The sequence below is a fragment of the Microbacterium murale genome (genome assembly GCF_030815955.1).
In the GTDB taxonomy this organism is placed as follows: Bacteria; Actinomycetota; Actinomycetes; order Actinomycetales; family Microbacteriaceae; genus Microbacterium; species Microbacterium murale_A.
In genome coordinates this window covers 2,260,404-2,373,470 of sequence record NZ_JAUSXK010000001.1, presented here as the reverse complement: position 1 = coordinate 2,373,470, position 113,067 = coordinate 2,260,404, and the positions used below count along the sequence as shown (strand labels likewise).

Annotated in this window: 105 protein-coding genes and 3 tRNA genes (2 of these 108 running past the window's edge); 36 read left to right on the top strand and 72 right to left on the bottom strand. The window is 66.9% G+C overall.

The window, feature by feature from the left end; genetic code table 11:
* Positions 1 to 793, top strand: the 3' portion of a protein-coding gene (locus QFZ46_RS11590) for a diacylglycerol/lipid kinase family protein (protein WP_307361556.1). It extends 203 nt beyond the left edge of the window; 793 of the gene's 996 nt are visible here — the last part of the coding sequence; its start codon lies off the left edge, out of view; the stop codon is at positions 791 to 793.
* Positions 794 to 818: 25 nt separating this feature from the next.
* On the opposite strand, the gene QFZ46_RS11585 is transcribed toward QFZ46_RS11590, so the two are convergent.
* From QFZ46_RS11585 to QFZ46_RS11575, 3 genes are all read right to left on the bottom strand, one after another.
* Positions 819 to 1,562 (bottom strand): hypothetical protein, encoded by a 744-nt coding sequence (locus QFZ46_RS11585; protein WP_307361554.1) that lies wholly within the window; start codon positions 1,560 to 1,562, stop codon positions 819 to 821.
* A gap of 66 nt (positions 1,563 to 1,628) precedes the next feature.
* A complete protein-coding gene (cls, locus tag QFZ46_RS11580) occupies positions 1,629 to 3,083 on the bottom strand; it encodes a cardiolipin synthase (protein WP_307361552.1) in 1,455 nt (484 codons plus the stop codon).
* A 120-nt stretch (positions 3,084 to 3,203) separates the two neighbouring features.
* Positions 3,204 to 3,380, bottom strand: a complete 177-nt coding sequence (locus QFZ46_RS11575; protein ID WP_307361550.1) for a hypothetical protein — start codon at positions 3,378 to 3,380, stop codon at positions 3,204 to 3,206.
* Positions 3,381 to 3,488: 108 nt separating this feature from the next.
* Between QFZ46_RS11575 and QFZ46_RS11570 the strand changes: the two genes are divergently transcribed.
* Positions 3,489 to 4,049, top strand: a complete 561-nt coding sequence (locus tag QFZ46_RS11570) for a DUF4192 family protein (RefSeq protein ID WP_307361547.1) — start codon at positions 3,489 to 3,491, stop codon at positions 4,047 to 4,049.
* Positions 3,940 to 4,620: a DUF4192 family protein gene (locus QFZ46_RS11565; RefSeq protein ID WP_307361544.1), complete on the top strand. Its 681-nt coding sequence runs from the start codon at positions 3,940 to 3,942 to the stop codon at positions 4,618 to 4,620. Before QFZ46_RS11570 ends, QFZ46_RS11565 begins: the two co-directional genes overlap by 110 nt.
* A 30-nt stretch (positions 4,621 to 4,650) precedes the next feature.
* Here QFZ46_RS11565 and lysS read toward each other — a convergent pair whose 3' ends face one another.
* The 11 genes from lysS to QFZ46_RS11510 all read right to left on the bottom strand — a co-directional run bounded on the left by lysS (position 4,651) and on the right by QFZ46_RS11510 (position 16,858).
* On the bottom strand, positions 4,651 to 6,171 hold the full coding sequence (lysS, locus tag QFZ46_RS11560; protein ID WP_307361540.1) for a lysine--tRNA ligase: 1,521 nt from the start codon (positions 6,169 to 6,171) through the stop codon (positions 4,651 to 4,653).
* A 93-nt stretch (positions 6,172 to 6,264) separates the two neighbouring features.
* Entirely contained in the window at positions 6,265 to 7,080 is an 816-nt protein-coding gene (locus QFZ46_RS11555) for a serine hydrolase (RefSeq protein ID WP_307361537.1), read from the bottom strand.
* The gene (locus tag QFZ46_RS11550; RefSeq protein ID WP_307361534.1) at positions 7,077 to 8,129 is read right to left on the bottom strand and encodes a C45 family autoproteolytic acyltransferase/hydolase; all 1,053 of its coding nucleotides are present in this window, start codon (positions 8,127 to 8,129) and stop codon (positions 7,077 to 7,079) included. The genes QFZ46_RS11555 and QFZ46_RS11550 overlap by 4 nt, the downstream gene beginning before the upstream one ends.
* On the bottom strand, positions 8,126 to 8,962 hold the full coding sequence (locus tag QFZ46_RS11545) for a serine hydrolase (protein WP_307361532.1): 837 nt from the start codon (positions 8,960 to 8,962) through the stop codon (positions 8,126 to 8,128). The genes QFZ46_RS11550 and QFZ46_RS11545 overlap by 4 nt, the downstream gene beginning before the upstream one ends.
* Positions 8,959 to 9,474, bottom strand: a complete 516-nt coding sequence (locus QFZ46_RS11540; RefSeq protein ID WP_307361530.1) for a hypothetical protein — start codon at positions 9,472 to 9,474, stop codon at positions 8,959 to 8,961. Before QFZ46_RS11540 ends, QFZ46_RS11545 begins: the two co-directional genes overlap by 4 nt.
* Positions 9,440 to 9,934 carry an LD-carboxypeptidase gene (locus QFZ46_RS11535; protein WP_307361527.1) on the bottom strand — a complete coding sequence of 165 codons (495 nt, stop codon included), beginning with the start codon at positions 9,932 to 9,934 and terminating at the stop codon, positions 9,440 to 9,442. Before QFZ46_RS11535 ends, QFZ46_RS11540 begins: the two co-directional genes overlap by 35 nt.
* Positions 9,931 to 11,583 carry an ATP-binding cassette domain-containing protein gene (locus tag QFZ46_RS11530; protein WP_307361525.1) on the bottom strand — a complete coding sequence of 551 codons (1,653 nt, stop codon included), beginning with the start codon at positions 11,581 to 11,583 and terminating at the stop codon, positions 9,931 to 9,933. The genes QFZ46_RS11535 and QFZ46_RS11530 overlap by 4 nt, the downstream gene beginning before the upstream one ends.
* Before the next feature lie 3 nt (positions 11,584 to 11,586).
* A complete protein-coding gene (locus QFZ46_RS11525) occupies positions 11,587 to 12,498 on the bottom strand; it encodes an ABC transporter permease (protein WP_307361523.1) in 912 nt (303 codons plus the stop codon).
* Complete coding sequence (locus tag QFZ46_RS11520; protein ID WP_307361521.1) at positions 12,495 to 13,538, bottom strand: ABC transporter permease; 1,044 nt, start codon at positions 13,536 to 13,538, stop codon at positions 12,495 to 12,497. The genes QFZ46_RS11525 and QFZ46_RS11520 overlap by 4 nt, the downstream gene beginning before the upstream one ends.
* 58 nt (positions 13,539 to 13,596) lie before the next feature.
* Entirely contained in the window at positions 13,597 to 15,447 is a 1,851-nt protein-coding gene (locus tag QFZ46_RS11515; protein WP_307361518.1) for an ABC transporter substrate-binding protein, read from the bottom strand.
* 298 nt (positions 15,448 to 15,745) lie between these two features.
* Positions 15,746 to 16,858 (bottom strand): M20/M25/M40 family metallo-hydrolase, encoded by a 1,113-nt coding sequence (locus QFZ46_RS11510; RefSeq protein WP_307361516.1) that lies wholly within the window; start codon positions 16,856 to 16,858, stop codon positions 15,746 to 15,748.
* Between the two features lie 109 nt (positions 16,859 to 16,967).
* On the opposite strand from QFZ46_RS11510, the gene QFZ46_RS11505 reads away from it, so the two are divergent.
* From QFZ46_RS11505 to QFZ46_RS11480, 6 genes are read left to right on the top strand one after another with little or no spacing between them, the layout of a single operon-like run.
* Positions 16,968 to 17,738 (top strand): GNAT family N-acetyltransferase, encoded by a 771-nt coding sequence (locus QFZ46_RS11505; protein ID WP_307361514.1) that lies wholly within the window; start codon positions 16,968 to 16,970, stop codon positions 17,736 to 17,738.
* Positions 17,735 to 18,415, top strand: coding sequence for a MurR/RpiR family transcriptional regulator (locus tag QFZ46_RS11500; protein WP_307361512.1), 681 nt, complete (start codon positions 17,735 to 17,737; stop codon positions 18,413 to 18,415). The genes QFZ46_RS11505 and QFZ46_RS11500 overlap by 4 nt, the downstream gene beginning before the upstream one ends.
* Positions 18,412 to 19,527, top strand: a complete 1,116-nt coding sequence (gene menC / locus QFZ46_RS11495; protein WP_307361510.1) for an o-succinylbenzoate synthase — start codon at positions 18,412 to 18,414, stop codon at positions 19,525 to 19,527. Before QFZ46_RS11500 ends, menC begins: the two co-directional genes overlap by 4 nt.
* A gap of 17 nt (positions 19,528 to 19,544) precedes the next feature.
* Positions 19,545 to 20,414, top strand: coding sequence for an aminotransferase class IV (locus tag QFZ46_RS11490; RefSeq protein ID WP_307361506.1), 870 nt, complete (start codon positions 19,545 to 19,547; stop codon positions 20,412 to 20,414).
* A gap of 3 nt (positions 20,415 to 20,417) precedes the next feature.
* Positions 20,418 to 22,163, top strand: a complete 1,746-nt coding sequence (locus QFZ46_RS11485; RefSeq protein ID WP_307361504.1) for a membrane dipeptidase — start codon at positions 20,418 to 20,420, stop codon at positions 22,161 to 22,163.
* On the top strand, positions 22,160 to 23,689 hold the full coding sequence (locus tag QFZ46_RS11480; protein ID WP_307361503.1) for a serine hydrolase domain-containing protein: 1,530 nt from the start codon (positions 22,160 to 22,162) through the stop codon (positions 23,687 to 23,689). The genes QFZ46_RS11485 and QFZ46_RS11480 overlap by 4 nt, the downstream gene beginning before the upstream one ends.
* Positions 23,690 to 23,761: 72 nt before the next feature.
* On the opposite strand, the gene QFZ46_RS11475 is transcribed toward QFZ46_RS11480, so the two are convergent.
* Positions 23,762 to 24,547, bottom strand: a complete 786-nt coding sequence (locus tag QFZ46_RS11475; protein ID WP_307361501.1) for a MerR family transcriptional regulator — start codon at positions 24,545 to 24,547, stop codon at positions 23,762 to 23,764.
* Between the two features lie 67 nt (positions 24,548 to 24,614).
* Positions 24,615 to 25,778, bottom strand: a complete 1,164-nt coding sequence (locus QFZ46_RS11470) for a serine hydrolase domain-containing protein (protein ID WP_307361499.1) — start codon at positions 25,776 to 25,778, stop codon at positions 24,615 to 24,617.
* A gap of 173 nt (positions 25,779 to 25,951) precedes the next feature.
* Between QFZ46_RS11470 and QFZ46_RS11465 the strand changes: the two genes are divergently transcribed.
* Positions 25,952 to 27,766 (top strand): DUF2207 domain-containing protein, encoded by a 1,815-nt coding sequence (locus QFZ46_RS11465; RefSeq protein ID WP_307361498.1) that lies wholly within the window; start codon positions 25,952 to 25,954, stop codon positions 27,764 to 27,766.
* A 154-nt stretch (positions 27,767 to 27,920) separates the two neighbouring features.
* On the opposite strand, the gene QFZ46_RS11460 is transcribed toward QFZ46_RS11465, so the two are convergent.
* From QFZ46_RS11460 to hpt, 10 genes are all read right to left on the bottom strand, one after another.
* Positions 27,921 to 28,610 carry a DUF2520 domain-containing protein gene (locus QFZ46_RS11460; protein WP_307361497.1) on the bottom strand — a complete coding sequence of 230 codons (690 nt, stop codon included), beginning with the start codon at positions 28,608 to 28,610 and terminating at the stop codon, positions 27,921 to 27,923.
* Positions 28,607 to 30,319: a PH domain-containing protein gene (locus QFZ46_RS11455; protein ID WP_307361496.1), complete on the bottom strand. Its 1,713-nt coding sequence runs from the start codon at positions 30,317 to 30,319 to the stop codon at positions 28,607 to 28,609. Before QFZ46_RS11455 ends, QFZ46_RS11460 begins: the two co-directional genes overlap by 4 nt.
* Positions 30,316 to 30,885 carry a PH domain-containing protein gene (locus QFZ46_RS11450; protein WP_307364588.1) on the bottom strand — a complete coding sequence of 190 codons (570 nt, stop codon included), beginning with the start codon at positions 30,883 to 30,885 and terminating at the stop codon, positions 30,316 to 30,318. Before QFZ46_RS11450 ends, QFZ46_RS11455 begins: the two co-directional genes overlap by 4 nt.
* A 184-nt stretch (positions 30,886 to 31,069) precedes the next feature.
* The gene (locus QFZ46_RS11445; RefSeq protein ID WP_307361493.1) at positions 31,070 to 31,558 is read right to left on the bottom strand and encodes a DUF3180 domain-containing protein; all 489 of its coding nucleotides are present in this window, start codon (positions 31,556 to 31,558) and stop codon (positions 31,070 to 31,072) included.
* Entirely contained in the window at positions 31,555 to 32,106 is a 552-nt protein-coding gene (gene folK / locus QFZ46_RS11440) for a 2-amino-4-hydroxy-6-hydroxymethyldihydropteridine diphosphokinase (protein ID WP_307361491.1), read from the bottom strand. Before folK ends, QFZ46_RS11445 begins: the two co-directional genes overlap by 4 nt.
* Positions 32,103 to 32,483: a dihydroneopterin aldolase gene (gene folB / locus QFZ46_RS11435; RefSeq protein ID WP_307361490.1), complete on the bottom strand. Its 381-nt coding sequence runs from the start codon at positions 32,481 to 32,483 to the stop codon at positions 32,103 to 32,105. The genes folK and folB overlap by 4 nt, the downstream gene beginning before the upstream one ends.
* Positions 32,484 to 32,485: 2 nt before the next feature.
* On the bottom strand, positions 32,486 to 33,310 hold the full coding sequence (gene folP / locus QFZ46_RS11430) for a dihydropteroate synthase (RefSeq protein ID WP_307361488.1): 825 nt from the start codon (positions 33,308 to 33,310) through the stop codon (positions 32,486 to 32,488).
* Positions 33,307 to 33,906 carry a GTP cyclohydrolase I gene (gene folE / locus QFZ46_RS11425; protein ID WP_307361487.1) on the bottom strand — a complete coding sequence of 200 codons (600 nt, stop codon included), beginning with the start codon at positions 33,904 to 33,906 and terminating at the stop codon, positions 33,307 to 33,309. Before folE ends, folP begins: the two co-directional genes overlap by 4 nt.
* Before the next feature lie 2 nt (positions 33,907 to 33,908).
* Positions 33,909 to 35,924, bottom strand: coding sequence for an ATP-dependent zinc metalloprotease FtsH (gene ftsH / locus QFZ46_RS11420; protein WP_307361485.1), 2,016 nt, complete (start codon positions 35,922 to 35,924; stop codon positions 33,909 to 33,911).
* A 64-nt stretch (positions 35,925 to 35,988) separates the two neighbouring features.
* Positions 35,989 to 36,540, bottom strand: coding sequence for a hypoxanthine phosphoribosyltransferase (gene hpt, locus QFZ46_RS11415; protein ID WP_307361484.1), 552 nt, complete (start codon positions 36,538 to 36,540; stop codon positions 35,989 to 35,991).
* A gap of 86 nt (positions 36,541 to 36,626) precedes the next feature.
* Between hpt and QFZ46_RS11410 the strand changes: the two genes are divergently transcribed.
* Entirely contained in the window at positions 36,627 to 37,223 is a 597-nt protein-coding gene (locus QFZ46_RS11410) for a DUF937 domain-containing protein (protein ID WP_307361482.1), read from the top strand.
* 20 nt (positions 37,224 to 37,243) lie between these two features.
* Here QFZ46_RS11410 and tilS read toward each other — a convergent pair whose 3' ends face one another.
* Entirely contained in the window at positions 37,244 to 38,266 is a 1,023-nt protein-coding gene (gene tilS, locus QFZ46_RS11405; RefSeq protein ID WP_307361478.1) for a tRNA lysidine(34) synthetase TilS, read from the bottom strand.
* Between the two features lie 67 nt (positions 38,267 to 38,333).
* Between tilS and QFZ46_RS11400 the strand changes: the two genes are divergently transcribed.
* Genes QFZ46_RS11400 through QFZ46_RS11390 form a run of 3 tightly spaced genes read left to right on the top strand, consistent with a single transcriptional unit; the run spans position 38,334 to position 39,479 of the window.
* Positions 38,334 to 38,528: a TMEM175 family protein gene (locus tag QFZ46_RS11400; RefSeq protein WP_307361475.1), complete on the top strand. Its 195-nt coding sequence runs from the start codon at positions 38,334 to 38,336 to the stop codon at positions 38,526 to 38,528.
* Positions 38,477 to 38,944, top strand: coding sequence for a TMEM175 family protein (locus QFZ46_RS11395; protein ID WP_307364586.1), 468 nt, complete (start codon positions 38,477 to 38,479; stop codon positions 38,942 to 38,944). Before QFZ46_RS11400 ends, QFZ46_RS11395 begins: the two co-directional genes overlap by 52 nt.
* Positions 38,945 to 38,987: 43 nt before the next feature.
* On the top strand, positions 38,988 to 39,479 hold the full coding sequence (locus QFZ46_RS11390; protein ID WP_307361473.1) for an inorganic diphosphatase: 492 nt from the start codon (positions 38,988 to 38,990) through the stop codon (positions 39,477 to 39,479).
* A gap of 83 nt (positions 39,480 to 39,562) precedes the next feature.
* On the opposite strand, the gene QFZ46_RS11385 is transcribed toward QFZ46_RS11390, so the two are convergent.
* Positions 39,563 to 40,966 (bottom strand): peptidoglycan DD-metalloendopeptidase family protein, encoded by a 1,404-nt coding sequence (locus QFZ46_RS11385; RefSeq protein WP_373457645.1) that lies wholly within the window; start codon positions 40,964 to 40,966, stop codon positions 39,563 to 39,565.
* 209 nt (positions 40,967 to 41,175) lie between these two features.
* On the opposite strand from QFZ46_RS11385, the gene QFZ46_RS11380 reads away from it, so the two are divergent.
* From QFZ46_RS11380 to QFZ46_RS11365, 4 genes are all read left to right on the top strand, one after another.
* A tRNA-Glu gene (locus tag QFZ46_RS11380) sits at positions 41,176 to 41,248 on the top strand.
* A gap of 28 nt (positions 41,249 to 41,276) precedes the next feature.
* A tRNA-Asp gene (locus QFZ46_RS11375) sits at positions 41,277 to 41,350 on the top strand.
* A 72-nt stretch (positions 41,351 to 41,422) separates the two neighbouring features.
* Positions 41,423 to 41,495: transfer RNA gene (locus tag QFZ46_RS11370), tRNA-Phe, on the top strand.
* 48 nt (positions 41,496 to 41,543) lie between these two features.
* Positions 41,544 to 42,347, top strand: a complete 804-nt coding sequence (locus QFZ46_RS11365) for an MBL fold metallo-hydrolase (RefSeq protein WP_307361471.1) — start codon at positions 41,544 to 41,546, stop codon at positions 42,345 to 42,347.
* A gap of 34 nt (positions 42,348 to 42,381) precedes the next feature.
* Here the strand turns inward: QFZ46_RS11365 and QFZ46_RS11360 are convergent, their stop codons facing one another.
* Positions 42,382 to 43,203, bottom strand: coding sequence for an aminoglycoside phosphotransferase family protein (locus QFZ46_RS11360; protein WP_307361469.1), 822 nt, complete (start codon positions 43,201 to 43,203; stop codon positions 42,382 to 42,384).
* Between QFZ46_RS11360 and QFZ46_RS11355 the strand changes: the two genes are divergently transcribed.
* Positions 43,186 to 43,842 carry an AAA family ATPase gene (locus QFZ46_RS11355; RefSeq protein WP_307361466.1) on the top strand — a complete coding sequence of 219 codons (657 nt, stop codon included), beginning with the start codon at positions 43,186 to 43,188 and terminating at the stop codon, positions 43,840 to 43,842. The genes QFZ46_RS11360 and QFZ46_RS11355 overlap by 18 nt on opposite strands.
* A gap of 7 nt (positions 43,843 to 43,849) precedes the next feature.
* Here QFZ46_RS11355 and QFZ46_RS11350 read toward each other — a convergent pair whose 3' ends face one another.
* Both QFZ46_RS11350 and QFZ46_RS11345 read right to left on the bottom strand, forming a co-directional pair.
* Entirely contained in the window at positions 43,850 to 44,923 is a 1,074-nt protein-coding gene (locus QFZ46_RS11350; protein ID WP_307361463.1) for an AAA family ATPase, read from the bottom strand.
* Positions 44,924 to 44,990: 67 nt separating this feature from the next.
* Positions 44,991 to 46,151: a glutamate--cysteine ligase gene (locus tag QFZ46_RS11345; protein ID WP_307361460.1), complete on the bottom strand. Its 1,161-nt coding sequence runs from the start codon at positions 46,149 to 46,151 to the stop codon at positions 44,991 to 44,993.
* Between the two features lie 62 nt (positions 46,152 to 46,213).
* Between QFZ46_RS11345 and QFZ46_RS11340 the strand changes: the two genes are divergently transcribed.
* The 5 genes from QFZ46_RS11340 (at position 46,214) to QFZ46_RS11320 (ending at position 52,053) form a co-directional block, all read left to right on the top strand.
* On the top strand, positions 46,214 to 47,020 hold the full coding sequence (locus QFZ46_RS11340; protein ID WP_307361458.1) for a class II glutamine amidotransferase: 807 nt from the start codon (positions 46,214 to 46,216) through the stop codon (positions 47,018 to 47,020).
* 74 nt (positions 47,021 to 47,094) lie between these two features.
* Complete coding sequence (locus tag QFZ46_RS11335; RefSeq protein ID WP_307361456.1) at positions 47,095 to 47,880, top strand: DNA/RNA non-specific endonuclease; 786 nt, start codon at positions 47,095 to 47,097, stop codon at positions 47,878 to 47,880.
* Positions 47,877 to 48,209, top strand: coding sequence for a hypothetical protein (locus QFZ46_RS11330; RefSeq protein WP_307361454.1), 333 nt, complete (start codon positions 47,877 to 47,879; stop codon positions 48,207 to 48,209). Before QFZ46_RS11335 ends, QFZ46_RS11330 begins: the two co-directional genes overlap by 4 nt.
* A gap of 32 nt (positions 48,210 to 48,241) precedes the next feature.
* Complete coding sequence (locus QFZ46_RS11325) at positions 48,242 to 49,642, top strand: threonine/serine exporter family protein (protein ID WP_307361452.1); 1,401 nt, start codon at positions 48,242 to 48,244, stop codon at positions 49,640 to 49,642.
* Between the two features lie 221 nt (positions 49,643 to 49,863).
* Complete coding sequence (locus QFZ46_RS11320; protein WP_307361449.1) at positions 49,864 to 52,053, top strand: alpha/beta hydrolase; 2,190 nt, start codon at positions 49,864 to 49,866, stop codon at positions 52,051 to 52,053.
* Between the two features lie 92 nt (positions 52,054 to 52,145).
* Here the strand turns inward: QFZ46_RS11320 and QFZ46_RS11315 are convergent, their stop codons facing one another.
* The 4 genes from QFZ46_RS11315 to QFZ46_RS11300 all read right to left on the bottom strand — a co-directional run bounded on the left by QFZ46_RS11315 (position 52,146) and on the right by QFZ46_RS11300 (position 55,319).
* Complete coding sequence (locus QFZ46_RS11315; RefSeq protein ID WP_307361447.1) at positions 52,146 to 52,853, bottom strand: spermidine synthase; 708 nt, start codon at positions 52,851 to 52,853, stop codon at positions 52,146 to 52,148.
* 22 nt (positions 52,854 to 52,875) lie between these two features.
* Positions 52,876 to 54,324 carry an amidase gene (locus QFZ46_RS11310; RefSeq protein ID WP_307361446.1) on the bottom strand — a complete coding sequence of 483 codons (1,449 nt, stop codon included), beginning with the start codon at positions 54,322 to 54,324 and terminating at the stop codon, positions 52,876 to 52,878.
* A gap of 151 nt (positions 54,325 to 54,475) precedes the next feature.
* Complete coding sequence (locus QFZ46_RS11305; protein ID WP_307361444.1) at positions 54,476 to 54,712, bottom strand: hypothetical protein; 237 nt, start codon at positions 54,710 to 54,712, stop codon at positions 54,476 to 54,478.
* A 58-nt stretch (positions 54,713 to 54,770) separates the two neighbouring features.
* On the bottom strand, positions 54,771 to 55,319 hold the full coding sequence (locus tag QFZ46_RS11300) for a TetR/AcrR family transcriptional regulator (RefSeq protein ID WP_307361441.1): 549 nt from the start codon (positions 55,317 to 55,319) through the stop codon (positions 54,771 to 54,773).
* A gap of 89 nt (positions 55,320 to 55,408) precedes the next feature.
* Between QFZ46_RS11300 and QFZ46_RS11295 the strand changes: the two genes are divergently transcribed.
* On the top strand, positions 55,409 to 56,356 hold the full coding sequence (locus QFZ46_RS11295) for a ketopantoate reductase family protein (RefSeq protein ID WP_307361439.1): 948 nt from the start codon (positions 55,409 to 55,411) through the stop codon (positions 56,354 to 56,356).
* 12 nt (positions 56,357 to 56,368) lie between these two features.
* On the opposite strand, the gene QFZ46_RS11290 is transcribed toward QFZ46_RS11295, so the two are convergent.
* The 5 genes from QFZ46_RS11290 to QFZ46_RS11270 form a co-directional block, all read right to left on the bottom strand.
* Positions 56,369 to 57,484, bottom strand: a complete 1,116-nt coding sequence (locus QFZ46_RS11290) for a fatty acid desaturase family protein (protein WP_307364582.1) — start codon at positions 57,482 to 57,484, stop codon at positions 56,369 to 56,371.
* Between the two features lie 133 nt (positions 57,485 to 57,617).
* Positions 57,618 to 57,881 (bottom strand): hypothetical protein, encoded by a 264-nt coding sequence (locus QFZ46_RS11285; protein WP_307361437.1) that lies wholly within the window; start codon positions 57,879 to 57,881, stop codon positions 57,618 to 57,620.
* A gap of 234 nt (positions 57,882 to 58,115) precedes the next feature.
* The gene (locus QFZ46_RS11280; protein WP_307364580.1) at positions 58,116 to 59,246 is read right to left on the bottom strand and encodes a low temperature requirement protein A; all 1,131 of its coding nucleotides are present in this window, start codon (positions 59,244 to 59,246) and stop codon (positions 58,116 to 58,118) included.
* Positions 59,247 to 59,310: 64 nt separating this feature from the next.
* Complete coding sequence (locus QFZ46_RS11275) at positions 59,311 to 60,492, bottom strand: glycosyltransferase (protein ID WP_307361434.1); 1,182 nt, start codon at positions 60,490 to 60,492, stop codon at positions 59,311 to 59,313.
* A 107-nt stretch (positions 60,493 to 60,599) separates the two neighbouring features.
* Positions 60,600 to 61,004, bottom strand: a complete 405-nt coding sequence (locus tag QFZ46_RS11270) for an SIP domain-containing protein (RefSeq protein WP_307361431.1) — start codon at positions 61,002 to 61,004, stop codon at positions 60,600 to 60,602.
* 76 nt (positions 61,005 to 61,080) lie between these two features.
* Here QFZ46_RS11270 and QFZ46_RS11265 point away from each other — a divergent pair, with 76 nt between their 5' ends.
* Genes QFZ46_RS11265 through QFZ46_RS11255 form a run of 3 tightly spaced genes read left to right on the top strand, consistent with a single transcriptional unit; the run spans position 61,081 to position 64,534 of the window.
* Entirely contained in the window at positions 61,081 to 61,344 is a 264-nt protein-coding gene (locus QFZ46_RS11265) for a glutaredoxin family protein (RefSeq protein ID WP_307361428.1), read from the top strand.
* A gap of 28 nt (positions 61,345 to 61,372) precedes the next feature.
* A complete protein-coding gene (locus tag QFZ46_RS11260) occupies positions 61,373 to 62,758 on the top strand; it encodes an MFS transporter (RefSeq protein WP_307361425.1) in 1,386 nt (461 codons plus the stop codon).
* 30 nt (positions 62,759 to 62,788) lie between these two features.
* Positions 62,789 to 64,534, top strand: a complete 1,746-nt coding sequence (locus QFZ46_RS11255; RefSeq protein WP_307361422.1) for an aldehyde dehydrogenase family protein — start codon at positions 62,789 to 62,791, stop codon at positions 64,532 to 64,534.
* Positions 64,535 to 64,586: 52 nt separating this feature from the next.
* Here QFZ46_RS11255 and pip read toward each other — a convergent pair whose 3' ends face one another.
* Positions 64,587 to 65,552, bottom strand: a complete 966-nt coding sequence (gene pip, locus QFZ46_RS11250; protein WP_307361420.1) for a prolyl aminopeptidase — start codon at positions 65,550 to 65,552, stop codon at positions 64,587 to 64,589.
* Between the two features lie 91 nt (positions 65,553 to 65,643).
* Positions 65,644 to 66,513: a KPN_02809 family neutral zinc metallopeptidase gene (gene ypfJ, locus QFZ46_RS11245; protein ID WP_307361417.1), complete on the bottom strand. Its 870-nt coding sequence runs from the start codon at positions 66,511 to 66,513 to the stop codon at positions 65,644 to 65,646.
* 57 nt (positions 66,514 to 66,570) lie between these two features.
* Between ypfJ and QFZ46_RS11240 the strand changes: the two genes are divergently transcribed.
* On the top strand, positions 66,571 to 67,560 hold the full coding sequence (locus QFZ46_RS11240) for a malate dehydrogenase (protein ID WP_307361414.1): 990 nt from the start codon (positions 66,571 to 66,573) through the stop codon (positions 67,558 to 67,560).
* A gap of 68 nt (positions 67,561 to 67,628) precedes the next feature.
* Positions 67,629 to 68,099 carry a dehydrogenase gene (locus QFZ46_RS11235; RefSeq protein ID WP_307361411.1) on the top strand — a complete coding sequence of 157 codons (471 nt, stop codon included), beginning with the start codon at positions 67,629 to 67,631 and terminating at the stop codon, positions 68,097 to 68,099.
* A gap of 10 nt (positions 68,100 to 68,109) precedes the next feature.
* On the opposite strand, the gene QFZ46_RS11230 is transcribed toward QFZ46_RS11235, so the two are convergent.
* The 12 genes from QFZ46_RS11230 to QFZ46_RS11175 form a co-directional block, all read right to left on the bottom strand.
* Positions 68,110 to 68,598, bottom strand: coding sequence for a DUF6630 family protein (locus QFZ46_RS11230; protein ID WP_307361410.1), 489 nt, complete (start codon positions 68,596 to 68,598; stop codon positions 68,110 to 68,112).
* Positions 68,599 to 68,628: 30 nt separating this feature from the next.
* Positions 68,629 to 69,561 carry a hypothetical protein gene (locus QFZ46_RS11225; RefSeq protein WP_307361408.1) on the bottom strand — a complete coding sequence of 311 codons (933 nt, stop codon included), beginning with the start codon at positions 69,559 to 69,561 and terminating at the stop codon, positions 68,629 to 68,631.
* Positions 69,562 to 69,577: 16 nt separating this feature from the next.
* Entirely contained in the window at positions 69,578 to 70,339 is a 762-nt protein-coding gene (locus QFZ46_RS11220) for a PoNe immunity protein domain-containing protein (protein ID WP_307361405.1), read from the bottom strand.
* An 83-nt stretch (positions 70,340 to 70,422) separates the two neighbouring features.
* Complete coding sequence (locus tag QFZ46_RS11215; protein WP_307361402.1) at positions 70,423 to 71,265, bottom strand: hypothetical protein; 843 nt, start codon at positions 71,263 to 71,265, stop codon at positions 70,423 to 70,425.
* A 24-nt stretch (positions 71,266 to 71,289) separates the two neighbouring features.
* Positions 71,290 to 71,730, bottom strand: a complete 441-nt coding sequence (locus QFZ46_RS11210) for a hypothetical protein (protein ID WP_307361400.1) — start codon at positions 71,728 to 71,730, stop codon at positions 71,290 to 71,292.
* A complete protein-coding gene (locus QFZ46_RS11205) occupies positions 71,727 to 75,389 on the bottom strand; it encodes a WXG100-like domain-containing protein (protein ID WP_307361397.1) in 3,663 nt (1,220 codons plus the stop codon). The genes QFZ46_RS11210 and QFZ46_RS11205 overlap by 4 nt, the downstream gene beginning before the upstream one ends.
* A gap of 3 nt (positions 75,390 to 75,392) precedes the next feature.
* Positions 75,393 to 75,686 (bottom strand): hypothetical protein, encoded by a 294-nt coding sequence (locus QFZ46_RS11200; RefSeq protein WP_307361395.1) that lies wholly within the window; start codon positions 75,684 to 75,686, stop codon positions 75,393 to 75,395.
* The gene (locus QFZ46_RS11195; RefSeq protein ID WP_307361393.1) at positions 75,683 to 76,141 is read right to left on the bottom strand and encodes a WXG100 family type VII secretion target; all 459 of its coding nucleotides are present in this window, start codon (positions 76,139 to 76,141) and stop codon (positions 75,683 to 75,685) included. Before QFZ46_RS11195 ends, QFZ46_RS11200 begins: the two co-directional genes overlap by 4 nt.
* Positions 76,142 to 76,196: 55 nt before the next feature.
* Complete coding sequence (locus QFZ46_RS11190) at positions 76,197 to 76,490, bottom strand: WXG100 family type VII secretion target (RefSeq protein WP_307361391.1); 294 nt, start codon at positions 76,488 to 76,490, stop codon at positions 76,197 to 76,199.
* Positions 76,491 to 76,618: 128 nt separating this feature from the next.
* Positions 76,619 to 77,284 (bottom strand): FHA domain-containing protein, encoded by a 666-nt coding sequence (locus tag QFZ46_RS11185; RefSeq protein WP_307361390.1) that lies wholly within the window; start codon positions 77,282 to 77,284, stop codon positions 76,619 to 76,621.
* Positions 77,285 to 77,369: 85 nt separating this feature from the next.
* A complete protein-coding gene (locus QFZ46_RS11180; protein WP_307361388.1) occupies positions 77,370 to 81,710 on the bottom strand; it encodes an FtsK/SpoIIIE domain-containing protein in 4,341 nt (1,446 codons plus the stop codon).
* Positions 81,711 to 81,860: 150 nt separating this feature from the next.
* Positions 81,861 to 82,772 carry a hypothetical protein gene (locus QFZ46_RS11175; RefSeq protein WP_307361387.1) on the bottom strand — a complete coding sequence of 304 codons (912 nt, stop codon included), beginning with the start codon at positions 82,770 to 82,772 and terminating at the stop codon, positions 81,861 to 81,863.
* Positions 82,773 to 82,847: 75 nt separating this feature from the next.
* On the opposite strand from QFZ46_RS11175, the gene QFZ46_RS11170 reads away from it, so the two are divergent.
* Together QFZ46_RS11170 and QFZ46_RS11165 are read left to right on the top strand one after the other, a co-directional pair.
* Positions 82,848 to 83,519: a hypothetical protein gene (locus QFZ46_RS11170; RefSeq protein WP_307361385.1), complete on the top strand. Its 672-nt coding sequence runs from the start codon at positions 82,848 to 82,850 to the stop codon at positions 83,517 to 83,519.
* Complete coding sequence (locus tag QFZ46_RS11165) at positions 83,500 to 84,204, top strand: hypothetical protein (RefSeq protein WP_307361383.1); 705 nt, start codon at positions 83,500 to 83,502, stop codon at positions 84,202 to 84,204. The genes QFZ46_RS11170 and QFZ46_RS11165 overlap by 20 nt, the downstream gene beginning before the upstream one ends.
* 20 nt (positions 84,205 to 84,224) lie before the next feature.
* On the opposite strand, the gene QFZ46_RS11160 is transcribed toward QFZ46_RS11165, so the two are convergent.
* From QFZ46_RS11160 to QFZ46_RS11105, 12 genes are all read right to left on the bottom strand, one after another.
* The gene (locus QFZ46_RS11160) at positions 84,225 to 84,557 is read right to left on the bottom strand and encodes a hypothetical protein (protein WP_307361380.1); all 333 of its coding nucleotides are present in this window, start codon (positions 84,555 to 84,557) and stop codon (positions 84,225 to 84,227) included.
* On the bottom strand, positions 84,550 to 85,344 hold the full coding sequence (locus QFZ46_RS11155; protein WP_307361378.1) for a hypothetical protein: 795 nt from the start codon (positions 85,342 to 85,344) through the stop codon (positions 84,550 to 84,552). The genes QFZ46_RS11160 and QFZ46_RS11155 overlap by 8 nt, the downstream gene beginning before the upstream one ends.
* Positions 85,337 to 86,065, bottom strand: a complete 729-nt coding sequence (locus QFZ46_RS11150) for a hypothetical protein (protein ID WP_307361376.1) — start codon at positions 86,063 to 86,065, stop codon at positions 85,337 to 85,339. Before QFZ46_RS11150 ends, QFZ46_RS11155 begins: the two co-directional genes overlap by 8 nt.
* Positions 86,062 to 87,711 (bottom strand): serine/threonine-protein kinase, encoded by a 1,650-nt coding sequence (locus QFZ46_RS11145; protein WP_307361373.1) that lies wholly within the window; start codon positions 87,709 to 87,711, stop codon positions 86,062 to 86,064. The genes QFZ46_RS11150 and QFZ46_RS11145 overlap by 4 nt, the downstream gene beginning before the upstream one ends.
* On the bottom strand, positions 87,708 to 89,069 hold the full coding sequence (locus QFZ46_RS11140) for an FHA domain-containing protein (protein WP_307361371.1): 1,362 nt from the start codon (positions 89,067 to 89,069) through the stop codon (positions 87,708 to 87,710). The genes QFZ46_RS11145 and QFZ46_RS11140 overlap by 4 nt, the downstream gene beginning before the upstream one ends.
* Positions 89,069 to 89,884 carry a PP2C family protein-serine/threonine phosphatase gene (locus tag QFZ46_RS11135; protein ID WP_307361368.1) on the bottom strand — a complete coding sequence of 272 codons (816 nt, stop codon included), beginning with the start codon at positions 89,882 to 89,884 and terminating at the stop codon, positions 89,069 to 89,071. The genes QFZ46_RS11140 and QFZ46_RS11135 overlap by 1 nt, the downstream gene beginning before the upstream one ends.
* Positions 89,881 to 91,254, bottom strand: a complete 1,374-nt coding sequence (locus QFZ46_RS11130; RefSeq protein WP_307361365.1) for an RDD family protein — start codon at positions 91,252 to 91,254, stop codon at positions 89,881 to 89,883. The genes QFZ46_RS11135 and QFZ46_RS11130 overlap by 4 nt, the downstream gene beginning before the upstream one ends.
* Complete coding sequence (locus tag QFZ46_RS11125) at positions 91,251 to 93,656, bottom strand: transglutaminase-like domain-containing protein (RefSeq protein ID WP_307361362.1); 2,406 nt, start codon at positions 93,654 to 93,656, stop codon at positions 91,251 to 91,253. The genes QFZ46_RS11130 and QFZ46_RS11125 overlap by 4 nt, the downstream gene beginning before the upstream one ends.
* Positions 93,653 to 94,912 (bottom strand): DUF58 domain-containing protein, encoded by a 1,260-nt coding sequence (locus tag QFZ46_RS11120; RefSeq protein ID WP_307361359.1) that lies wholly within the window; start codon positions 94,910 to 94,912, stop codon positions 93,653 to 93,655. The genes QFZ46_RS11125 and QFZ46_RS11120 overlap by 4 nt, the downstream gene beginning before the upstream one ends.
* Positions 94,912 to 95,883, bottom strand: a complete 972-nt coding sequence (locus QFZ46_RS11115; RefSeq protein WP_307361356.1) for an AAA family ATPase — start codon at positions 95,881 to 95,883, stop codon at positions 94,912 to 94,914. The genes QFZ46_RS11120 and QFZ46_RS11115 overlap by 1 nt, the downstream gene beginning before the upstream one ends.
* Before the next feature lie 45 nt (positions 95,884 to 95,928).
* A complete protein-coding gene (locus QFZ46_RS11110; protein WP_307361354.1) occupies positions 95,929 to 102,021 on the bottom strand; it encodes an Ig-like domain-containing protein in 6,093 nt (2,030 codons plus the stop codon).
* 118 nt (positions 102,022 to 102,139) lie between these two features.
* A complete protein-coding gene (locus QFZ46_RS11105) occupies positions 102,140 to 102,709 on the bottom strand; it encodes a DNA-3-methyladenine glycosylase I (protein WP_307361351.1) in 570 nt (189 codons plus the stop codon).
* 90 nt (positions 102,710 to 102,799) lie between these two features.
* On the opposite strand from QFZ46_RS11105, the gene QFZ46_RS11100 reads away from it, so the two are divergent.
* Positions 102,800 to 103,801 carry a hypothetical protein gene (locus QFZ46_RS11100; protein WP_307361350.1) on the top strand — a complete coding sequence of 334 codons (1,002 nt, stop codon included), beginning with the start codon at positions 102,800 to 102,802 and terminating at the stop codon, positions 103,799 to 103,801.
* A 100-nt stretch (positions 103,802 to 103,901) separates the two neighbouring features.
* Here QFZ46_RS11100 and QFZ46_RS11095 read toward each other — a convergent pair whose 3' ends face one another.
* From QFZ46_RS11095 to QFZ46_RS11080, 4 genes are all read right to left on the bottom strand, one after another.
* Positions 103,902 to 105,962: an acyl-CoA dehydrogenase family protein gene (locus QFZ46_RS11095; RefSeq protein ID WP_307361347.1), complete on the bottom strand. Its 2,061-nt coding sequence runs from the start codon at positions 105,960 to 105,962 to the stop codon at positions 103,902 to 103,904.
* A 238-nt stretch (positions 105,963 to 106,200) separates the two neighbouring features.
* Positions 106,201 to 107,022 carry a MetQ/NlpA family ABC transporter substrate-binding protein gene (locus QFZ46_RS11090; protein WP_307361344.1) on the bottom strand — a complete coding sequence of 274 codons (822 nt, stop codon included), beginning with the start codon at positions 107,020 to 107,022 and terminating at the stop codon, positions 106,201 to 106,203.
* Positions 107,023 to 107,071: 49 nt separating this feature from the next.
* Positions 107,072 to 107,743 (bottom strand): methionine ABC transporter permease, encoded by a 672-nt coding sequence (locus tag QFZ46_RS11085; RefSeq protein WP_307361342.1) that lies wholly within the window; start codon positions 107,741 to 107,743, stop codon positions 107,072 to 107,074.
* Positions 107,743 to 108,516 (bottom strand): methionine ABC transporter ATP-binding protein, encoded by a 774-nt coding sequence (locus QFZ46_RS11080; RefSeq protein ID WP_307361339.1) that lies wholly within the window; start codon positions 108,514 to 108,516, stop codon positions 107,743 to 107,745. Before QFZ46_RS11080 ends, QFZ46_RS11085 begins: the two co-directional genes overlap by 1 nt.
* 74 nt (positions 108,517 to 108,590) lie before the next feature.
* Here QFZ46_RS11080 and QFZ46_RS11075 point away from each other — a divergent pair, with 74 nt between their 5' ends.
* On the top strand, positions 108,591 to 109,022 hold the full coding sequence (locus QFZ46_RS11075; protein ID WP_307361335.1) for an OsmC family protein: 432 nt from the start codon (positions 108,591 to 108,593) through the stop codon (positions 109,020 to 109,022).
* A 4-nt stretch (positions 109,023 to 109,026) separates the two neighbouring features.
* On the opposite strand, the gene recQ is transcribed toward QFZ46_RS11075, so the two are convergent.
* A complete protein-coding gene (gene recQ, locus QFZ46_RS11070; RefSeq protein ID WP_307361330.1) occupies positions 109,027 to 111,042 on the bottom strand; it encodes a DNA helicase RecQ in 2,016 nt (671 codons plus the stop codon).
* A 92-nt stretch (positions 111,043 to 111,134) separates the two neighbouring features.
* Between recQ and QFZ46_RS11065 the strand changes: the two genes are divergently transcribed.
* Entirely contained in the window at positions 111,135 to 111,461 is a 327-nt protein-coding gene (locus QFZ46_RS11065; protein WP_307361328.1) for a GNAT family N-acetyltransferase, read from the top strand.
* The gene (locus QFZ46_RS11060; RefSeq protein WP_307361325.1) at positions 111,458 to 112,387 is read left to right on the top strand and encodes a pirin family protein; all 930 of its coding nucleotides are present in this window, start codon (positions 111,458 to 111,460) and stop codon (positions 112,385 to 112,387) included. Before QFZ46_RS11065 ends, QFZ46_RS11060 begins: the two co-directional genes overlap by 4 nt.
* Positions 112,388 to 112,522: 135 nt before the next feature.
* Here the strand turns inward: QFZ46_RS11060 and QFZ46_RS11055 are convergent, their stop codons facing one another.
* A protein-coding gene (locus QFZ46_RS11055) for a S8 family serine peptidase (protein ID WP_307361323.1) crosses the window boundary here: on the bottom strand, positions 112,523 to 113,067 show its 3' end. Its footprint extends 2,491 nt past the window's final position; only the last 545 of its 3,036 coding nucleotides appear in the window; its start codon lies beyond the right edge, outside the window; it ends in the stop codon at positions 112,523 to 112,525.

The window sequence follows — 113,067 nt, the reverse complement described above, 5'->3', positions numbered from 1 at the left end:
CGCGGGAGGGGACGGCACCGTACGCGCGGTCGCAGAGACGATGGCGGGCACCGGCATTCCCCTGGCGATCGTCCCGAGCGGCACCGGCAATCTGCTGGCTCGCAACCTGGGCCTGCCCCTCGCCGCACCCGAAGCGATGATCCGCGCCGCTCTCGGCGAGTACCGGCATCCGATCGACATCGGCTGGGCTGCCCTCACTCGAGAGAGCGGCGAGACGAGCGAGCATGCTTTCGTCGTGCTCGCCGGCATCGGTCTGGACGCCGACATGATCGCGAACACGCGACCCGACCTGAAGAAGTCGGTCGGCTGGGTGGCGTATGTCGATGGAGCCGCGCGCTCGCTCCCGAACGCGAAGCCGTTCCGCATCGTCTATCAGATGGACGACTCGCGACTGCATTCGACCAAGGTGCACAGCGTGCTGTTCGCGAACTGCGGCACCCTTCCCGCTGGGATCGCCTTGATCCCCTCAGCGTCGGTCGTCGACGGCGTGATGGATGTGGCGATCATCCAGCCGAGTGGCCCGTTCGGCTGGCTCGGTGTCTGGCGCAAGATCTGGTGGGACAACTCGGTGCTGCGCAGATCGCGTGCCGGCCGTCTCGTGCTGCAGCGCCGAGGGAGGGACGCATCCGTGCGCTACCTGCAGGGGGAAGCCGCTGAAGCCGCCGCGACCGGGCCCACCCCGATCGAGCTCGACGGGGATGCGTTCGGCGAGGCCGTGCGCATCCGATGCCGCATCGCACCAGGTGCGCTACTGCTTGCACTGCCGGAGGGGCATCCGGTGGAGTCGCTCTAGCGGGCGGACCGGTACCGAATCGGCGTCAGCCTCTGAGTACTGGAACTGTTCCGTCGAGATTGTCGCCGACAAGAGTCAGGACGAACTCGCCGTCATCGTCGCCGTCGTCGCTGAAGCCGAGCATCGTCGGGCGTGGCACCATGTCCATCGTGCACACCTCGCCACCGGCGGCGAGCGTGACTGTCGCACCGCCCGGCTGCTCTTCGACGTTCTCGACGATCGGAACGCAGCTCGACGAACCCCAGGTGAGCAGCACGACGCCCTCGTCATCGAACCAGCCGGCACTCGGAGCGAAGTCGGTGGTGGATCCGGGCACGCCGGTGAGCGCGGCGTTCCCGTCCAGATCGACGTCATCGGTGAGATCTCCGTAAGTGACGACGAGCTTCACGTCCTTCGTCGGGTCGACGCCCTCGGGGAGCGCGGCGAGGCTGGCACGCGGGGCGATGTCCTTGGTGCACGGCGACGCATCGTGCACACCGTCGTCCAGTGTGACGTTCACGGTCTGTCCGTCAGCACTGATCTCGGAGACACCCGGGACGCACGTCGATGAACCCCAAGTCACCACCGCGAGTTGACGGCCGCCATCGAGCCACGCCGCCTCGATGTCATCGAGGTCATCGTTGCCGTTGTTCGCCGATGAGCCCTTGTCGTCCGGCGTGCTCGTGCTCGTCGGCACCGAGTCACCGGGCGACGCCGTGCATCCTGCGACGAGGATGGCCGCAGCGAAGAGCGCGGCGGCGGACGTGGCGAAGCGCGTGGGGAAGCTCATGCCCTCACAATAGCGAGGCCTCGGCCTTCGTTGTCGCCTTGTTCTGGGGGTCTGCCGCGAATCGGATTACTGCAGCGCGGAGGTGAGCCGGGCGAGGTTGTCGAGCACGGTGGAGCGCAGCGGCTGCTGCAGCCACTCCTCGAGGGTGAGTTCGCGGCTGAACGCGCGGTACTCGTCCTCTACCGCGCGCATCTCGGCGACGAATTCCTCGCCCCGTACCAGCATCGAGATCTCGAGGTTCAGGCCGAAGGAGCGCATGTCCATGTTGCTCGAGCCGATGACGGCGACCTCGTCATCGATCGTGAGGCTCTTGGTGTGCAGGATGTACGGCCGGCGGTACATCCAGATGCGCACGCCCGCACGCAGCAGCGCCTCGTAGTAGCTGCGCTGCGCGTGGTAGACGACCGCCTGGTCGCCCTCCTCCGACACGAACAGCTCGACGGCGACACCGCGGTCGCTGGCAGCGCTGACGGCGAGCAGCAGTGCCTCGTCCGGGACGAAGTAGGGGCTCACGATCATGATCTTCTCGCGGGCGGCGTACAGCAGCGCGAGGAAGAGCCGGAGGTTGTTCTCGACCTCGTAGCCAGGGCCGGATGGCACGATCTGACAGTCCAGGTCTCCGGTACCGATCTCCGCCTGCGTAATGTCGATCTCACCGAGCACCTCGTCGGTCTCGCTGTACCAGTCGCTGAGGAAGATGGCGTTGACCGCGAGCACGATCGGCCCGTCCACCCGAACCATCAGGTCGACCCAGTGCAGCCCGCGCTTGATGTTCTTCGGCAGGTTGTAGGTGGAGTCGGTGACGTTCTGCGACCCGACGAACGCGAGCGTGCCGTCGACGACGAGCAGCTTGCGGTGATTGCGCAGGTCGGGGCGCTGCATCCGCCCCTTGAGCGGCTGCATCGGCAGCATCAGGTGCCAGTCGGCGCCCATCGCATCGAGCCGCTTGATCGTCTTGCGATAACGGGGCTTCCAGCGGTTCGCCCAATGGTCGAGGAGCACCCGCACGGTGACGCCCCGAGCCGCGACCTCTTCGAGTGCACGGAAGAAGTTATCGGTCGAGACGTCCGACTGCAGAATGTAGAACTCGACGTGCACATAGTCATCGGCAGTGCGGATGGCATCGGCCATCTCGTCGAGCGACCGCTGGTAGTCGCTGATCAGATGGGCGCCGTTGTCGCCCGAGATCGGCAGAGCGCCCAGCTTCTGGTTCATCTCCACCAGGGGCGGGAACCATTCAGGCGGGTTCGGTCGCAGCGTTCCGAAGTGCAGCTGATCACTGGTCTCGGCGATGTACGCATTGATCTGATCCTGCTTGCGGCGTCGCGCACGGGGCAGCCGCGGATTCCCGATCACCAGGAAGAGGATCACGCCGATGTAGGGGATGAAGAACACGGCGAGCAGCCACGCCATCGCGGCGGTCGGACGACGGTTGCGCGGGATGACGATGATCGCGGTGATGCGGATCGCGATGTCGATGACGATGGCGATGCCGAAAACCCACCACGGCCATTGCTCCATGCGACTCACCCCCGACGTCCACCGCGCGCCTTCGCCGAATGCGGCGTCAGGCCTCAGCGTAGCCCGTGCGGGCGACACACCCCGCAGGCGCGGTCAGATGAAGCCCTGGGAACGCGCGGCTCAGGAGGCGCGGGGCGGGAGGCCGCGCGCTGCGCGCTCCTCCGCCTCGATCTGCGCGTGAGCCTTGCGCTCGGTGCGATCGGACCGGATGATGCCGCGCATCACGATGAAGAAGACCAGGCTCACTCCGAGCGTCGGCAGGAGCGACCATGCCGCGGCGACCCAGAAATTGTCCATATCTCTATCGTACGCCGCCGCTGCTCTCACTATTCCTGCACATCCCGACGCCGGCATTCTTGCTGTGCACAACCGTTCTCGCGCTCGTCGATGGACGACACTCACGGCATGACCACAGTCCTTCGTGCCACAGATTCCGCCGAGTTCCTCGGCCTCGTCCCCTCCCTCGCCGGGTTCACCCCTCGGCGGAGCATCGTGCTGCTGCCGTTCCAGCGCTCGCGCGCCCATGGTGCGATGCGCATCGATCTGCCCCACGACGGTGTCGACCTCGACGACTATGTCGATACGGCGATCGCGTTGCTGTCGCAGGTCAGCGGAACGGATGCCGTCGCCGTGGTGGTCTACACCGACGAGACGCCGCAGCACACCCCTGACGGGATCGTGCTGCCCTCGAGCGTCGTCGTCGATGAGCTGCTCGGGCTCGCCACCGACCTCGGGCTGCGTATCGTGGATGCCCTCTGCGTCACGCCCGAAGGATGGGCGAGCTATCTGCATGACGATCCGGTGCTGCGTGCGATGGACGAGATCCCCGCGCCGGCACCGGTCCCGGGGATCGCCGATGTATCGGGCGATCAGGATTCCGGCAACCGCACTGCCGCTCGTCGACCTCGTCGAGAAGGAGCGAGTCGGCCGCGCGCTGCTCGAACTATCCGACCTGCTCGCCCGTGAAGAACATCTCGGTCCCACCGACCAGGCACGCACGAATCCGCAGGCGATCGCCGCCGCCATGATGCTCGACGACCTACCGCTGTTCTTCGAAGACCTGCTCGACTCGCCGGAGAATCTGCCGCCGTTCGCGACCGCCGCGCTGCTCTGGTGCATGGCGCGACCGCGGTATCGCGATGTGGCGCTGCTGCAGTGGGCGACCGACCTGCCCACCGGCGAGCGCGCATTGACCGCGCAGCTCGCCTACGCAGAAGGCGGCGCGAGGGTGCCGGACGATCTGGGCGAGGTGTTCCTCGGGCGCGGCCCGCGCCCCGACGTCGACCGCCTCAAGGTCGCACTGACGATCGCTCGCAATGTCGCCGCCCGCGCGCCGCGCGCTTCCAGACCCGCGCCGCTCACCGCAGCAGCCTGGCTGTCGTGGGCGCTCGGCCGCTCCTCGCACGCCGCTCACTACCTGCGGCTCGTCAGTCAGATCGATCCGGCATACTCGCTCGCGTGTCTGATCAGCAACATGATCAACACAGCGATGCTGCCGGAGTGGTCGTTCCGCCGTGACGAGGCGCGCGATCAGTGAAGATGGTTCGCGGCCAGCAACCGGAGTGCGTTACTTGACCAGCGGGAAGAGGATCGTCTCGCGGATGCCGAGCCCGGTGATCGCCATGAGCAGGCGGTCGATGCCCATCCCCATGCCACCCGAAGGCGGCATGCCGTGCTCCAGCGCACGCAGGAACTCCTCGTCCACACGCATGGCCTCGACATCACCGCTCGCGGCGAGTTTCGCCTGTTCGACGAAGCGCTCGCGCTGGATGACTGGGTCGACGAGCTCGGAGTACCCCGTGGCCAACTCGAACCCGCGGATGTACAGATCCCACTTCTCCACGACGCCCGAGATCGAACGGTGCTCGCGCACCAGGGGCGAGGTGTCGACGGGGAAGTCCATCACGAACGTGGGGCGCACGAGGTCGCCCTTCACGAAGTGCTCCCACAGTTCCTCGATGAGCTTGCCGTGGATGGCATGCGATGGGACGTCCACGCCGTTCGCCTCGGCGAAGGCGATGAGGTCCTCCACCGCGTCATCGGGAGTGAAGGTACGGCCAGCGGCCTCGGACAACGATTCATACATCGAGATCCGGTCCCACTCGCCACCGAGGTCGTACTCGGTGCCATCCGCCCAGGTGACGGTGGTGGAGCCCGCGACAGCGATCGCCGCCTGCTGCACGAGCTCTTGGGTGAGCTCGGCCATCTGGTTGTAGTCGCCGTAGGCCTGGTACGCCTCCAGCATCGCGAACTCGGGGCTGTGCGTGGAATCGGCGCCCTCGTTGCGGAAGTTGCGGTTGATCTCGAACACGCGCTCGATGCCGCCGACGACGGCGCGCTTGAGGTAGAGCTCCGGCGCTATGCGCAGGTACAGCTCCGTGTCGAACGCGTTGGAGTGCGTGATGAACGGACGAGCGGATGCTCCGCCATGCTGCACCTGCAGCATCGGGGTCTCCACCTCGAGATACTCGTGTGTGCCGAATGTCGCGCGAAGGCTCGCGTTCACGGCGGCACGGGCGCGCACCGTGGTGCGTGCCTGCTCACGGACGATGAGGTCGAGATAGCGGCTGCGCACCCGGCCTTCCTCACTGAGCTCGGAGTAGGCGTTCGGCAGCGGCAGGATCGCCTTCGACGCGATGGCCCATTCGTCGGCCATGATCGACAGCTCACCTCGGCGGCTGGAGATGACCTGCCCGTGCACGAAGACATGGTCGCCCAGATCGACGAATTCCTTCCAACGCGCCAGCGACTCCTCGCCGACCTCCGCGAGCGAGATCATCGCCTGGATGCGAGAGCCGTCGCCTGCCTGAAGGGTTGCGAAGCAGAGCTTGCCGGTGTTGCGGCTGAAGACCACGCGTCCGGCCACGCCCACCACAACGCCGGTCTCCGCGCCGGCCTCGAGCTCGCCGTACTCGGCGCGCAGCGCCGGAATGGTGTGTGTCACAGGAACGGCGACCGGGAATGCGCCGCCCGCGGCATCCGTGCGCTGCGCGATGAGCCGCTCGCGCTTGGCGAGACGGACGGCCTTCTGCTCGTGAATGTCCTCGGCGGACGGGTCGTCTGGCTGATCTGCGGACGCGGCGGTCATGAAGGCTCCTTGAAAGTCGCTGCCCAGTTTACCGGCGGTCGCTCCGCCGGTTTCACCCGACGACGGACCATCACCGAACGGGACTCGACCGTTTCACGGCTCCAACTCGGCGCGGAGCGCGACTCCCGCCTGCCGCATCACATCGAGCGCACGGTCGCGCGCAGGTGCACCGCGTTCCCAATTGATGAGCACGGCGTACGCCAACCTCCTCGCCGGCGACATCACCAATCCGACGTCGGCGCGCACCGTGCTGATCGTGCCGGTCTTGTTCCACAGCCACACATCGCGGTCGAAATAATAGTGCGCGAGTGGATCGAGACCGAAAGCGGAGGCGACCATCGACAGGTCCATCCCGGCACCGAGCCAGCGCTGCATCGTGTCGCTCGAGGCGGCACTGAGATCGTCCCCATCGGCAGTGCGCCGCACGAACCGCACCAGCTCCTCCGCGTTGGCGTGCGAGAGTGTCCGCGGAGCTCCGGGCGGCAGCGGCCATCGCACGATGTCGTCGAGGCCCGACTGGGCGTAGCCGAGCGCACGGGTGTGCGCGTGCACCTCGTCCAGTCCGATGACTCGGCACAACGTGTTGGTCGCCGCGTTGTCGCTCGTCGCGCCGATGAGCGCCGCCACGTCGTAGAGCGTCAACGATTCCTGCTGCAGCAGGTACCAGATCCCGGAGTTGTCGATCTGTTCGACGGGGCGACGGGTCACCCTGTCCTCGAGACTGCGCTCACCCCTGTCTGTCTCGGTGAGCAGACGATGCAGCAGAAAGATCTTGCCGACGCTCGCCGTGTCGAGCACCCGTTCGGGATGGTGCCGGAAGACCTCCAGCCCCGAGTCGATGTCCACCGCGAGCGCCGAGAGGGACAGCCCGGGGAAGTCTCGCTCCAGTTCCGCGAAGCCGATGTTCACAGTTGCACTCGCTCTCCACGCGCGAACGCGCTCCATCTACCGCGCCACGGCGCGCCGCTCCCTTGCAGGACGACCTCATCGATCGCCGTGTCGACCACAGTGGTCACGAACGTCCACAGATCGTCCGAGCGACCGAGCACGCCGGGCGTGCGCAGCGCGGTGAGCACATCCTGCGCGCTCGTCGGTGTTCCGCACCCGCGAAGCACGCTCAGTCGGTGCATGCTCTCGCCGAGCCATTCGTCGCCGTCGCACACGGCGAGGCCATCACTCGTGCCGTCGAGCAGACGCAGGTGGTTCGTGTGCTGGTAGCGGCCCGTCGTCGCGGCGACATGGCCCGCGGCATTCTCGATGAGGTCGGCTCGCCCTGCGGCGTCGGCGACATCGAATGCGAAACCGCCGGCGCAGGGAACCCGGGACAGCGCGCCGCGAGCCGCCTCCCCAGTGGGCTGGCGCTGCGCATGCCGAGCGACGAAGTGCCGACCGGCACCGGCTGTCTGCGCGGTGACCACCGGGACATGGTCCATGCCGAAGGCGAGGCCGACCGACGTCGTCACGAATGCGTTGGATGGCAGCATTCCCGGGTACCAGGCCGATGTCATTGCGGGGTCGCCCTCGATGACGAGCGTGACCAGCCGAATCTGCTCGCGCAGTTCGCCGTCGCCGTCCTCGTTGTGGCCCATCACGACGCCGGCATCCGTGGTGAACGCGATGTCGCTGCACCCTGTGCCATCACGCCCCAGGTCTCCGCGAAGGTTGCGCGCCCACATGTCTCGTTCCGCGATGCCCGCGCCCTCCGCGATCCAGGCGAGCTCCTGGGATTCGACGGGCAGCAGCTCTCGTGTCGACGCGATGACGGCGTCCAGCCGCTCGGCCGCGACGCCGTCGGCCCGGCGCACCTGCGCTTCCCACGATCCACCGGGCAGCGAGCGGAACGCGTGGATCGCGTCGGCATGCTCCCGACCGAGAGCGCGCATGACCTCGGCGCGCTCCCCTCGGAAGACGCTCCACGCGAGCCCGGAGACGGGTTCGAGATGGGTGACCTGCGTCACCGGTCACCCGCGTCACGAGCCCGGCCGGTGACGTGGGCGCGGATGCCTTCACCGATGGCGCGCATCGCATCGATGACCGGGGCGCGCAGGTCCTCTCGCCGATCCTTCCAGTTCGCGGCGACCGCGTACGCGACGGTGGCGGCCGGTCCCTGCAGCCAACCGATGTCGATCCTGGCGAAGCTCGTGCTGCCCGTCTTGTGCCGCAGCAGCATGCCCTGGTACTCCGCGTCCGGGTGGGCGAGCGGATCGAGCAGGAACGCATCAGCGAGCATCGAGGTGTCGGTGTTCGCGGCCAGCCATACCAGGACCTGCTCGCTGACGGCCGCTGAGATGATCTCGCCCGCCCCGAGCCGGCGCATCAGGTCAGAAAGCTCTCGTGCGGTGCCGAACGACGGCGTCCAGGGCATCTCGGATGTGCGTTCGTTGCGGATGTAATCGTGCAGCGACGTGTCGTGGTATCCGAGTTCGACGGCCACCGCGCGCACCTCATCGAGGCCGCATAGCGAGATGAGCGCGTTGGTGGCGAGGTTGTCGCTAACGGCGCCCACGAGGAGTGCGGCGTCGTGCACGGTGAGCCGCTGATCGAGCATCCGGTACAACAGGCCCGAATCGGCGACGACATGCTCTGCCGGGATATCCACGCGCTGATCGGCACGAAGACGACCGTCGTCCACCCGCCTGGCGATCTCGATCAGGAGGAACACTTTGCCGATGCTCGCCGTCTCGCACACGGCATCCGGTTCGTGCTCGGTGAGAGCTTCGCCCGTGACGGCATCGACGATCCGGATCGACCAGCGCGCCCGCTGGTCGAGGGCGGGAACGGGGATGCTCATGCTGGGTCCTCATCGACCACGAGGGAGACACCGTGGTCGCTTCCGCCGAACGATGCACGCATCGTGCCGGTCACGTTCAACGGCACACTCAGGGCGTTCGGGTCGTGACCGAAGCCCTGCTCCCACAGCACGGGGACGCCGAGGTCGGCGAGGTATTCGTGCATCAGCGCTCGCACGCCGACGAGATCGGCGCACCCGTGCCACGAACCGAGAACGATGCCGGATGCTGCGCTGAGCCTGCCAGAGCGCCGCAGCTGCAGCAGGAAGCCGTCCAAACGGTAGATGTCCTCGTTGATGTCCTCGAGGAACAGGATCCCGCCCGGCGACTCCGCTGCCTCCGGTGCGCCCAGACCGCCCGCAAGCAGGCTCAGGTTGCCACCGGTGAACAGTCCGGCGGCAGTGCCCTCGGCAAGCGCCTCCGTCGCCGGTCCGACGATGCGGCGCCCTCCCCAAGGCTCGAACAGCCAGCGCTGCGTGTCATCGCGGACCTGCTCTGAATCGCGGAAACACATCGTTTCCCGCCATCGGGCAGAACAGGGTAGGCACGTCGAGGTGCACGCGGAACGCCTCATGCAACGCCGTGATGTCCGATGATCCGGTGAGCAGCTTCGGGCGACCGTCGCGCCGTGAAGCCGTCTCACGCATCGCCGCCCAGTCGATCCCGTCCAGAAGGCGCATCGCGCCGTAGCCTCCGCGTATGCACACCACCGCGTCGGCATCTGGATCGGACCATGCCTCGACGAGATCCTGTCGGCGTAGGTCATCCGGACCCGCCAGGTACGTCGCACGCGGGTGCGGTTGCAGCACATGATCACCGACGACGACGTTGAGGCCCCACGCCTCGTAGTACGCCACCGCACGAGCGAGACTGTCCGGTCTGCCCGGGCCGGACGGCGAGACGAAGCGCACGGTGTCGCCCGGCTGCAACGGGGCCGTACCGAGGTACGCATCCCGCGCCACGCGCCCACTCACGCCTTGACTCGTTCTATTCTCGGTGCGGCCGCCAGGAGCGTCCGCGTGTAGGGATGCTGCGGATCGAGCAGCACCTGCTCGGTGGGTCCGCGCTCGATGATCTCGCCGTCGACCATCACCGCGACGGTGTCTGCAATGTTCCAGGCGAGCCCGAGGTCATGTGTGATGACCAGCGCGCTGAGGCCGAGCCGCTCTCGCAGTGACAGCAGCAGTGCCAGGATCTCTCCGCGCACCGAGGCATCCAGAGAAGCGACCGGCTCGTCCGCGATCAGGACCTGCGGGCCGACGGCGAGCGCGCCGGCGATGACAGCACGCTGACGCTGACCGCCGGAGAGCTCCTGCGGGATAGCGGCGAAGTACTTCTCAGGCGGGGTGAGCTCGGCGTCGGTGAGGCTCTGCGCCACCCGCTCGCGCTCGTCGCCGCGGTAGCGCTGCACCCTTAGGCCCTCCGCTACCGACTCGTACACGCTGAGCTTCGGATTGAGCGCGGCGGAAGGGTCCTGCAGCACCATCTGCACCTCACCGCGGAAGGCGCGCAGCGCTTTGCCCGAGTGCGGAAGGTCTGCGCCGCGGAACTGCAGCACAGATCCCTCATCCGGAGCCTGGAGGCCGATCAGGGTGCGCGCCAACGTGCTCTTACCCGATCCGGACTGACCGACCAATGCGACGATCTCACCACGGTGGATGTCGAGGTCGACCGACTTGACCGCTCGCATGAGGTTGCCGCCGGAGCGGTAGGTGACGCTGACACCACGCGCATGCAGGAGCACTTCATCGGACTTTCCCTTGGCAGGAGCGTCTGATTCCTGCGCACGCTCCCGTCGGGTCACAGGATTGAGTCGCGACGCCGGATCACCGATGGTGGGGAACGCTTCGGCGAGCTGCCGAGTGTACGGATGCGCGGGCTGAGTGCAGATCTGCTGCGCGTCCCCGAGTTCCACGAGCTCACCATCACGCATGATCGCGATGCGCTCGCACGCCGCGGCGAGCACGGAGAGGTCGTGACTGATCATGAGCAATGAGATGCCGTGCTCGGTCACGAGCTGACTGATCATGTCGAGGATCTGCTTCTGCACGATCACATCCAGAGCGGTGGTCGGCTCATCGGCGATGATGATGTCCGGCTCGCAGGCGAGCGCCATGGCGATCATGACCCGCTGCTTCTGCCCCCCGGAGAGCTCATGCGGAAACGACTCCGCCTTGGGCAGCGGCAGGTCCACCGCCGTGAGCAGTTCGCGGACACGAGCCGATCGTGCCTTCTCCGTCTTCCATCGGTCGCTGACATGCAGCTGCAGCGCCTCGAGGATCTGGGCACCGACCTTCTGCACAGGGTTCAGCGAGTGCATGGCGCCCTGGAAGACGATGGAGGCCTCGGCCCAGCGCAGCGCCCGCAACCGACCGAAGTTCAGCGTCTGCACGTCGGTGTCGCCGACGAGGATGCGACCGGTAACCTTCGCGGTGCGCGGCAGCAAGCGCAGCACGCTCATCGCCAATGTCGATTTCCCCGAACCGGATTCTCCGGCGATGCCTAGAGTCCCGCCCGATGGGAGGCTGAGCGACACATTCGTGACCGCAGGCACTTCACCGCGACCGTTGCGACCGGACGTGCGGTAGGTGATCGAGACGTCCTCGAATGTCAGATCCGGCATGGGTCAACGATTCCTCAGGGTCGGGTTGACGATGTTCTCCACGGCACGGCCGACGAGAGTGAAAGCGAGTACGACGAGCACGATCGCAAGTCCGGGGACGAGCACGTACCACCAATAGCCGCTCGTGGCGGCGGAGACGTCCATGGAATTCCGAAGGATCGCGCCCCACGACTGCACGGTCGTGTCACCGAGGCCCAGGAAGGAGAGCGTGGATTCCGCGATGATCGCGGAGCCGACCGTCAGCGTCGTGTTCGCCAGCACCAGCGGCATCACGGCCGGCAGCAGATGTTTGACGATGATGTGCCAGTGTCCGGCGCCGAGCACGCGGGCACGCTCGACGTAGTCCCTGCTCTCCACCGACAGCGTCTGGGAGCGGACGACGCGGGCGGTCCCGGCCCACGAGGTCAACCCGATGGCGATCACGATCGTCCACACGCCTCGCGAGAGCACCGAAGTCAGCACGATGGCGAGGATCAAGGATGGCAGCACGAGGAAGAAGTCGATGCCGCGCATGAGCAGCGCGCCCCACCACCCGCTGAAGTGCCCCGCGGCGATCCCCACGATCGTGCCGATGACCATCGACATGGCTGTCGCCGCGAATCCGACCAGCAGCGACACCTGGGCGCCCCACAGCATCCGAACCCAGAGCTCGCGTCCCTGGTGATCGGTGCCGAGCGGATGCTCCCATGACGGCGGTGCGAAGCGAGGCGCATCGACGAGCTTGGTGACATCCAGCATCGATGCAGGTGCGAGCACGGGTGCGAGGGCCGCGAGCAGGACGATGACGATGAGGAAGATGACACCGATCATCCCCGCGCGGTTGCGCGCGAACTCACGGCAGAACGCTGCGAAGGCGCCGCGGCGCCGTTCCCACGCCATCGCGCGTGGTGAGCGTAGTTGTGCCTGAGCGCTCATGCCTGCCTCACTCTCGGGTCGAGGAATCGGTAGACCACATCGGCGATCAGGTTCATCGCGATGATGATCGCCGAGAAGACCACGAACGTTCCCTGCAGCAGCGGCAGATCGGGGCCCGTGATCGCCTCGTATGTGAGCTTGCCGAGCCCAGGCCAGCTGAAGACCGTCTCGACGGTGACCGCACCGGCGATCAATCCCCCGATGTGCATGAACACCAGGGTGACCGCCGGCAACAAGGCGTTGGGCACGGCATGACGCCGTCGGACGAGGTCTTCTCGTAGTCCCTTCGCCCGGGCAGTGGTGAGGTAGTCGGCGCTCTTCTCCTCCATGACCGACGCTCGCATCACCATGACGTACTGGGCGTAGACCACGGCGACCATCGTGATGACGGGCAGCACCATATGCGCCACCACGTCGCCGACCAGGCCGATCGGGTCTGTCGGCGGGTCGGGGGAAAGCATCCCACCGGTCGGGAACCAGTGCAGGGTTCCGCCGAAGACCATCAGAAGGATCAGGCCGAGCCAGAATGTCGGCACCGACCACAGCACCAGCGACGTACCGGATGTGATCTTGTCGAACAGCGAGCCGTGATTCCAGCCCGCCCTCTGACCGAGCCAGAGTCCCAGGGCGATGGCGAGGATCGCTGAGGTCCCGGTGAGCAGGATCGTGTTCCAGAAGTAGTCGCCGATCAGCGATGCCACCGACGTCTTGTATACATAGCTCTCGCCGAAGCTCAGGGTCGCGACGTTGACGAGATAGTCGCCGAGCTGCTGCCACAGCGGTTTGTCGAGCCCCATCTGCTGCCGCAGCTGCGCGACCTGATCGGCATTGAGTTGACGCTCCCGCGTGATCGAGGCGACGGGGTCACCGGGAAGGATGCGGAAGGCGAAGAAGCCGAGCAGGATCACCATCACCATGCTCACGGCGGCGCCGCCGAGTTTGCCGAGCAGATAACGCACACCCGACACCCGACGTGGCGGCTCGTCCAGCCCCTCCTCTTCCAGGATCACAGCCCCGGTGGACGGCATCATCGCGCTCATCCGTACCTCCTTGCACGTAGAAGGGGCCGCCGCGGCATGCGCCGCGGCGGCCCGAAAATCACTCTATGTCCGCGCTACGTCGGCGTCGGAGCAACAGGAACACCACGATGCCAATGATCAAGACGCCGGCGACGACACCGACGACGATCATGCCGACGGGAGCGCCGTCACCGCCGTCCGCTGAGGCAGCGTCGACGGGCTCCATCGTGAGGAAGCCCCAGTATCCCGCCTGGCTCGCGATGATGCCGCCGTCCTTCGGCTGCAGCGTGAAACCGGTGAACCGATCAGAGCGATAGGCCTCCAGGGAATTCGCGTACCACGTGCCGATCTGAGCGGTGTCGGTGTAGTTCAGAGCGAGCATCTCGTGCACGATCTCCTGTCGCTTGCTCTCATCGAGCTCCGCCCGCTGCTCCTCGTAAAGCGCATCGAACTCCGGGCTGCAATAGCCGTCCTGCGAGGTACCACCCGAGCCATCGGTGCCGGTCGGGAGGGTCGTGCACAGGTTGATGCCCAGCTGGTAATCCGGGTCGGGGTTGACGCTCCATCCGCTGAAGTAGATGTCGTAGTCACCCGAGACCGCCTTCGCGCTGATCGTGTCGGAGTCCGTTGACTCGACGTTGATCTTGACGCCGATCTCTTCCATCCACGGCACGAAGTACTCGGCGATGGACACCTCCTGAATATCTTCAGCATCCACGAGCAGGCGCAACTCGAGCTTGACCCCGCCCTTCTCCCGCACGCCGTCGGCGCCGACGACCCAGCCGGCATCGTCGAGCTTCTGCTTGGCCGCCTCTGGGTCGTACTCGACGATCACGTCGTCGTCGGCGGGCAGCGTCCACTTGCTGAATGACGTGGGAATGAAGCTGGTCGCCTGCACGCCCTGCCCGTCGAGCACCTTGTCGAGCAGCGTCTTCGTGTCTGTCCCGAGCCGGAGAGCCTGACGCACCTCCACGTCCTTGAGCGCTTCATTGCCGCTGCCGTATGGCACGCCGTCGCGCGTGATCAGACCCACGTTGAGGCTGAAGGAGTGGTATCGACGTCCCTCCCCCGAATGGACCGTGACCCCGTCGGTGCCCTCGAGCGCGTCGTACTGCGTCGGAGTGAGACCGCTGACGAAGTCGACCTCACCCGAGCGAAGCGCCTGCACCTGTGCGTCGGAGTTGGTGTAGTAGACGTACTGGATGCGTTTCACCGCCGGCTCACCCATCCAGAAGTTCGGATTCGCCTTCAGCGTGATCTGCTGGTTCGCCTCGTACGACTCGAGCAGGTACGGACCGGATCCGACCACGTCGGCATCGTTCACGAACTCGGACGGGCTGTCGATCGCTTCCCAGATGTGCTTGGGCACCACGGGAATCTCGAGGCCGGGGTTGGTCGCCTGCGGGCCCTTGAGCGTGATGACCACGGTCTTCTCATCGGGAGCCTCGACGCTCTCGAAGTTGGTCACCAGGTTCCCGTTCGCCACCGCGAGCTCGGGGACTTCCATCATCTGCGTGTACGTGTACACGACGTCTTCAGCGGTGATCGGTTCGTCGTCAGACCACTTCAGATCGTCCTGCAGCGTGTAGGTCCACGTCGTCCCGTCCTCTGTCTCCCATGAGTCCGCCAGGCCCTTGGTCGGCGAACCATCCTCCGCATCGTTCTGCACGAGGTACTCGTACACGTACCGGAGGATGTTCGTCGGGGTCAGATAGATCGACACGAACGGGTTGAACGAGTCGACGAAGCCCGACGTCGCGATGCGGAACGTCGCGCTCTCCGGTGAGCTCGTGGACTCGGTGGGTGCCTGCAGCGCCGCGACCGATGAGTCGGCCGCCTGCGCTGCGCCGGCAGGCGCGACGATCAGCAACGCTGCGATCGACAGGAAAGCAGCGCGGCGAAGCGGACGTTTCCGATGAGATACGGGCATGTGCGGGGTTCCTTTCATCAAGGGATAGCGTGAACCCTGGGATGGAGCAATAGAACCGCAAGACTGCGCTGAGGTCAACACATTCGTGTCGGATGTTCGCGAACTCCACACGATTGCAACATGTCAGAAACACGCAAATTCAGCGTTTCGGCATGAAGACGAAATTCACGCCACCACAGAAAAGGCCGTAAATTCGGGCGTATCATGCACGCGTGGCGGTAGATGTATACACATTCCGCGTCGGTCGGCCCATGCGGCATTGCTTAACATCTTCCGGGATACGAATCGTATCCCGGGTCTACTTTCCTGAGAGGAAAGCCTCCAGCAACGCGACACGTTCCAGAAGCGAGGAGGTCAGGATGTGCTCGTCGACCGCATGCGCACCGCCGCCCCTCGGGCCGAACCCGTCGACGGTCGGCACCCCCAGAGATCCCAGCAGATTCGTGTCTCCCGCCCCGGCAGCGGGGCGCCCTTCGATGTGCTGGCCGATTCCGGTCGCCGCAGCCGAGAGGGCATAGAGCAGCTCCTCGTCGGCGTCGGATGCCCGCCACGCCGGGCGATGGCTAAGCAGATCGACCTGCAGTCGCGCTCCGTTCCGAATGGGCTGGAGCGATCGAATGGCGGAAAGCACCTGAGCTTCGGTAGCGGGGTCGACGAATCGCAGGCCGATCTCGGCCTCCGCATCCGCGGGCACGACGTTCGCTCTGCCGCCGCCTCGAATCGTGCCCACATTGCACAGCACCTCGGAAACCAGGTTCGGATCAGCGACGACGGTGCGCAGCATCCGCAGTTGATCGACGAGCTCGTCGATCGCCGAGACGCCACCTTCGGGGTCCAGCGCAGCGTGCGATGCGCGGCCGGTGACGGCGAGACGCACTCGAGTGCTGCCACGTCGGCCGACTTTCAGCGCGCCATCCGGATGCGGCGACTCGAATCCGATCGCCGCACGCACGCCGGCGGCGCACTCGCGCAGCAACCCGGAAGTCGTGGGAGAGCCGATCTCCTCGTCGCAGACGACGACCACTCGAAACGCCCGGTGCGATCGTCCGCGCAAGCGCTCGGCTGCGGCGAGCATCACCAGCAGGCCACTTTTCATGTCGTACACGCCAGGACCCCGAACGACCTCGCCGTCGTCGACCCAAGGGACGTCGCTGCGCAGAGTGCCGACGGGCCAGACCGTGTCCGAATGCCCCACCAAGAGGATCGGATCGCCGTCTCCGGCGATGTCCGCGACGAGGTTCATCCCGGCAGATGTGGGGACCGTTCGCACCTGCGCACCGGCTGCGCGCCACCAGTGCGCCAGCAGGTCGACGACCTTATCGCTGGCAGCGACGTCGAGCGACGGCGACTCGATGAGTGTCAACTGCGCGAGCCGTTCGACGAGGGCCTTCGCCTGCTCCGTATCGTTCATATCTCCTCCGCGCGTCATCATACGAGACATATCGGTCCACACCTATGGCGACGGATACTTGCAAAATCAACCGTTGGCGTTCGACAACCGCCACCATAGGATACGTATCATGCCAAACCAGCCCATCGTCCCGCTGCACGCAGAGCCCCTCGTCGGCGACGCCGCCATTCGGGAAGCGGCTGCTCTGTACACGCGCGTCTTTCGCTACGAGCATGACGAGTTCTCACTGAACCCCAACCTGGTCAGCGCCCTTGCCCGTAACGGTGGCTCCGCGATCGGCGTGCGCGACGAGGGCCGGTTGGTCGGTTTCGCCTACGGTTTCGCCGGCCGTGACCGCAGCGCCGCAGAGTTCCACTATTCGCAGGCCGCGGTCGTGGATCCCGAGTACCAGGGTCGCGGCGTCGGCCGCCTGCTCAAGGCGGGCCAGCGGCAGGTCGCGCTCGGCTGGGGGCAGCAGCGGATGCGGTGGACCTTCGATCCGCTGCTGGCGCGCAACGCTCATTTCAACTTCGCCACACTCCAGGCAGAGGGCACCGGCTACGCCGTCGACTACTACGACCGGCCCGGAACCGACCGCATCGTCGTGGATTGGGCACTCGATCGCGACGGCGATCCGTTCGCTGGCATCCGGAGCCTGCCATCCCCCGCGTTCGACGCCGCAGAATGGGGGCGCGTGTTCTCGGCAACAGAGAACGATCGTCGCATCGCACGGCTCCCGCTCCCAGCCGTCACGGATGGGCCCGCTGCCACGGGAAGCACGCTGCGGGCGCACATCCGAGAAGGGATGCAGGAGATATTCGAGGCGGGTCTCGTCCTGGTGAACTGCACGAGAATCGATGATGAAACGGCGGTCTATCTTGCAGGGGAGGATGTGCGATGACACGCGGCGATGACGATGAGGATGACCGCGCACTGGATTCACCTGGGGCGCGATTCGGCGAGCGCTTCCGCACGAGCCAGTCTGCCGAGGCGTTGCAGGCGAATGTGATCGAGACCGAGACGCGGTCTCTGGCGCGCACCTTCGACGAACTCACTCGGACCGGCACCGTGTCGCACGCGGCGACGCTGATTCTGGGTGCCAGACGGCGTTACATCACCGGGCGGGGCAAGACCGTGGCGTATGCCGACCTGCTCGCCGCCGACCTGTCCGCAACCCTGTCCAATGTCTTCCTCGTCGACGACCGCGCCCTCTCCCCCCTCGCAGTGCTGACCGACGTGCGCGCCTCCGATCTGCTCGTGCTCTTCACCATGCGGCGCTATCGAGAAGAATCGATCCGCTTCGGCGAGCGGTTCCGTCGGGCCGGTGGCGAACTCATCCTCATCACCGACAGCGACGATGCACCTCTGACCGAGGTGGCATCCGTCGTGATCAAAGTGCACACCCACTCCGCGTCGTACGCGGACTCACCCACCGCTGTGGCCGCAGTGTGCCACCTGCTGAGCACCCTCACCACGGCGAGCGCGAAGGGAGCCCGGCGTCGCCTTTCCGCACGCGACGAGCTGGCGGCGGATCTGGGTCTGCACCATCCCGATCACGGCAAGGAGAACCACAGGTGAGAATCGCACGCGTCGCGCTCTTCGAGGTCTCGCTGCCGCTCGTGCACAGCTTCGAGACGAGTTCGCACCGCAAGAGCAGCCTGCAGCACATCCTGGTTCAGGTCACCGATGCCGACGGACGGTCCGGGTGGGGGGAGATCGCCTCGCCGTCCGACCCGTTCTACACGTCGGAGACGACGGACACGGCGTGGCTGATCGCCAATCGGTACCTCGTTCCTGCGGTGCTCGGCGCCACATGGGAAGACCCCGCCGAGCTGGAGAGCACGTGGTCCGGAATCCGCGGGCACGAGTTCACGAAGGCGGGCTTCTCGGCCGCCGCGTGGGACATCCATGCCCGCTCTCAGGGCCTCTCGCTGGCTGCTGATCTCGGCGGCACGCGCACGGAGGTGGTGGCAGGCGTCTCGCTCGGCATCGAGCCCAGCCTCGACGCTCTGCTGACGCAGGTGGAGACGCAGGTGGGCGCCGGCTATCCACGGATCAAGTTGAAGATCGCGCCGGGGTGGGACGTCGAGCCCGTCCGGGTCGTGCGGAACCATCATCCCCATCTGGATCTGCACGTCGACGCGAACGGCGCGTATCCGGACTCGGAGGAGGCTGCTGAAGTCTTCCGCCAGCTGGACGAGCAATCGCTCACCATGATCGAGCAGCCGTACGCGCCGCGAGACTTCCCTGCCCACGCGCGACTGCAACGACGGATTCAGACCCCCGTCTGTCTCGACGAGTCCGTCGTCGAACTGGCAGACCTGCGAACGATGATCGAGCTGGATGCCGGTCGCGTGCTGAACATCAAGGTGTCCCGCATGGGCGGACTCCTCGCTGCGCGCCGCGCACACGACCTCGCAAGAGACGCGGGTATCCCGGTGTGGTGCGGCGGCATGCACGAGTTCGGCGTCGGGCGGGCCGCGAACGTCGCGATCTCATCGCTTCCGAACTTCACGCTGCCATCGGACGTGTCCGGTTCCGACAAGTACTACGAGCGGGATGTGATCGTGCCGCCGGTGGTCGCGGAGAACGGCGTCGTGCAGGTGCCCGATGGGCCAGGCATCGGGTACGAGGTCGACATCGACTGGGTGCGGCAGAACGCCGTTCGCACCGCTGAACTCACCGTCTGAGATCCCCGAGGAGGACAATGAAACCGCTCGTTCTGTACCGCGTCGATCTCCGTGCCGGTGATCCTGCCTCCGCGCTGGAGCGCCTGGACCCGGCGGCTCCCCTCCTGACGGGCACCGATCTCGCGGCCACGCGCGGCGACGGGGTCTTCGAGACAGTTGTCCTCGTCGACGGCGTCCCCCAGGCGATGGAAGCCCATCTGGACCGCTTCGAACGATCCGCGAGCCTGCTCGAGCTTCCGTCGCCGGATCGCGTGCTGTGGCGGACAGTCGTCGAGAGAGTCGCCGCTGAGATGGATGTGTCGCGCGGGGCGGTCAAGTACATCCTTTCCCGCGGCGACGAGGCGACCGGAGAGCCGACGGGATGGGCACTCGGATTCGCCCCCACACGTCACCGCACAGGGGTTCCGCCAGAGCTCGACGTCGTACTGCTCGACCGCGGGTATCGCTCGGATGTCGCGACGACGGCACCGTGGCTGCTGCAGGGTGCGAAGACCCTGTCGTATGCGGTGAACATGGCTGCGCTTCGCGAGGCGGGACGCCGCGGAGCAAGCGACGTGATCTTCGTGTCCAGTGACGGATACATCCTGGAGGGGCCGAACTCGACGGTCATCGCGAGAATCGACGGCGAGTACGTCACGCCTCCGGTGGAGTTCGGCATCCTGCCCGGCACCACCCAGGCCGACGCGTTCGAGGCGTTGCGAGAAGGCGGCGACAGGGTCGCAGTGCGCGCCCTCACCGTCTCCGATCTTTCGGATGCTGATGCCCTCTGGCTGTGCTCGAGCACTCGTGGCGCCGCGCCGGTGCGATCGCTCGACGGCGTCGCTCAGCACGTCGACCACGCGACCACCGAGCGCATCTCCGCTTTCCTGAACGCACGAAAGGGCTGACCAATGATTCCGGTGATCGACGGCCACAACGACCTGGCCTGGGCGCGTCGAAAGCGCCACGCACTGTCCACGCAACAGTTGCATGAACTCGTTGCAGAGGCGCACACGGACATCCCGCGGCTCCACGCAGGAGGCGTCGGCGGTCAGTTCTGGTCGGTGTGGGTGGATTCCGCACTCGAGGGCGCGGCGCAGGTGACTGCAACCCTCGAGCAGATCGATTTCGTGCATCGGCTCGTGCAGGACTATCCGGAGGTCTTCGCCTTCACCCGCACCGCGCAGGAGGCCCGCACCACCATCCGGCAGGGGCGCATAGCGTCTCTGATCGGAGTCGAAGGGGGCGCGCAGATCGACGGCTCCCTCGGTGTGCTGAGGCAGTATGCACGGCTCGGTGCGCGCTACATGACGCTCACCTGGAATCACACCACCGATTGGGCCGACGCCGCCACGGACGAACCGCGCCACGACGGCCTCAGCGACTTCGGTCGCGACGTCGTCAGGGAGATGAACCGGATCGGGATGCTCGTCGATCTCGCGCACGTCGCGCCGACGACGATGCGGGACGCGATCGCCACGAGCGTCCGGCCGGTGATGGTGAGTCACTCGGGTGCCGCAGCACTCTGCGATCATCCACGCAATGTCCCGGACGACGTGATCGCCGCGATCGGAGCGGGCGGCGGGATCGTCATGGTCGCGTTCGTCCCGACCTTCCTCAGCCAATCGCGCCACGATTGGCACGTCGCAGGCGAGGTCGGCGCACCGCCCGAGGTGACGATCGCCGATGTCGCCGATCACATCGAACACGTCCGAGCCGTCGCGGGCGTGCACGCCGTAGGCATCGGTGCAGACTACGACGGCACGGATGCGATGCCCACCGGCCTCGAGGACGTCTCGGGGTATCAGCGGCTGCTCGACGAATTGCGCCGAAGGGGGTGGACGGAAGACGAACTGCAGGCGTTGGCGTTCCGCAACGCGCTGCGGGTGCTGGAGGCCTCCGATGCCGACCACCTCGCGTTCCTGTCCGGGCGTGAGGGTCGTCCGCGCGTGCTCATCGTCGTGAATGCAGACGGGTCAGGACCTCGTCGACTGCTGCGCTGGCTTGATGCCGCAGGAGTCCGTGCCGACGTGCGCTACGGCGCGCATGGTCTTCCGGAGAGTCTGGACGGCTACGACGGTCTGGTGATGCTCGGGGGTGGAATGATGCCGGATGACGTCGAGAAGGGCCCCTGGCTCCCGACCGAACGACGGCTCGCATCCGAAGCGATCGAACGGGATCTGCCGACCCTCGGCATCTGCCTCGGCGGACAGCTGCTCGCTCAGATCGCGGGGGGCGAGGTGCGCGAGTCGTACGGGGTCAAGGAGCGTGGTTCCACCGTGATCAGGACGACGCCGGCCGGACAGCAGGATGCGGTGATGTCGGGGCTCGGCGGTGCCGCACCGATGATCGAGAACCACCAGGACCAGATCACGGTGCTGCCGGCCGACGCCGTGCTGCTCGCGTCGAGTGAGGGGGTCGCCATCCAGGCGTTCCGCCTCGGAGCGCATGTCCGCGGAGTGCAGTTCCATCCCGAAGTCTCGGCCGATGACCTTCAGTGGTGGAGCGAACCGACCGATCCTGCACCGGGCGACCGTCCGGTCGCAGACCTCGTCGCAGAGGCCCTTCACGACGACGACGAGAACACCGCAGCATGCTTGGCGCTGGTGCGCGGCTTCGCACAAGAGGTGCGTGAGGCTGCGGGGATCCGGGCGTGAGCAGCACACCCGTGCCATCGACGAGGGCTGTGCTCGACCGCGCCGTGGCAGCGGACGGGCTACGGAATGCGCTCGCAGCGACGCGGCACCTCGCCCCCGCAACCGCAGCCGCCATCACTCACCATGGCGAGATCCTCGCCGTCGACGTGCAGGGGACGCCACGACGAGACGGGTCCCCGACCGCGCGGGGTACGGTGTTCCGCATCGCCTCGATGACGAAGAGCTTCCTCGCCGCCACCGCTCTCGCGCTCCGCGATGACGGACTGCTCGATCTGCACGCTCCGGCAGCGGAGTACGTGCCCGGTCTCGCCGCAGCGACCTTCCAGGGCCGCCCCGTGTCGATGACGCTGTCCTCACTGCTGTCGAACAGGGCAGGCCTCACGGAGGACAATGCGTGGGTCGATGAGATGCTCGGCGAACCGCGCGAGTTGATCGGCGAACTCGTCGATTCCGGTCTTCGGCTCGCTGCGCTTCCTGACAGCGAATACCACTATTCGAACCTCGGCATCTCGATGATCGGTCGGGCCATAGAGTCGGTCACGGGGCTGCCCGTCGAGGTCGTGATGCAGGAGCGCATCATCGATCCGCTCGGTCTGTCGGATACCAGAGCAGCGGCATCGCTGTATCCGCGCGGTACCGATCTCGCCCTGGGCTTTCGCACCTTCGACGACGGGATGACCTTCGTCGAAGAGCCGTTCGTGGGGTCGGGAGCACTCGCCTGCATCGGCAGCCTGTTCTCGACACTCGACGACATCGCACGATGGATGCACTTCCTCAGCACGGCGTTCGATGCCGATCCCGTCGCCGAGGATGTGCTCTGCGCAGCCTCCCGCCGGGAGCTGCAAGGGGCGAGATCCATGATTCCGATCTCCGGGGCACGCTTCGACCGTCACGACGTCGACGGCGCCGGCTACGGCTATGGGGTCGTCGTCGAGCACGACCGGAGGTTCGGCCGCATCCTCCAACACGCCGGCGGACTTCCCGGCTTCTCCTCGCACATGCGGTGGCATCCCGCCAGCGGGCTCGGCGCCGTCGTGTTCGGCAACTCCGACGCGTTCGACGCCGGGCCCGTCGCGGCTCAGGCGCTTCGGGACACGCTGACCACCATCGGCGCGCCGGCTGCGATCGTCCGGCCATGGTCGGATACGCTCGCCGCGGCGTCAGTCCTGGATGATCTCGTACGCACGGGGCGCCCGCTCTCAGATGCAACCGATCTGCTCGCCCGCAACGTGCTTCGCGACGTTCCGGTGCCAGTGCGCGACACCCGGCTTCGTGCCGCGTTCGACGAGGTAGGCGATCCGCTCCGGCACGCTGGGCCCGTCTCGCAGCGCATCGTCACCGCGAGGGATGCCGCTTCGCTGCGCTGGAGGATCCCCTGCGAACGCGGCGCGCTGATCTGCGATGTGCACCTGATGGGGCTGCCGGATCCGCTCGTGCAGTCGTTCTCGATACGCGTCGGCGATGGAGACATCCCCCGCGGCGAAGTCTCCGACGTCACCGCGCACTACGCCGTCGAACTCCCCTGAGCCTGAGCCGCCGTCACGTCACACGCCGAGATGCAGTCGCGCCCATCTGGGACTCACCGAGGCGCTTCGACGTCAGCGGGGTTCCTGTCGGGGGATTCGGGCACCGGCGGCGCGGAGCCCCGCCTCGACGAGCCCTGTCAGCCACTCACCGACCGTGCCCTGATCCGCCCCGACGTCGCGTACCAGACCGTATCGAGCCGTGGCATCGGAACGGGCCTGCATGCCAGTCACTATCCGCAGATGCTCCGGATTCGCGAGGTAGTGCGCCACGACTTCATCTACGAGCGACTCGATGCGGGGATCGTCCGAAGCCCAGTTGACGGCTTCCGCGGCTCGCCGGCTCAGCGCGACGAACTGCTCGTCGCCCAGAGCATTCTCGACGAGGGCGAGATGCTCCTCGAATCTCTCCGGCACCAGCGCGCTCGCCAGCACCAGCCCTTCTCGGGTGGAGACCACTTCCTCGTCGCTGAAGCCGAGTCGCGACATTCTTTCCAGCAGCGCGACAGCCCGGTCAGGCAGAAGCGTACGATCGCCGTCGGTCAGTCTTCGAAGCATGTGCCGTCGCGAGATCAGCTCGTCGATCTGCGCCGAGAGCTTGCGCTCGACGCCGACGAGCGCGGATGCGAACTCCGCGTCGTCGGCGTCGAGCAATGCGACGATCTCAGCCAGAGGAACTCCGGCACCGGCGAAGGTACGCGCCTGCACAAGCCGCAGCATCTCCGCCGTGCCGTACCTCCGATATCCAGAGGCGTCCCTCGTGGGCTCAGCCACCAGACCGAGCTTGTGATAGTGCCGCACCGTCTTCACCGTGACGCCGGCGAACGCGGCCGCCTGCCCGATCGTGACTCCGCTGCTCATCTTTTCGCCTTGCCTCTCGAAAGCACTCGGCCACAATAGCGGCCACGACCGACTCGCAGTACTGCACTCACCCGGCGATCGGCGTCCCGGCACGGAACACGGCGTCGACGAGCCTCTGCGCGCCCTGCTGGAAAGCGACGGCCAATGACATCGTGGCGTCGTCGATGTAGTTCAACGTGCCCGTCATGGCCGTACGGCCGTCGGGCGTGCAGTACATCAGCGCCGCGTATCCGGCCATGCCGCCGTTGTGCGTGATCACGGTGCCGTGTTCGCCCAGATCCTGCACGAACACGCCGAGGCCGTAGTCCATACCAGGAAGCGGCGTCGGCCGTGCTGCGAGCATCTCCGCCAGCAGCTCCGCCGGGAGCAGCCTTCCTGCGATGAGTGATGACAGGAACGTCTCGAGGTCCTCTGAAGTGGAGATCATGTCGCCTCCGCTGGATATCCAGGACGGGTTGTGCTCGCTGATGTCGACGGTCACCTCCTCGCCATCCTCCTCGTACCGGTAGTAGGCGTGCCCGTGCGGCTCGGCGAGGTCGATCTCGTTGCTCGGCTGCGTCGTGCCCTCAAGGCCGAGGGGGTCGAAGATCACGCGACGCATTTCGGCGGCGACCGTGCTCCCCGTCACCTTCTCGATGATGAGCCGGGCGATCACGTAGTTGGTGTTGGCGTAGCTCCAATCGGTGCCAGGCTCGAACCGCGCCGGCTTGGACAGCGCGAATCGCACCAGTACTTCCGGAGCGTAGGTCACGAATCTCTTGTCCACCCATTCCTTGCCGGAGGGCGTGGCCGGGATCCCCATAACGATCGTGCCGTCCGGGTAGACCTCGCCGGTGAAGTTGAAGATTCCGCTGGTGTGCTGCAACAGCATCCGGACTGTGACGCGCGGGTCGATGTCGAACTCGGGCAGGTACTGCTTCGCGGGAGCATCCAGCTCGATCAGGCCGTCGGCGACAAGACGAAGCATCACGACGGCGGTGAACGTCTTCGTGTTGCTGCCGATGCGGGCGTGACCGTTGATCGCGGGGAGTTCCGGATCTCCGATCCGGCCGACGCCGGCGGAACCGGCCCACGTTCCGCGTTCATCGCGAACACGCAGAGTGATGCCGGTGATACCCGAATCAACGATGTCCTGGAGGATGTGCTGAAGCTCAGGACGATCCGACTCCGGTGAGTCGCCTCCCGCCGCCAAAACAGTGGACTGGACGTTTGAGGTGGTGACTTCGGTCATGATATTCGGCTCCTTGCCTTGTTTTCTGCGACCGTTCTCGTGTCGCTGACGCGAGTGTGAACCCTGACCTTGGGTCAACGTCAAGTGCCTTTCATGAATTTGTTCGCAGTATGGGAATGCGTCGGCGCTCGCACTCCTCGGGCAGATCTCAGGTCCCTCGATACGCTCGAAGCATGTTCCGGAGATCGCTTCCCCGATACCTCGCTCTGCCCGTGGCCGCCGTCGCCCTGATGTTCACCGCATCCGGCACCGCGGCATCCGCCGCCGAACCGCGGACCGACGTCGATGACTTCGCCTTCTCGTCCTGGGACGCGAAGTACGAAGTCGGCATCGACTCGGATGGACGCGCCACCCTGCATGTCGAGGAGACCAGGGTCGCCGAGTTCCCCGAGTTCGACCAGAACCGAGGCATCGTCGCCGGCTACCCCGACAGCTATCAAGGCGCCGGGCTCGGCACCACGATCATCTCCGTCCGCGACGAGAACGGCGACGACGTCCCGTACGAGATCGAGGAGGACGACGGACTCGTGTACGTGCTCACCGGCGATGACGCGTACGTGCACGGCTCGACGACCTACGTCATCGAGTACGAGATGCGCGATGTCATCATCGCGGCCGAGGGCACCGAGGTCGACGAGTTCTACTGGGACCTGTTGCCTTTGGACAGCACCCAGGACATCGGCGAGTTCCAGGCCGAGATCATCTTCGATGGCGCACTCGCTGCGCACCTCACCGGCGACTCCTCCTGTTACCAGGGCCCCCAAGGCTCGACCGACACCTGTGATCTCCGCCAGGACGCGGACGCCTTCACTGTCTCGGCGAAAGACCTGGCAGCTGGCGAGGGGGTCACGGTGGCGATCGCGCTGGAGCCGGGCACGGTCACTCAGCCCTCTGCACGCCGACCCAACCCCGCCACCGATGTGCTGCCCTACGCGGTCGGCGGCGGCGCCGTGCTGCTCTCGATCGGCGGCTGGTTCGCGACCAGCGCCATGATCCGTTCCCGCCGCCGCGGCACAGGCATCGTGGTGGCGCAGTACGACGTCCCTGACTCGATGCCGCCCCTCCTCGCAAGCGCCATAGTCCCGAAGACGAAGAACTCACTCACCGCCCAGATCGTGCATCTCGCCGTGCGCGGGCTCCTGCGTCTCGAAGACCTGCCCGAGGAAGCCACGAAGAAGACGCGACGCCCCCGCCTGCGCCGGCTCGACGGCCCGATCCCCGATCCATTGGATGAGAAGGCACTCAAAGCGCTGTTCAACAACACCGAGACCGACATCGTCATGAAGATGCCGAAGAACAGCGCGGCGTTCGCGAAGCGCATGGTGGGGCTCCTCAAAGCCGGCCCGAAGGCTGCTGAGGAACGAGGCCTGACCGTACGGGCTCGCAGCAGAGCGGCGCAGATCATCCAGATCGTGTCGCTCCTCGCCCTCGCCGTGATGATCGGCCTGCTGTTCTGGGGGCTCATCTCCGGAAGAGCATCCGCCGGTCCCGTCTTCCTCGCGACACTGCTGTGCGCCATCCTGGTGATCATCTCGAGCGTCGTGGCGTTCAAGAAGCACACCGTGCTCACTCCGGAGGGCGCGCTTCAGCTCGAATACCTGGAGGGCGTGCGCGAGTTCATCCGGGTCGCTGAGGCCGACCGGCTGCGAATGCTGCAGTCGTACTCCGGGGCCGAGCGTCGCAGTGACGGATCTGTCGACGTCATCCACGTGTACGAGCGGCTGCTGCCCTACGCGATCCTGTTCGGCCAGGAGAACGAGTGGGGAGAAGTACTCGAGGTCACCTATGCGCGTGAGCAGCAGTCGCCTGGGTGGATCGACGGCTCCGCCGCCGGCATCGTCATCCGCATGAGCGCGTTGACCGCCGCGACGCACTCTTCATCGACCTACTCGGCGCCGAGCACGGGCAGCTCGTCGAGCTTCGGCGGATCCTCCGGCGGCGGGTTCTCCGGCGGAGGCGGAGGCGGGGGCTTCTCGGGCGGTCGCTGACGCACGGCTCGGGCGCGTTCGGCTCTGGACACGCCTGACCCCGGAAAACCCGGACCGCCTGGCGTGTCGCCGGACGGTCCGCCTCCGACGCGCCGAAGACACACCGACTCGTCTCTGTTCTCCCAACGTGCGCGGTGTCGAACGGCTGGGTCTGTCAGATGACGGGCGGATCGGATGCTTCGCGCAGAGCGCGCTCGACGGTCGACTGCACGAGCGCGGAGAGGTACCCGCCCGGGTTCTCCACGCCGATGCCGCGCAGCAACGAGGTCGATTGCCCGATGATCGCCCGGGAGAATTCGGATGCCGTGGCGATCGCCTCCGCGTAGGCCGCGCGGTCGTCTTCGCCGATGACGATCGGCTCGCAGCCCAGCTCGACCGCGAGGGCCTGCGCGATGGGCAGCACCGCTGCGGGTGCTGTGACTGCGGCGAAACCAGCCTGAAGCTGCCGCAGATCGATCGACGTGCCGGTGAACGAGATCGCCGGATGCACCGCCAGCGGGATAGCACCCGCACGTTGCGCCGGCTCCAGCACACCGATGCCGTAGGCAGGATCCGTGTGCAGCACGAGTTGACCCGATTGCCAGGCGCCCAGCTCCGACAGGCCGCTGACCAGCCCCGGAAGCTCATCGTGCGGCACCGCCAGGATCACCAGCTCGCTGCGACGGAGCACCTCGGCGGCGTCGAGCACAGGCACCTGGGGCAGCACACCGGCGACACGGTCATCGTCCGAGCCGCTCGTGATGCCGGTGATGGCGTGTCCTGCACCTGCGAGCGCAGCGCCTACCACCGGTCCGACCCGTCCGGCGCCGATGATGCCGACGCCGAGTCGTCCGTCACGGTTCATGCAGACCTCTCGTGCACAGCATCCTGAGCCCAGCGATGAGTCTGATCGCGGCCTGCGGCAGCCGCTGCGCGGCGTGAGATGTCATCCACTGCCGCCGTCAGATCGACACTTTCGATGCCGACGACGTCGCCGAGAACGGGCCCGGTGACACTGTGCGCCTTGAGTATGGCGACGCGCTGCGCCCGATCGATCGGCCCCTGCGCCGCCGAGACGCCCTGCAGACGGGCCAGCGGGAACACCGCGAGCTTGCGCCAGAAGTTGCCGCGGCGCATGATGACGGCGAAGTCGGTGACGGCGAAGCCGTGCCGCTTCCACGAGAACGGCCGACGCCACCACCCGCGCTTCTGCAGCACGTGATACGGGTCACCAGCCTGCGGACCGAAGATCCCGTGCTCCCAGACGAGAGGGCGATCCTCCTCAGGCATGTCGGGAAGGACCAGCGCGAGAACGCGCTCGACGTCTGCGCGCGTGCCCACCGGGAGCACGATGTTGAACTGCTGTGCGGTGCTGGACTGCTGCTGCGACACGCTCTTGCCGCTCATGCGGTTGATCTTGATGGTCCACCAGCCGAACGGTCGCCACAGGATCGACTGCGTCACCTCGACGGCGAAGATGCGTCCTGGGGGGATCGTCTCGGTGACAGTGGTGAACAGACCGAACGTGATGCGCACGCCGTCCGGCGTCGGCGCGATGGAGTACCTCAGCGACCGGGAGATCTGCGCCCAGACGATGGCGAACGCGGCGATGACGAACGGAACCCCCAACCCGAGTGTGATGCCGACGACTCCGATCCACGCGTCGGGATCGTCGTCGGCGAGGATGGCGGGGATGACGAAGGCGAGCGTCACGCCGAAGATGAGGATGAAGAAAGCGAGCCACAGCACGCCGGCGAGCACCTGGGATCCGACGAGTCGTCCGGTCGGGATCTTGACGACGCTCTCCGGTGCGACGTCGCTGAGGTCGACGCCGCCGATCAGATCGTTCACTCCGCCGTTCATCGATCCGATGAGTTGGGAACGGATCGATGTCGCGCCGGCGGCGGGGGCCGCGCTCTGAGGCGAACCGCCACGCTGTCTGGCCTCTCGTGCCGCCCTGGCGCCGGACGCGAGACGGAGGATGTCCGATCGCACGGTCTCGGCTTTGGTCGTCGAGAGATACTCAAGCGGCACATTCGCATCGGTGCCCGCGCCGACCACCTCGAGCTTGGCCATCCCGATCAACCGCGCCGGGAATGGCCTTGTGAGGTTGACGCCCTGCACACGATCCAGCGGTGCCCGCCGCTGAGAGCGGAAGACGATGCCCTTGCGCACTTCGACATGCTCGTCGGAGATGCGGAACTCCTGGAACCGCCAGACCAGCCAGAACCCCACGATCAGCACGATCAGCGCACCCAGAACGACGAGAAGCGCGATGAGGATGAGGTTGTTCTCCAGCACCCAGTCCACTGGATCGCCGCCGGAGTAGTCGCCGACATGGGCTTCTTCCGGCGCGAACAGACCGATGGCCCAGTAGATGATCCGGTCGCGGAAGTTGTTCAGCACGACGCCGGCGACGATGATGAGCACCAGTCCGCCCTTGAACAGCGGGGTCAGCGGGTGCAGTCGGTGCCATTCTCCGTCAGCGAGCGATTCACTGCCCGCAGGTGCAGTCGGCACGGGAGGCAGTGGCGGCTGCGCCGCGTAGGGATCCGGATTCTGAGGCGTGCTCACAGGCCGGTCCGCCGGGTCTCGGCGACCTCGATGAGAGTGTCGCGCAGTGCTTCAGCGGCCGCCTGGGTGAGCCCTGGGATCTGCACGCCGGTCGTCGCGGCAGCGGTGACCATCTTGAGCTGGGAGACCCCGAAGGCGCGATCCAGCGGCCCGTGCGTGATGTCGACGAGCTGCATGCGTCCGTACGGCACGGCGATGATGCGCTGCCAGAGGATGCCCTTGCGGAACACGATGTCGTCGGCGCGCAGCATGAAACCGATCGCCTTCGCCTGACGCGGGAGGATCACCAGCGTGATGACGGTGATGAGCGTGAGGAATCCTGCCGGAATCCAGACCCAGTTCTGGTGGAAAACGAGGCCGACGATGAGCGCCACGGCGACGACGACCGCGAGGAAGATGCCGTTCTGCAGGAACTGCGACACCACGTAGCGCGGCGAGATCTGATGCCATTTCCCGTCGAGGTCGATGCGACCTGCGCCTCGAGGCTCTCTCAGCTTCTCGTAGGTGCCCTCGTCGAGCACCGGGGGCGTGATGAGGGGAGAGGCCGGCGGGGCGGCGGGTGCCATCGGCGCAGCAGGGAACGCCGCAGGTGCAGCGGCAGGTGCAGCGGCAGGCGTCACAGGCGGATTCGCCTGCGGGGCTGCGGTCGCAGGATACGCGGCGGGCCCAGGGTTCTGCGGCGCGGACGCGGGCACCGGGGGTGCCGGCGGAGCTGGCGGAATGTTCGGCACCTGGTGCGGAGGCGTCGGCTCAGCGCCCGGCGTCGGCTCCGGCGGAGGGGTCGTCTGGCTGTCGGTCATCAGGATCCTTCGGCAGGGTGCAGAACTGTTCGGCGACGAGAGCCGCGATCACGAGAACGAGCGAGCTCGCCATGAGAGCGACCATCGCCACAATCGACCCTACCTGGGGATCAACGGGACGCGACAGGAGGAAGGTCAGGAGCCCTCCCCCGAATCCGGTCATGATGGCGCCGAGCAGGCTCGAGGCCCTGGCGAGCGTCGCGGCGCGCAGTGCACGGAACGGGTCGATGCGCCCCCGGGACTTGCCGCGCACGCTGCGCCGAACGGGCCATGCGATGGCGAGAACAGCGACTGCGAGGAGCAGGAGCAGCACCGGCAGGAATCCCGATGGAGCGAATGTCGACCGCCCGGACACTGTCAGCAGATGATCGATGAGATAGCCCGCTCCACCGCCGACCAGGGCGAGGAGGATGAGGATCGGAGCCGTGGTGCGCTTCATCCGCGCTCCGCGCCGTCATCCGTCGGTTCAGATCGGAGAGCGGCCGCGAGGTCGGCGATCCGGCCGCGCCCTGGGATCTCACCCTGGGGGTCGATACTGAGCCATGGATCGAGCACGAACAGCCTCTCCGCAGCACGCGGATGCGGCAGCAGCAGGTGAGGGTCATCGGAGACGACATCGCCATAGGTGATCAGATCGAGGTCGAGCGTGCGGTCTCCCCAGCGTTCGCGACGCTCGCGGCCGTGCTCCTCCTCGATCGCATGCAGCATGCCCAGCAGCACCTCTGGTGCCAGGCGGGTGGAGACGATTGCGACGGCATTGACATAGCCGGGGGCATCAGGATCCGGGCCGTCCAGGCGCAACGCGACGGTCTCGTACAGCTCGGACAACCGCACATCGTCCACGAGCGGGAGTCGCGCGATGCGTTCCACGGCGCGCTGGATCGTCTCGCGCCGGTCGCCGAGATTCGCGCCGAGGGCGACGACCGCCGTCGCAGCATCGCGGCCGGGGCGCGGGTCTGGCCGCGTCGGCGGTGGTTTGCGGATCATTGCGGCGCGTCCTTCCTGGGGCGGCTGATCGTGACCGACACGTCGGAGAACGTCAGCGGTATGGGTGCATGCGGCTTGTGGACGGTGATGTCGGCCTGCCTCACCCGAGTATCAGCGAGCACGACATCGGCGATCCGTTCGGCGAGGGTCTCAATGAGATTGACAGGCTCTCCGGCCACGACGGCGGCGACTTTCTCGGCCAGCTCGCCGTAGTGAACGGTGTCGACCACGTCGTCGGATGCCGCCGCAGCCGCCAGCTCGAGGCGCAGACGCAGGTCGATCACGAACTCCTGACCGTTCTCGCGCTCGTGTTCGAAGACGCCGTGGCGTCCGAACACGGTGAGTCCGGTGAGCCGGATCTGGTCCAGGATCGGCATGGTCATCCCTCCCAGGCGTGTGCGATCGCGAGGGCGTCGCGGGTCGCGGCGACGTTGTGCACGCGCACCGCCCAGACACCGTGCCGGACCGCGAGCGCACTGGTCACGGCAGTGGCGAGGTCGCGCCGCGACTCATCGATCTCATCGGTCGCGCCGCCCGTCGAGGAGGTCGCGTGCTGTCGAAGAGATTCGACCAGGAAGCGCTTGCGTGACGTGCCGATCAGCACGCGGTGACCGAGAGCGGTGATGTCGCCGAGGCCGCGCAGCACATCCCAGTTCTGTACCCCGGCCTTGGCGAAGCCGATCCCCGGGTCGACTATCAGCCGGGCCGGCGCGATACCTGCTGACGCCGCCTCGCCGACGCGGTCGCGCAACTCACCGGCCACCTCGCGCGATGCCCGGCGGTACTCGGCACGCGCGTACATGTCGTCTGACGGACCTCGCCAGTGACCGATGGCGAAGTCGGCCGAGGATTCGGCGACGGCGCTGAACATCTCGGGGTCTGCCAGGCCACCGGACACGTCGTTCACGATGCGCGCGCCGGCGCGCACGGCGGCCGACGCCGTCGATGCATTGAGCGTGTCGATGCTCACCGTGATGCCGTGAGCGGCGAACCCCTGAATCACCGGGATCACTCGCTGCTGCTCCACTGCCGCATCGACGCGCTCGGCTCCGGGCCGGGTGGACTCGCCGCCGACGTCGAGCACGGCGGCGCCGGCATCGCGCAGCGTGAGCCCGTGCGCGATGGCGTGCTCAGGATCCATATAGCGGCCACCGTCGCTGAACGAGTCCGGTGTGACGTTGACGATGCCCCAGATTCCGGTCATCGTCGACCCTCGCCGCCGGCACCGATCAGCGCGATGATCTCCTGTCGCGCCACCGGCTCACTGTACTCGCCGCGAGCAGCGATCGTCAGCGTGGATGCTTCGCTCTGACGTCCACCGCGCATCGTGACGCAGCCGTGGGCCGCATCGAGCACGACGAGCACGCCACGCGTGTCGAGGTGCTCTGCGATGGTGTCGGCGATCTGCTCGCCGAGGCGTTCCTGCACCTGCGGGCGGGCGGCGAGTATCTCGACCACGCGCACCAGCGCACCGAGTCCGACGACCTGCTCACCCGGAAGGTACGCGATATGCGCGTGACCGGCGAACGGCAGAAGATGATGCTCGCAGACGGAGCGGAAGCGGATGTCGCGCAGAAGCACCGCGCCGGACGGCAGGGTCTCGGGCGCGGGCCCCCGGGCGACGCTGATGGTGCGGGCAAGAGGTGCCGCGGCATCCTCACCGACGCCGGCGAAGAACTCGGCGTACAGTTCGGCCATTCGGGCCGGAGTCTGCCTGAGTCCAGGGCGCTCGGGGTCTTCGCCGATCGCCTCGAGGAGCTCGCGGGTCAGCCGCTCGACCCTCGCTCCGTCGACGGCCACGATCAGGCCGTCGCCGGCCGGGCCTGCCCGGATGCGGGTGCCCCGCCGGCCGCGCCGCGTAGCGCCGTGGCATCTGCAGACCCGTCGACCGAGGCCGCTGCATCCACCGGGATCACGCGCGTGGGCACTTCGATCGGCGGACGATCCGACACCGGACGCTCGTTGCTCGAAAGCCACAGCGGCCGCTCGGGGAGCTTGCGGATCTCGGTGAAGATCTCGGCGATCTGGTTGTGATCGAGCGTCTCCTGCTCGAGCAGCGCGAGAGCGAGACGGTCGAGGATGTCGCGGTTGTCGCTGATCACCTGGTACGCCTCGTCGTGCGCCTGCTCGATGAGCGCACGCACCTCTGTGTCGACGCGCTCGGCGATCGACTCGGAGTACTCACGGCCGCGGCCCATGTCGCGGCCCGCGAACGGCTCGCCGCCCTCCGTGCCGAGCTTGACCGGGCCGAGGTCGGTCGTCATGCCGTATTCGATGACCATCTTGCGGGCGATGCTCGTCGCCTTCTCGATGTCGTTCGAGGCGCCGGTGGTGGGGTCGTGGAAGACGAGCTCCTCGGCGACACGGCCGCCCATGGCGTACGTCAGCTGATCCTGAAGCTCGTTCCGCGTGACGGAGTACTTGTCATCCAGCGGCATCACCATCGTGTAGCCGAGCGCCTTGCCGCGGGGCAGGATCGTGATCTTGGTCACCGGATCGGTGTAGTTCATGGCCGCGGCGGCGAGGGCGTGGCCGCCCTCGTGATAGGCCGTGATGAGCTTCTCGCGGTCCTTCATGACACGCGTGCGACGCTGCGGACCGGCGATGACGCGGTCGATGGCCTCATCGAGGGCACGGTTGTCGACCAGCTGCGCGTTCGAGCGCGCGGTGAGCAGAGCAGCCTCGTTCAGCACGTTCGCGAGGTCGGCGCCCGTGAAGCCGGGCGTCTTCCGAGCGACGACCTCGAGGTCGACGCTCTTCGCGAGCGGCTTGCCCTTGGCGTGCACCTGCAGGATGTGCAGGCGGCCCTTGAGGTCAGGGGCGTCGATGCCGATCTGCCGGTCGAACCGGCCGGGGCGCAGAAGTGCGGGGTCGAGGATGTCGGCACGGTTGGTCGCCGCGATCACGATGACGTTCGCGTTCGGGTCGAAGCCGTCCATCTCGACGAGCATCTGGTTCAGCGTCTGCTCGCGCTCGTCGTTTCCGCCGCCCATGCCGGCGCCACGGTGGCGGCCGACTGCATCGATCTCATCGATGAAGATGATGGCAGGGGCGTTCTCCTTGGCCTGATTGAACAGGTCGCGCACACGAGAGGCACCGACGCCGACGAACATCTCGACGAAGTCCGAGCCGGAGATCGAGTAGAACGGGGCGCCCGCTTCGCCCGCAACCGCGCGAGCGAGAAGGGTCTTGCCTGTTCCTGGAGGGCCGTACAGCAGCACGCCCTTGGGGATGCGGGCGCCGATCGCCTGGAACTTGGCGGGATCCTGCAGGAATTCCTTGATCTCTTCGAGTTCCTCGATCGCCTCATCCGCACCGGCGACGTCAGCGAACGTGACCGTCGGAGATTCCTTGTTGACGAGCTTGGCCTTGGACTTGCCGAACTGCATGACCTTGCCGCCGCCGCCCTGCATCGACGAGAGCAGCCACCAGAACAGGAGACCGAGCAGCACGAGCGGGAGCAGCAGGGAGAGGAATCCGTCGAACCAGGTGGCACGAGGAACGACGTCGTTGAAGCCGTCCTTCGGGTCTGCCGTCGTGATGGCCTTGACGACCTCGTCGGCGCGTGCGTCCACGTAGTAGAACTGCACTGACTTGGAGTCCTCAAACGCCTTCGACAGGGTCATGTCGACGCGCTGATCACCGTCGGTGTTCGTCACCTCGGTGACGGTCTCGCCGGCCAGCAGGTCGAGCCCCTGTTGAGTGGTGATCGTCTTGGGGGCGCCGAGGTTCGAGATCAGCAGGAACCCGCCGAACAGCAAAACACCGATCAGCACCACATAAACCAGTGGATTCCGGGTGATCTTCTTCACGTCCATGATCCGTTCAGCGTATCGCGCCGTAGTTTATGGTCCGCTGGGATTCGCCCACGGCGTACGCAGGTCAGGAGTAGACGTGCGGTGCAAGCACTGCGACATCGCGCAGATTGCGGTAGCGCTCGTCGAAGTCGAGGCCGTAGCCGACGACGAATTCGGTCGGGATGTCGAAGCCGACGTACTTGCAGTCGATCTCGACCTTCGCGGCATCCGGCTTGCGCAGCAGCGCCAGCACCTCGATCGACTCGGGGCCGCGGGACTCGAAGTTCTCCAGCAGCCAGCTCAGCGTCAGGCCCGAGTCGATGATGTCCTCGACGATCAGCACGTGCTTGCCGTGCAGGTCGGTGTCGAGGTCCTTGCGGATCTGCACGACGCCGCTCGACTTCGTGCTCGAGCCGTAGCTGGAGACGGCCATCCAGTCCATCGGAGCGTGGAACGGCAGCTCGCGCGCGAAATCAGCCATCACCATGACTGCGCCTTTCAGGACACCGACGAGAAGAAGGTCCTTTCCTTCATAGTCCTTCGCCACTTGGACGGCGAGCTCAGCGAGCTTGGCCTTGATCTCCTCCTCTGTGACGAGGATGTCGGAAAGGTCGTCCTGGATCTCAGCCGCGCGCATGCATCGATTTTAGTGACACGTTCCTGTGCGTGCGCACTACTGTGAGCGGTGAGGGCGCGCGGACGCACGCCGAAGGAAGGAATCCCATGGCTCTTGACGACATCCTCAAGCAGGTGCCGATCGATGACATCGCAGCGAAGCTCAACGTCACGCCCGACGTCGCGAAGGCTGCGGTCGAGCAGGGCGGCGCAGTGCTGCTCGGCGGACTGGCGAAGAACGCTGCGAGCGAAGAAGGCTCTGCGGCGATCCAGAATGCGCTGAAGAAGCATGAGGGCAAGGCCGGCGTCTCCACTGTGGATGAGGTCGATCAGGCCGATGGCGACAAGATCGTCACGCACGTGCTCGGCGACCAGAAGCAGGAGGTCACGTCGAAGCTGAACGCCTCCGAGAAGACCGCCGGGATCGACTTCGGCAAACTCCTCCCGATCCTCGCGCCGATCATCATGGGCCTGATCGCCAACAAGAACAAGGACACCTCGACGAGTGCTGATGGCGCGGAGTCGGGCGGCGGGATCGGCGACCTCATCGGCGGACTGATCGGCGGCGGCGACAAGAGCGGCTCAAGCGGCGGGATCGGCGATCTGCTCGGCGGAATCCTCGGCGGCGGCTCGTCATCCGGCGGCTCAGGCGGCGGGATCGACCTCGGCGGCATCATCGGCAACATCTTCGGCGGGAAGAAGTAACCGGCACACGGCGCGCACCATCAGGTGCGCGCCGTGAAAACGATCTGCCCGCCCTGCCTCGTCGCCGAGCAGCCGGGCAGATCGATCGGCCCTTGGCCTGACCATTCCGTGACGAGACGCGCGACCTCCACCGTCTGAGTTCGGGTGAGGCTCGCGCCGAACTCGCTGTGCGCGACGAGACGGATGATGCGGTTCCGCAGCGCCGCCGGGTTCGCGGCGAGAGCCGCGACGCTGACGGAGATGCCGGCCTCGGCATGCTCGACGATGTCTTCGATCGTCTCGTGGATCATCTCGTCGAACGCTTCGGTGTCTTCCCGAAGCTGCGCTGCCGTGCGCGCAAGCGCCGCCGCGATGCCGGGGCCGAGTTCGGCCTCCAGCACCGGGAGCACGCGCTCGCGCACGCGAACCCGCGCGAATCGGTCATCGAGATTGTGGGGGTCGTCCCACGGCACGAGATCGGATGCTGCGCAGAACGCACGGGTCGTTTCACGCCGCACCCCGAGCATCGGACGAAGCCAGATCACGCCGTCTTCGTCGGCGCGACTGGGGGCCATCCCCTGCAGGCTTGCCGCGCCGGAGCCACGGGCCAGTCCCAGCAGCACGGTCTCGGCCTGGTCGTCGAGTGTGTGGCCGAGGAGGACCGCGACGGCGCGTTCTTCCGCAGCGATGCGGCCGAGCGCCGCATAGCGGGCGTCGCGCGCCGCGGCCTCGGGCCCTCCAGCGCCGCCGATTCCGGTCCCTGACCCGCTCGACGAACCCGCCACCTGCACTCGCTCGACTGACGCACGGATGCCGAGGGCCTGTGCCTTCGCGGCAGCCGCGGCCGCCGCGGCCGCCGATCCTTCCTGAAGTCCGTGATCGATCGTCGCGCTCACCACCTGCATCCCCCGCGCGCGCGCTTCGAACGCCGTCGCAGCGGCGAGAGCCAGCGAGTCCGCACCTCCGGAGAGCGCGACCACGAGGGTCGTGCCGTCGGGCAGGTCGACGAGGGCGGTGCGCACAGCAAGACGGATCTCGGCGATGGCAGGCGACAGTGAAGGCACACGACAACGCTACGGCACCGAGAAGCGCGCCTACCCGGCGCATCCCGTACAGCTCTAGTCTGAGCCTGTGACTGAGCAGACCACATTCGCTCCCGAGCGCCTGAAGGCCTTCGTCGATGCCGTCGTGGCGATCGCGATGACGCTGCTGATCCTGCCGTTGCTGGAGTCGGTGTCCGAGGCGGCGATCGATGAGACGAGCACCGGGCATTCCTGGTCGAGCACGGCGGTCAGATCGTCAGCTTCGTCCTCAGCTTCGTCCTGATCGCCGTGTTCTGGATGGAGCATCATCGAATGTACGAGGGAGTCCTCCGCATTTCGAATCCGCTGCTGTGCGTCAACGTCGCGTGGATGCTGACGATCGTGTGGCTGCCGGTGCCGACGGCGATGCTCGGCCAGATGGACACGGACCCGCTTCAGGCGCTGCTCTACATCGGCACGCTGATCCTGACGCAGGCGGCGACGCTCGCGGGCAAGCTGTATCTGATGCGGCATCCGACGCTCACCGATCTCAGCGCCGAGAAACTCCGTCACGGAGCAATCGGGGACATCGCCGCGATCATCCTGTTCTGCGTGGCACTGCCCATCGCGGCATGGGTGCATCCGATCGGCTACTTCGCTCTTCTGCTGCTCGTGTTCTCGACCCCACTGGAGAAACTGCTCGATCGGCTGCGCAGGTAGGCTGGTTTCCGGCATCCAACCGTCTTTTCTGAGGAGCACACGCATGGGCGCACACGACGCCGTCATCGAGATCCCGCGCGGCAGCCGCGTGAAGTACGAGGTCGACCACGAGACCGGACGAGTGCACCTCGACCGTGTTCTCTACACGACCTTCGGCTACCCGGCCGACTACGGCTACTTCGACAACACTCTTGGCGAGGACGGCGACCCGCTCGACGTGCTCGTGCTGCTCGACCAGGCGCTGTTCCCCGGCGTCGTCGTCGAGGTCCGTCCTGTCGCCGTGCTCAAGATGAGCGATGAGGCCGGCGGAGACGACAAGCTCGTCGCCGTGCTGTCGAAGGATCCGCGCTGGGCGCACATCCAGGACATCGGCGATCTCGCCGAATACACGAAGAAGGAGATCGAGCACTTCTTCGAGCACTACAAGGACCTCGAGCCCAACAAGTGGGTCAAGGTCGACGCGTGGGGTGACGCCGCCGAGGCGCAGCGCATCCTCGATGAGGCGATCGTTCGCGCGGGCGACCAGGACCACTGACCCTCGCTGACATCAGAAGCCCCCGGTGCGCCTTGCGGCGGCCGGGGGCTTCTTCGTGTTCTTGGGATCGTGCGTGCGGGATCTCAGACCGAGACGCCTCGCGCACCCATGAAGTCGATGGGGTTGGTGTACTCGCCCCAGATGTAGACCTCGAAGTGGAGGTGGCATCCGAACGATCCGCCGGTGTTGCCCTCGTAGGCGATGACCTGACCGGACTCGACCCACTGGCCGCTGCGCACCACGATGCCGCCGTCGACGATGTGGCCGTAGCCCGTCCCGACGCCGTCACCGTGCTGGATGCGGACGTAGTTGCCGTAGCCGCCGTTCCAGCCGGCGTAGTCGACGGTTCCGGCGTTCGCCGCGAAGATCGGGGTGCCGCAGCCGTTCGCGAGGTCGACACCGTAGTGCCAGCTGGATGAGCAGCCTTGCGGACCGCATTGCGATGAGCGGGGACCGTAGCCGGAGCTGCGCCATCCGCCGTGCGGGCGAACCCAGCCGCCGGTTCCTCCACCGCCGCCTCCGCCGCCACCGCCTCCGCCGCCACCGCCGCCGCCGTTATTGGCGGCTGCCGCGGCCGCCGCAGCGGCCGCCTCTTCAGCGGCCTTCTTCTCGGCGGCCTTGCGCGCTTCCTCGGCGACGCGAACGCCTTCCTGGTAGTCGGCAACGGTCTTCGCGGTCGTGTCCTGAAGGGCAGCGAGCTGCGCCTCGAGCGTGGTGAGGTACTTGGTCTGCTCATCGAGCGCGGCCTGTGCAGCTTCGGCAGCCGCCTGCGCCGCGACCATCTTCTCTTCGGCGACCTTCTGCAGACGATCCCGTTCGGTGCGCGCGACCTGAGCCTGGTCGCTGATCGACTGTGCAGAGTTGCGCGCTGCGACAGCGTCGTCGTACACCGACTGGTTGTACTCGAGGAGCTTGTCCATCGTGCCGAGCTTGGAGAGCAGCTGGTCTGCGTTGGCCGCGGAGCCGGCGAAGAAGAGTTCGAGAGCGGTGTCGTCGCCGCCGTTGCGGTACAGCTGCGCAGCGACCTGCCCCGCCTTCGTGGCGGACTCGTCGGCGATCTTCGCCTGCGCATCGGCCTGCGCCTGAAGCTCGTTGGCCTTCGTGACTGCGTCGAAGAATGCCTGCTGCGCGGCGTAGTACTCGTTGCCGGCGACCTCCGCCGCAGCCTTCGTGTCTGCGACCTTCTGAGTCAGGGCGTTGATGAGGTTCTGGATGCGCGTGACTTCTGCGGCCTTCGCTGCCTCATTGTTCTTGGCCTGCTGGACGTCGTCCCAGCTCGGGTACGAGGCGGCGTACGCCGCGTTGACGCCGGATCCGATGCCGAAGGCGCTCAGCGCGACGACGCTGAGGGCGCCGAGGCCGAGTGCGCTGCGACGGGTGAGGGTGCTCTTCTGCCAGAAGGTACGCCGCTCAGTGATGCTCGGCGCGCATCCGCAGGAGTCTCCCGCTTCGCGCGCAGCATCCATCGCGGACTGCTCGTCGTTCACACGGCCCCTTCCACAGGTTTCACTCATGCCACAGTAACAACATCTTTAACATCTGCAACAGCGAATCTCAGAAGCTGTGGCATGGCAGGCGCAACCCATCGTCCTCCCGAAACGCCCGGGCGGAAGTACGGCGCGCCCTCGATTCGCGTTTTGGTCAAATCATCCTTTATGCTTGAGCGTCGGCAAGGAAGTCCCCCGGGACGCCCTTCGGCCCCATCGTTTAGCGGCCTAGGACGCCGCCCTTTCACGGCGGTAGCACGGGTTCGAATCCCGTTGGGGTCACTTCGACCGATATACAATTTAAAAGCATGGCCCTGTAGCGCAGTTGGTTAGCGTGCCGCCCTGTCACGGCGGAGGTCGCGGGTTCAAGTCCCGTCAGGGTCGCTCTAAGCGACGGGCCCTTTTTTCGAAGAGGGCCTTTCGTCTAGGTTGCGGCGGATTTACGATGTGCCGCATGGCTCTGTAGCTCAGTTGGTAGAGCGCACGACTGAAAATCGTGAGGTCACGGGATCGACGCCCGTCGGAGCCACAGGGTGATCATTACAGTCACCTCAGAAACCCCCACCTAGCTTCTAACATGGTGGGGGTTTTGCTTTGCCTGGAACGACTGAGGTTGCGGAGGCGTTCGGGGTCGAGGGCTGAGCGGGCCACTCCCCCTCCTGCGCATCACGCCCGCGACAACTCGCAGGCCCTGCACCGACTTACCGTCGATCTCCACGAGCGTGACTTGCCTGTCGTCGCCGGGTTCGCGACGCACCCCGACTGGGATCACGCGCTCTGGCATCCCCTGCTCGGCGCCGCGCCGCGCTACGGCACTGCACGCTGTGCCGCGCGTCTGGTGGAGCTGCGGTCGCCGCCGGACTGGAAGTCAGCGTTCATCGAAGGCCTTCCGCCCGAGATCGTCGACGACGTTCCGGTCGGTCTCTTCGGCCTTCTCACTGGCTTGCCGGATGGTGCGACACGGCTGCCGTGGGACGGTCCAGAGACTCGGGTCATCGAGCATCCCGCTCATGCGCCGGGCCACGCAGCGCTGCTGGTCACGGAACGGGGAGCGCTGATGGCGGGCGACATGCTCTCTGATGTCCTTGTGCCGATGTTCGACGAGCCGGACGGCGCGAACGATCCGCTCGAGGAGTACCTCGTCGGACTGCAGCAACTGGAGAGCGTGATCGATGATGTCGACGTCGTTATCCCCGGCCACGGCTCGCCGGGAGACCAGGCCGAGATGCGCCGGCGAATAGACCTGGACCGCGAGTACGTGCGCGCCCTGCACGACGGGGACCCGTCGGATGACCCACGGATCGGACCCGACGCGCAACCGGGCTGGGAGTGGGTCACATCGATCCACGACGGTCAGCAGGCGACGTTCGGGAAACGCTGATCGTAGATCTCATGTCGCAAACCGGGCCGAGTGCTCACATGGCGGCGATGAGCCCTTTCACATGGCTGGCCTGGACTTCTGTCGTGCCTGGTGGATTACGACGGAAGCCGCCGTTCTCCGGCAACAGCATCACCAACCAGAACGCCGCCCAGAGCGGTCGGTAGGCGCGCATCCGATCTCGCTCCTCCTCGGACAGATCAACGGCTGCGGAAAGAGCATCTGGATCGAACACGCCTGTGATGCGACCGGCGATGTGCTCGAGGTGATCGGCCAGATCGTACGCCGGGTCGGTGAGTCCGCCGTCTTCGAAATCAACCAGACGACAGCTCTGTCCGTCCCACACGATGTTCGCGGGGTTCAGGTCCGCGATCCCGAGTCCGACGAGTCGCGGAGCGGGGAGAGCATCGGGTCGAGTCAGCCACTCACGCGCAGCCTCGACACCGTCAGCCACCAGCGCAGGGTCCTGGCAGCGGGAGAGGTCATGCGTTTCGCTCAACCAGCCGGTGAGCGCGTGAGGAAGCGTCGACGGGCCGTAGCGTCGCTCGCTGATCCCTGCGTCAATGATGCGTTCGACGGGGATGCTGTACAGGCGGCGCAACGCCCGTCCCAGGGATTCCGTCTGCTGGGCGGTGAGCGGCTCGTGGCCGAGCGGATCACCCGGCAGTCGCTCCATGACGATAACGGGGTGGCCGCTCAAGGTCTCTCGCCTCAGCGGTCGTGGCGCGAGCCCCGGCGCGTGCTCCCAAATCAAGCTGAGGCATCCCCACTCCCTGTCGGCCTCGCCATCCGCCCAACTCAGAAACCTCTTACGAACCTCCGTATCGGTGAAGCTGAGGTCATGGGTCTGAGTCTGCATGCCACACAGTGTAGGAGGACCCCAGAGAACACCGCCCGAGCCGCTGCTACCGTCGAGCCATGCCCCGACCGCTGCCCGCAGGAGAACTCAGAGATGTCTAAGGCTGGCTACTGCATCTTCATGAATGGCCTGCCCGGCTCTGGGAAGTCGACATACGCGCGGAAGTTCGTGGCTTCCAGACGAGGTTGGCTGAATCTTGACGTCGACGTCCTGCGGGGACTCCTCGGTACCGCCTCGACGGACTTTCTCCAAGCCGGAGCCGAAGTGCAACCGTTGGCGCTGGCGATGCTCAGAGAACACATTTCATCAGGCGGGAACGTGATCTTCCCGCAGCTCTTCTTCACCTCAGAAGAGGCCTCCGAGTTCGAAGCGGCGGTGATTGCCGGTGGAGGCCAGGTGCGGCGCACGATGCTTCACGAAGATGTCATGGAGTGCTGGCGTCGGGTCGAGGAGCGGGGTGGGCGGGCTGATTCCAGTCTCATCGACCGCAACATCTTGAACCTGCTCACCGAAGCCGGCGGACTCGATGAACTGCGGCGAATCGAGAAACAGCTGGCGGGTTGGTCAGACCTTCCGGACCCGCCGCAGATCATCAACTCTTCGACGCCGTACAGTGAGATCGCTTTGCTCGCGCATTGACCGCGATCTACTCGGCAGGAAGGAAGCGCCGCACAGCGGCCGCGGCATCCGTCAGTGAAAGACCTCGCGTATCGACCGCCTGCTCATGCTCTCGAAGCGGAAGGGACGACTGCGCGAGGCTGGTCCGGACGACGTCCTCGATGTCAGCATCCGACGCATCGATGAGGTCATCACCGGCGAGCGCCGGGCCATCGCCTCTCGCACGGCTCCTCGCATGCGCGCGGACGTCAGCGCCGGTGGCCACGAGCCGCACGAACGACACCTCCGCATTCGGCAGCGCCGCCCGCACGGCGAATGGGCTGACCTCGAGAGGAGCGACCACCACGAGCACATCGGCGCCGACATCACGGAAGACACCGTGCACGCGCGCGATGTTCGCCATCCCGACAGCCCCGTTGATGTTCCACGCGAAGGACAGCTGCGCGAGGTCTGCGAACCCGAGGCGGCGTCCCGCGCCCCACTCCTCACTCGCGATCTCCCAGCCGATGCGCGACGCTCCTGCCAAACGCGGGCCGGTGACCCACAGCACGCGATCCACGGCCGCTGCCTCCGATATGAACGGGCGAGGAGCTCTGCTCTCCTGGACGACGACCGGATGCCATCTCGAGAGCACCGCGTCGACGGTCTCGTCCAGTGACCACCCGTCGGTGCTGATCCGCTCCCAGGACGACTCCACCCGCGCCGCCTCCGCCGTCCCGGCGGCAAGGTACTGCTGCAGTTGATCCTCGCTGCTCCCCCGCTGCCCGAGCCGTTCACGCCGAGTCTGCTCGGAGGCGTCCAACCACACCGACCGCACTGAGATCCCGTCGATCTGCGGCGGGGGGTCATCGGGAAACGCAACGCCCGAGACGACCAGTCGCTGCACTCCAGCACGCCAGAACTCTTCAGCCACCCCGGCGAGTGCGCGCTCCTTGAGCGCCCATCGGTCCGAGTCATCGTCTGGTGCCGGATAACACATGCCCAACTGGTCGGTGTCGACGTATCCGCACGGAACGCCCTCGTCCGCCAGCCGCTGGGCGATCGCCCACGCGGTCGTGGATTTGCCGACGCCTGGTGCGCCCGCCAGCCGCAAGAGGTCCATCCGTCGAAGCCTAGTCAGTCGCTCACTCCCTCGAGATCGGCCAATACTGCGACGCGCTCGCTAGCCTTCAGCCGTCGAGGCCCGCGGTGGCCGTGGCGAGGTCGGCGACGACGTCGCTCAGCTGGCCGGTCTTCTCGAGCATGGCGCGCTGGCGCATCGCCCCGTTGCCTCGGGTGAAGATCTGCTCGATCTGAGCGTCGACTAGTGCCTCGTCGCCGTTCTCGCGCAACGCCACACGAACATGATCGACGAGATCGGCCACGACCTCGCGTGCCGCACGCGGCTTGAGCGTTCGCGGATCGATCAGGTCGCCCTCGATGCCGAACCGTCCGGCCTGCCAGCTCATGAGCCGCAGCATCGAGACAGAGAGCGGCAGCGGCTCCTCCCCCGCGCTCCACGCAGCGGCCGCCGTGTCGACCAGGCCGCGGCACAGAGCCGCGACCAGCACGGTGTCCGCAGCATCCGGGCAGACATCCGCGACACGGATCTCGACGGTCGGATAGTGGTGCGACAACCGGGCGTCGAAGTAGACCATGCCCTCATCGAGAATGGCGCCGGAGGCGATCATCGAGGAGACGAGCTCGTGATACCTCTCGGCAGTCCCGAATGCCTCGGTCGGACCGGCGGTAGGCCAGCGCACCATGGCCTGAGAGCGGAAACTCGCGTACTTCGTGTCCTCCCCCTGCCAGAAGGGAGAGTTCGCGCTCAGCGCGAGCAACACGGACAACCAGCCGCGGATGCGGTCGAGCACTCCGACGCCTTCTTCGTCCGACTCGATGGAGACGTGAACGTGGCACGCTCCTGTGAGCTGCTCTGTGGTCGTCAGGCCGAAGTGCTCGACCATCTTCAGGTATCGCGGCTTGCCGACGATCGCGGCTCCGACCGGCAGCGGCGACGTCCCCGAGGCGATCACGCGAGCACCGGCACGGCGTGCGGCAGTGATCGCACGGTCCCGCCACGCACGCACGCCGTCGCCGAGCGCGATCATGTCGGTGTGCGGAATCGTGTCCGTCTCGATCTGCTGCTGCTGAAGCTCATGTTCAAGGGAGCCCCCAGGCGCATCGCCGGAGGCGGCTGTCCGCTCAGCCGCGCCGGCGCTGCCGTTGATCGGCTCCGCAGGCTTCGCGGCCTCTCCGGCGTACTGCAGGGTGCGCGCGGCAACCGATCGCGGTCGCCCGCTCTCGGCATCGACCAGCAGCAGTTCTTCTTCAACACCGACAGTACGCATGCGCCCAGTTTGCCTGCAGAGCCCGAAAGGAGAAAGCTCGACGACGAGAGGAGAATCGCATCGTGTGCAGATTGCTCGGCTACGTCACCACCCACCCGACCTCCGTCGTCGATGTTCTCGGTCGCGAGGATTTCGACACCTTCACCGCGCTCACCGAGGTGCACGGCGACGGGTGGGGCATGGCATGGCATCGCTCGGTCGATGAACCGACCGAAGCGGTCTCCTCGGCACAGAACGCATCCGTCGATCCGCAGTACGCGGCACTCGCAGAGCAGGCGCTGGGATGCTGCGGGCTCGTGCACCTGCGATGGGCGACAGGCGGTCTGCCGGTGTCACTCGCGAACACTCATCCGTTCACCGATGGCGGGTACGCCTTCGCCCACAACGGCCACATCGCGCCGATCGCCCACCTCGAAGAGCAACTCAGCGCGGCGTCTCGAGCGAAGCTGATCGGCGACACCGACAGCGAGCGCTATTTCCGTCTCATCATGCAATGCACCGACGACGCTGAGGGCGACGAAGCACAAGGCGTCACGCGTGCGCTCGAGATCCTGGTGCGCGAGTTCCCGAACTCGAGCCTCAACGCGCTCCTTCTCACGCCGACGAAACTGTTCGCGATTCACGTCAACAGCCGCGTCGATTCGCCGGTCCAGTCCTTGCGCAAGCTCTTCGAGTCGGACGATGCGATGCCCGCGAGCCACGCGACCGAGTACTACGCGATGGACTACCGCATCACGGACGACGCGATCCATGTCATCTCCAGCGGCCTCGACGCGGAAGGATGGACCCGCATCCCCGAGGACACCGCCGTCATGATCGACCTCGCCACGCGAGAGATCACGCGACTTCATCCCGCGCCGCTCGCGTGACGCGGAGCAGGTCACGGCTCGAACACCTGCATCCTGGTATCCGCGACCCCGCCGCATCCGGCACGATGGAACACATGACTGACGGGTACGACGCCGGGTTCCTGGCCACGCCGCTTCCGATGCCCAAGCCCGCGCTCGAAGTTCGGGAGCTCACCTATCCGCGGTTCTCCGTTCTGGTCGAGCCGCAGCGCCGTCTTGCCGCAGTCACGGGCGTGAACATCGACGGTGCGCGTCTTGTCGATGTGCCGCGCACCGGCGATTGGCGCCTCGATCCGCGGCTCCCCGCGGACGAGCAGACCGGTCCGGATGTGTATGCGCGAAACGACCTCGATCGCGGTCACCTCGTGCGCCGCCGCGACCCCGGCTGGGGCTCGGCCGACGAAGCGCGGGATGCGACGGAAGCAACTTTCTTCTACCCGAACGCAGCGCCGCAGGCAGCGGGCTTCAATCAGTCCAAAGAGCTCTGGCTCGGCCTCGAGGACCACGTGCTCGACTACGCCGAGACGACCGACCAACGCGTGTCGGTCTTCACCGCGCCGACGCTCGCTGACGACGATCCGCCCTACCGCGGCATCCGGATCCCCCTCCGCTTCTGGAAAGTCGCCGCATGGCAGAGCCCGAGCGGACTCGCCGCCACCGGCTTCGTCCTCGACCAGTCCGAATTGGTCGACACCTCCGAGGGTCTTCTCGTCGCACCGCCGCTGGGGGCGTTCCGCACCTTCCAAGCACCCATCGCGGACATCGCCGACATGACCGGCATCGACTTCGGCGCATTGCCGGATGCCGATGTGCTGGCAGCACAGGCCGTGCGCCCGGCAGGCTGGCGGACTCTGGCCACCGCGGATGACGTGATCCTGTGAGCGCCGACAATCCGGTGAGCATCGGCGGAACCCGTCGCATCGAACTGACCATGCACAAGCCCTGGTTCGCGCTGTACGCCGGAGTCAGACCCACGCTCGTCATCGCGGGGCGCGGTCAGCCCACGCAGTGGGGCCTCGGCACCTGGCAGGTGCCGTCTGACGAGACGGTGACGCTCGGCGTGTTCCTCTTCAACAGGCTCTGGCGCTTCGGTGAAGCCGACTTCACACTCCACCCCGATGACTCGTCAGCGCTCGAGTACCGGGCACCGGTGCTGCCGTTCGCTCCTGGCCGACTTCGCCTTCACCGCGGCACACCCCCGCGGGGGTGACGCCCCGGTCGCCTCCTCGACACAATGGAGGTATGTCCCCCGAACGCCACTGGAGGTTGTTGACTTCCGTCCGCCGCGCCATCAGCACCGATCCGTCGAAGGTGGCGCTCACCGAGATGCACCCCGTGCTGGGCGAGACGATAGTCGTCAAGATCCTCGACCTCGCGCTGCGGATCGGCGAATCGATGTTCGCGGTCGGCGCCTCAGCGCACGACGTCACGTTCGCGATCACTCGCGTGGCTCGCGTATACGGATTGACCGGGGTGCAGGTCGAAGTCACCTTCAATGCGATCAGCGTCTCGTACCATCGCGGCGAGGAGGACTGGCCGACCACCCTGATGCGCGTCGTGCGTGCGGCGTCCCCCGATCACGCCAAGCTTCAGCGCCTGCAGGCGCTGCTCGTCGACATCGCTGACGGACTCGACCTCGATGCCGCGCGAATGGCCTTCCGGATCATCCGTCGCACGCCGTTCCTGTACCGTCCCCTCGTCGTGATCATCGCCCGAGCGCTGCTCACCGTGGGCGTCGCCATCCTGTTCAGCGCTTCGCCCATCATCATCCTGCTGACTTTCATCGCGGCCCTGTGCGCGGCGTTCACACAGGCCGGCCTCGCACGCCTGCAGGTGCCGTCGTTCTTCAGCCAGATCGCCGGCGCCTTCGTCATCACGGTCATTGCGACTGCGACTTCCGCACTCGGCGCCGCAGGCATCGCGCCGTTCGATCATGTGCAGCCGTCGATCATCGTCGCCTCAGGCATCGTGCTGATGCTCTCCGGACTCACCGTCGTCGGAGCGGCGCAGGATGCGATCGACGGATTCGCGCTCACCGCGGGCGGCCGCATCCTCGACCTCACGATGCAGACGGTCGGCGTCGTCCTCGGCATTCTGATCGGGCTCGAGCTCGCCCGACTGGCGGGATTCAGCATGGCGCTTCCGGATGACATCCTGCCGTTCGGATCACTCCTCCATCAGATCGCAGGTTCCGTGATCATCGCCGTCGCCGTCGCCCTGTTCAACGGCGCGGGCCTGCGGATCATCCTCGTGAGTGCCGGACTGAGCGTCATCGCGATCGTCGGCTACAACGTCGCGATCCTCCTCGATATTCACGAGGCTGCGGCGAGCGGCGTCGGTGCGCTCATGGCGAGTTTCATCGGCATCCTGATCGCCAGGAACTTCCATGTCCCGTCCGTCGCCGTCACGACTGCGGCGATCGTCCCCCTCGTCCCGGGTTCGGCGGTCTTCCGCGGCCTGCTCGGGCTGGCCGACTCCGACGGCACTGCCGAGGGGATGCTGGTCAGCATCAGTCCGCTCGTGCTCGCAGGCTCCATCGGTATCGGCCTGGCCGCCGGCGCATCGCTCGGGCTCTATCTCGGCACCCCGCTGCGCGAGACCCTCGCCAGCGTCGCCAAGTCACGCGCCCGCGTCCGGCGCTGAGACGGCTCCGCCCGCTGCACATTCATCGCGCCATCTCTTCACAACGTTGGAAATTGGCATTGACCTGAGCTGCTCTGTCCTGCAAGAGTGTCCGCGTACGGATTTACGACGTTGTAAATACAGTTGCAGCGGGTTCATCCGCACTCCCCCATCCGACCCGGTGCGAGGCACGCCACCCGCGCCCCACCCGAGTCGGCCGAGTCACACGAGATGAGGAATCGATGGAGATCACATCCGAGAGTCGGCGTTCGAGCCGGCTCGGAAGAACGAGACGAACGGCGGCACTGCTGACCGCCGCTCTCGTTGCCGCCGCGGGGCTGGCATTCGCCGCCCCTGCGACTGCCGCCACCCCCTGGGTGACCGTGCAGGACGACGGCTACCTGAGGATCAGCGTGCCGGGCGCGGCGGTCGAAGAGGCTGTCGGACCGGTGTCGCAGGTCGTCGTCGAAGGCAACTTCGGCCCGTCCCACAACTGGGCCCAGATCGGTCTGCAGCGCAGCGGCGCCAACTGGACCGCCACATACGGCCCCTTCGAGCCCGGCCTGTACTACTACCAGGTCACCGGCGACGACAGCAAGGTACTCAAGGACGCCAGCAACCCCACCAGCGTGGCATCAGAGCCGGAATGGAGCACATTCTTCATCCCCGGCGAGTCGGCCGCGCTCCTCGCGGACGCCCCTGAGGATGCGGGCACGATCGAGACGCTGACGTACACCAGTTCGGTCGAGAACGAGGAACGCGAAGCGCTCGTCTGGGTGCCTCCGACTTACACGCCCAAGGGCAAGAAGCTCCCGGTGCTGTACCTGCAGCACGGCGGCGGCCAGAGCTACCGCGACTGGGTCGAGGTCGGTCGCGCAGAGCAGATCCTCGACAACCTGTGGTTGTCCGGCCAGTTGGAGGACATGCTCGTCGTGATGGGCAACGGCAACGTGTCGGACTTCTCCGCGGAGCTGATGGACAACATCGTTCCCGCAGTGGAGGGCGCCTACAACGTGTCGCCGTCGAGGAACAAGCGGGCACTGGCCGGGCTGTCGATGGGCGGCGGTCAGACGTTCGAGGTCTTCAGCGAGCTCCCTGGTGAGTTCACGGCGATCGGCACCTTCGGCGCCGGCCGCTTCGGCGAACTCGACGACATGCCCGTCCAGAAGATGAACGACAAGACCGACCTGTTCCGCGTCTACGTAGGCAACGCCACGGATGCCGCGCACAACGACGTCTACGACTCGTTCCAGAAGTTCGACGAGCTCGGCCTCGAGTACCAGTTCGACGGCGTCAACCCCGACGCCGGTCACAACTGGAACGCCTGGCAGGAGAACCTGATCGACTTCGCACCGCGACTTTTCACGGGCGAAGCATCCGATCCGGCGATGAGCGAGGGGCACACCGCACTCACCGAGCGCTTCGAGACGCCGGCATCCGGCACCACACCGACGCCGTGGATCAGCGATGACGGATTCGTCACGTTCGAGACGACGACCGACTTCGCGGATGCCGAGTACGTCTCGGTGTGGGCGAACATCGCCCCGGGCGGCAGCTGGCTGCGCGTGGAGATGAACAAGGTCGGCGACCGCTGGCAGACGACCATCGGTCCGTTGGATCCGTGGTTCTACCACTACCGCCTCATCGTCGATCGGCAGCCGGTCAAGGACGCGTCGAACCCGACCTCGGTCACCTCAGAGCCGATGTGGAGCACCTTCCTCGTGGAGGGCGAGGAGTCCCGTCTGCTGACCGACGTGCCGGAGGGCCAGGGCGGCGGTTTGGACGTCATGACCTACCAGAGCACCGTGGCCGGTCAGGAGCGCAGCGCCTACGTGTGGACGCCTCCGGGCTACGATGCCGACCGCGCCGAACCGTACCCGTTGTTCGTGCTGAACCACGGTGGCGGGCAGAGCTGGACGGACTGGGTGGAGGTCGGACGCGCGCGTCAGATCCTCGACAACCTGGCGCTCGACGGTTCCATCGAGCCGATGGTCGTGGTGATGCCGAACGGCAACGTCAATGACTATCCGAAAGAACTGCTCGAGAACGTCGTCCCGACGACGGAGCAGAACTACAACGTCAGCAGCGATCCGCACGAGCGTGCACTCGCGGGCCTGTCGGCCGGTGGCGCGCGCACGCTGTCGGTGATGAAGTCGCAACCGGATCAGTTCGCCTCGATCGGTGTGTTCTCCGCCGGATTCGGCAGCGGAGACGGAGTGGACGTCGAAGCGATCAACGCCAACACCGACATGATCCGTTTCTACATCGGCGACATCACCGACTTCGTCTACCAGGGGATGATGACATCTCTTGCGACGATGGACTCGATCGGCCTCGAGTACGAGTTCGACGGCGTGACGCCTGGCCCGCACGGGTGGGACGTCTGGCAGAAGAATCTCATCGACTTCGCACCGCGCCTGTTCCAGGAGTGAATGACGTCGTCTGACTGATTCGAATCGGGCGGCGCCGCTGCTTCTTCGACACGAAGGAGCAGCGGCGTCGTTCGCGTGTGCGACGGAGTCGGTCAGCCGCGGCTGCGCCCGACGTAGATCGTGTTGGACGACACACCACCGGTGACCGGGTTGTCGAAGTCGACGACGTGCGCTGCCGATTCGTCGAACACGGCGTTCATCTCGACCATGAAGTCGTCATCAGGCGGATCATCCGACCAGAGAGCGAAGACCCCGCGCAGCGCGAGATGGCGGTCGAGCGCGCGCAGCCCGGCCGCGTCGTACAGGTCGGCGTGCGTCGGGTCGAGCTGGTGCCGCGGGGAGTGATCCACATCGAGCAGGATGGCGGAGTACCCGCTCTGGCCCTTCGCAGGCGCGGCCCGCATCACGGCGAAGAAGTCATCCTCCACCAAGGTCGTGCGCGCATCGCTCACGAGCTCGGTCGACACCGGCAGCAGCATCCGCTCGTGCCAGCCGATCACGGCACCGAGCCGGTCGATCACAGTGAGCGCACGCACACGCTCGTCGCGCAGTGCGGCGACGGCCGTGTACCCGAGGCCGAGCCCGCCGACCAGGACCGAGAGTTCATCGCCCTCGACAGCGGCGAGCCCCAGGTGAGCGAGCTCTTCCTCGGCCACTGTGAACAGGCTCGACATGAGGTACTCGTCGCCGAGCTTCACCTCGTAGATCTCCTGGCCGACCGCCGGCTCGGTACGGCGCCTCAGCATGAGGTCGCCGATCGGTGTGGGCTGCCAGTCAAGTTCTTCGAACCGAGTGATCACTGCGGCGTCCCTCCGTCATGCCTCACACTACCCGCGCGGGTACCGCCGACTGAACGCCGAACGCTACTCGCGCCAGGCAGCCGGTCGCGGCAACGCGCCGACCCTGCGCTCCCAACTCCGCGGCGAGCGTGATTATCCGCGCCTCTCCGCCCGGTCGACCGATCAACTGCACGCTCACCGGATGCCCTGACGCGCTCAGCGTCACCGGCACGACGATCGCCGGCAACCCTGCCACATTCACGAAGCTCGAGTAGGGCGCGTAGCGCACCTGCTGCGAGAAGTTCGCGCTCGCATCCGTCGGGTGGAACCATCCGACCGGCTGTGGTGGCAGCGCGAGCGCCGGTGTCAGCACGGCATCGAACAGGGCGAACGCTGTGATGGTCTCGCGCTCGAACACCGTCGCCGCGGCGAGCGCTTCGAGCACCTGCGCCCCTGTCAGCTCCCGGCCCTCGCGCACGAGCCATGCGGTGATCGGTTCCACGAGCTCGAGCTCTGCATCCGAGAGATTCATCCGTGCGGCGCTCGTGCGCCAGATGGTCGTGAACAGCTCCGCATAGCCGCGCGGACGCCAATCGAACCGGTCGACGCCATGCCCGGCATCCGCGAGCAGCGCCGTCGCGACGTCGACCGCGCGCGATGCCTCGGGATCGAGCCGGATGTCCTCGCTGTCATCCCACGGCGAGACGGTCGTCACGCCGATGCGAGCGGATGCCGTATCCGCCGTCGCTGCGTTGAGGAACAACCCCGCACCCGGCGCGGCCGTCGCGTACGAGTACCGTCGCCCGGCCACCTGCACATCGAGCAGCAACGCGGCATCCGCCACGGTACGCGCGATGGGCCCCGCCACCGGCAGGCCACCGGGGCTGTCGAGACCCGATGCGAACGGCACCCTCCCCCGCGACGGTTTGATGCCGACGACGCCGACGGTCGCAGCAGGAATCCGAATAGACCCACCGCCATCGGATGCCGGCGCCAGGGGAAGCAGCCCCGCAGCCACCGCAGTCGCGGCACCGCCGCTCGATCCGCCGGCGCCGTTGATCGGGGTCCACGGGTCACGCGCGGGCGGAGCGATCTGCGTCTCGGTGTAGCCGGTGAGGCCGAACTCCGGAGTGTTCGTCTTTCCGAGGCTGATGCCCCCGGCCTCGTCGAGCACCGCGGCCTGATCCGCGGTCGCATCCGGCACGAAGTCCTGATGCAGCCGGGAGCCGAATCGCGTCGGCACACCCGCGCGGGGAACAAGGTCCTTGTCGGCGAACGGCAAGCCCCACAGCGCGCCCTCCGGCGCTTCGTCGCCGAGTGCCGCTGCGCGGGCGAGCGCAGCATCCGCTGTCACCTCGACGAAGGCACCGAGGCCATCGTCCAGGCGCATGATGCGGTCGAGATAGTGCCGGGTGAGCTCGACAGGGCTGACCTCGCGCGCACGAAGCGCCACCAACTGCTCGTTCGCCGTCAGGTCGTGCAGCTCAGTCATGGCTCGAGCCTACGGGCGCACCCGATCGTCGTCGCCGAGAACACCCAGGCAGACGCGCACAACGTCACGCTCCGACGAGGCGGAGCAGATCATGTGGGGCAAGTCGCCTCCGCCGACGTCATGCTCACGGAGCGCTCCGGCGCATCCCGGCTCACTGCCTCGGTGGCATGCCATGCTGCTGCGTGCTCGGCGGCCCTGCGTAAGGCCCGCCGGGGCGCAGCCCCGCACGTTCCGCGTCTGCGCGCAGGATGCCGTTCTTCACGGCCGTGCGCATGAGAAGGTAGCCGATCCACAGCATCAGCGCGATGGTTCCGAGGTAGATCACCAGCCCGAAGATGATCGCACCGATTCCGAGGCCCGCGGCCATTCCTGAATAGTCGTTGTCCATGCCCACAACGTAGCGAACGGCTCGCCCCACCGAAAGGGTGCACACCTGCCACGGTCGGTCAGCGCGACGTGATCCCGTCGATCAGCAGTTCGATCGCCGCCCTCGAATCTGACGCCCAGAGCGGACGATCAACCGCGGATCCGATGCCGTGCAATACCACCATGACTGCACCCGATGAGACGTCTTCGCGGATGGCACCGTCGGCAACAGCGCGATCCATCAGTTCGGCGACCGTGCGCTCCAACTCGCTTCCACCGAGTTCTTGGGCATGAGGACCCACCAGAGCTGCGAGCGTCCGCGCCAGTGCCGCATGCACCACGACATAGTCCACGAAACCTCGTAGGAACGCTTCGAGAGCCTCCCCCGCCGGCCCGGTCGATTCACGGGCGCACTCGCAGAGGGCGAGCACCTCGTCCTGATACACCGCCGCCGCCAACGCTTCTCGAGTGGGGAAGTGCCGATAGAGAGTTCCCACGCCGACGCCCGCTCGGCCCGCAAAGTCGTCGAAGCGCAGCTGATCGCCACGATCGAACGCCGCCCGCGCGGCCGCCACGATCGCGTCCCTGTTGCGGCGAGCGTCCGCCCGCATCGCCCGCACTTCGGCCATACGTCCCCCTTTGACATCCGGAGATGGTTTCCATATCGTAGCATTCGGAGATTATCTCCATTTACTAGGTGACCTGAAGAGAGACGACGATGCGAGTTCTGATGTTCGGCCGGGGAGTGATCTCGACGATCTATGGTCATGCGCTGCAAGAAGCCGGACACGACGTGGAGTTCCACGTCCGCAAGGGCCGCGCCGAGCAGTTCGGCGACGAGGTCGTGGTGGATCTCATCGACGCACGCCGCTCACCGCTCGGCATGCGCTCCCGTCTCGCAGTCCCCACCCGGCTGCGAGAGTCCGTCGGATCAGCCGACGGGTTCGAGCTCGTCGTGCTCAGCGTCGGACATCACCACCTTGAAGCTGCTGCGGAATTCCTCGCTCCCCGAATAGGTGACGCGACGGTGCTGGTGCTGGGCAACGTGTGGGATGAGCCACTCGCTGCCGTCGAGCCGATTCCGGCGACCCAGGTCGTATTCGGGTTCCCGCAGGCCGGCGGCGGGTTCGACGACGATGGCGTCCTGCGAGGCGCCCTTATGCGCACCTTGATCGTGGGCAGGTCCGACACCGCACCCAGCGCACGGCAACTCGCCGTGCGAGGCGCGTTCCTACAGGCGGGGTTCACCATCCGAGAGGAGAAGGACATGCGAGGCTGGTTGTGGCTGCACTTCATCGCCGACGTCGGAATGCATGCTCAAGGCCATCGTCACGGCGGTCTGGCCAACATGATCGGCGACAGACGGGCCCTCCGCGACGCGTTCCTGATCACCCGAGAACTGCTGCCCGTGATCCAAGCGCGGGGCGTCGACCTCCGTCGGCACCGCCGTGCCATACTCCCCTTTCGCCTGCCTGCACAGACGAGCGCTGCGCTGGCATGGGCATCCACCCGCTTCGCAATCGCTCAGGTCAGCCTGGCGGCGCACACCGATCCGGACGCGCCCGAACCTCGCGCCGTTATCCGTGACGCATTGCTTGAGACTCGCCGGCTCGGCATCCCGACACCGCGACTCGACGCGGCCCTCTCCAGCGAAGGCGTCCGCTGATTCCGAGGGAGCCTACGCCCGCCCGAACTGTGCCACGGCAGGGCAGTCGAACGGATCGGCACCCGCGGAGAGTCCCACGCGGTTCAAGTACTGGATGACGATCGCGTACGACTTGAGAAGGCTGGTCTCGGTGTACGGCACATCGTTGGCGAGGCAGTAGTCGCGCACGATCTCCCTGGCCTTCGCCAGGTGCGGGCGCGGCATGTTCGGGAAGAGGTGGTGCTCGACCTGGTAGTTGAGGCCGCCCATGAATATGGTCACCCACCAGCCGCCGGAGATGTTCCGGGAGGTGCGGACCTGCTTGGTGAAGAAGTCCAGTCTGGCGCCCGGCTCGATGATCGGCATGCCCTTGTGGTTCGGTGCGAATGCGGCACCCATGTAGACACCGAAGACGGCGAGCTGCACGCCCATGAAGGCGAACGCCATTCCGAGCGGGAGCATCAGGAAGACCGGTACCAGAACGGCGGCGAGACGCGCGGTGATGAGGCCCAGTTCGATCCAGCGCCCCTTGACGTCCTTCTTCGTGAGCAGGTACTTCAGGCCGAGGTAGTGCAGGTTGAGGCCTTCGAGCGTCAGCAGCGGGAAGAACAGCCACCCTTGCTTGCGGGTGATCAGACGGATCAGGCCTCGCGACTTGGCGGCATCCTCTTCGAGGAACGAGACCGTGTCGACTTCGATGTCGGGGTCCTTGCCCACCTGGTTCGGGTTGCCGTGATGCTTGGTGTGCTTGTTGTCCCACCAGGAATAGCTCATCCCGACGAGACCGACCAGGACGCGCGCAAGCCGGAAGTTCGCCGGCCCGGAGGTGAGGACCTGCCGGTGCGCCGCCTCATGGGCGACGAAGGCGATCTGCGTGAAGATGATGCCGAGCGCGCCGGCGATGAGCAGCTGGAACCAGCTGTCGCCCAGCAGGATGAATCCGGTCACCGCACCGCCGAGGGCGACTGCGATGCCCACTGCGTTGAGCAGGTAGAACCACTTGGTGCGCTGCAACAGGCCCATCTCGCGAACGACCTGTGACACGTTCTTGAAGGCGCGTGCCATGGGCGGGAAATCAGCGTTGCCCGCGTATGTCTGACGTACCGGTCCGAGGGTGCTGGTCGTTTCGACGACCGTAGATGTGGAGATGTTGCTCTCCTGTCGATCGGAGCCCTTGAGCTATGGAAGCCAAGGGCAGTTGCCGATCGCTTCTCTTCAGGCTAACGCGACCCGCATACGCGGGTGGGCATACGTTTCTCAGGTTTCGCGGCTCGATCGGACTTCACGAGCGCGCGCGGCTCAGGTGGCGGCGCAGCGTCTGCCGGATCGAGCGGGTGGCACGACGGGGAGAGCCGTCGAGGGCGCGGCGTGCGTCGGAGAGGGTCGCGAAAGCGCCCAGTTCGTTACCGTGGCTGTCGTGCACGACGTGCGCCGTGCCGGCGAACTCGACGAAGCCGGCGAATTCGCCGTCTCGAGTCGCGACGTGAACGTTGTCGTCTGCCTGCTTCCAGCTCAGTGGTGCTTGTGAATGTGTGGTGATACTCATGGTGATGCTCATTGCTTTGTGCGGGCGCACCTCAGGCGCGCCTCATGGTTCTTGAGATCAAGAGCGGATGCCGCGCGCGTCGGTGCGAGCGGTCCTTTACGACCCTGATCAGTGGCGACGTGATGCGCCGAAATCGCGGCGAATCCTTCACGTTGCGTGTTCAGTCTAGCAGGCGCAGACCGTTTTCGTAGCGGGTCTGCTCGCGGGCGGATGCCTGGGATGCGTCGCGAATGCCTACGAATCCTGTTTCACGACCGGCGGACGGAGCACCAGGACCACGACGATGATGATCATGATGCCGGCGGTCAAGGCGATCGGAATGGGCAGGAGCGGGTCCAGCAGTACGACGAGCGCACCTATCGGAAGCACCGTGTTCACGACTCGATCGGCGTTGTCCCGGATCGCGATCCACCAGATCCCGAGGAGGAACACGGCGATCGGCACCGTGACCGCCAGCGCGGCTGCCGTCGCGCCGAGTTCGCTGTGGCTGGTGAGAACGTCGATCTCCACTTCGATGCCGGCGGAGAATGCGGCAGCGGCAGCGAACACGAAGTAGTGCGTGTACCCGTATCGCAGCGAACTCGCGAACGAGGCGATCGCGCGGTGGTGCGGGGGCCAGAAGTAGATCCACCACAGCGAAGCGGTCACGACGAGAGTCAGCACGGCGATCGAGATGAGCGGACCGAGCGATTCGGCCTCATGCAGTGCTTCGATGATGGCGTTGGCCGAGGCGAGCAGGCTCTCGCCGAGCACGATCAGCGTGAACAGCCCGTAGCGCTCGGTGATGTGATGCGGATGCCACGGCGTCTGCTGCCGGTATTCGGCGAACACGGGGATCGAGATCTCGACGAGCGCGAAGAGCACGAAGGCGGGAACGCGAACCTCCGCGGGCAGGAAGAGGAAGCCGACCCAGAGAACCTGAGCGAACGCGATCCCGAGTGCGTAGCGTCGTGTGGCGCTGCGGATCGGGCCGGAGTGACGGGACGCACGCAGCCACTGGGCGATCATCGCGATGCGCATGATGACGTAGCCGATCACCGCGATCGTGAAGTCACCCTGTGAGAACGCGTTGGGCACGCCGGCGGCCAGCACCAGCACCCCACCCATCTGCACGATCGTCAACACGCGGTAGAGCCAGTCGTCGGTGTCATATGAGGTGGCGAACCAGGTGAAGTTCATCCACGCCCACCAGATGGCGAAGAAGACCATCGCATAGCTGGTGATTCCGTGCAGGATGTCGCCTTCGGCAAGCGCATGGTGCAACTCAGCGGAGGCGATGCTGACCGCGACCACGAACACGAGGTCGAAGAAGAGCTCCAGCATGCTGGCGGCGCGGTGAGGCTGATGCGGGTCTCTCGGCAGCATCCGGGTCAGTCGATACCGGGAGGTCACTGTCTCTGCATTCACCGGGACATCGTAGCCCGGCCGGTCAGAGCTCGCCAGGACGCATGGCCTCCGCGTCGATCGCAGAGATGATGCGCTGAGGGGCAGTGCGCGGTCGCGGCTCGGAAGCGGCACCCGCGACTCGTGACCGCCCGCGCCGCGGCGCATAGACGAACAACGAGTGGAAGAGGAACCTGGCGAAGAAGGCGACGATCAGGGAGAGCCCGGTCGCCAGCACACTCGAGATGTGCCAGGTCTCGACCATCAGCGCCATGACCGGGATCCGCAGGGCCGCCTCGACGTTGTTGAACGTGAAGGATGCGGCGAACCGAGAGCCGACGCCACGAGCATCAAAGCGCATGTCGCCGAAGACGAACCGTTCCTGCAGGAAGAAGTTGCCGACGATGGTGACCTCGGCGCCGACGATCGCTGCCCAGATGTACGGCATTCCCATCGTGGTGAGAGCCCACATGATGGCGAGATTCACGACCGCGCCGATGCCGCCGATCACCGCGAACAGCGACATCTTGCCGAAGCGCAGACGGGCGAGGTGAGCGACGAACGTCGCACCCTGGCGCATCGTGGCCTTCGACGTGCCGTTGCGGCGCTCGGAGAACTCCATCGGCACCTCGGCGATCCGCACGTCGGAGCGCGCCAGGATCTCGAGCAGGATCTTGAACCCCTGCGGGCGCAGCCCCGGCACGTCCAGGCTGCGTCGGTCGACGAGGAAGAAACCGGTCATCGGGTCTGTACTGCGGGCCAGTCGCCGCGGGAACATCGCCTTGGTGAGCCAGGTCGCTGCCCGTGAGATGCCGAATCGCACTGCTGTGCCGAGTCCACGAGAGTCGCCGCCGCCGACATAGCGGGATGCGGCGACGATGTCGACATCCCCCTGCTCGAAACGACTCAACAGTTGGGGGATCAGTTCGGGCGGATGCTGCAGGTCGCCATCCATGACGATGCAGGTGTCACCTGCAGCCTCAGCCAACCCGAGCGCGACCGCGCCGCTGAGGCCTCCCGTGTTCTGCGCCCGGTGGATCACTCTCACCGGCAGCGGCGCGTCGACTGCGACCCGCGTGATCTCAGCAGCCGTGGCGTCCGTGCTGTCATCGACGAAGAGGATCTCGGCATCGTGCCCGTCCACAGCGGCGGCGACCCGCGAGATGAGTTCGGCGACGTTGTCGCGCTCGTTGAACGTGGGGACGATGATCGTGACAGCGGTGCCCACGTGCGTCCCCCTCCCATAGCGCCGATAGGTAGAGGTCCATCGTTTCACGGTCCGCTATGAAGGTGCGCATCGACCGGGAACAGTCAGGTGCTCGACCCAGGGCCGATTCACGCCTGCGGAGGCGCGCTGACTCCGAGCAGGCTTCGCGCCATCTGAGCGACCCGCGGTGGCGTGTGCGGTCCGAGCCATACGGTCCAATCCGTCTCCGGCTCGGCGCAGGCCCATTCCACGCACCACGCATGGACGGAGATACCCAGGCGCTCGCCCCGGGCGCGCGCCTGGGTGCCGTCCCCCCTCATGAGCCATCGCACCGACACGCCCTCCGGGACATCGACATGGCGGATCTGCACCCGCGCCGCGGCTTCGAGGATCACGGTACCCATCGCGTTCCAGGGCAGCCGTCGGCACACCTCGGCGATCGCCGAAAGATCATGCACGTCGCCGGCGATCAGCACCGGCCCGTCCATGTGCTCCCAGTCGGGCTCGTGGAGGTGTTCGCATGCGGTGGTCACGCTTCGAGTATAGGTAAGGCTGCCCTTACTTGGCAAGATCGATGCCGCCTCATCCACGCGGTCGTATCCTGGATTGATGACTTCTCCTGCCTCTGACTCCATCACCCTCTTCGGCGCCGACTGGTGCCGCGACTGCATTCGCACCAAGAAGCAGCTCGATGAGCTCGGTGTCGAGTACACCTACGTCGACCTCGTCGCGGAGCCCGCGGCGGCTGACGTCGCCAAGGAGATCTCCGGGCGCACGAACATTCCTGTCGTCGTCTATCCGGACGCTTCGCACCACGTCGAACCCCGCAATGAGGACGTCGAGGCGAAGCTCCGCGAACTCGCCCTGATCTGAGCCCGCTCCGCGCCGCTACACTGGCGCGATGAGCAACGACGCTCGACCCGAACGAGCATCCGTCCGCCTTTCCGCGCGCACGATCGTCAACTACGCGATCGGATCCCTCGGCACCGGCGGCTACGCCACCCTGCCCGGGCTCGTCCTGACGTACTTCCTCACCGACAACCTCGGAGTCGCGGCTCTCGCCGCCGGCCTCATCGTCACGTCGGCGAAGGTCTGGGATGTCGTGATCGACCCCCTGATCGGCGCGGCATCCGACCGGCAGCTCGCCCGCACCGGCTCTCGTCGCGGCTTCATGGTCGTAGGCGCCCTCACGTTGCCGATCTTCTTCGCTCTCACATTCGCCGTGCCGCCGTCGTGGGGACCGGTCGCGAGCGCGATCTGCGTGCTGCTCGCCTTCCTCGGCACCGCGACATCCTTCAGCCTGTTCCAGGTACCGTATGTCGCGCTGCCTGCCGAGCTCACCCGCAGCTACGACGAGCGCACCCGTCTGCTGGGCTGGCGGGTGGTCGTGCTCACGGCCGCGATCCTGCTGTTCGGCGCAGGCGGCCCGATGCTCCGCCGCGCGACCGGCGATCCCGTCACCGGCTACCTGCTGATGGGGATCGTCGCGGGTGTCGCCATCGGGATCGGGATGCTGATCGCCAGTCGCACTGCGGCCGCCGCGGCAGCCGCCCCCTCGGCAACACCCCCCGTGCCGGTGAGCCTGCGCACGCAATACCTCTCGGGCTTCCGCGCGCTGCAGAGGAGCCTCCCGTTCCGTGCGCTGCTCGGCACTTTCCTGCTGCAGGCTCTCGCCACCGGCACAATGCTGGCCGGCGCACAGTACGTCGCGACCTGGGTGCTGCGCGACGAGTCCGCGGTCGAAGTGCTCTTCATCGCCCTCGTCGGCCCCGCCCTCATCGCCACTCCTGCGTGGACGGTGATCGCGAATCGCATCGGCAAAGAGAGGTCCTTCCTCGCCGCCAGCATTCTGTTCCTCATCGCATCCGCGACCATCACCTTCGCGGTGTGGGCGCCAGGATCGTGGATCTACGCCTCCGTCGCTGTCGCAGGTGTCGCCTACGCCGGCCTCCAGTCGCTGCCCATGTCGATGCTGCCCGACGTCATCTCGCACGACGAGCGCGCGACAGGCCCTGGCCAGGCCGGAACGTTCACCGGCATCTGGACGGCTGGTGAAACGATCGGCTTCGCTCTCGGTGCGACTGCGGTGTCGCTCATGCTCGCCTCTACCGGGTACATCTCCAGCGTGGCCGGCGCGAGCGTCGTCCAGCCGGATGCCGCAGTCGCAGGAATCGTGCTCAGCTTCAGCATCCTCCCCGCCGTTCTGATGGCCCTCAGCCTCGTCCCGCTGTCCCGGTATCGGCTGCGCCGGCACGATATCGAGGCGGCTCCGATCCAGCCCGCATAAGCTGAGAATCCCCGCGCGAAGGAGATGCCGATGACGTCAGCAACCGCCGTGACCCCCGCTACCGGACTCGACGAGGCCGACCGCGAGCGGCTGAATGCCGCGATCGAAGACCTCGGCGAAGGAGCACGCACCTGGTCGGCACTCAGCGTCGGGCAGCGGGCGACACTGCTGCGCGCGGTCCGCACCGGCGTCGCCGCATCGGCCGAGGAATGGGCGCATACGGCGGCGGTGTCGAAGGGCCTGAACGGCGGTCATCCGCTGCGCGGCGAGGAGTGGCTTTCGGGTCCGTACAGCACCCTCGGCGCGCTCGACGCGTACATCGAGACGCTGTCGAGGCTCGCCGAGGGTCGCAATCCGCTGGAGGACATCCGCATCGACCGTGCGCCCGGTGGACGAACCCGCGTGCACGCCTTCCCGCTGACGGGCATCGACAAGGTGCTGCTGTCCGGCTTCACGGGCGAGGTCTGGCTCGAGCCGGGCGTCACACCGCGGGCTGCGCGCGCGGGTGCGGGGCTTGCTCAGCGCACGCCGGGAGAGTCCGGCGGGGTTGGACTCGTGCTCGGTGCGGGAAACGTCACGTCGATCCCGGTGCTCGACGTGCTCTACGAGCTGCTCGCTCACAACCGCACGGCACTGCTGAAGGTGAATCCGACGCAGGATGCGCTCGTGTCGGTCTTCGAGCACGCATTCGCACCTCTGATCGAACCGGGATTCCTCCGCATCGTCAGCGGGGGCGGTGACGTCGGCACGTACCTCACCGCGCACCCGGAGCTCGCGCACGTGCACATCACTGGGTCGGCGGCGACGTTCGATGCGATCACGTGGGGCACAGGGGCTGCGGGGAAGAGGCGGCGGCGAGAGAACCGTCCGCAGCTGAAGAAGCCGATCACCGCAGAGCTCGGCGGCGTCTCGCCGATCATCGTCGTGCCGGGTGAATGGACCGACGCAGACCTCACCTTCCAGGCAGAGCACATCGCGACGATGCGGCTGCAGAACTGCGGTCACAACTGCATCGCCGGTCAAGTCGTGATCATGTCATCGGAATGGGCGCAGGCCGATGCGTTCCGCGCCGCGCTGCGTCGTGCCTATGCCAATGCTCCTGAGCGGCCGACCTGGTATCCCGGGTCGGAGGATCGCATGCAGCGCGCCGGTGACGACTATCCGAACGCCCTCGTGCTCGGAGACCGGCTCCTCGTCGAGATCAGCGAGGGCGAGGATGCGACGGCATTGCAGAACACCGAGTACTTCGCACCAGTGCTCGGCGTGGTCGAGGTCGGCGGAACGGGGCAGGATTTCCTGGACGCGGCCGTGGCGCATGCGAACCACGAGCTGCAGGGCACGCTCGGCGCGAACCTGCTGATCGATCCCGCCACGCAGAAGGCGCTGGGCACCGGGTTCGAAAAGGCGATCGCGAAACTGCGCTACGGCTCGATCGCGATCAACGCCTGGACGGCGGTCGGATTCATCACGCCGACGCTGACCTGGGGTGCATTCCCTGGGAACACACTCGCGGATGTCGGCAGCGGGATCGGCGTCGTGCACAATGCGCTACTGCTCGACCGCGTCGAGCGATCCGTCCTGCGCGGCCCGTTCCGGCCGTTCCCTCGGTCGCTGCCCGGCGCGAACGGCGGTGGACGCTTCACGATCCTGCCGAAGCCGCCGTGGTTCGTGACTGCGGCCACCGGCGCGGTCGTGAGCGAGGGCCTCACGCGCTTCCGGGCAGACGGCGGAGCGCTCGGTCTTGTGAAGACGCTGCTGCGGGCACTCCGCGCCTAACGGGCGGGACCGTCTCGCTCGCCGTCGGCCGGCTCAACGACCTCGTGGACAGTCAGTCGTCGGCGAAAAGGTCGGCTGCGTCGCGCAGCGCCTGCTGGATGCCTGGTTCGGTTGCCGCGTGCCCGGCGTCGTCGATGACCACGAACTCCGCTTCCGGCCATGCGCGGTGCAGGTCCCACGCCGTCATCATCGGTGTGCCCGCGTCGTAGCGACCCTGCACGATGACTGCAGGAATGTGGCGGATCCGGTCGACGCCGGCGATCAACTGCCCCTCGCTCAACCAACCGCGGTGCAGGAAGAAGTGATTCTCGATCCGTGCGAGCGCGACGGCGGCGGCAGGCTCGGTCATGGCCGCCACCACGTCCGGGTCCGGTCGCAGCGTGATGATCGACGCCTCCCATTTCGCCCACGCGATCGCTGCGGGCACGTGCACAGCGGGATCAGGGTCGCTCAGGCGCCGGTGGTACGCCTCTGTCATCCGGCTCCGCTCCAGCACGGGTATCGGAGCGATGAACTCCTCCCACCGATCGGGGAAGAGCACCGCGGCTCCGCCGTCGCAGAACCATTCCAGCTCGAGGCGTCGCAGCGTGAAGATCCCGCGCAGGATCAGCTCGCTCACGGAATCCGGATGCGCCTGCGCGTAGGCGAGCGCGAGTGCACTCCCCCACGAACCGCCGAAGACCAGCCATTTCGCGATGCCGAGATTCCTGCGCAGCAGCTCGATGTCGGCGATCAGATGGGGCGTGGTGTTGAAACGCAGATCTGCGTCGGGGTCGCTGACGTGCGGGGTGCTCTTGCCGCAACCGCGCTGATCGAACAGCACGATGCGGTACTTCTCCGGATCGAAGAACTGCCGTTGCCATGCCGAGACGCCGCTGCCGGGCCCGCCGTGCAGGAAGACGACCGGTTTGCCCTCGGGGTTGCCGCTCACCTCCCACGCGATGCGCTGGCCGTCGCCCACGATCAGCATCCCGCTGTCGTACGGTTCGATCGGCGGATACAGTGCGTCCAACTTCATCGGCTTCTGGCCCCCCGGTCAGTGAGTCGTCCGCCTTCTGGCGGTCATTCCACCGTACCGCGCAGTGTCAGAGGTCCCGTGCAGGCGGGCCTCAGAGCTGGCTGCCGTCGACGGCGAACGTGTCGCAGCTGCCGAGGCCGTTCTCGTACCCGCTCGCGAACCAGTACTGCCGCTGATCGCTCGAGCCGTGCGTCCACGATTCCGGGTTGCTGAAGCCCGACTGCTCCTGAATGTGGTCGTCACCCACCGCGAATGCCGCGTTCAGAGCATCCTTCAGCTGCGCCTCGGTGGGCGTCTGCAAGTACTCGACCCCGTTCTCGTCCTCGAGCGTGGCAGCGTCGGCCAGCCACGCACCGGCATAGCAGTCGGCCTGCAGCTCGGTGCGCACGCTGTTGCTGTCGGGACCGGTGCCGTTGTTCGGGTACTGCGTCATCGTCCCCGTGATGTTCTGAATGTGGTGGCCCCACTCGTGGCCGACGATGTACAGCTGCGCCAGCTCTCCGGCGGAGGCGTCGAACTGCTGCCGCATGATCTGGAAGAAGTCCGGGTCGATGTACACGCCCTGCTCCGGTGGGCAGTAGAACGGTCCGACCGAGTTGGATGCCGTGCCGCACTGCGTGGAGGTCTGCCCCTCGAAGACGTACAGCTGAGGAGGCGTGTATCCCTCGACGTGCTGAGCCCAGTAGTCGTCCAGCAGCACCTGCGCTCCGGCCATCCGGCAGTCGTCCTGCGTGTTCGCGTCCTCGCCCGTCTCGCAGGCGAGCACCGTGCCGCCGGATTCCGGTGCACTGCCGCCCTGGGTTCCTCCGCCGACGAGCCCCGACAGGTCGATGCCCAGCAAGGGGCCTGCCAGCAGCGCGATGATGCCGAGGAGTCCGACGCCGCCACCGGCGATCGCCGCTGTGCGTCCTGGGCGGCGCGTGCGGTGCCCGGAGATGTCAGAGTCAGGGTTGAAGGTCATGGGATGAGATTACTCCGCGCACTGCACTGTGTGCGGGTTGCGCCGTAGGCTCGTGTCATGGCGACGACGATCACGATCACAGGTGCGGGCGGACAGATCGGATACGCACTGCTGTTCCGCATCGCGGCCGGAGACCTGCTGGGTCCGGATGAGAAGGTACGACTGCGGCTGCTGGAGATCCCGCAAGGCCTCGGAGCGGCGGAGGGTGCGGCGCTGGAGTTGCAGGACGGTGCGTTCGACCTGCTCGAGCACGTCGAGGTGACGGATGACCCTGCCATCGGGTTCGCCGGGGCGAATCTCGCGCTGCTGGTCGGCGCGCGGCCGCGTGGCCCCGGCATGGAGCGCGCGGATCTGCTGGCGGCCAACGCCGGGATCTTCGGCCCGCAGGGCAAGGCGATCGCCGAGCACGCCGCGGCTGACGTGCGCGTCACCGTGGTCGGCAATCCAGCGAACACGAACGCGCTGATCGCCGCTGCCGCAGCCGAAGGTCTTCCGACCGAGCGCTTCACCGCGCTCACCAGACTCGACGAGAACCGCGCCCGTGCGCAGCTCGCGCTCGCCCTGGACGCCCCGGTGTCGAGCATCCGTCGCGTGCCGATCTGGGGCAATCACTCGGCGACCCAGTTCCCCGACGTGTCGCATGCCACCGTCGACGGCCGGCCCGTCGTCGAGGCTCTGGCTGAGCGCGTCGGTGATGTGCGGGACTGGCTCGATAAGACCTTCATCCCCCGTGTTGCGAAGCGCGGCGCCGAGATCATCGAGGTGCGCGGGTCTTCGTCGGTGGCTTCTGCGGCAAACGCGACGATCGAGCACACTCGCGACTGGGTTCGCGGGACGGATGACTGGACCAGCGCCGGCGTCGTCTCGCACGGCGAATACGGAGTGCCGGAAGGCCTCGTATCGTCCTTCCCCGTACGGGCAGTCGACGGCGAATGGCAGATCGTCGAAGGACTCGAGCTGGACGAGTGGGCTCGCGCGCGGGTGGATGCCTCTGTCGCCGAGCTCGTCGAGGAGCGAGAAGCCGTGCGGTCGCTCGGGGTCCTATAGCCCGATCTTCCAGGTCGGGTACCCGCTTGTCCGAGGCGCAAGGCAGAATGGATGCTGGAGGTGCGCCGATGAGCGATTCGACTGATCTGACGACAGGGGACCATCTAGTCGGCGAGCCGATGACGAGTCCGTTGCACCTGCCGCATGCGGCCACCGAGTGCGAGAAGTGCTTCACCGAGCTGCAGCACGATCACGAGTGGTGGCATGCCCGCCCGCAGGGCTCTCGCCTGGTCGGACTGGTGATCTCACGCGACGGCATGCCTACTGTGGTCGAACAACGTGATGAGCTCACTCGCTTCGGTGTTCCGATCGAGGGATTCCGCCATCCGGCTCCCGAGATCCTTGAGAGCTGGAGCGATCGCCTGGCGCGGTTCATCTCTTCATTGCACAAGGGTGATGTCCTGGTCGTCGCGAACGCGCGTGCGCTTGGTCGGGATCGCGACGAGGAGACCCGCACGATCACCGACCTGCGGCAGCGCGGCATCATGGTCAAGGTCCTGAGCCACGACTCCCGGCACCTCGCCGACGCGGTGCGCTGACCGATTCTCGTCAGGGGTGCGTGCGGGCGACGTGCCCGAGCGAACTCGCGAGCGCGACGATCTGCTCCGCATCATCGGCCTCGACGGCGACCAGCGGGTAGGCATCGGAGTCTTCCTCGAGGTAGACGAGCGTGAGCCCGTGCTCGTCGAGCATGCCGTTCGCGACCGCCACCGCGGTCGGCAGTTCTGCCTCGATGTCGCCGATCGCGTCGAGGTCGATCCCGGTCGCGAAGATGCGCGGCAGGCCGGCAAGAGCGTCGGCGAGCTGTGCACCTCCGTCCTTCCAGTCGAGGTAGGCGAGCGCCCCGGCTTCGTCGAGGCCGTCGATGATGACCAGCCAGGGGTCAATATCGGCGGCCGATTCGATGCCGCGATCGCGGAGGTCGTCCGCGTGGGCCGCATAGTATTCGGCCGGGTTCTCGACCGCCGTACGCACCGAGGCTGCGAGCTCTGCATCATCGTCGAGCAACGCGCACAGACGGGTCCAATCGTCGCTCATGCGTCTCCTTCTGTCTTCAGGTCCACGCTTTCAGCCTGCCAGAAGCTCCTCAGGGAACCTCGAAACCTCGAAGTGATCCGGAACCGTGCCCGCCGAGGGTGTGAGCACACCGGGCAACTCCAGGAGCCGCTCGAAGGGCACCCGCTGCATCCGACCGTCACCTCCGTTGAGCACGATGAAGTCCGCGCGCGGGATGACGGTGTGCACGTCCTTCGTCACCGTCGCGTAAGTGGTGAAGGGTCCGTCATCTCCCTGCTGGGCGAGCTCAAGCGTGGCGACGAACACGTCTACGCCGGCAGCAGCGTACGTACGATTGAGGACGTCACGGGCAGCGCTGTACTGCACCTGATCCCAACGGCGACCCATCCGCCCCACCTCCGCGGCGACGCTCTCAGGCCATTCGAATCGCTCCCATCCCGACGCACCTCGAACGAGGGGCGTGATCGAAACGCTGCGGTCTGTGTTCGCCAGCACGCGGTCGGCCGCCGCCGCTACGGACGCCAGCGAGGCGTGATCATCGGCGAACCCGACAAGCGTGTGCCCGACGTCGGGGATCACGATCACCGGCACGGCATCAGGTCGTAGAGCCGATACTGCGGCTGGATCGCGCAGCGCGGCAGCGGCGAAGGCCACTGAGCGGATGACAAGTGCTGCGCCGAACTGCTCGATGGGCGACTCGGCCTGCGCGCGGGCTGCGGCGCCGGCCCGGACGACATCGTCCATGGTCACGCGCCATTCCTCCAGCATCGTGGTGGTGACGGGCACGTCCGCATTAGGCAGATCGAGAATCGCGCCGACGTAGTAGTCCTCGACGACAGGCACGGCCGCATCGACTGCCTGCTCCACGCCTTGCACAGCCAGCAGCTGCGCCCGGATCTGGAACGGCACCACTCCGACGGGCCGGTCGGTAAGCACAGCGCGTGCCTCGTCGAGGCTCGCGGGGATCTCTATCTCACCGGTCATGAGTTGCTCCTTCGGTTCAGGCTGATGCGCCGCTGGTCAGCAGATCGCCGGGGTAGAACTCGTTGCTGCGGAAGAGTGTGCCATCGATGCCGAGAGCGACAACCACACCGGTTGCCTCGAAGGCCCAGTAACCGGAATACAGGTTCTTACCGAGGGACTCATGTCCGCCCCATCCCCAGATGCCCTTCCACGCGGTGTACCAGTTCTTGAGATACTTCTCGATCGTCTGCGACGGATCAGCGGCGTCGAACGCCTCATTCAGCGCTCCGACGATCTTGGGAAACGACAGCGTCTCACCCACCGGGTGCAACGGACGCCTGCTGGCGATGAGTCGATCGATCAGCCGATCTCCCCAGCCGAATTCCACAGCCGCGACGACACGATCAAAAGTCGCATCGTCGACACGGAACGCCAACGCCAATGACACCAGCGACAACCACTCGCGATAGAAGTCCTTGCTGTTGCCGAACGCGAAGCGCACAACTCGCTGTTCGATGGGAAGGAACTCCAACTCGAGACGCAGAGCTCTTTCCGCATCGCTGAGAACGGCGTCGAACTCGGCCCGTAGCACCTCGACGGACGCACCCTGCGAATAGAGCGCGCTGAATCGATCCCAGCGTTGCTTCATCACGTCGCCAGCGACCTGCCCGATCATCTTCGGGTCTGCCCACTTCTCCACGGGGCGCTCGAATCGTCGATCGTTGCTCTCGCATCGGGTGGTCAGATACTCCACCACGTTGTCGAAGTACGCCTGGTCGGCACGGGTGTCGCGCAGCACCGTAATCTCCTTCTCGTCTCCCGGTCGGATCGTCGCTCAGCGAGTGCGACCGCTGTCAATCACGCGCGCCGCCACGTCGAGGCTCACGGCTCAGGCGCCCAGACATTCGCTACCGACCGAACACTCTCGAGTTCGACACTGGGGGCCGTCAACTCGAAATACCCGGGCTCGACGGGCCCTGGCTGCAGTTTTTCAACCTGACTCCACGAGGGGTTCTCCAGCAGAAGAAGAGCCTCGTCTCCGGCCTGTTGCAGGACTCGCACCGGCACCCCCCGATGGCTCGCGGTAACGACGACCTCGAAGATCTCGTCGCACTCGCCGAACGGTGCCAGACGGCGATGGATCATCGGGCGGATCTGCTCGAACCCCTCCGGCACACCATCGTCACCGATCCACACGAGCTCCACTCCCGGCTGGTCGTTCGGTAGGAAGTCGGCAGGAAGATCGTGGCCTCGCCATTTCGCACGCGGACCGATGATGTGCAGCGGTGGATAGTAACCGGTTGCGCCCGTCCACCCCTTCGCAGGGGATCCGAACGCGGCAAGCTGTTCGGTGCGCCCGTCGGCGTGCAGACGCTGAATGGTCGATCCGCTCGGCACGCGAGTGCGCGCAAGAAGCCAGACCGGAGCGCGCACGGGACCGCGCAGGAACCCCGCCTCATATGTCGGCCATGGCCGTTCGCCGATGTCGGAGGGTGTCTCGAAACGCATCAGCGGACGCTGTTCGAACAGCAGCACATCCACGTATTCCGGCGCTTCGGGGAACACCAGCCCCTCACCGCCGAGCCCGTATGCGCGGACCAACTCGGCCGGGCGCACCCCGGCCACATCGGCCGCGCGCACGACTGGCCCACCGACCTCGGCGAGCCCGCCCTTCAGCATCGCGTCCGTCATCGCCGGCATGAGCAGCTTCTGCCAGATCGTCACAACGCCTCCTTCGACGTCACCACGCTACCGCGCCTCACCGGCGGCACCTGCCGGCAGGAACCGACGCCACACCTCGGGGAGACCATCATCGAAGTCGGTGAACTCCGAGATCGAAGCGACTCCCGCCACGAAATTGTCGCCGGGATGCTGACCGGTCTGTCTCTGCACCACGACTCCGTCCGGCCACCGCAGACCCGCCGTCGACGCCGAGTCCGTCCACAGCCGGAACAGGACCGTCCCGTCATCGCGGAAGACAAGATCGTGCACGCGCTCACCCTGATACGTCGCGGACGGCGAGACGTGCTTGAACCCGGGTGTCCCGCCCGGAATCTCCCGCCGAGAGGGCTCAGCGCTCGAATCAACCGCCATCAGCACCCAGTTCCGACTGTTCGACGCCGAGTTGCCGACGACACGATAGAGCACATCATCGACGAGTCCGTACTTTCCCGAACTCAGGGGACTCATGCCGTCTCCACCCACTCGAGAATCGGGTTGCCGTCCGCATCGACGCCGGTCTGCTTCAACACGGCAGTCAGGTGCTGACTTCCGTCTTGACGGATCGACCACATCTCTGCGCCCTCGCGCATTCCCGATGCCGTGCCGGTGTGCAGTTCGGGTGCGCCATCCGAGCCGAGCGTCCAACCAGCGCCCACGAGCGGATTCTCATGCGGCAGGATCACCGCTCCCGGAACATTCGGATCTGCCGGTCCACGATCTGCGATCGGCTGGGCATTGTCACCCCGACCAGGTGTGATCTGCCACGAACCGTCGTCCCAAGTGCTCTGAGATCTGTGCCCGGAGTCGCCGAACAGGCTGGAGTTGCGCGGAATCTCATGGCTGCCGAAATCGTCGGTCTGGTACCTGACGACGGTGACATCGCGGTCGCCCGCGGAGAAGGTCGTCCCCTCATAATTCAGGGCAAGTCGTTCGAAGACGTCACGCGGTGTTCGCATGTCCACAACGTCGCCGGCGCGAGCCGTGAAGCCGTAGATGTGATCTGGGCTGTTGTACCCGGAGCGGTCGTTGTACAGGTAGTTGAGCGCAGTCGTGTCGTCGACGACCTTCTGCATCCAGGTGTCCGCATCCACAGCGATGGAATCGCGCACCTGGGTGAGCATGTCGACCTGATCGGGCGTGAGATTGCGCACGTGCGTGTCGAGTGCGTCATCGAGTTCTCGTCGAGTCCACCCGCGGTCAGCAAGGAAGTTGTCGAGCGGCTGCCCGCCGAACTCGTCCTGATCCCACGGGGTGGTGTTCGCTGCGATCTGCTCGGGCGACGCCTGCACGGTGTGCGACGTGCCGTCGCTGAGTGCCGCTGTACCGCCTGAAGGAGGGTCGCCGGCAGCATCGCCGCCGTTGGGTGGGACATCACCGCCATTGGGCGGGACATCGCCGCCACCACCGGTTGCGCCGCCGTCATCCTCAGGAGCTGGATCGCCGTTGCCTTCACCAGCGCGCTCGGGAGTGAGGTCTCCTGCGCTCTCTGGAGCAGGAGCGACATCAGAGGCCGAGGAAGAGCCGGACGCCTGGGTCGTCGACGGCGCCTCAGATGCTTCACCGGTCGCGGGGGATCCCGTGAAATCTCCGCCGTTCGCGGAGGCACGCCCGTCGACACCAAGCTCGCTGACCCTGATGGTGCCGTCCGGCGCCACCTGTGCGAGGCCGCTGCGGATGTCACCTGAATCCAGCGCGTCGTTGACGGCATCGATGTCGGATTGCGACGTGCCATCCATCGCGGCGTCGATGCGGTTCGTCCCCGTGTTGGCTCCAGTGAGCCAATCGTGGCCCATCTGCCGGCCGTCGAGTGTGTTCCCGAGTCGTGCCGTGTTGTACTTCGCCTCGATGACCGCGACCTCGGTCTGGCCGTCCGGTCCGGTCCGGCGGTAGATGCCGTCGATTCCCTGCGCCGTGACCGGGTGGGACCCGTCCGCACCGTTGTCGATGCGCGTCCAGCCGTTGCTCTCCATGAAGGCCTGCGCCTGGAGTTCGCCGTACGTGCCCTTGTTGTGGTTCGCCGGTGCGTCCGGATCGCCGTTCGCTGCGTTCCATTCATCGAACGTGCGCATGTCGCCATTGGCGTCGAAGAGCCCGGCCACATGCGGGTTCGAGGAGTTCGCGGGGTTCCAGTCGGACGGTGAAAGTCGATCGCCGTCCGTCGGTGACGTCGGCGGGACGGCTGCGTCGTCCTCCGGAGAGTCGCCGGCGTCGTCACCGTCCGCGTCGTCCGGCTTGCCGTCGCCGTCTGCATCTGCATCGGCATCGGGGGCGGCGTCCTCGGGGGCTTCGCCCTCGGCTTCGCCGTCCTCGCGCGGGGTACGTCCGCCGTCGGCTTCGCCGCCGCTGTTCGGGACACCACGCGAACCGGGGCCCGCGCCCTCGGAGCTTCCACCGGTCGTCGAGTCGGCGTCGCTGTCCGGCGTCGGCTCGGGAGTGGGCTCAGGAGTCGGCTCAGGGGTCGGCTCCGGAGTCGGCTCCGGAGTCGGCTCGGGAGTCGGCTCAGGAGTGGGCTCCGGAGTCGGCTCAGGCGTCGGCTCAGGCGAGCTTTCGCCCGCAGGCGTGCCGTCACCAGAAGCTGCGCTGTCGCCCGCAGGCGATCCGTTGCCGGCATCCGGCGTCACGTTGATGTCGGTGTCCAGCGGGGCATCTCCGTGATCGGTCGGCGCGCCGCCGCCGTCACCGCCGCCGGAGCCGATCTCGTTGCCGGCGCCGACCGGGCCGTCGTAATCGGTCCTCGTCCCGTTGCCGTCGATGCTGGTCGAGCCCGGGTCGCCGCCGACGCCGGCCGGGACATTGGCGTCGGGAGTCTCGATGCGTCCGCCGTCCGGGTTTCCCGCGGTCGGCGAAGTGCGACTGGGCAGGCGTGCCGACATGACGACGCCGAGACCCGCACTCAGCGCGAGGGCGCCCGGTGTGATCTCTTCGCCTCGAACACCCATATCGGTGGCTGTGCCCGCGACACCGCCGGTGCCGTTGCCGAGGGCCTGGACGATGACTCGCCGGCCGGCGTTGCCGAACGGTGCCACCACGGCAGCGGTGACGCTGCCTCCGGCGAAACCACCCGCGAATGCCGCGAGGAAATTGGGGTTCGGGTCGACGGTCTCCGCTGCCATCGCCCCCGTCGTTCCCGACACGACCTCGATCACGACGCGGCTCAGCTTCGGGAAATTGGTGCCGGCTGCGCGCAGCGCAGCCACGATCGCACGCAGCTTGCTCGAGAGTCTCATCGCGGCAGCGACGCACTTCTGAACGAGTCCGGCGATTCTCGCACCGATGTTCGCGATGCGGATCGCGATGCCGGAGCCGGCGACGACAGCGGAGGCGCCGAAGGTGACCACGGACAGCAGGCCGCCGACGGCGATGCTCGCCACGACCTCGATGACGAGCTGCACCATCATCTGACGCGACTCGCGATGCGTCTCCTCGATGGTGTCCGCGTAGTCGCGACAGATGTTGTCGATCTGACCGATGCCGTCGCTGCTGCTGACGAACTTCCCGAGGCCATCCGAGAAGTCGTCGACCTTGGAGGAGATCGACGTGAGCTCGCCGCTCTCCATCCCGCTCAACGGGGCATCAGCAGTCGAGATCGAGGTCTTCAGCGCCTCGAGATCCCCGAGGATGCTGGCCCAGGTGCCACCCGCCTCACGGAGCTTGTCCGGATCGCCGTCAGGGAAGAGCGTGCCGACGAGGTTCATGATCTGATCCCAGATCCAGACCGCAGCCGAGTCCAGGCCATCGACCATGGTGTCCGGGCGGCCACCGAAGGCGGACGGCGGGGAGGAGACGGTCGTGCTCTCGATCTTGTCGCGCAGCACGTAGGTTCCGGCCGCGTCGTAGACGATGTACCCGGCGTTCGCGTTGGCCTGGGCGTGCGTGGCCGCCGCCGCCATGAGGCCGCGATCAAGGTCACGCGCCGATGCCTGCGTGTCGGCGAATCCCTGAAGGGCCGCCTTCGCCATCTCGTCGTACGCCTCGGCGAACTGCTCACCACCTGGGTCGGTACCGGCCATGCCGTCGTACCCGTTCAGGGAGGAACGCGCAGAAGATCCGTAGGTGTCCGCCTGCGTGGAGATGGCGTCGAAGTTGTCGGCCGCAGTGCGGAACTTCTCGGGATCGATGTTCACCATGACTCAACCAGCCCAGTTCGTGGTCATCGAGGTCTGTGCCGTCTCGTACTCGGTTGCGGCAACCCCTGCCCAGGTCGCGAGGAACTCCGCATGCGAGGTGAGCACGCTCGCCCCGACCTGCCAGATCTGAACGGCATTGACGAACTCCGCGTTCGCGACGCCCTGCCACTGCGAGTCCACCGCAGCGGTGGCGGCCATAGCGTGCGCCTGAAGGTCGCTGCAATAACCCTGCAGCTGCTTGAGCGCAGATTCGAGACCGCGAATATCGCTCGTCTCGTACGTGTGCTGCCCGGTCATACGTCAGCGCTCCCGCCGTCGGTGAAGGTCTTGATCTCTGCGACGAGTTCGGTGAGATCCTCACGCGAATCGCCGACGCTCTCGGCGAGGGTCACGCTGAGCTTCTCATCGTCCTTGGTGCCGAGCTCGCCATCCTTGCCCGGCTGGTTGATCGACACTCGCGCGGACCGCGTGGCGGTGACGATCTGACTCTCGGTCGTCTCATACGTGGCCTGGGCGCCGTGCAGGCGCGTCGCGATGCTCAGCAACGCCATCCGCGTCAGGCCCGCGCTCGTGATGAATGAGTTCCATTCCTCGACGAACGCGTCAGCGGCATCGCCGGTCCACGTGCCGCCCGCGACCGCATTCACGACGCTCTGCGCCTGCTGGATCTGTGCGTCAAGCATCCCCGCGGCATTCATCATGGATGCCGCGGAGAAGCCGAGCGACGGCGTGCTCACCACGAAATGCGCCATGAGGCACCCCCCTCAACATGTGACGATGGCAGACCCTGCGGTCTGACCGATTGGACTACTGGCGGAAGCTGTTGCCGATGTTCGACTCCGACTCCTCGTATGCCAGCGAGGCCTTGTTGAGCTGGTCGCTGATGCCGTTGAGCGACTCTTTCAGCTGCAGGCCTGCTGCGTCCCACTGCTCATAGAGATCGTTGAAGGTCTCTGATGCGGACCCGCCCCAGTCTCCGGCGATCAGTCCCTGCACGAGGGCCTTCAGGTTGCCGAGCTGCGACTCGATCGAGGACGCGCCGTTTGCGAGCTGGCTCGCGACGCCTGCGAGTGATTCTGAGGTGACCTTGATCTCGGCCATGTCGTACCCCCTGGTCATGCGGCTGTGCCGCTGGTTGGATCTGCGTAACCATTCCTAACACACGGCGGGAGGGCACAACGATGGGGAGAATTGCCCATCGTTGAGCACGCGAGTCTTGAAGCAAGCGCTCAGGAGACGATCAGCGTCGCATCGCCCAGCAGAAGACGGTCGCCGGGCAGAAGGCTCGTCGGCGTTCCCGCGACCAGGACGTACTGGGTTCCGGCGCGTTCGAGGAACGTGCCGTTCGCGGAACCAGGGTCGGTCGCTGTGGCGCCGTCGGGTACCGGCGAGATCACGAGATGCACCCGCGACATCGCCCGCTCAGGGTCAGGAAGGCGCACCGCGACGCCCTTGTGCTGAGCAGCACCCTGCTCGGGCGATCTGCCGAGAACGAGCACGCTTTCCAACGGGAGACGCTGCCCGTCCGGCAGCGTGACCGCGGTCGGGGCCGCGGCGGTGGTCGTCGGCGTCGCGGCAGCGGCGGTTCGCGACTTGTCGCCCGTCGCCTTCTTCGGAGTCTCCGAGGATCTCACGGCGGAAGGCTGCTTCGCGGGAGTTGACGACTCGGCCGACTCGGACTTGCGCGCGGGCTTGCGGGGCGCGGGCAGCGGCACGGGGTCGAGCACGGGGGCGGGCGCCGCGACAGAGGTCGAATCGCGTCGCCGTGGTGCGGAATCCGAACCGGGGAACGGCGGGGCCACGCCGGCGACGGCGTCGGTGAGCTGACCGCAGGACGGGCAGAACATGCTGTCCGGCCTGACTGCTTCACCGCAGAAACGGCATTGAGTGCTCATCGAAGATTCCCCCCTTCATCGGCCGAGCGCCCGAAAAGGGCGCGAGAACACCGCGTCAGTCTAACCCTCACCACGCCACCCGGTTTCACGCCGTGAGGTCCGGGACCTGCACAGGCAGATAGGTGCCGTCCGAGAAGAACATGCCGGATCCTGGCGCACCACGGCCGATATGCGTGCGAGCGAGCTGCACGCCGAACACCTGTGTGCCGATGATGGTCGATGTGGGCGAGAGGAGGAGTCCCGCTCTGCCCTTCTTCGCTTCTGTGAGTGCGACCGTGATCGACGACCCGGCCGACTCCGATCCGACTCCCACCACGAAACGCGCATGCGCGCGCGCCGCGCCGAGAGCTCGGTCGAGCTTCGAATCACGGATGCCCTCGCTGTCATCGACGACGATCGTGATCGGTGCATCGCCTTCGGCGAGCGCCGCGCTCAGTTCTTCATCGGCGGATTGCGGGGTCAGCACCGGCATCCCGTGGCTGCGGGCGACGTCAGAGAGCACCGAGCCGTCGCGTGCGACGGCCACGACGATGCGGGTGCCGTGCCACGCGAGCTGATGCGCGATGACCGCAAGGGCGTGGGTCTTGCCGCTGCGGCGATCACCGGTGACGACGAAGCCGCCGACCTCCGGCCAGGCGACTGTGATCCGCGACAGGCGATCGCCTCCGACGGCGACCACCGGGAACTCCGCGGAAGCGCCCTCGTGAAGCGGAAGCTGCGCCGTCTCGCTGAGTCCGATCCGCTGCGGCAGCGGATCGACCCGGAACGCCTGCGGCAACTCGGCCAACTGCGGGAACTGCGCGTAGTGCGCCGACACATACTCCACGATCGCCCGCACCGCCGCGGTCTGCCCTTCGCCGGTGACGTCGGTGGAGAGCACCGCGAGCTGCGCCTCGGTTCCTGATGAGCCGAACATCACGCGTCCGGGCGGAATCGACGCCGGCACCTCCCGGATCATGATCCCCGCGCCACGGTAGTCGTTGACGTCGCGCATCGGCAGCGCGTACCGGGTGTCGATGAAGCTGGCCACCTTGTCGCTGGGAACCGATCGATCGGCGGTGATGATCACGCGAATACCGGACGACGGGCCTTCACGCAGCAACCGCAGCACATGATCGCGAACCGTCACCATGTCATCCGCGCTCAACGATGCGGACAACCGCTCCCATCCGTCGATCACGAACAGCGCGTACGAGAGGGCGTCACGCGCGTCGGCCTGTGCCCTCTGCTCTCCGATGCTGCCGACGCCTGCCGCGGCGATCACCGACTGCCGACGAGAGAGCTCCTCGCTCATCCGCGCGAGCAGGCGCGGAAGGCGTCCGGAATCCTGTGGCGTGATGACCGCGCCGGTGTGCGGAGCAGCCACGAAGGGCAGCAGTGCACCGGTGCCGTAGTCGACCGCGTACACGTGCAGATCGGCCGGCGTGAAGCGCTGCACCGCCTGCGCGAGCAGTGTGCGCACGGCGGTCGTGCGCCCGGACCGGCTGCCGCCGAAGAACAGCAGGTGCGAATCGGTGTGCGTGTGCCACAGCAGCGGACGCTGCGTCTGACGCGAAGGCACATCGACGAGTCCGAGCACCACCGCGCCCTCCGGCGCGGAATCCTCGTCGAACCGATCGAGGGGAAGCAGCTCCGGCAACGGCAGCAGCCACGGTGACGGGCTGCGCTCCACGCCGAGCTCGGCTGCAGCCCGTGTCGCCAGCTGCACGAGCCCGCGCAGGTCGGTGTCGTCCTGATCCGGACGGTGCACCGCCTTCTCCACTGCGGGGAACCGGGGCGGCAGGCCAACGGTCTGCCATTCGAACTTCGCGGCAGGAGGCAGCACCCGCGTCGTACGCTGGTGCCCGATCCGCAGCCCTGCCACGCGCGCCGTCTGGAACACGACGGGAGCGGCATCGAGCCCGGCACGCATGTACCCGCGGCCGGGGGTGGCTGCGGAGATCAGAGCGGCGTCCGGTGTGCCGATGACGTCGGTCGAGTCCGCGCGGTCGGTCACACGCAGCGCGATGCGCAGGTTGATGTTCGACTGCATCTCCGGCGTGATGACGCCGGACGGCCGCTGCGTCGCGAGCACCAGGTTGACTCCGAGGGAGCGCCCGACGCGCGCGATGCGGACCAGTCCGTTGATGAAGTCCGGCAACTCGGTCTTCAGCTCGGCGAACTCATCCACGACGATCATCAGCCTGGCGAGGCCCAGCCGTGCCGCGGCATCCGCGTCCTTGTCCCACGCGGCGTCGACATCCTTCGCCCCGATGTCATCCCTCAGCACCCGCTCGCGGCGTTTGAGCTCGGCATCGAGGGACGCGAGCGCGCGCTCGGTCTCGCGCGCGTCGAGGTTGGTGACCATCCCGACGGTGTGCGGCAGCCGCGCGCAGTCGGCGAACGCCGATCCGCCCTTGTAATCGATCAGCACGAAGTTCAAGGCATCGGGTCGGTTCGCGAGCGCGAGCGAGATGACCAGCGCCTGCAGGAACTCCGATTTACCCGATCCGGTGGTCCCCGCCACCAGGGCATGCGGCCCATCGGTGGCGATGTCCACGGCGCACTCGCCCTCGGAGCCGGCGCCGATCACGACGAACGATTGTCGAGGTGCGACCCGCCACTGGTCGATGATCGGCTGCGGATCGTTCAGATCGATGCCCAGCAACTCGGTGTAGCGCACGCTGGTCGGCACCGTCGCGTCATCGCCGACGCCGCGGACGTGCTCTATGGAGCTCAACGCCCTGGCGAGCTCCTCGGCGTAGTTCACCGTGACCTGATCGAGCAGCACCGGCGAGTGGTAGGCGTCGCCGGACTCGACTCGTCCCAGCAACGGATCCCCCGGGTCGGCGACGACGACTGTCGTGGCCTCCTCCGGCAGACGGGAGCGATCACTGTCGATCGCGATGACATGGATGCCGTATGCCGAGCCGTGCTCGAGCAGTGCGACCATCCCCGGCAGCATCCGGTAGCGGCGAGCGCCGTCCACGACCAGCACGACGTGCGATTCGGTCTCGATGCGTCGATCGCGGCCGATGCGCATGCGCACGTCGAGAAGGGCACCCAGCTCGCGCACCCGTTCGCGGCGCGTGAGGTCGGTGTTGCCGACGAGCGCGACCGGCCCCACCCCTGGCTGAGCATGCGGCAGCCACTGCACCCACGACCAGGCGTGCTCCTGCTCGCGATCGCACAGCACGGCCACCTGGAGGTCTCTCGGCGAGCGCAGCGCGGTCAACGCGGTGAGCATCGAGCGCACGACGCCCTCGGCCACGTCGGCCGGACCTGCGACGCCCACGGGTCCGTCGGCGAGGTCGACGGCCACCGGCGATGGCGACACACCCACGTGCCGCTCTTCTCGTCGCTCCTTCTGCGGCCCGCCTTCGAACCGGACATCGAGCCGGACATCGGCGACGCCCACTCGCACTTTCAGCGCGTCGGATTCCGACCTGCGGCGCTCCCAGAGCCGCGAGAGCGGACGGGTGACGACATCGCGGATGTACACCGGGTCGAGGTGGTGGTACCAGCTCGTCAGTCGCTGCTGCCTCACCGTGGCCGCGATGCGCTCCCTTGCGGACTCGATCTCAGCGATCCACTCGACCTGCGTGCGCTCGCCCTTGCGCCTGGCGATCTTCTTGTTGGCGATGAACGACCCGACGACCATGATCGGCGAGGCCGCGGCCATCAGCAGCATCACGGGTCGCTGGAAGACGATGGCGAGCGTGACACCGAGAACGACGGGCACGATGGCCGACAGCCACGGGAGCGGAGAGGCGTCAGCCTCCTCCGGCTCGTCCCCCGGCAGAGTGACGGATGGCGGGGTCTGAGAAGGACGGATGCGGGAGGGGCGGTTGAACGCACGCGCACCGAGTTCGTCGACGGTGATGTCGGCATCGGATGCCGGTGCAGAGCCGACCCGTAGCACGCTGCTGCCCAACTGCACCAGATCAGCCGGAACCACATCGGCCGAGGAGGAGTCGGCCTCCCCGTTCACGAGCAGCTTGCCGTCCGAGGCGACGAGCTCGATGCGTGCCGACAGCGGCAAGGGGATGCCCTCGGGAGACGTTCCGCCAGTCACGGTGATGTGCGCGTGCTCTTCGGCCAGATGCGGGTCGGCCACGCGTATCGTGGCGCTCGGCCCCCGCCCGATCAGCAGCCGCTCCCCCGGTACGACCGCCACGGATTCCCCGGCGAAGGGGCCTGCGACGAAGTCGAGCCTGGTCGTTCCGGCAGGATGCACCGTGGATGAGCGACTCGGGATGACCACGCCGCTGCGCAGCATCGACTTCGCGAACGGTGCGACCGGATCAGCGCCGGGAGCGACGATCTCGACGGGAACGCTCAGCGCCTCACCGATCTCCGACACGGTGGTCGCTTCATCGACCTTCACCAGCCAGGATTCGGTGTGCGAGCCGCCGGGACGATCGGCGACTGTCAGCCGGAGGCTCATGATCCGGGTATCCCTTCCAACAGGAGTGTCAGTGGTCCCAGAAGGGATCCGCCTTCACCCGGTGCGTCATCGCCCGAAGGCGGATAGACCATGTGCAGTGGCGCCTTGCGGGCCCATTCGGGGGCCGCGAGGCCGTCGTCATCGGGTGACTCACCGATCGTCACGCTGCCCCAGGACTGCGATCCGTCTGCGGTGACCACGCGGAACATGAACTGCGAGGGCGGCGGGCTGTCGGCGGCGAGCACCGCGGCGCCCGTCCGGAGCACAGGTGAGTCCGGCCGGTCGGGGCTCGGCGCATACGATCGTCCTGTCCTCACCCCATGACAGTGCGGCGAGATCCCACTCCGATGCGCTGCTGACGACGTGCAGTGCGCCGACCGGCTGCTCTTCGTCCGCTGACGCATCGGCCGTCGCGAGCGCCGCGGCCTTCACGAACGACACCGTCAGTTTCACGTCGCCGGTCTGACCGGCATCGTCGGTCACCCGCAGCGGAATCTCGGCGTCTCCGACGACAGACCCTCTGACGGAGAGGTGCGTGGCGCTCACGCCCGCATCGACGCCGTGCGGCAGCTTGCCGACCTCGATGATCGCGCCGCCGTCGTCGGAGCACATCTCGCACTCTATGCCGAGTGCGGACAGCGGCAGCATCGCCTGCTCTCCGACCTCGATGGGCATGTCCAGCCGATCCATGGTGATCTCCGGTGCCGGCGGAGGCTCCATGCGCAACGCGTACCCGACCTGGAGATCGGTGTGCTTCGAGACCATCCGTACGGACAGCGGATGCTCTCCCCAGTCCGGGTCGTATGCGGCGGAGAGAGTGATGGACTCAGCATCGCACGTGATTGTCACGCCTTCGACGACTCCCAGCGCGGCGCAGTCGATCAACCAGCCCTCACCGGGGCGGATCTCACCGGCCTCCTGGTAGGGGATCATGACGGCGCCGTCGGGTGGCGGTCCTTCGTCTTCCTCCTCGGCCTGCGCGGCGAGCATGGCGGAAGCGACTGGCAGCACCAGTGCGAGTACCGCGGCTGCGCCGCGACGCCAGGGCAACGACGAACGCATTCGACTCCAAGTCTCCGGTCGGATCACGACTAGGATAGACGTGACCGATCACCAGAGAGAATCCGCAGTCCTTCGATGAGCGATGTCCCCCGCACCCGCCGAGAGCGCAGCAGCGCGACGGACGTGGTCGCCGGGCAACCCTCGATGATCACGACCACTCCAGTGTCATGGTCATCCGCGGCCCCCTCAGCAGCCCCAGCGGCGATGGCAGGGCAGATCGGATGGTCTTCGGCCCGGCCGAGCCTGGACGCGATGTCCGGACCGATCCGTCCGCTGGAGATCTCCGGCAGCGTGCTGCCGGAGCTGGAAGAGGAGTCTTCTGCAGCGAAGCGCCGTCCGCTCTGGCTGCATCCCGCGTTCCTCGTGTCGGCCGGCACCACGTTGATCGCACTGATCGCCCTCGCCGTCTTCGTGGTCCTGGGGGTCTTCGGCGGAAAGGATGTCGCCGCAGATCTGCAGATCGAATCCACCGAGAACGTGGTGCGTGCGAGCTGGAGCGGCCCGGATGTGCCGTACCAGGTGATCGTGATCGATGGCCCGGCCGGCGATGCAGTGGACGTGTCGCAGCGCGTGACGGGAACCGAGCTGTGGCTTCCGCTCGCCGCCGGACTGATCGACGAGCGGTCATGTCTTCTGGTGCGGCCTGCCGAGGGGAATGAGAAGGCCTCGACCTCGCTCGACCGAACGGCGCTCGACCAGCAGGGAGCCGTAGCGGGGTGCGTGACGGATGCCGAAGACGAGGAGTGACGCGCTTCGACGCGTCATCATCCCGTTGACGCTCGCGCTCCTGCTCGTGCCGGGATGCTCGGGAGCACCCGTCTCACCCGTCGCCACACCGACCCACCTCGATCTGGGTGAGGACTGGGGCGACGACGTCGGCAACGGGGTGACCCTGCTGGGCACGGAGGACGCTCTGGCCGCTGTCATCGCCGCCATGCGCGCAGAACACGGGGGGACCATGACCGGCGTGTTCGTGGACACGGCGGACCGGATGATGACGTTCGTGGTGTCCGGACGTGGCGGTTCGGTGGAGGCCGAGTTCACCGTCAACGGAGTGAGCACCCGAATCGTGCTGACCGATGACGTCGCCTACGTACTGCCCTCTCCTACGGGTGAGGCGGCGGACGGTGCCTACGCCTGCATGGGCGTGGACGACCCCGCGGTGGCCCGATGGCGCACGCTGCTCGACCCGGTGCGGACCGTCGCCGAATTCAGCGCGGACGCGAGTGCGATCGCCGCCGCCGGAGAGGGCACGGCGAACATCGTCCTCGGCGCGGAGGGCACCCTCGGAGCGCTGACCGTCTCCAGGGATGGTCCCCCGTTGCCCACCGCTCTGGTGCGTGCGGATGCCGCCGGCACTATGGAAGTCGAGTTCAGCGACTGGGGCGAGACAGAAGTCGCCCCGCCGTCACCGCTCGCCGACGACTGCTGACGAGATTCGGCAGTGCCGCATCACCAGCGCGGCAGACCCTGGCACGCGGCGGAGACCCGGTACACGCCGGTCTGCGGGTCGGCGAACGCGAGCCATACGGCCTTCTTGTCCTTGCGCTCAGCCGCCTCGATGATGCGCTTGAAGGTGGCAGGAGCAGCACCTGCCCAGTCGATGTACGCATCGTCGTCGATGCCGTAGGAGCCGAGCTCCGCGACCGCGAGCACCGACTCTGCGGCTCTGATCACATCGTCGAAGTCGTCGAGGTTGCCGATCTGCGATGCCAGCACCGATGCCGTCAGATCGACGATCGGCTGCACCATACGGTCGCAGCGCTCTGCCCGAAGGTCACTCATTCGATTCCTTTCCTGCCGTGGGGCGCTTCCCCCGCCAGATCGCCATGATCGTCGGGTGGATGACGGCCGGATCGCGCGAGACGATGATCGGCACATCGGCATCCGCCGCGCTCACCCTGGCTGCCGTGGCGAGTGCGTTGATGCTGTCGTCGTCGATCGCGTGCTGCAGCGGGATCCGCGGTCCACCCGAACCCATCGAGACGAAGAAGACGCGACCAACCGCACCGGGCGCGTGCGCACGGTGATCGCGCACCGTGCCCTCGCGGACGCCGAGAAGCATCTCGACCTGCGGGTGACCGGCCGAGAGCATGATCTTGGCGGTGAGCCGCTTGAGCCCGGAGTACTGGGCACCCCGCTCGTCGATGATGAGCCCGCCGACGATCGCCGTCCACGGGAACTCGATCCCGGCGAAGCGCATGCCGTCGCGGGACACCGCGATGTACTCCTGTGGAGAGTCGCGCACCGCGTTCAGCGCGCGACGGATGCCGGCGATCCTCGCGGTGGCCACGACGGTCACGATGAGCAGCACGGCGAGGAGGGCATACGTCAGGGCGCGTCCCGATCCCGTGGCGAGAAGCACACCGGCCACGGCGACGGCCGCGACAGCCAGCAGGAGCAGCACTGTCAGGAAGACCGTGTTCCTGGCGCGCTTTCGCCGGTTGACCTCGGTCGCCGCCGGCAGCGAGAAGACACCGCCGCCGCTGAAGAACGTCCGCCACTCCGCCGCGACCGCGGCGTCGACGGGGCGCGGGACGAGCTGCGGCCCTTCGTTCTGATCGTCAGTCATCGGCGCTCGATCCATCCGTGCGTTCCTCTTCCGTGCGCAGGTCCAGCAGCGCGAGATCGGTTCTGGTCACCAGTCGCGACGCGATGGCGTATTCCACGAGCCGCCCCCGTCGATTGGTCGCGAAGCTGCGCTGTCCGCCACGCATACCGGGCACGCCGATGCGGTCGAGCTTGTCGCAGACGTTGTCGAGCTTCCGGTTGAACCGGGTGATCGTCCAGCCCAATCGCTTCGCCGCGCTCACGGAAGTGGGGATCTCGCTCATGCCTGTGCCGTCTCGCAGCAGTTGAGGCTCGGCCAGCGCGAGGATCAGCTGGCGTTGGCTCACCGTAAGCGGGACGTCGCCGATCGTGGAGTCGCCGTCGGCGCTCTCGGGGCGGGTGGGGCGGAATGTCGGCTCGGCCGCGTGCACGACGAGCTCATACGTGGTCGGTCCGGCGGTGAACACGACCGTCGTGCGTTGGAACACCAACGGCAGGCGCGCGCCGGGGGCGAGCCAGGCCTGCACTCCGCCGGCGGAATCGGTGACCGTCGCTGTGAGCCTGCTGCCGATGTTCGACAGCCACCACAATCCGGAATCATGGCTGATCTCGAGGAAGTGGCGGTGCAGGAAGAGGTTCTCGTCGATTGCGAGATCGCCTTCGCGACCGACGGTGAAGCGTCCCTCTCCTTCGACCGGGAAGTACTCGCCCGCGAACTCGACCGTGACCTGGTCGGTGCTCATTCGACGCACCCCCGCACGGGTTCGGATGCCCTTCCGTCGCCGCGACGCAGCATCACGTCCACGCACACCTGCCCCGTCGCCGACCCCTGGAACGTCATGGTCGTCGTCTCGGTGGTCTCGGTGGCTCCGGGTCCGGCGAGATCGACGGTGTTCCACAGGTACAGGTCGCCATCCTCGGGCGCGGGGTTGCTCCAGCTGAACGTGATCGCCGTACCGGCGCGCGTGCCGGTGAGTTCTTCCACCCGCGGCACGGCGTCGGAGACCGGATCCTTCGGATCGACCACGTCCTGAGTCACGATCGGATCAGGGTCGGCTTCGCCGCCGGAGACGACGTTGATTCCGACGACCGTGCCCCCGATAAGCACCGCGGCGATCGCTGCCACCGTCACCCACAGTCCCACTCTGGATCGGCGCTTGTCCCCCGGTGCCTCCGTGCTCTCGGCGGTGGGCTCGGCTCGCGCATGCAGCACCGGCGACGCGGCCGCCGCGTCGGGAGAGAGAGTTCGCGGCGCTCGCAGCAGGGTTCGATCGTCGTCGACAGGTGCGGGGGCAGCTGCGGCCGGCGCCACCCGGAGGACTGTGTCCTCCACGGCGGAGGGCTCGATCGGTCGACTCGGGGAGAAACGCGGGCCGGACGTCGACTCGGGCGCCGGCTCCGGGTTGCTGAACGGCCTGGTCGTCGCGGACGGGCGCGTGGCGCCGGCATCCGGTTCTATGCTGACGATGTCGCGCACCCGGGTGAGACCGTCGGCCTCGTCCTCGAGATCCTCCGCGATCGGATGGTCGTCGATGATGTCGATCGGCGTGACCGAGTGGGTCAACTCGATCTGCACCTTCTGCAGCGCCCGCGCGAACGCCACCGCGCTGGGGTAGCGCGCATCCGGGTTCTTCGACATCGCCCGTTCGAGCGCCCGTTGCAGGCTCGCAGGCGAATCCGGTCGCGCCAGCGGCTGCAGCGGTGCACGCTCGATGCGCTCGATCAGGTCGGCTCCGGAGTTGCGTTCGCCAGGGCGTTCGAACGGCGAGCGACCGGCGAGCAGGGTGTAGAGCGTTGCGCCGAGTGCGAAGACATCGGAGCGCGGTCCGCTCTGCGGCGGATCGGCGAAGAACTCCGGCGGCGACCAAGGGATGGACATCCCGGTCGCCTCCGTCACCGCACCCGTCGTCGACGCGATGCCGAAGTCGGTGAGCGCCGGCCTGTTGTACTCGGTGACCAGGATGTTCGCCGGCTTGATGTCGCGGTGCAGCACGCCGGCGCGATGCGCGGTCTCGACCGCGCCTGCGACCTGGATGCCGACGCGCAATGCCTCTGCGACCGAGAACGGCTCTTTGCGGGCGCGGACCTGGAGGTTGGGCCTCGGGCAGTACTCCATCACCAGATACGGACGACCGTCGGCTGCGACACCGGCGTGATAGATCGTGACGATGGCCGGATGCGTCGACAGCATGGCCATGACGTTGGCCTCGTCTGTGAACTCCTGGGCCGCGCTGCTGGAGATCCTCTCCGCGAGCAGCACCTTCACCGCCACCTTGCGCTTGGGCATCTGCTGCTCGTAGATGAAGACATCGGCGAAGCCGCCGGTGCCCAATGGCCCGACGTAGGTGAACCCGGGGAGCTCCGGAGGCGGCGAAGGGGGTCTGCTCACGGAAGATCCTCGAACGTGACGGTCACTCCGTCACCGAGGTCGACGACGTCCGCCGAGAGTACGAGGGTCTGCTCTCCGGGGTGCAGGCGCATCGGATCGGCGCCAGGCCGCAGCAGCGTCGACCCGTTCGTGGTGTGCAGGTCGACGACGACGACCGTGTCGCCTTCCGGCCGGATCTCGAGGTGACTGCGTGAGATGTCCTGCTGCGGGCTCTCCACAGCGATCAGATGCGGCAGATCAGCGCCGCTGGCGCGCGTGGAACGCGGGCGGCGGCCGATGATCACCGTGCGGTCGAGAGTCACGACCTGACCCGTCGACACCCGCACCCTGCCGGTCCCGCCGGCGACCACGGGAAGGACAGCGGTCGGGGCGTCCGGGGCAGCGGTCGGTGCCTGCTTGCGGAGCGCACGCGCCTCGGCCACCGAGATCGTCGCCCCGTCGTGGTCGCCGTCGCCCCCGTCGGCCGGCGTCACGATACCGAAAGGAGCAGGGGGCGCCGGTGGAGCGGGGGCAGGCTGCGCGATCGCGCTGGGTGAAGCGATCGTCGCTCCGAACAGCTGCTCGAACTCGTCGATGTCTGTCGAATCCGACATCTCGGCCGGCAGCAGTGTCGCCCCGTCGACCGAGTCGTCGACCGCACCATCGACGGGAGCGGGGACCTCTGGGATCTGCTCTGTCGGAGGCTCGGTCGCAGATGCCCCGACAGCCTCTTCCGCGGTCGGCTCCTCGACCTCGGAAGGTTCCGAGGCCGGCGACTCTTCGGCTGCAGGCTGCGGAGCCGGGGGCTCTGCCTCAGGCTCCGGGGCCGGCGCGACGACGGGCACCGCAGGAGGCGTCACGAGAGGCGCAGACGTGAACGGCCCGGCCGCGCCTTCGACGACGGAGTCCGTCTTCAGTGCAGCATCCGGCTCTGCCACATCGGCCGGCTCGATCTCGGCGCTGACGTTCGCGGCACGCACGATGCCGCCCGTGATCGGCAGGGGCGCGGAGTCGTCAGCGGCCGCGCTCACGGCGATCCGATTCGCATTCGGTGCGAACCGCTCGCTCCACGTGGTGACGTTCGTGCCGGTGAAACTCTCGCTGCCGTGAGGACCCGTGATCTGGACTTCCACGTCGCCGCGCACGGCGATCCTCGCATTCGCCCCTTCCAGCACGACGGCCGCGAAGGGCAGCATCGCCGCGAATGATCCTGAAGCCTGTTCGGTGAGCGCGTCGATCACAGCCGCGAGGTCGCCACCTGCCTGCTGCCGCTCCCACAGTGTCGCGACGAGGTCCTCAGGCGCATCCGGCGAGAGTGCGATGAGCGCTCCGGGTGCCACGAGCACGTACCAGTCCCCGGGTCGGTAGGTCGTCTGCATCAGCGGATCCCTCCTGCGGCGGCCTCTCGAGGCCGGGTGTTCTCATCGAAGTCGTCGTCTGCCTGTACCTGCATGCCAGGGCGCGACGCGACGAACACCGCGTCGACGACCACGACCGTGATGTTGTCCCTGCCTCCGGCGGTGACGGCTTCGCCGACCAGCGTCGCAGCAGCCGTCTGGGGGTCGGACTCGACCGTCAGTATCTCCTGGATCTGTGCATCCGGTACCTCGGAGGAGAGCCCGTCCGAGCAGATCAGGATGCGGTCGCCCAGCTCTGCCGGGAACATCCAGAAATCGGCATCGCCGGTGCTGCCGGCACCGATGGCGCGGGTGATGATGTTGCGTCGGTGATCGGAGGCCGCATCGGCGAGGCTGAGTTCCCCGGTCTCTATGAGCTCCTGAACGACGGAGTGATCGACGCTGATCTGCTCGAGCTCACCACGCGACAGCCGATACGTGCGCGAGTCGCCGATGTTGAAGCTGAGCCAATAGCCGGTGCCATCGACATCCGCGAGAACGACACCGCTGAGCGTCGTTCCCGCACGCCCGGTGGCCATGACGGACAGCGCATCGACGGCCAGGCGCGAGCGGCTGAGAGCATCGAGCACATCGTCGAGCTCCAGGCTCTCTCGCCCGGCGAATCGCGCGAACTCCTCGACCACCGCAGCGCTTGCGCGCTCGCCCGCCTCGTGTCCCCCCATTCCGTCGGCGACGATGAAGATCGGCGCGCTCGCGAGCATCGCATCCTCGTTCAGGGAGCGGCGCATGCCGGTGTGCGTCGACGACCCGGCCGACACGATCAGTGGAGCCGTCATGCGTACCCCCCGATCGTCACGATGCGGTCACCGATCTCGATCGCATCGCCGAGGCGGATGCGCACCGCCTCACCGGGCGAGCACGGGATGCGCTCACCGTCGCGGACGATGACCGTGCCGTTCGTTGAATGCCGATCCTTCACCCAGCCGCCCGATGCCTCGGCGGCCGCCTCGAAGTGCGTCTTCGACAGCGAGAGCGTCTCGTCGCGCACGATCACCGCCACGGCGCCCTCCTCGGGCGCAGGGTTGCGGCCGAACAGGGTGCGCTGCGAGACCGTCACTCTGGTTCCGTCGTCCCAGGTGAAGACGAGACGGTGGCCGGGGATGCTGATCCGGGTGTCCTCGATGTCGCCGATCTCGTCGGACGGGGTCCGAACAGGAGACGCGGGCTGCGCAGGAGGCGCGGCAGGCGCGTGCGCCGGTGCAGCAACCGGGATCGGGGGTGCAGCAGGGGCTTCGGGGCTTCGCTCGGGCGGACCGTCCTGCGTGATGCCGGGCACGAAGGCGATCAACGAGTCCTCCCCGGTCGCCGCCACCGGTGGCTGTGCGATCGGCGGCTGGCCGGCAGGCTGCTGGCCGGCAGGCTGCTGCGGGGGGTGCGGAGCGGTCTGGGGCACATACGGTGCGGGCTGAGGCAGACGCGGCGCGGGAATCGTCTCATCGAGTGCGGGGGCGGGTTCGCCCTGGGTCGCATTCGGCCCGACGAGGGCGTCATAGGCGATCGACTCCGGCGATGAGTAGCTGGGGGCCGGCGTGAGACCGGGCACGGGTGGCACGCCGGCGGCCGATGCAGCGGCCGTCTGCGAGAAGTAGGCGGGCTCGGATGCTCCTCTGCCCGGCAGCGGCGGTACCGCGTTCGGAATCACCGGGCGCGGCGGGATGTGCATCGCCTGGGTGACGGGGGCGGCGACAGATGCAGAGCCGGTGCGGGCATCCAGCATCAGTGAGCGCGCGACCTTGTCATGCCAGCCTTGAAAACGCCCTGAGCCGTCGAACAGCGGTGTGAAGTAGCCGACGACGATGGATGCTGCGAGCCAGAAGATGACATTGCGCAGCAGTGCCCGCCCGAAACCCAGCGGAGCACCATCGGTCTCGCTGACGAGACGCAACCCCTGTGCACGCATGCCGATGGAACCGTTACGGGTCTGCATGAAGGTGTAGAAGACGAGCCAGCCGACCAGCATGAGCCAGACCACCGGACCTCCGATGGCGAGCACACCCAGCATCCCTTCCGGGCCGGCGATGGTCGCGAAGACGATGAGCAGGATTCCGAGAACGAGGCCGATTCCGGCTGCGATCGCGGCGTCTATGAGATATGCCACGGCACGCCGCGACGTCGGGGCGACCGTGCCGAACGCCAGTTGTGTCATGGGGTCTCACTCTCGGGTGCATCGGAAGTGCTGTTCTTGATGGTGCCAGGTTCTCGCCGGACGCGCGCGGCTGCCGCGGTCTTGAGTCCCTGGAATCCTGTCGAAAGGGCGGAGCCGACGAGCAGCGAACGCAGGCTCAGTCGCGCCCTGGTCCTCTTCCAGAACCCCGCTTCGCTGCCGAGTCCGACGACGATCTCGTCGACCTCCTTCCAGAAGGCGTCGACGTCTTCTGCGCTCGGGTCGCGAGGGCCGAAGACCTCGGCGTCGGCCCGATCGGCGAGTGCCGTCACGGTCGGCACGGCGAGTGAATCGGCGACGAGCACTGCCTCTTCACCACGAGTCGCACCCGGTGCGAGTCGCGCTCCGTAGTCGATCGCACGGTCCGTGAGCTCGTCCCATCCGCCGGCGATCCGGTCCGCCGTCCGTTCGGCTGTTCGACGCGACCGGCGCCTGGAGGCCTTCCACGCACCGATGACGATGAACGGCGAGGCGAGCAGGGCGATGATGGCCAGGGACAGTCCGCCGATGGCGAGGATCGCGAGGATGATGCCGCCGATGTTGAGCGACTCGTCCTCGGCCTCACGGTCGTCGGGCAGCGTCGGAGGAAGGTCGACCGGTTCCTGCGGAGGAGGCGGCGGTTGCAGCACCTGTGGCTTGGGATCGGCGCGCGGTTTGGTGTTCTGGTCGTTGGGGACCTGGTCCTCAGGGGGTGTCGGGTCGAACGGCACCCAGCCGAAACCGTCGAAGTTGACCTCGACCCAGGCGTGGATGTTGTCGCCGGTCGCCGTGAAGGCGGCCGCGCCGTCCTGCTCCTCATCGGGGTAGAAGCCCATCACGACGCGCGCAGGGATGCCGAGCTCACCGGCGAGCAGTGCCATCGTGACGGCGTACTGCTCGTCATCGCCGATCATCTGATCGCCGCCGATGAGGGTGGAGATGCGCTCCGAGGTGTGGCCGGATCGTGAGATGACCTCGCCCTGGAGTCCGTGGCTGAAGAACCCGTCTTCGGAGAGGAAGGTCGCCAGCGCCTGCACGTGCTCGATGGGCGTCTCCGCCTCCGACACGATCTCGGCGGCGAGGGCGGTGAACTCCTCCGGCACGTTGTCGTTCTTCGGCAGCCGCACAGTGCCGAACTCCGCCTCGGCGAGCTGTTCGTCGCTGTACTCGGCAGGCAGCGTCGTCTGCACGGTGTAGCTGTCGCCCTTGCGGAGGCCGGATGTGGCGACCGCGGTGCCGGATCCCGTGCTGTAGAAGGTGTCTCGGCGCAGCGCATCGGCGTCGTCCCCCGAGAACTGGAACTCGGAGACGAGACCCGCCTGCGGCACCCAGACACCCGAGTAGGCGTCGATGTCGACCTTCAGGGTCACCGGCAGGCCCTCGACGTCGGGGGACATGTTCGAGCGGATCGGAGTGAACGCACTGGATGATCCAGGCCCGCCGTCGACGACATTGATGACCTGACCGTCGAACTCATCCATGGCGGCGAGGCGGATGCGGGCACCCTCCGGAAGTCCGCGCACCGTGAACAACGTGCTCTCACCGTCGTCGCGCACGTGACCGCGGAACGACTGCAGGGCGCTGGGATAATCGCGCACGTTGAACGGTGGGATGATCGTGTCGCGCAGCACGTGACGCACTTGGGTGGGCGCGGTGAACGCGCTCGTCGACACGCCCACTCCTGCAGCGACGGCGAGCACGACCGCCCCGGAGAGCAGTCTCCTCATCCGCATGTGGTTCGCACGGGCCGGGTCGATCTCGCCCACCGACACGGCAGCATTCTGCGGGGCCCAGATCTGGCGCACCGCCAACCAGGAGATGCTCGCCAGCGCGAAGACCGTGCCCTGGATGACGGGGACCGCCGGCTCTGGAGTGCCGAGGGCGATGACGACCGCGAGCAGCAGCGCAGCCGGGATCAACGCCCATGCGGGATGAGCGAGGCGAAGGGCGAGGGATGCCGTGATCACCGCCACGATCAGCATGAGCAGGAACGGCACGATGAGGAAGCCGTCAGCGCCGGAGACCGGTGCCACGGTCGTGAGCAGCTGCTTCCAGGAGGTGATGACCCCGACCGCGAGCTGCTGCAACGTGTCGAGCGACGGGATGACGCCGACGATCGCGGTATGCGGCAGTGCGAACGCGCCACCGAAGACGAAGTACGCCAGCACGGTGAGCCCGGCGATGATGAGGATCCCCCACCGTCGCCATGCGGCGACTGCAGCGATCGCGATGCCGAGGAGGCCACCGCCGATGGCCGCGGGGAGATAGCTCGGGCCTGCGAAGGTGGGCCAGAACCCGGCCGCCGAGACCCCCAGCAGCACGATGACGGCTGCGATGTCGAGGATCCAGCGGCGCACAGGAATGGTCGACGATGCGGGGAACGCCGACGCGGCAGACGCGCTCATGCGAGAACCTTCTGAAGTGCCAGGGGAATCTGTTTCAGGGCGCCGACGCTGACGACATCGGCGTCTCCGATGCGGCGAAGGGCGGGGGCCTCGGCGGTGGCATCGGCGATGATGGCGATCACACGCGCACCGAACGGGAGCCGTGCACAGGCGAGTCGAAGGTCTTCGTTCGGCACCTTCGTGCCGCATACGAGCACCACGACGCTCGCCAACGGCATCGTGGCGGCGATCACTCCGCTGAGCTCGGAGATGCCGCCCTCGCGCGGTTTGCTGGCCTCCACGGCGGCGAGCGAATCGAGCAGCTGCTTGCCGGTGCCCGCACGCAGCTCACGCCCCTGCACACGCACGTCGACACGCTGAGAGTCGCGGATCGCACGCAGACCGACCGAGCCTGCCACCGAGATCCCGAGTTCGAAGTCCTCGGAGCTCGCATAGTCGCCGCTCGAGCGGGAGAGCCCGATGACGAAGTGCGAACGACGGGTCTCCTCGTACTGCCGCACCATCATGACCCCGGTTCGGGCCGTGGAGCGCCAGTGCACGTGACGCAGGTCGTCGCCGGGCTGGTACTCGTTGAGCGCGTGGAAGGAGACGTCGTCGCGCGAGAGATCGGCGGCGGGAAGTCCCTCGAGATCGCGGAGGAATCCGAGGGACTGGCCGTCGAACAGCACGGTCTGAGGGTGGACGAAGAGATCGACGGGGTCATCGCGCCGATGTGCGCGCTCGAACAGACCGAACGGGTCGCCGCGCACGACGCTGACCGGCCCCACTTTGACGACGCCACGGCGTTGTGTGGGGATGGCGAAGAGCTCCTCGGCCTTGTCGCCAGGCGCGAGACGCTGAATGCCGAACTCGCCGCGCCCGCTGCCGACGGGCAGCACGACGCGGGACGGCAGGATGGCGCGGTTGCCGGGGTTGGACAGCGTGAGCGCTCCGACGGCGCGTTCGCCGACGACGACCCGCGTGCGGGCGAGGTCGAGGGTGACGTCGTACTCGGTGCGTCCGATCAGGAACAATGCGCACAGCATCAGGGTGAGCGCGACGATGACGGCGGTGAGGCTCAGTTCGCTCCAGCCCAGGCTCGCGCCGAATATCCAGAACACGATCGCCATGCCCATGAGCACCCAGGCCATCGGTCGGACGACACTCGCGATCTTCTGCAGACGAGCGCCGATGCGCGCGCCGATGACCGCCAGGATGTCTCGCCATCCGGCGTCACGAGCGGTCGTGGGCGCTGCGCTCAGCGTCTCTGCGGTCATCAAGCCGCCGTTCGCGCCTGAGGTGCCGCGATCGTCTCGAGCACACGGTTGAGGACGACGTCCGCGGTGGTGCCGGCGAACTCCGCCTCGGCGTCGAGCAGCAGGCGGTGCTGCCACGCCGGAGCGACGAGCGCCTTGATGTCATCGGGCAGAACGTAGTGGCGCCCGTGGACGGCTGCCCACACCTTCGCGAGGCGGATGATCGCGATCGCACCGCGCACCGACACTCCGAGCCTCACACCGCTGTCGTGGCGAGTCGCCTCGGCGAGCTCGGCGACGTAGCGCAGGACGGCCGGTTCGACATGCGCGGTCGCCGCGAGGTCGGCCATGTCGGCGACGGCCCCGGTGGTGATCATCGCGGACAGGCTCGATGAGGGGTTGCGGTCGGATGCTCCGGCGAGGATGCTCTCGGTCACCGCGAGGTCGGGGTATCCGATGGACGTCTTGATGAGGAAGCGGTCGAGCTGCGCCTCGGGGAGCTTGTACGTTCCCGCCTGCTCGATGGGGTTCTGCGTCGCGATCACGAGGAACGGGCGGCCGGCTTCGTGCGTGACGCCGTCGACCGTGACCTTCGACTCCTCCATGACCTCGAGCAGTGCCGACTGCGTCTTCGGTGAGGCACGGTTGATCTCGTCCGCGAGCACGATCGACGAGAAGATCGGGCCCTTGTGGAACTCGAACTTGTGCGCCTGCTGGTCGTAGATCGTGACGCCCGTGACGTCGGAGGGCAGTAGGTCGGGCGTGAACTGGATGCGCGAGCTCGTGCCCTGCACCGTCGCGGCCAGCGCCTTTGCGAGGCTCGTCTTTCCCGTGCCCGGTGCGTCTTCCAGGAGCACGTGGCCCTCGGCCAGCATGGATGCCAGCACCAGGCTGACGATCTCACGCTTGCCCTGCACCGCCTTGTCGATGTTGTCGACCAGGCGGGTGAAGGTGCCCTGGAACCAGGAGGCCTGTTCGGGGGTCATGGTCATTTCAGTTCGTTCCTCTGTGTTCTGTTGAATTCCGCTGGCGCGGCTCTACCAGGAGCTCTTCTCGTACGCGGTGCCGTTGATCTCGACCCATACGCTCGAACCGGGGTACCCGAAGATACAGGGCAGATCCTTACTCACATTCGGACCCAGCGAGACGCTCGGATACGTGCTGCCGACCTGCCCCAACTGGCTCGTCATGCATCTCACGGAGTACGTGCCGGACGGAAAATGCTCGTTCGTGTTGATACGGAAGTGACTGCAGGAGTCGTGACGGCATGTGTCGACCTTCTCGGGTGTGCCGCGAGTGACCCAAGCCTTCGGGTCGGGCTTCCTGTCGGTCGTCGCGGAAGCGGAAGCGACGCTCGACCAGCCGGCCTTGTTGTGCACCCGCACCTCGATCACCCAGGTCTGCGAGTACTGACCGCCGACCGTGCGACTGTTGCTGCTGGCGACGCTCTCCCAGCCGCTCCAGTTGCCGTTGTGGTCTCGGATGCGGATCTGCGTGTCGTCGAGTGCGGCGCCGTTGTTTCCGTTGTTGCTCCAACTGAGCGTGATGTTGCCGCCGTTGTTCTGGGCACCCGCGTTCGGCTGCGGCGGCAAGCCGTACGGCGTCGCGTTGTTCGACGAAGCCGACTCGACACCGGTGTAGCTCCCCGTGCCGGTATTCGACAGCGCCCGGATCTGCAACGAGTAACCGACGCCGTTGTCCAGCCCGCCGATCGTGGTGTTGGTGAGAGCCTGCCAGCCGCCGCCGTTCAGCCGGAACTGATAACTGATCTCCGAGTCCCTGGCGCCGTTTCGCTGCTCAGCCGACAGCACGTATGCCGACGTGATCCTGATCGATCGGTCGCCCGCCTCGATCGTCGGGGTGTTCGGGGCATCCGGGCGGATCGCACCACGGCGCTCGGCCGACGGTGGGCTCCACGGACCCCAGCCCGCCTTGTTCTCGGCGTGGACGATGTAGGTGTACCCCCGCTCGGAGGTGGGCACGGTGATGGCCTGGCTGGTCTGGCCGGCGGGCACGTCCACCGTGCGCACGGTCGAGCCGCCTTCGAGCACCTGCACCTGATAGCGCGAGATCGCGTCACCGTTGTTGTTCGGCGCCACCCACGACACCTGCATCTGCGCCTGGTCTCCGACCGGTGCGAGCTCAGCCGTCGTCGGGGCAGAGGGCTGGAACGGGGGCCCTGCGGGTACCTCGGACAACGACCAGCCGCTGAACGTCGAGGGCTCGGGGGCACGATTATGGGCCTGCACCCGCACCTGGTAAGACGTGCCGTTCTCCAGACCCTCCCACGTCAGCGAGTTGCCCGTCACCCCGGCCTTCTCGGTGATGCCGGAAGGCGGTGCGGGCGAGATCTGCAGCGTGTACGAATCGACCGGCGACCCCGGTGTCGTCGGTGTCGTCCACGAGACCTTGAGCGACTTGTCCCCGAAGACGAGCGTCGGCGCGACGGGGGTGTCTGGCCGCGCGTCGGGGCGCGCGATGGCCGAGGCGCCCGACGGCTCCGAGTCGCCGACGCGGTTGGTCGCGATGACCTGGAACGTGTATTCGACGTTGTTCGTGAGCCCGTCCAGCGTGCACGTCGTCGAGGCGCACTCCTTGCTGTACGCGCTTCCCGAGGTGCTGGAGACCGTGTACTTGGTGATCTCGGCGCCGTTGTTGGATGGAGCCGAGAACGACACCACCACCGTGCGGTCCTGCACGCTGGTCACCTGCGGACTTCCCGGCGCCTCCGGCACTCCCTGCACGGTCAGCACGATGCGGCCGTCGACATGACGATCTGGATCCTCGGTGGCATCCTCGATCGTGTACCTGACCACGAGCGTGCCGACGAACTCCTTTCCTGGAGTGACCCGCACCTCATCGCCGTCGACCTCGGCACTCCCGCTCCCGGACTCGGGCGCGACCGAGACGAGCTTCAGCGGGGTCTCGGGGAACGGATTGAAGTCGTTGGCCAGGACCGGCACGGAGATCGTCTCGCCCTGATCGGCCTCGTCGATCGTGTCGGTGTTGGCCGTCGCCGGCGATCGCGTGGATGCCGTGATGTTCACGATCACGGTGCCTTCGACCGGCTTGGTCTCTCCGTCGGTGACCGTGAGGGTCAAAGTCTGACTGGTGCCCTTCTTCGCGTTCGACGCCGCCTCGACGGTGAGCTTGTCGCCGTCTACGCGGGCGGTGAGGCCGTTGCCGGCGTCGCCCTCGAGCGAGAAGTCGTGCTCGCCGGCGTCCTCCGGATCGGGGTCGGTCGTCAATGCCGCCAGATCGAGCTCCGAAGCCGCTTCGCCGGGCGCGACGTTGATCTCGGCGCGGGTGAACGTCGGCTGCTGGTTCTCCGGCGGCAGGACGGTGATCGGGATCGTCAGCGTGGCCTTGCGCCCTTCCGGGTCATCAGGACCGGTGCCGTCGGTGACCTCGAACGTGATCCCGTCCTCGCCGTAGAAGCCGGCCTTCGAGGTGTAGACGAGGGTGCTGGCGTCCTTGACCAGGTCGGCTCCATCGGCGTTCGATGCGCTCACCTTCGCGTGCTCGGTGATCTTGACCGTTCCGCCGCCGGCGACCATCACGTACTCGTCCAGTGGCAGCTCTTTGGTCTCACCGCTGACCACCTCGACGGGCTTGGTCGAGGTGAGTGACGGCCGCAGGTCCTTCACGGCCGGCACGAAGATGAACGCCGACGTCGACAGTTCGTCGCGATCGGTGAGCGTATACCGGATCAGCTGCATCTCGTCGCCGACCGTGACGCGCACCTTTCCGTCTTCGAGCAGGGTGCCACCCGCACCGACTTCGACGTCCAGCGCCTCAGTCGTACCATCCGGGTCCTCGTCGTTGCCGACGATGTCGACGTCGCTGGTGAGCTCACCGTCGGTGAGGTCCGATGGCAGCACGCGGTCATCTCGGGCGATAGGGGCGATCAGCGGCACGTCATCGTCCACGGTGATCTGCAGCACGGCCTGCGCCGTCGCACCGCGCGAGTCGCTGATCGTGTACTGCAGAGATGTCTCGACCGCGTTGTCGGGCGCCTGCACGAGCACGCGGTCGCCTGAGACGCGGGCCTCGAGGCCCGAATCCTCCGGCAGCACGAGCCCGTCCTTGACGAGTGCGATCTCGTCGCCCTCGGGATCAGAGTCGTTCAGAGTCACCGGTACGGCGATCTCGCGCCCCGGCCGCACAACGACGGCATCCTTCACCGCATACGGTGCCTGGTTCATCTCCTCGGCTGGCGCGACGCCGACACGGATCGTCGCCGTGCCCTCCTGTCCGAGACGGTCGCGCACGCGATACGAGAACGTGTCGACGCCCGAGGAGGCGGCGTACGCCTCGTACACGAAGTAGTTCTGCGCGACCTCGGTGATGCGACCCTTCTTCGGGTTCGACGCGAGGCCGATCAGCTCGACGGAGTCACCGTCTTCATCGATGCCATCCAAGGGCACCGCGATGTTCGCGACATTGCCGCTCAGCACACGTGTCGTGATGTCCTGCGGGCGGGGAGCCGCGTTCTCATCCTGGACGGGCACGATCTGGATCGTGATGTACCCGCCGACCTTGTTCCCGCGAGTGTCTGAGACCTCATACGTGGCGTAGACGGTCTTCGCCTCATCACCGGCCTTGAAGCGCACCGTATCCTGCGAGACGAAGATCTCGCCGTCCTCCGGATCGACGAACGGCTCGACCAGCTCTGGCTCGAGGCTCAAGGCGTCGCCGACCGGACTCGTGTCGTTCTCGAGCACGGGGATGGTCACGACATCGCCGACGCGTACGACCGCTTGATCCGGCGTTGTGACCGGCGGGAGGATCTTTTCCGGCGCGGGGATCGGGATGACGACCACCTCGCCCTCGGCCGTCTTGGAGCCGTTCGAGATGCGGTAGCTGATCTTCACCGGCTCGTCGAGCGCGCCCTGATCGCCGATGCGCAGCGACTCGTGGTTGAGCACCGAGACCGAGATGCCGCTGCCCGGTTCCACGGTCACCGACTGGACCACGAGGATGCCGCCCGACGGGTCGGTGTCATTGTTCAGCACGCCCAGAAGCACCTCGCCGCCTGTGGGCAGCAGCGCCACGTCGCGTACGGCGACCGGCGGCAGATCCTGTTCGCTCGCATCGGCGACGTCGATGCGGACGATTCCCGGCACTCCGTTCGGACCCGCCGCGACCTCGTACAGGACGTAGTAGACACCGGGCGCCGGGGCGCTGAAGGTGAAGGTCTTGTTCGGATAGTCGGGCTGGATCGTCGCACCGGGGGTCTCGTCGCCGTTCACCCTGGTCAGGCGCAGTTGCTCTTGGCCCGAGCTCGAGTCGTTCGCGAGCGGTGAGACCGTCACCTGCTCGCCGACGCGGGTCATCACGTGATCGGCGTTCGTCTTCGGCAGCGTCGACCCGGCTTGACGAACGTCGAGCACGAGCGTGCCCGTCGCGACCTCGCCGAGGGCGTCGGCGACCGAGATCTCCACTTCCTTGCGCCCCTGCAGGCTCGCCGTGGCGCGGTAGGTGATCTGACCGTCCGTCGTGAACTCGACCTCGTCACCCGGTGCGGCGACGACGCCGCGCAGGTAGATGTCGTCGCCTTCGGGGTCGATCCAGTCCGGGAGGATGTTGTAGGAGATCGTTCCGCCGGTCTCGATGGCCAGTGCCGTCGTGCGCTTCGGCTTGGGGGCGGTGTTGGTGTCCCAGTCCTTGACCGTGAGATTCGCATTCGCGGTGTCCGTACCGCCGCGACCGTCGTTCACCTCGTATGAGAAGGACGCTGCGCCCGAGGCATCTTCTCCGACCGCGATCTGGAGCGAGCCGCCGTCGTAGATCGGCTGCACCGTTCCGATCGACGGCTGCTGCTCGGCGATCGCGGCGACCAGCACGTCGCCGTCGGGGTCGTTGTCGTTGTCGAGCACGGGCAGAGCCGTGGTCTGACCTGGACGCACGCCGAACTCGTCGTCCTCCGCGACGGGGGGCGTGTTCACGTCCGTGCGCACGGGAAGCGTGGTCTCCACGGTCTCCTGCGTGGTGTCCTCTTCGTTCTCGGTCTCACCCTCGGGCGGTGTCAGGTCATCCCAGTTGTCGACCTGCTGAAGACTCTCGTCGGTGAGCCACGCTGCACCGCCGACGGAGTCGTTGAGGATGATGACGTCGCGATTCACACGGAAGGTCAGCGACGCCGAGGATTCGGCACCGGGAACCTCTTCATTGATGTCGTCGCCGTCACCGGGGCATTCGCGAACGAAAGTGCCGGTGCCGGACCACGCGCCGTAGCTGCAGCCGAGCAGGGACACCGGGGCGGCCGGGGTGCCGTCGCCGCCCGTGCTCGTCGCCTGGGGCTCGCCGCCGTCGAGCGGCACATCGATCAGCTGGGACGCCGTCGCGACGGTCACCGCGTCCGTCGCCGCAGACGAGTACTGCAGCACGGCGGAGTCGGCCTCGGGGATCTCGGTGCGGAACCCACCAGGAGTCATCACGGCGCTGTCGGACGGTGACAGCACGACCGGGGTCGCGCCGACCGCCGTGATGGAAGGAGCGATCGAGGCGTCCAACTCACCCAGAGCGGCGGACTGCGGCTCGAGGGCCTCACCCTCGTTGTCGACGGGGATGGTGACCACTTCGGCGTTCTCACCGGAGACGGCGTACACCGTGCCGTCCTGCCCCACGGTCACGTCGGAGTTCTTGCCCAGTTCGACGAGCGGGTCGGTTCCCTGCAGCTCGAATCCCGAGATGCCCTTGACCGGCACGACCCAGAGGTCGCCGGACTCGGTGTCGAGGATCGCCGCAGTCTGCGCGCCGAGCGCGACCTTCGCCGATCCGGGGATGGTGGTGCTGTCGCCCAGCGAGACGCGGGCGGAGTCGACGGCGGTGAGGGTCGCGTTGCTGCGATCGGTGACGAGCACGGTCGACGCATCCTGCAGGATGTCGAACCCCTCGCCGGTCGTGCGCAGTCCGCCATCGAGAAGAGTGGACTCATTGTTGAAGTGGCCGACCATCAGCGCCGACGACTTCGTGATCCAGACGCCGCCGTCGTTCAGGTCGACTTTCGTGGTGGGATTGCCCTCATACGCGAAGGCGAGGGTGCCGATCGCGACGACCGCCGCAGTGACGCCCGCAACAGATGCGGCCGTCTTCGGTTTCGCGCGCAACCATGACAGCGCCTTCATCGTCAGTTTCCCCCCGGGTGGACGTCACAACCGTGCGACGAGCCGACTGACCCAGGACGCACCGGTACATCCTAACCGCCACACGCGAATTGCCCCACGGGCAGGAATACCCATCTGATCAGGTGACGCGCCAGCACCCCTCGATGTGATCGTCGACCATGCCGGCCGACTGCATGAGCGCGTACATCGTCGTGGCGCCGACGAACCGGAACCCTCGCTTGCGGAGCGCCTTGCTCATCGCCGTCGATTCGTCCGTCACCGCGGGCACGTCGGCGAAGGAGCGCGGGCGGATACCCGCCGCCGGCGCGAACGACCACATCAGCTCATCGAGCTCGCCCGGCGTCATCTCGGTCACAAGACGCGCGTTGCCGATCGTGGCAAGGATCTTGGCACGATTGCGGATGATCCCGGCATCCGCCATCAGACGCTCGACGTCGTCGTCGTCGAAGGCGGCGACCGTCTCGGGGGCGAACCCGGCGAAGACCTCCCGGAACCGCGGTCGCTTGCGCAGGATGGTGATCCAGCTGAGCCCCGCTTGGAAACCTTCGAGCGCCATCTTCTCGAAGAGCGCGCGGTCGCCGTGAAGCGGCACGCCCCACTCCTCGTCGTGATATCTGGCGTATTCAGCATCCGTTCCGATCCATGCGCAGCGAGCGCGCCCGTCAGCACCGGTGAGGAGGGAGGTCATGGCACCAGCGTAGGCAATGCCTGCGACATGGGTTTCGCGACGAGCGCGTCGCCGATAGCCTGGGCACTCGACAATCGGGGGGATGCCGTGGTGCAACGATCATCGTGGACGGCCAGGATCATCACTGCTCTGATCGGCGTGATCGTCACGCCGATCGCTCTGGGCATCATCTCGGCCGGGGGCATCGAGGCATACCGGCTCTTCACGATGTTCGGCTACACGGGTGTCGACCTCACGGAGTTCGCGGGTCCGATCGCGCTCCAGATTCTCGGGCTCCTGCTCCTCGTCGGCGTCGTCGCGACCGGGCTGTGGAGCTCTGCCGGCCTCATCGCCGCCGGTGTACTCGGACTCGCGGCGCTGGTGCTCGCCGTCGTGCCGGGGCTCATGCTCGAAGTGCTCGTCAGCGCGCCGCCGTTCCTTCCTCGGGCGTGGGTCGACGGGCTCTACTACGGACTCCCCCTCCTCGTGTGCACGGTTCTCGGGGCCATGGGCCTGACGCTCATGCTGATCCGCCGGAGCACACGCCGCGTCAGCGCAGGCTTCGTCGTCGGAGGGTTCGTCGCGGCCCCCGTGCTGCTGGCGGTCGGGGGATGGCTGCTGGTCTGGGGCAACGGCGAGGGTCAGATGAGCGCGGTGAGGACCTTCGACACCTCGATCAATCCCATGGTCGTACTCGCACTGATCGTCGGTGTCGCATTCACCGTCGCCGGGATCGGTGCCAGCGGGTGGTCGCCTTGGGCGCTCGTGATCCCGGCGCTCTTCCTGCTTCTGATCTCGCTGCTGTTCGTCACCACGATGGGCACACCCCTCTTCCACGGCATCGTGCCAATGGCTCTGCTCCGGTCCGGGACACCGATGGTCATGGTGGGAGTCGCGACCGCGGTCGCCGTGGCGCAGCTCGCTTTCACCGCGGTGCTGCTGATCATCTCGCGTCGTGGGCGCCGGAACCCGGCAGCCTTTCCCGTTGCCGATCACGGCGCCTATCCGGTCGGGCAGCACCCTGTTCCGCCTCAGTGGACCTATCCGCCGGCTCCACCGATCGCAGCGCCGCCGGCGCCTCCTGCCGCGCCGCCGGCACCGCCTGCCCCCTGACTACGGGCCAAGGACGAGTTGCACGACCGGGGCACGAATGCACGACGTGTTCGGCTCGGTCGTCGCGCATCTGCACCCGCGTCGTGCAGGTGTGCTGAAGTCAGTCCTTCTTGGCGGCCTTCTTCAGAAGCTTCTCCGAGATGGGCGCCTGACCGGATGCGGCGAGGTCGGCGTAGTACGCCCGCGCCTCGTCCTGACGATCTTTCTCCGCACCGCTGGCGATAGGAGCGCGCACGTGCTCCGGCTCGTAGCCGAAGGCGTTCACCAGGTCGAGCGCGTGCGGACGCAGCCGAAGGCAGAGCCGATCGATGTAGCTCGACACTGCGGCGGCGCGCTGCGTCGACAGGCGGCCGTTGATGATGTGCCATGCGAGGTGCTTCTCGATGAGCTGCAGCCCGAACAGATCGCGCAGCCAGGTGAGCACCTGCTTCGTGTCGGCATCCGGAATGCTGTTGACGGCATCCGTGAACGCTTCCCACTGCAGCAGTTCGCCATGCGCGCGGGCCGCCTCGATGAGATCGGCCTGGTTCTCGTTGAAGAGCTTCTCGCCGAGCACCTTGTCCTTGCCGGCCGGGCGCAGGCGACCGGCGATGTCGGCGACCATCTGCTGCACACGATCAGCCAGCAGCTCGTGCTGCTGCTCGGCACGAAGACCGTTCTCGACCGAGCGCGCCGTCGAGCCGAAGTCGGCGATGTTCTGTCCGAAGCGACGAAGGCCGGCGCCGTGGAACACCTTGCCGGCGGTCTGTCCGACCGCGTACTTCGCGAGAGCCGCGGCATCCTTGTCCTTGAACTGCCCCGCGAAATCCGTCAGCAGGCGCTTGCCCACCAGCTGCAGCAGGATGTTGTTGTCGCCCTCGAAGGTGACGTAGATGTCGAGGTCCTGACGAAGGCCGACCAGACGGTTCTCGAACATGTAGCCGGCGCCGCCGCAGGCCTCGCGCGCCTCCTGCAGCGTGTCGAGGGCGTGCCATGTCGACAGCGGCTTGAGCGCCGCCGCGAGGGTCTCGAGGTCTTCGCGGTCGTCCGGTGTGTCGGTGCGGCCCGAGAACACTCCGTCGAACTTCTGCAGGAACTCGTCGTGCGCGAAGATCTGCGCATACGTGGTGGCCAGGCGCGGCAGCAGGCGGCGCTGGTGCTTGCCGTAGTCGAGCAGCACGACCTCCTGCCCGTCGGCTCCGTCGAACTGGCGGCGCTGGGTGGCGTAGGTGATCGCGATGTACAGGCCGAGGGCTGAGCCCCAGGATGCCGCGCCGTCAAGTGACACACGGCCCTGCACCAGCGTGCCGAGCATCGTGAAGAAGCGGCGACCGGGGCTGTCGATCGGGCTCGTGTACGTGCCGTCCGGTGCGACGTCGCCGTACTTGTTCAGCAGGTTCGCACGAGGGACGCGCACGTGATCGAAAGAGAGGCGGCCGTTGTCGATTCCGTTCAGCCCGCCCTTCAGGCCGTCGTCCTCGCGGCCGATCCCGGGCAGGTCCTTGCCGTCCTCCCCGCGGAGCGGCACGTAGAAGCAGTGCACACCGTGGCTGACGCCGTTCGTGATCAGCTGTGCGAACACAGTTGCCGCGACGCCGTGCAGAGCGGCGTTGCCGAGGTACTCCTTCGTCGCGCCGCGGAACGGCGTGTTGATCACGAACTCCTCGGTCTCAGGGTCGTACGTCGCTGTCGTCCCCGCGGCTGCGACGTCGGAGCCGTGCCCGATCTCGGTCATCGCGAAGGCTCCTGGGATGCTCAGGTCCATGACACCGGGCAGCCACTTCCTGTGGTGGTCCTCGGTGCCCAGCTGCAGGATCGCCGAGCCGAACAGTCCCCACTGCACGCCGGCCTTGATCTGCAGGCTCGGGTCGGCTGCGACGAGCTCTTCGAATCCGGAGATGTTGGCGCCGTTGTTGTCCTCACCGCCGAACTCCTTCGGGAAGGCACGGTGCACTGCCTTGTTCTCGACCAGCAGGTGCAGCTGACTGAGAACCCGCTCTCGGTGCTCGTCCTTGCCGAGTTCGTCGATCCGCCAGAACGCAGGATCCTTGATCATCTCGCGCGCGGTGCGGCGCGTGTCGGCCCAGGTGCCGAGCAGAAGATCGTTCACCCGCTCGACGTCGATGCGAGGAGCATCGCCATCACGGGATGTCGTTGCGGGACGGACGGCGGCGTCGACCATTGGGGTTCCCCTCAGAGAGAAGTAAGGATGCTTCAACCGTAGGAGTCCTCCAACGGGTGACCAAGCGCTGTGTACGCAACCTCCAACGCGCCGGCGCCATGCGGTCGGGTCGAGTTGTCGCGAGGCCACAGCCCCGCGACTTCCCGCGTCGAGGAGAACGTCCGGCGTCAAAGGAGGAAAGTGTCGGCCTCGATCGAGCCTCGCCGACGCTTTCCTCCTTTCATCTCACACGCTCCGCTCAGAACGCGGTCTCGATCGTGCCGTTCGACTCGATGACCTCGCGCACCTCGTCGCTGGAGAACGCGGCCTTGAGCGCCTCGGTCGCCTTGCTGTCGGCATCCTCTTCACGGACCGCGACGTGCAGCGCGAACCGACCGTCGAGCTCGGTGATGAGGCCGTCATCCTCGGGATTGAGGCCGAGGGCTGCGATGTGCGAAGGCCACTGGAAGACGAGGTCGGCCTCCTCGTACGCCGAGTTCAGCGACGCGATCGGCACCTCGAGGAACTCGACGTTCTTCGGGTTCCCTTCGATGTCGTCAAGACTGGATGCGTAGGGGTCGACATCAGGGTCGAGGGTGATGACGCCCTCCGCGTCGAGGAGCTTGAGAGCACGGGCGAGGTTGGACGAGTCATTCGGGACTGCGATCGTGGCGCCGTCGGGCAGATCCGCGATGTCGTCGAGCGTCTTCGAGTAGAACGCGATCACGAAGTTGTAGACCGGCTGCACTGCCACCAGGGCGGCGTCGTTCGCGGCGTTGAACTCCTGCATGTACGGCTCGTGCTGTGAGAAGTTCGCGTAGGCGTCGCCGTCGTTCACGATCGTGTTGGCCGTGATGTAGTCCGAGACCTCGACGAGCTCGATCTCGTAGCCGTCTTCGATGGCCTCGCCGGCCGCCTCCACGACATCCGTCATGGGTGCCGTGACGGCGGCGATCTTCAGGACGACTGGTTCGGATGCTGCGGCATCCGAACCTCCGGACGACTCACCCGACGCGCATCCGGCCAGCACCAGGGTGGCTCCGATGCCGACGGCGAGGATGCCTATACGTGCGGTTCTCATGGGTCCTTCTTTCTTATGTGGAACGTTCTCGCTGACGCGGATTCGGCGCTCAGCGATGGTCGAGCCGCTCGGAGGCGCGATGACCGACCGCCTGGATCACCAGCACGCAGACGACGATGATGGCGATCGTGATGTACATGAGTGCGTCGTTGTACTCCTGGTAGCCGTAGCGCATCGCGAAGTCGCCGATGCCGCCGCCGCCTACGACGCCGAGCACGGTCGAGTACGACAGCAGGCTGATCGCAGCGGAGGTGAGGGCATAGACGAGTCCGGAGCGCGCCTCGGGCAGCAGCACGCGGAACACGGACTGCGGAACCGTGGCCCCCATGGCCATTGCGACACGGGAGATGCCAGGAGGGATCTCCCGGAGGATCTGCTCGACCAGCCGGGCGTAGATGGCCACTGCGACGAAGCACAGCGGCAGCGTCGATGCCTGCGTGCCGAAGCTCGTGCCCACCACGGCGCGGGTGAACGGGATGAGGAAGACCACGAGCAGCAGGAACGGGAAGGAGCGGACGATGTTGATGTACAGGTTCGCGATCGTCCAGATCGGTCGGTTCTCGGAGATGCCGCCGCGCTGCGTGAGGAACACGATCATCCCGAGCGGGAGACCGATCAGCACGGCTGCCGCCAGGGACACGAGCATCATGTATCCGGTCTCGGCGAGCGCCTCCGCGATGTCTTCGCCGTACTCGGCGAGAAGATCGGTGAGCCAGCTCATCACATCAGCTCCCGCTTGACCTGCTCGTGATAGCTGGGGATCGTTCGCAGGTCGGTCTTCTTCACGGCGAAGAGCTCGCGCATGCGCCCCTTCTCGAGCAGCAGGGCCCGATCGCAGATCGCCTTCACGACCTCGAGGTCGTGGGAGATCACGACGATCGTGGTGCCGAACTTGTCCCGGGCGTCCAGCAGCACGCGGAGCACCTCGGCGGTGGTGCTCGCATCCAGTGACGAAGTCGGCTCGTCGCAGAGAAGCAGGGGTGGCCGGGTGACCAGCGCACGAGCGAGACCCACGCGCTGCTTCTCTCCCCCGCTGAGTTCGGCGGGGTGATGGTCGGCCCGATGCGCGAGCCCGACGAAGGCGAGCATCTCATCCACTGCCGCGCGCTCTTCGGCATGCGTTCGCCTGACGCCGCCGCGACGGCTGATCTGAAGTCCGAGCGCGACATTCTGACGCACGGTTCGGCCGCTGAGCAGGTGGATGCCCTGGAACACCACGCCGATGCCGCGTCGCAGCATCCGCATCTCTCGGCGACTGCGCCCGGCAACCGTCGTGCCATCGACGCGCACTTCGCCTGCGTCTGCGGTGGTGAGTCCGTTGACGAGCTCGAGGAGGGTCGTCTTGCCCGCACCGCTCTCGCCGATGACACCGAAGATCTCGCCGCGTTCGATGCTCAGGTCGATGCCGTCGAGCGCCGGCGGCTGGTCGGAGCGGTCGCCGTAGTACTTGCTGACGTCGCTGAACTCGACGATCGTCGTGCCCGTGGTTTCCATTGATGCGTGCCGCTCTCTTCGCTCGCGGCTTCATCGCCCGGAGTTGGTGTACTGAGTCCAACTATAGTTGAGGTATGAGCATGAGGTACCGGACAGAGGCGATCAATCGCGACGGCGGAGACGGCATCGCCGGGGTTCCCGATGGCTTGAGTGTGACCGTCTCATCGCCGTTGAATCCTGACCGCGATCCCTCCGGGACGAACCCCGAGCAGCTGCTGGCTCTCGCCTGGGCGACGTGCCTGAACGCGACGGCGCAGGCGGTCGTGGCGCGTCGCACCCGCACCGCCGTGCGCGTCGAGGTGGAGCTGCACGATGCGTCGACGGGTACCGGGTATGAGTTCCACGTCGACGCATACCTGTCGGCTGAGGGCGCCGACGCCGCGGAGACCGAGCGAGTGCTCGCCGCCGCGCATGCGCGCTGCCCGGTGTCGAAGCTGCTCGGAGCGGCCGCCACCGCGCACGTGCATGCCGAGGAATTCGCGCACGAGCAGACTTCGACTCGCTGACGCCTCAGTTCGCGGCGACCACCGCGAGCACAGCGTCGCCGTACGCCTCGCGCTTCTTCTCGCCGATGCCGGTGATGCCGTCGAGGTCGCCCATGGAGCCCGGGCGGATCTCGGCGAGCGCTCGAAGGGTCGCATCGCCGAACACGATGTAGGCCGGCTTCCCGATCTCACGTGCGGTCTCGGCACGCCACGCCCGCAGGGCTTCGAACAGCGAACGGTCGCCCTCGGCCACGGCATCCGACGCAGCCGACGTCTTGCGCGTGCGACTCGCGCTGACCCGGCCCATGGTGTCCTTGCGGAGCGGAACCGATGTCTCACCGCTCAGCACCCCCGCGGCCACGTCGCCGGGCGCGAGCGTGCCGTAGTCGCCCTGCGCGACGAGGATGCCGCGCGCGAGCAGCTGCCGCACGACACTGCGCCAGTCCTGATCGGACAGCTCGGCGCCGATGCCGTAGGTCGCGAGACCGTCGTGCTTCTGCTGGCGGATGCGGTCGTTCGAGGATCCGCGCAGGATGTCGATGAGGTGGCCGGCGCCGAAGGCCTGGTTGCGCTCGCGCTTCAGACGCACGATCGTCGACAGCAGCTTCTGCGCCGGCACGAGGCCGTCGAACGTCTCGGGCTTCTCGAGGCAGGTGTCGCAGTTGCCGCAGGGACCCGATTCCTGGCCGAAGTAGTTCAGCAGATTCTGCCGCCGGCACTCGACCGTCTCGCACAGCGCGAGCATGGCGTCGAGGTGCTGGCCCATCCGCATCTTGAACGTGCGGTCGCCCGGGCTCTGGTCGATCATTCGACGCTGCTGCACGACGTCACCGAGGCCGTACGCCATCCACCCGACGGCCGGCTCGCCGTCACGGCCTGCGCGACCGGTCTCCTGGTAGTAGCCCTCGACCGACTTCGGCAGGTCGATGTGGGCGACGAATCGCACGTCCGGCTTGTCGATCCCCATGCCGAACGCGATCGTCGCGACCATCACGACGCCGTCCTCGCGCAGGAACCGCGACTGGTTCGCCGCCCGCACCTCGGCGGGAAGGCCCGCGTGATACGGCAGCGCATCGAGCCCCTGGGCCGAGAGATACGTCGCGGTCTGCTCGACCGACTTCCGACTCAGTGCGTAGACGATGCCCGCCGCGCCGTCTGGCATCGAGCGGATGAACGACACCAGCTGCTTGCGAGGGTCGACCTTGGGGACGATCCGGTACTGGATGTTCGGACGGTCGAAGCTCGCGACGAAGTGCTTGGCTGTGGCCAGTTGCAGGCGCTCGGTGAGCTCCTTGTGGGTGGCGCGGGTCGCGGTCGCGGTGAGCGCCATGCGCGGCACCCCGGGGAAGCGCTCACCCAGGTCACCGAGCGCGAGGTAGTCAGGCCGGAAGTCATGGCCCCACTGCGACACGCAGTGCGCCTCATCGATCGCGATGACACTGATCACACCGCGCTGCAGCAGCGCAGTCGTCTGCCGACTCGACAGCCGCTCGGGGGCGACGTAGATGAGGTCGAGCTCGCCGGCGACGTACGCCCGCTCCACTTCGGAGCGCTCTGATGCCGACTGCGTCGAGTTCAGGTACGCCGCGTTCACGCCGTTCGCACGGAGCGCGTCGACCTGATCGTGCATGAGTGCGATCAGCGGGCTGATCACGAGTCCGGTGCCCTCGCGTACGAGCGCCGGCACCTGGTAGGTGACGCTCTTTCCGCCACCGGTCGGCATCAGCACGACAGCATCCCCACCGCCGATCACGTGATCGACGATCGCCTCCTGGTCACCGCGGAACGCGTCGTAGCCGAAGACGGTGTGCAGCGCCTCGCGCGCCGTCGCGTAGCGCGCCGGCGTCGCCTGACGGGCGACCGGAGCGGATGCCGGTGCGACCGGCGTCGTCGGACCCTGGCCCCAGTCGAGCGGCGGCTCGTAGCCGGCACCCTTGGGCTCCCAGTCCATCTCTTCGGGCGGAGGAGCATCGTCCCAGGGCTCGGGCTCGGTCGGATCCCACGGCAGATCCTCGTACGGGTCACGGGATGTCTGCGGCATCCCTCCAGCGTAACGACCCCTGCAGACGCCCGTCGTCCTAGGGTGGGGATAACGAACGCGCCTGACGTGGGGCGACGAGCGAAGGAGCAGCCATGACAGACGACACCACAGTCACCCGCAACGACGACGCCTCTCGCTACGAGATCCGCATCGGGGACACCCTCGCCGGTTTCGCGAAGTTCGATCAGCGGCCGGGCGAGATCCGCTTCATCCACACCGAGGTCGACCCGGCGTTCCAGGGCAAGGGTCTGGCGAGCATCCTCGCTGCCGACGCGCTGGCAGATGTCGCAGCATCCGGCGACACGATCGTGCCGTACTGCCCGTACATCGCGAAGTACCTGAAGACGCATGAGGTGGACGGCGCGGAGATCCGCTGGCCGCAGCTTCCCACCGACCCGACGGATGCCACAGGCTCATGATCGGCCGGCGCAGCATCTCGCTCGAGCCGCGCGAGGTGCCACTCGGCGGAGTGCGCGCGATGAACGTGCTGCGGACTCTGCCGAACAAGGACCTGCCGACGGTCGGCGCCTGGTGCTTCCTCGACCGCTTCGGACCCGGGCCGGTCAAGATGCGCGTCGAGCCGCACCCGCACATCGGTCTGCAGACTGTCACCTGGCCGCTCGTCGGCGATGTGCGACACCGCGACTCCCTCGACAGCGACGTGACGCTGACACGCGGGCAGCTGAACCTCATGACGGCCGGACACGGTATCTCGCACTCCGAGTACTCCCTCGGCGAAGAGGAGATTCCACTGGACGCCCTCCAGCTCTGGGTCGTGCTGCCGGAGTCCGCGCGCGACGGTGCGGGCGGGTTCGAGCAGCACACGTCGCTTCCCACCGTCGCACTTCCGGCATCCTCGGGTCCTGATGCCACGGCGACCGTCGTACTCGGCGAGTTCGCCGGCACCCGCTCGCCGGCGACCGTGCACACACCGATCGTCGGGGCCGAGATCGCACTGCCCGCCGGGAGCCGCGTCGCGCTGCCGCTCGATCAGGCGTGGGAGCATGCGATCGTGCTGGTCGAGGGCGATGTGGCGGTCGACGATCTCTCTCTGGTGCGCAACGAGATGCTCTACCTCGGGGACTCCCGCGCGCAGGTGTCGGTGTCGAGCACCGAAGGCGCGCTGATATTCGTTCTCGGCGGCGAACCGTTCGAGGAAGACCTGGTCATGTGGTGGAACTTCGCCGGCCGCACGCACGACGAGATCGCGCAGGCGCGTGCCGACTGGGAGACTCCGGATGCTGCGACCGCTCGTTTCGGTCACGTCGTGTCCCATGGCGCTGAGCGGATCCCGGCGCCCGAGCTGCCGAACGTGAGACTGAAACCGCGGCGACGGCACATCTGACGTCTCGTACAGACGCAGGGCGATTTCACGGATGCAGCGCGACACACCGTGGTTTCGCCCTGCATCCGTGCATCGGCCCTGCATCCGTGCGCGGGATGAGGCGCCGCGCACCTGAGCGCGCGGCGCCTCATCCGTTTACTTCGTGTCGACCGAGACGATCGTCCGCACGTCGGAGTCGCCGTACTGCACGACGCCGAGGTACTCCGTGCCCGCCGTCAGGCCGGCCCAGCTGAGCTCGTAGCTCGTCGCCTCGCCCTGCGTCACAGCGAGCGGGTTCGGCGTCGCCGCGAGCGCCCCCTCGCCGCCCGGCGACACGTTGGCGTAGGTCATATCCCACGTCATCGGCGCCGTCGTCGAGTAGACATTCGCCACGATCAGGTACGTGCCGGCCGTCGGCGTCGGAAGCGTCACCTGCTCATCAGCCGAGGCGGTCGCCGACTGCCACCGCTCGTAGTAGCGCAGATCGTCCGGTGCGACCACGCGGTACACCGTCAGATCGAGGTCGCTGCCCTCGTCATCCGACGAATCGAGATCGAACCTCGACAGCGTGGTGCCCTCCGGAACGTCGATCACCCACGAGACGTCCTTGTTCGCGTCTCCCGAGCCCTCGTCGCCCGAATGCCCGTCCACAGGATGGGCGGGGTCGGTGAGCAGCTGGAACGGTGTGAGACCAGCGAGGT

What these genes read in the sequence shown, in the direction of transcription:
- QFZ46_RS11585 (WP_307361554.1), bottom strand. Translation starts at nt 1,562, where the DNA reads ATGAGCTTCCCCACGCGCTTCGCCACGTCCGCCGCCGCGCTCTTCGCT.
- cls (WP_307361552.1), bottom strand. Translation starts at nt 3,083, where the DNA reads ATGGAGCAATGGCCGTGGTGGGTTTTCGGCATCGCCATCGTCATCGAC.
- QFZ46_RS11575 (WP_307361550.1), bottom strand. Translation starts at nt 3,380, where the DNA reads ATGGACAATTTCTGGGTCGCCGCGGCATGGTCGCTCCTGCCGACGCTC.
- QFZ46_RS11570 (WP_307361547.1), top strand. Translation starts at nt 3,489, where the DNA reads ATGACCACAGTCCTTCGTGCCACAGATTCCGCCGAGTTCCTCGGCCTC.
- QFZ46_RS11565 (WP_307361544.1), top strand. Translation starts at nt 3,940, where the DNA reads ATGTATCGGGCGATCAGGATTCCGGCAACCGCACTGCCGCTCGTCGAC.
- lysS (WP_307361540.1), bottom strand. Translation starts at nt 6,171, where the DNA reads ATGACCGCCGCGTCCGCAGATCAGCCAGACGACCCGTCCGCCGAGGAC.
- QFZ46_RS11545 (WP_307361532.1), bottom strand. Translation starts at nt 8,962, where the DNA reads ATGAGCATCCCCGTTCCCGCCCTCGACCAGCGGGCGCGCTGGTCGATC.
- QFZ46_RS11540 (WP_307361530.1), bottom strand. Translation starts at nt 9,474, where the DNA reads ATGTGTTTCCGCGATTCAGAGCAGGTCCGCGATGACACGCAGCGCTGG.
- QFZ46_RS11530 (WP_307361525.1), bottom strand. Translation starts at nt 11,583, where the DNA reads ATGCCGGATCTGACATTCGAGGACGTCTCGATCACCTACCGCACGTCC.
- QFZ46_RS11525 (WP_307361523.1), bottom strand. Translation starts at nt 12,498, where the DNA reads ATGAGCGCTCAGGCACAACTACGCTCACCACGCGCGATGGCGTGGGAA.
- QFZ46_RS11520 (WP_307361521.1), bottom strand. Translation starts at nt 13,538, where the DNA reads ATGAGCGCGATGATGCCGTCCACCGGGGCTGTGATCCTGGAAGAGGAG.
- QFZ46_RS11515 (WP_307361518.1), bottom strand. Translation starts at nt 15,447, where the DNA reads ATGCCCGTATCTCATCGGAAACGTCCGCTTCGCCGCGCTGCTTTCCTG.
- QFZ46_RS11510 (WP_307361516.1), bottom strand. Translation starts at nt 16,858, where the DNA reads ATGAACGATACGGAGCAGGCGAAGGCCCTCGTCGAACGGCTCGCGCAG.
- QFZ46_RS11505 (WP_307361514.1), top strand. Translation starts at nt 16,968, where the DNA reads ATGCCAAACCAGCCCATCGTCCCGCTGCACGCAGAGCCCCTCGTCGGC.
- QFZ46_RS11500 (WP_307361512.1), top strand. Translation starts at nt 17,735, where the DNA reads ATGACACGCGGCGATGACGATGAGGATGACCGCGCACTGGATTCACCT.
- QFZ46_RS11490 (WP_307361506.1), top strand. Translation starts at nt 19,545, where the DNA reads ATGAAACCGCTCGTTCTGTACCGCGTCGATCTCCGTGCCGGTGATCCT.
- QFZ46_RS11485 (WP_307361504.1), top strand. Translation starts at nt 20,418, where the DNA reads ATGATTCCGGTGATCGACGGCCACAACGACCTGGCCTGGGCGCGTCGA.
- QFZ46_RS11475 (WP_307361501.1), bottom strand. Translation starts at nt 24,547, where the DNA reads ATGAGCAGCGGAGTCACGATCGGGCAGGCGGCCGCGTTCGCCGGCGTC.
- QFZ46_RS11470 (WP_307361499.1), bottom strand. Translation starts at nt 25,778, where the DNA reads ATGACCGAAGTCACCACCTCAAACGTCCAGTCCACTGTTTTGGCGGCG.
- QFZ46_RS11465 (WP_307361498.1), top strand. Translation starts at nt 25,952, where the DNA reads ATGTTCCGGAGATCGCTTCCCCGATACCTCGCTCTGCCCGTGGCCGCC.
- QFZ46_RS11460 (WP_307361497.1), bottom strand. Translation starts at nt 28,610, where the DNA reads ATGAACCGTGACGGACGACTCGGCGTCGGCATCATCGGCGCCGGACGG.
- QFZ46_RS11450 (WP_307364588.1), bottom strand. Translation starts at nt 30,885, where the DNA reads ATGGCACCCGCCGCCCCGCCGGCCTCTCCCCTCATCACGCCCCCGGTG.
- QFZ46_RS11445 (WP_307361493.1), bottom strand. Translation starts at nt 31,558, where the DNA reads ATGAAGCGCACCACGGCTCCGATCCTCATCCTCCTCGCCCTGGTCGGC.
- folK (WP_307361491.1), bottom strand. Translation starts at nt 32,106, where the DNA reads ATGATCCGCAAACCACCGCCGACGCGGCCAGACCCGCGCCCCGGCCGC.
- folB (WP_307361490.1), bottom strand. Translation starts at nt 32,483, where the DNA reads ATGCCGATCCTGGACCAGATCCGGCTCACCGGACTCACCGTGTTCGGA.
- folP (WP_307361488.1), bottom strand. Translation starts at nt 33,310, where the DNA reads ATGACCGGAATCTGGGGCATCGTCAACGTCACACCGGACTCGTTCAGC.
- ftsH (WP_307361485.1), bottom strand. Translation starts at nt 35,924, where the DNA reads ATGGACGTGAAGAAGATCACCCGGAATCCACTGGTTTATGTGGTGCTG.
- hpt (WP_307361484.1), bottom strand. Translation starts at nt 36,540, where the DNA reads ATGCGCGCGGCTGAGATCCAGGACGACCTTTCCGACATCCTCGTCACA.
- QFZ46_RS11410 (WP_307361482.1), top strand. Translation starts at nt 36,627, where the DNA reads ATGGCTCTTGACGACATCCTCAAGCAGGTGCCGATCGATGACATCGCA.
- QFZ46_RS11390 (WP_307361473.1), top strand. Translation starts at nt 38,988, where the DNA reads ATGGGCGCACACGACGCCGTCATCGAGATCCCGCGCGGCAGCCGCGTG.
- QFZ46_RS11365 (WP_307361471.1), top strand. Translation starts at nt 41,544, where the DNA reads ATGGTGGGGGTTTTGCTTTGCCTGGAACGACTGAGGTTGCGGAGGCGT.
- QFZ46_RS11355 (WP_307361466.1), top strand. Translation starts at nt 43,186, where the DNA reads ATGGGTCTGAGTCTGCATGCCACACAGTGTAGGAGGACCCCAGAGAAC.
- QFZ46_RS11360 (WP_307361469.1), bottom strand. Translation starts at nt 43,203, where the DNA reads ATGCAGACTCAGACCCATGACCTCAGCTTCACCGATACGGAGGTTCGT.
- QFZ46_RS11350 (WP_307361463.1), bottom strand. Translation starts at nt 44,923, where the DNA reads ATGGACCTCTTGCGGCTGGCGGGCGCACCAGGCGTCGGCAAATCCACG.
- QFZ46_RS11345 (WP_307361460.1), bottom strand. Translation starts at nt 46,151, where the DNA reads ATGCGTACTGTCGGTGTTGAAGAAGAACTGCTGCTGGTCGATGCCGAG.
- QFZ46_RS11335 (WP_307361456.1), top strand. Translation starts at nt 47,095, where the DNA reads ATGACTGACGGGTACGACGCCGGGTTCCTGGCCACGCCGCTTCCGATG.
- QFZ46_RS11325 (WP_307361452.1), top strand. Translation starts at nt 48,242, where the DNA reads ATGTCCCCCGAACGCCACTGGAGGTTGTTGACTTCCGTCCGCCGCGCC.
- QFZ46_RS11320 (WP_307361449.1), top strand. Translation starts at nt 49,864, where the DNA reads ATGGAGATCACATCCGAGAGTCGGCGTTCGAGCCGGCTCGGAAGAACG.
- QFZ46_RS11310 (WP_307361446.1), bottom strand. Translation starts at nt 54,324, where the DNA reads ATGACTGAGCTGCACGACCTGACGGCGAACGAGCAGTTGGTGGCGCTT.
- QFZ46_RS11305 (WP_307361444.1), bottom strand. Translation starts at nt 54,712, where the DNA reads ATGGACAACGACTATTCAGGAATGGCCGCGGGCCTCGGAATCGGTGCG.
- QFZ46_RS11300 (WP_307361441.1), bottom strand. Translation starts at nt 55,319, where the DNA reads ATGGCCGAAGTGCGGGCGATGCGGGCGGACGCTCGCCGCAACAGGGAC.
- QFZ46_RS11295 (WP_307361439.1), top strand. Translation starts at nt 55,409, where the DNA reads ATGCGAGTTCTGATGTTCGGCCGGGGAGTGATCTCGACGATCTATGGT.
- QFZ46_RS11285 (WP_307361437.1), bottom strand. Translation starts at nt 57,881, where the DNA reads ATGAGTATCACCACACATTCACAAGCACCACTGAGCTGGAAGCAGGCA.
- QFZ46_RS11280 (WP_307364580.1), bottom strand. Translation starts at nt 59,246, where the DNA reads ATGCTGCCGAGAGACCCGCATCAGCCTCACCGCGCCGCCAGCATGCTG.
- QFZ46_RS11265 (WP_307361428.1), top strand. Translation starts at nt 61,081, where the DNA reads ATGACTTCTCCTGCCTCTGACTCCATCACCCTCTTCGGCGCCGACTGG.
- QFZ46_RS11260 (WP_307361425.1), top strand. Translation starts at nt 61,373, where the DNA reads ATGAGCAACGACGCTCGACCCGAACGAGCATCCGTCCGCCTTTCCGCG.
- QFZ46_RS11255 (WP_307361422.1), top strand. Translation starts at nt 62,789, where the DNA reads ATGACGTCAGCAACCGCCGTGACCCCCGCTACCGGACTCGACGAGGCC.
- pip (WP_307361420.1), bottom strand. Translation starts at nt 65,552, where the DNA reads ATGAAGTTGGACGCACTGTATCCGCCGATCGAACCGTACGACAGCGGG.
- ypfJ (WP_307361417.1), bottom strand. Translation starts at nt 66,513, where the DNA reads ATGACCTTCAACCCTGACTCTGACATCTCCGGGCACCGCACGCGCCGC.
- QFZ46_RS11240 (WP_307361414.1), top strand. Translation starts at nt 66,571, where the DNA reads ATGGCGACGACGATCACGATCACAGGTGCGGGCGGACAGATCGGATAC.
- QFZ46_RS11235 (WP_307361411.1), top strand. Translation starts at nt 67,629, where the DNA reads ATGAGCGATTCGACTGATCTGACGACAGGGGACCATCTAGTCGGCGAG.
- QFZ46_RS11230 (WP_307361410.1), bottom strand. Translation starts at nt 68,598, where the DNA reads ATGAGCGACGATTGGACCCGTCTGTGCGCGTTGCTCGACGATGATGCA.
- QFZ46_RS11225 (WP_307361408.1), bottom strand. Translation starts at nt 69,561, where the DNA reads ATGACCGGTGAGATAGAGATCCCCGCGAGCCTCGACGAGGCACGCGCT.
- QFZ46_RS11210 (WP_307361400.1), bottom strand. Translation starts at nt 71,730, where the DNA reads ATGAGTCCCCTGAGTTCGGGAAAGTACGGACTCGTCGATGATGTGCTC.
- QFZ46_RS11205 (WP_307361397.1), bottom strand. Translation starts at nt 75,389, where the DNA reads ATGGTGAACATCGATCCCGAGAAGTTCCGCACTGCGGCCGACAACTTC.
- QFZ46_RS11200 (WP_307361395.1), bottom strand. Translation starts at nt 75,686, where the DNA reads ATGACCGGGCAGCACACGTACGAGACGAGCGATATTCGCGGTCTCGAA.
- QFZ46_RS11195 (WP_307361393.1), bottom strand. Translation starts at nt 76,141, where the DNA reads ATGGCGCATTTCGTGGTGAGCACGCCGTCGCTCGGCTTCTCCGCGGCA.
- QFZ46_RS11190 (WP_307361391.1), bottom strand. Translation starts at nt 76,490, where the DNA reads ATGGCCGAGATCAAGGTCACCTCAGAATCACTCGCAGGCGTCGCGAGC.
- QFZ46_RS11185 (WP_307361390.1), bottom strand. Translation starts at nt 77,284, where the DNA reads ATGAGCACTCAATGCCGTTTCTGCGGTGAAGCAGTCAGGCCGGACAGC.
- QFZ46_RS11180 (WP_307361388.1), bottom strand. Translation starts at nt 81,710, where the DNA reads ATGAGCCTCCGGCTGACAGTCGCCGATCGTCCCGGCGGCTCGCACACC.
- QFZ46_RS11175 (WP_307361387.1), bottom strand. Translation starts at nt 82,772, where the DNA reads ATGCGTTCGTCGTTGCCCTGGCGTCGCGGCGCAGCCGCGGTACTCGCA.
- QFZ46_RS11170 (WP_307361385.1), top strand. Translation starts at nt 82,848, where the DNA reads ATGAGCGATGTCCCCCGCACCCGCCGAGAGCGCAGCAGCGCGACGGAC.
- QFZ46_RS11165 (WP_307361383.1), top strand. Translation starts at nt 83,500, where the DNA reads ATGCCGAAGACGAGGAGTGACGCGCTTCGACGCGTCATCATCCCGTTG.
- QFZ46_RS11160 (WP_307361380.1), bottom strand. Translation starts at nt 84,557, where the DNA reads ATGAGTGACCTTCGGGCAGAGCGCTGCGACCGTATGGTGCAGCCGATC.
- QFZ46_RS11155 (WP_307361378.1), bottom strand. Translation starts at nt 85,344, where the DNA reads ATGACTGACGATCAGAACGAAGGGCCGCAGCTCGTCCCGCGCCCCGTC.
- QFZ46_RS11150 (WP_307361376.1), bottom strand. Translation starts at nt 86,065, where the DNA reads ATGAGCACCGACCAGGTCACGGTCGAGTTCGCGGGCGAGTACTTCCCG.
- QFZ46_RS11140 (WP_307361371.1), bottom strand. Translation starts at nt 89,069, where the DNA reads ATGCAGACGACCTACCGACCCGGGGACTGGTACGTGCTCGTGGCACCC.
- QFZ46_RS11135 (WP_307361368.1), bottom strand. Translation starts at nt 89,884, where the DNA reads ATGACGGCTCCACTGATCGTGTCGGCCGGGTCGTCGACGCACACCGGC.
- QFZ46_RS11130 (WP_307361365.1), bottom strand. Translation starts at nt 91,254, where the DNA reads ATGACACAACTGGCGTTCGGCACGGTCGCCCCGACGTCGCGGCGTGCC.
- QFZ46_RS11125 (WP_307361362.1), bottom strand. Translation starts at nt 93,656, where the DNA reads ATGAGCGCGTCTGCCGCGTCGGCGTTCCCCGCATCGTCGACCATTCCT.
- QFZ46_RS11120 (WP_307361359.1), bottom strand. Translation starts at nt 94,912, where the DNA reads ATGACCGCAGAGACGCTGAGCGCAGCGCCCACGACCGCTCGTGACGCC.
- QFZ46_RS11115 (WP_307361356.1), bottom strand. Translation starts at nt 95,883, where the DNA reads ATGACCATGACCCCCGAACAGGCCTCCTGGTTCCAGGGCACCTTCACC.
- QFZ46_RS11110 (WP_307361354.1), bottom strand. Translation starts at nt 102,021, where the DNA reads ATGAAGGCGCTGTCATGGTTGCGCGCGAAACCGAAGACGGCCGCATCT.
- QFZ46_RS11105 (WP_307361351.1), bottom strand. Translation starts at nt 102,709, where the DNA reads ATGACCTCCCTCCTCACCGGTGCTGACGGGCGCGCTCGCTGCGCATGG.
- QFZ46_RS11095 (WP_307361347.1), bottom strand. Translation starts at nt 105,962, where the DNA reads ATGGTCGACGCCGCCGTCCGTCCCGCAACGACATCCCGTGATGGCGAT.
- QFZ46_RS11090 (WP_307361344.1), bottom strand. Translation starts at nt 107,022, where the DNA reads ATGAGAACCGCACGTATAGGCATCCTCGCCGTCGGCATCGGAGCCACC.
- QFZ46_RS11085 (WP_307361342.1), bottom strand. Translation starts at nt 107,743, where the DNA reads ATGAGCTGGCTCACCGATCTTCTCGCCGAGTACGGCGAAGACATCGCG.
- QFZ46_RS11080 (WP_307361339.1), bottom strand. Translation starts at nt 108,516, where the DNA reads ATGGAAACCACGGGCACGACGATCGTCGAGTTCAGCGACGTCAGCAAG.
- QFZ46_RS11075 (WP_307361335.1), top strand. Translation starts at nt 108,591, where the DNA reads ATGAGCATGAGGTACCGGACAGAGGCGATCAATCGCGACGGCGGAGAC.
- recQ (WP_307361330.1), bottom strand. Translation starts at nt 111,042, where the DNA reads ATGCCGCAGACATCCCGTGACCCGTACGAGGATCTGCCGTGGGATCCG.
- QFZ46_RS11065 (WP_307361328.1), top strand. Translation starts at nt 111,135, where the DNA reads ATGACAGACGACACCACAGTCACCCGCAACGACGACGCCTCTCGCTAC.
- QFZ46_RS11060 (WP_307361325.1), top strand. Translation starts at nt 111,458, where the DNA reads ATGATCGGCCGGCGCAGCATCTCGCTCGAGCCGCGCGAGGTGCCACTC.